The organism is Rouxiella sp. Mn2063 (assembly GCF_049319665.1).
In the GTDB taxonomy this organism is placed as follows: domain Bacteria; phylum Pseudomonadota; class Gammaproteobacteria; order Enterobacterales; family Enterobacteriaceae; genus JBMOUD01.
The window spans coordinates 57,672-173,014 of sequence record NZ_JBMOUD010000008.1 but is presented as its reverse complement, the minus strand read 5'-3'; the positions used below and the strand labels follow the sequence as shown (position 1 = coordinate 173,014).

Annotated in this window: 102 protein-coding genes, 1 other RNA gene and 3 pseudogenes (2 of these 106 cut by a window edge); 60 read left to right on the top strand and 46 right to left on the bottom strand. The window is 47.6% G+C overall.

Features of this window, described 5'->3' with window-relative positions; all coding sequences use genetic code 11:
* Positions 1-303, bottom strand: the 5' end (the start) of a protein-coding gene (locus tag ACL9RG_RS13710; RefSeq protein WP_422793170.1) for a DNA cytosine methyltransferase. The gene continues 1,062 nt to the left of window position 1, outside the view; the window shows 303 of its 1,365 coding nt (coding positions 1-303); the start codon lies at positions 301-303; the stop codon falls past the left edge of the window.
* A gap of 313 nt (positions 304-616) precedes the next feature.
* Positions 617-739, bottom strand: a pseudogene (locus ACL9RG_RS13705) (hypothetical protein); the annotation flags it as partial.
* A gap of 14 nt (positions 740-753) precedes the next feature.
* Between ACL9RG_RS13705 and ACL9RG_RS13700 the strand changes: the two are divergent.
* A pseudogene (locus ACL9RG_RS13700) lies at positions 754-1,062 on the top strand (SDR family oxidoreductase); the annotation flags it as partial.
* 144 nt (positions 1,063-1,206) lie between these two features.
* Here the strand turns inward: ACL9RG_RS13700 and ACL9RG_RS13695 are convergent.
* Entirely contained in the window at positions 1,207-1,641 is a 435-nt protein-coding gene (locus ACL9RG_RS13695; protein ID WP_422793169.1) for a hypothetical protein, read from the bottom strand.
* A gap of 136 nt (positions 1,642-1,777) precedes the next feature.
* Here ACL9RG_RS13695 and ACL9RG_RS13690 point away from each other — a divergent pair, with 136 nt between their 5' ends.
* A complete protein-coding gene (locus tag ACL9RG_RS13690; protein ID WP_422793168.1) occupies positions 1,778-2,035 on the top strand; it encodes a helix-turn-helix domain-containing protein in 258 nt (85 codons plus the stop codon).
* 631 nt (positions 2,036-2,666) lie between these two features.
* Here ACL9RG_RS13690 and ACL9RG_RS13685 read toward each other — a convergent pair.
* Positions 2,667-2,786, bottom strand: a complete 120-nt coding sequence (locus ACL9RG_RS13685; RefSeq protein WP_422793239.1) for a DUF1493 family protein — start codon at positions 2,784-2,786, stop codon at positions 2,667-2,669.
* A 282-nt stretch (positions 2,787-3,068) separates the two neighbouring features.
* Between ACL9RG_RS13685 and ACL9RG_RS13680 the strand changes: the two genes are divergently transcribed.
* Positions 3,069-3,977: an IS481 family transposase gene (locus ACL9RG_RS13680; protein WP_422793167.1), complete on the top strand. Its 909-nt coding sequence runs from the start codon at positions 3,069-3,071 to the stop codon at positions 3,975-3,977.
* Between the two features lie 320 nt (positions 3,978-4,297).
* Here the strand turns inward: ACL9RG_RS13680 and ACL9RG_RS13675 are convergent, their stop codons facing one another.
* On the bottom strand, positions 4,298-5,470 hold the full coding sequence (locus tag ACL9RG_RS13675; protein ID WP_422793166.1) for a DUF3800 domain-containing protein: 1,173 nt from the start codon (positions 5,468-5,470) through the stop codon (positions 4,298-4,300).
* A 20-nt stretch (positions 5,471-5,490) separates the two neighbouring features.
* A complete protein-coding gene (locus ACL9RG_RS13670; RefSeq protein ID WP_422793165.1) occupies positions 5,491-6,411 on the bottom strand; it encodes a hypothetical protein in 921 nt (306 codons plus the stop codon).
* Between the two features lie 496 nt (positions 6,412-6,907).
* Here ACL9RG_RS13670 and ACL9RG_RS13665 point away from each other — a divergent pair.
* Positions 6,908-8,034, top strand: a protein-coding gene (locus tag ACL9RG_RS13665; RefSeq protein ID WP_422793164.1) for an IS3 family transposase whose coding sequence is annotated in 2 segments (ribosomal slippage) — positions 6,908-7,166 and positions 7,166-8,034 — 1,128 coding nt in all. Because the reading frame shifts where the segments join, the coding sequence is not laid out codon by codon here.
* Positions 8,035-8,517: 483 nt separating this feature from the next.
* Here the strand turns inward: ACL9RG_RS13665 and ACL9RG_RS13660 are convergent.
* From ACL9RG_RS13660 to smpB, 4 genes and pseudogenes are all read right to left on the bottom strand, one after another.
* Positions 8,518-11,034, bottom strand: coding sequence for an SIR2 family protein (locus ACL9RG_RS13660; protein ID WP_422793163.1), 2,517 nt, complete (start codon positions 11,032-11,034; stop codon positions 8,518-8,520).
* Between the two features lie 57 nt (positions 11,035-11,091).
* Positions 11,092-12,288 (bottom strand): annotated as a pseudogene (locus ACL9RG_RS13655) (integrase domain-containing protein).
* A gap of 192 nt (positions 12,289-12,480) precedes the next feature.
* Positions 12,481-12,844, bottom strand: a transfer-messenger RNA (tmRNA) gene (gene ssrA, locus ACL9RG_RS13650).
* A gap of 49 nt (positions 12,845-12,893) precedes the next feature.
* Positions 12,894-13,376: an SsrA-binding protein SmpB gene (gene smpB / locus ACL9RG_RS13645; protein ID WP_422793162.1), complete on the bottom strand. Its 483-nt coding sequence runs from the start codon at positions 13,374-13,376 to the stop codon at positions 12,894-12,896.
* A gap of 157 nt (positions 13,377-13,533) precedes the next feature.
* Between smpB and ACL9RG_RS13640 the strand changes: the two genes are divergently transcribed.
* Together ACL9RG_RS13640 and ACL9RG_RS13635 are read left to right on the top strand one after the other, a co-directional pair.
* Positions 13,534-13,968 carry a type II toxin-antitoxin system RatA family toxin gene (locus ACL9RG_RS13640; protein ID WP_422793161.1) on the top strand — a complete coding sequence of 145 codons (435 nt, stop codon included), beginning with the start codon at positions 13,534-13,536 and terminating at the stop codon, positions 13,966-13,968.
* Positions 13,961-14,245 carry an RnfH family protein gene (locus ACL9RG_RS13635; RefSeq protein WP_422793160.1) on the top strand — a complete coding sequence of 95 codons (285 nt, stop codon included), beginning with the start codon at positions 13,961-13,963 and terminating at the stop codon, positions 14,243-14,245. Before ACL9RG_RS13640 ends, ACL9RG_RS13635 begins: the two co-directional genes overlap by 8 nt.
* A 75-nt stretch (positions 14,246-14,320) precedes the next feature.
* Here ACL9RG_RS13635 and bamE read toward each other — a convergent pair whose 3' ends face one another.
* The 3 genes from bamE to nadK form a co-directional block, all read right to left on the bottom strand.
* Positions 14,321-14,668 carry an outer membrane protein assembly factor BamE gene (gene bamE / locus ACL9RG_RS13630; RefSeq protein WP_422793159.1) on the bottom strand — a complete coding sequence of 116 codons (348 nt, stop codon included), beginning with the start codon at positions 14,666-14,668 and terminating at the stop codon, positions 14,321-14,323.
* 112 nt (positions 14,669-14,780) lie between these two features.
* Positions 14,781-16,442, bottom strand: coding sequence for a DNA repair protein RecN (gene recN / locus ACL9RG_RS13625; RefSeq protein WP_422793158.1), 1,662 nt, complete (start codon positions 16,440-16,442; stop codon positions 14,781-14,783).
* Between the two features lie 99 nt (positions 16,443-16,541).
* Positions 16,542-17,420 (bottom strand): NAD(+) kinase, encoded by an 879-nt coding sequence (gene nadK / locus ACL9RG_RS13620; protein ID WP_422793157.1) that lies wholly within the window; start codon positions 17,418-17,420, stop codon positions 16,542-16,544.
* 265 nt (positions 17,421-17,685) lie between these two features.
* Between nadK and grpE the strand changes: the two genes are divergently transcribed.
* Positions 17,686-18,267 carry a nucleotide exchange factor GrpE gene (grpE, locus tag ACL9RG_RS13615; protein WP_422793156.1) on the top strand — a complete coding sequence of 194 codons (582 nt, stop codon included), beginning with the start codon at positions 17,686-17,688 and terminating at the stop codon, positions 18,265-18,267.
* Positions 18,268-18,353: 86 nt separating this feature from the next.
* On the opposite strand, the gene ung is transcribed toward grpE, so the two are convergent.
* Positions 18,354-19,031: a uracil-DNA glycosylase gene (gene ung, locus ACL9RG_RS13610; RefSeq protein WP_422793155.1), complete on the bottom strand. Its 678-nt coding sequence runs from the start codon at positions 19,029-19,031 to the stop codon at positions 18,354-18,356.
* 343 nt (positions 19,032-19,374) lie between these two features.
* On the opposite strand from ung, the gene grcA reads away from it, so the two are divergent.
* Entirely contained in the window at positions 19,375-19,758 is a 384-nt protein-coding gene (gene grcA / locus ACL9RG_RS13605) for an autonomous glycyl radical cofactor GrcA (protein ID WP_422793154.1), read from the top strand.
* 95 nt (positions 19,759-19,853) lie between these two features.
* On the opposite strand, the gene srmB is transcribed toward grcA, so the two are convergent.
* Complete coding sequence (gene srmB / locus ACL9RG_RS13600; protein WP_422793153.1) at positions 19,854-21,185, bottom strand: ATP-dependent RNA helicase SrmB; 1,332 nt, start codon at positions 21,183-21,185, stop codon at positions 19,854-19,856.
* A 221-nt stretch (positions 21,186-21,406) separates the two neighbouring features.
* Here srmB and trmN point away from each other — a divergent pair, with 221 nt between their 5' ends.
* The 5 genes from trmN to rseC all read left to right on the top strand — a co-directional run bounded on the left by trmN (position 21,407) and on the right by rseC (position 25,273).
* Complete coding sequence (gene trmN / locus ACL9RG_RS13595; protein WP_422793152.1) at positions 21,407-22,147, top strand: tRNA(1)(Val) (adenine(37)-N(6))-methyltransferase TrmN; 741 nt, start codon at positions 21,407-21,409, stop codon at positions 22,145-22,147.
* Between the two features lie 432 nt (positions 22,148-22,579).
* Complete coding sequence (rpoE, locus tag ACL9RG_RS13590; RefSeq protein WP_422793151.1) at positions 22,580-23,155, top strand: RNA polymerase sigma factor RpoE; 576 nt, start codon at positions 22,580-22,582, stop codon at positions 23,153-23,155.
* Between the two features lie 28 nt (positions 23,156-23,183).
* A complete protein-coding gene (rseA, locus tag ACL9RG_RS13585; RefSeq protein ID WP_422793150.1) occupies positions 23,184-23,834 on the top strand; it encodes an anti-sigma-E factor RseA in 651 nt (216 codons plus the stop codon).
* Positions 23,834-24,781, top strand: a complete 948-nt coding sequence (gene rseB, locus ACL9RG_RS13580; protein WP_422793149.1) for a sigma-E factor regulatory protein RseB — start codon at positions 23,834-23,836, stop codon at positions 24,779-24,781. The genes rseA and rseB overlap by 1 nt, the downstream gene beginning before the upstream one ends.
* 24 nt (positions 24,782-24,805) lie before the next feature.
* On the top strand, positions 24,806-25,273 hold the full coding sequence (gene rseC, locus ACL9RG_RS13575) for a SoxR-reducing system protein RseC (protein ID WP_422793148.1): 468 nt from the start codon (positions 24,806-24,808) through the stop codon (positions 25,271-25,273).
* A gap of 101 nt (positions 25,274-25,374) precedes the next feature.
* Here rseC and ACL9RG_RS13570 read toward each other — a convergent pair whose 3' ends face one another.
* The gene (locus ACL9RG_RS13570) at positions 25,375-26,196 is read right to left on the bottom strand and encodes a DUF308 domain-containing protein (protein ID WP_422793147.1); all 822 of its coding nucleotides are present in this window, start codon (positions 26,194-26,196) and stop codon (positions 25,375-25,377) included.
* Positions 26,197-26,669: 473 nt separating this feature from the next.
* Between ACL9RG_RS13570 and lepA the strand changes: the two genes are divergently transcribed.
* The 7 genes from lepA (at position 26,670) to acpS (ending at position 33,224) form a co-directional block, all read left to right on the top strand.
* Positions 26,670-28,469 carry a translation elongation factor 4 gene (gene lepA, locus ACL9RG_RS13565; protein WP_422793146.1) on the top strand — a complete coding sequence of 600 codons (1,800 nt, stop codon included), beginning with the start codon at positions 26,670-26,672 and terminating at the stop codon, positions 28,467-28,469.
* A 29-nt stretch (positions 28,470-28,498) separates the two neighbouring features.
* Positions 28,499-29,476 carry a signal peptidase I gene (gene lepB, locus ACL9RG_RS13560; RefSeq protein ID WP_422793145.1) on the top strand — a complete coding sequence of 326 codons (978 nt, stop codon included), beginning with the start codon at positions 28,499-28,501 and terminating at the stop codon, positions 29,474-29,476.
* A gap of 216 nt (positions 29,477-29,692) precedes the next feature.
* On the top strand, positions 29,693-30,373 hold the full coding sequence (gene rnc, locus ACL9RG_RS13555) for a ribonuclease III (protein ID WP_422793144.1): 681 nt from the start codon (positions 29,693-29,695) through the stop codon (positions 30,371-30,373).
* Positions 30,370-31,275 (top strand): GTPase Era, encoded by a 906-nt coding sequence (gene era / locus ACL9RG_RS13550; RefSeq protein WP_422793143.1) that lies wholly within the window; start codon positions 30,370-30,372, stop codon positions 31,273-31,275. Before rnc ends, era begins: the two co-directional genes overlap by 4 nt.
* An 11-nt stretch (positions 31,276-31,286) precedes the next feature.
* Entirely contained in the window at positions 31,287-32,024 is a 738-nt protein-coding gene (gene recO, locus ACL9RG_RS13545; RefSeq protein WP_422793142.1) for a DNA repair protein RecO, read from the top strand.
* A gap of 88 nt (positions 32,025-32,112) precedes the next feature.
* Entirely contained in the window at positions 32,113-32,844 is a 732-nt protein-coding gene (gene pdxJ / locus ACL9RG_RS13540) for a pyridoxine 5'-phosphate synthase (protein ID WP_422793141.1), read from the top strand.
* The gene (gene acpS / locus ACL9RG_RS13535; RefSeq protein WP_422793140.1) at positions 32,844-33,224 is read left to right on the top strand and encodes a holo-ACP synthase; all 381 of its coding nucleotides are present in this window, start codon (positions 32,844-32,846) and stop codon (positions 33,222-33,224) included. The genes pdxJ and acpS overlap by 1 nt, the downstream gene beginning before the upstream one ends.
* 25 nt (positions 33,225-33,249) lie before the next feature.
* Here acpS and ACL9RG_RS13530 read toward each other — a convergent pair whose 3' ends face one another.
* The gene (locus tag ACL9RG_RS13530) at positions 33,250-33,510 is read right to left on the bottom strand and encodes a YfhL family 4Fe-4S dicluster ferredoxin (RefSeq protein ID WP_422793139.1); all 261 of its coding nucleotides are present in this window, start codon (positions 33,508-33,510) and stop codon (positions 33,250-33,252) included.
* A gap of 237 nt (positions 33,511-33,747) precedes the next feature.
* On the opposite strand from ACL9RG_RS13530, the gene murQ reads away from it, so the two are divergent.
* A complete protein-coding gene (gene murQ, locus ACL9RG_RS13525; RefSeq protein ID WP_422793138.1) occupies positions 33,748-34,641 on the top strand; it encodes an N-acetylmuramic acid 6-phosphate etherase in 894 nt (297 codons plus the stop codon).
* A 65-nt stretch (positions 34,642-34,706) separates the two neighbouring features.
* A complete protein-coding gene (gene yfhb / locus ACL9RG_RS13520; RefSeq protein WP_422793137.1) occupies positions 34,707-35,345 on the top strand; it encodes a phosphatidylglycerophosphatase C in 639 nt (212 codons plus the stop codon).
* Positions 35,346-35,428: 83 nt separating this feature from the next.
* On the opposite strand, the gene yiaY is transcribed toward yfhb, so the two are convergent.
* Complete coding sequence (gene yiaY, locus ACL9RG_RS13515) at positions 35,429-36,580, bottom strand: L-threonine dehydrogenase (protein WP_422793136.1); 1,152 nt, start codon at positions 36,578-36,580, stop codon at positions 35,429-35,431.
* 227 nt (positions 36,581-36,807) lie between these two features.
* Between yiaY and tadA the strand changes: the two genes are divergently transcribed.
* The gene (tadA, locus tag ACL9RG_RS13510) at positions 36,808-37,323 is read left to right on the top strand and encodes a tRNA adenosine(34) deaminase TadA (RefSeq protein ID WP_422793135.1); all 516 of its coding nucleotides are present in this window, start codon (positions 36,808-36,810) and stop codon (positions 37,321-37,323) included.
* A gap of 27 nt (positions 37,324-37,350) precedes the next feature.
* On the opposite strand, the gene mltF is transcribed toward tadA, so the two are convergent.
* Positions 37,351-38,853: a membrane-bound lytic murein transglycosylase MltF gene (gene mltF, locus ACL9RG_RS13505; protein ID WP_422793134.1), complete on the bottom strand. Its 1,503-nt coding sequence runs from the start codon at positions 38,851-38,853 to the stop codon at positions 37,351-37,353.
* Between the two features lie 278 nt (positions 38,854-39,131).
* On the opposite strand from mltF, the gene purL reads away from it, so the two are divergent.
* The 7 genes from purL (at position 39,132) to ACL9RG_RS13470 (ending at position 49,581) form a co-directional block, all read left to right on the top strand.
* Positions 39,132-43,025, top strand: coding sequence for a phosphoribosylformylglycinamidine synthase (gene purL / locus ACL9RG_RS13500; protein ID WP_422793238.1), 3,894 nt, complete (start codon positions 39,132-39,134; stop codon positions 43,023-43,025).
* A 260-nt stretch (positions 43,026-43,285) separates the two neighbouring features.
* Positions 43,286-44,158, top strand: a complete 873-nt coding sequence (locus tag ACL9RG_RS13495; protein ID WP_422793237.1) for an extracellular solute-binding protein — start codon at positions 43,286-43,288, stop codon at positions 44,156-44,158.
* A 25-nt stretch (positions 44,159-44,183) separates the two neighbouring features.
* Entirely contained in the window at positions 44,184-44,942 is a 759-nt protein-coding gene (locus ACL9RG_RS13490) for a molybdate ABC transporter permease subunit (protein ID WP_422793133.1), read from the top strand.
* A 158-nt stretch (positions 44,943-45,100) separates the two neighbouring features.
* On the top strand, positions 45,101-45,748 hold the full coding sequence (pagP, locus tag ACL9RG_RS13485; RefSeq protein WP_422793132.1) for a lipid IV(A) palmitoyltransferase PagP: 648 nt from the start codon (positions 45,101-45,103) through the stop codon (positions 45,746-45,748).
* 196 nt (positions 45,749-45,944) lie between these two features.
* A complete protein-coding gene (agp, locus tag ACL9RG_RS13480) occupies positions 45,945-47,279 on the top strand; it encodes a bifunctional glucose-1-phosphatase/inositol phosphatase (RefSeq protein ID WP_422793131.1) in 1,335 nt (444 codons plus the stop codon).
* 420 nt (positions 47,280-47,699) lie between these two features.
* Positions 47,700-48,779, top strand: coding sequence for a fatty acid desaturase (locus ACL9RG_RS13475; protein WP_422793130.1), 1,080 nt, complete (start codon positions 47,700-47,702; stop codon positions 48,777-48,779).
* Positions 48,780-48,789: 10 nt separating this feature from the next.
* Entirely contained in the window at positions 48,790-49,581 is a 792-nt protein-coding gene (locus ACL9RG_RS13470; protein WP_422793129.1) for a phosphate/phosphite/phosphonate ABC transporter substrate-binding protein, read from the top strand.
* 364 nt (positions 49,582-49,945) lie between these two features.
* Here the strand turns inward: ACL9RG_RS13470 and sseA are convergent, their stop codons facing one another.
* The 3 genes from sseA to ACL9RG_RS13455 all read right to left on the bottom strand — a co-directional run bounded on the left by sseA (position 49,946) and on the right by ACL9RG_RS13455 (position 52,291).
* The gene (gene sseA, locus ACL9RG_RS13465) at positions 49,946-50,785 is read right to left on the bottom strand and encodes a 3-mercaptopyruvate sulfurtransferase (protein WP_422793128.1); all 840 of its coding nucleotides are present in this window, start codon (positions 50,783-50,785) and stop codon (positions 49,946-49,948) included.
* Between the two features lie 55 nt (positions 50,786-50,840).
* Positions 50,841-51,389, bottom strand: coding sequence for a GNAT family N-acetyltransferase (locus ACL9RG_RS13460; RefSeq protein WP_422793127.1), 549 nt, complete (start codon positions 51,387-51,389; stop codon positions 50,841-50,843).
* A gap of 113 nt (positions 51,390-51,502) precedes the next feature.
* Positions 51,503-52,291, bottom strand: a complete 789-nt coding sequence (locus tag ACL9RG_RS13455; RefSeq protein WP_422793126.1) for a helix-turn-helix transcriptional regulator — start codon at positions 52,289-52,291, stop codon at positions 51,503-51,505.
* Positions 52,292-52,443: 152 nt separating this feature from the next.
* Between ACL9RG_RS13455 and ACL9RG_RS13450 the strand changes: the two genes are divergently transcribed.
* On the top strand, positions 52,444-53,211 hold the full coding sequence (locus tag ACL9RG_RS13450; RefSeq protein WP_422793125.1) for a class I SAM-dependent methyltransferase: 768 nt from the start codon (positions 52,444-52,446) through the stop codon (positions 53,209-53,211).
* A 53-nt stretch (positions 53,212-53,264) separates the two neighbouring features.
* On the opposite strand, the gene ACL9RG_RS13445 is transcribed toward ACL9RG_RS13450, so the two are convergent.
* Entirely contained in the window at positions 53,265-54,197 is a 933-nt protein-coding gene (locus tag ACL9RG_RS13445) for a DUF808 domain-containing protein (protein WP_422793124.1), read from the bottom strand.
* A gap of 473 nt (positions 54,198-54,670) precedes the next feature.
* Here ACL9RG_RS13445 and ACL9RG_RS13440 point away from each other — a divergent pair, with 473 nt between their 5' ends.
* From ACL9RG_RS13440 to ppnP, 5 genes are all read left to right on the top strand, one after another.
* Complete coding sequence (locus tag ACL9RG_RS13440) at positions 54,671-54,940, top strand: DUF1471 domain-containing protein (RefSeq protein ID WP_422793123.1); 270 nt, start codon at positions 54,671-54,673, stop codon at positions 54,938-54,940.
* A gap of 458 nt (positions 54,941-55,398) precedes the next feature.
* A complete protein-coding gene (locus ACL9RG_RS13435; RefSeq protein WP_422793122.1) occupies positions 55,399-55,956 on the top strand; it encodes a class I SAM-dependent methyltransferase in 558 nt (185 codons plus the stop codon).
* Positions 55,957-56,146: 190 nt separating this feature from the next.
* Positions 56,147-56,668 carry a shikimate kinase AroL gene (aroL, locus tag ACL9RG_RS13430; protein ID WP_422793121.1) on the top strand — a complete coding sequence of 174 codons (522 nt, stop codon included), beginning with the start codon at positions 56,147-56,149 and terminating at the stop codon, positions 56,666-56,668.
* Positions 56,669-57,183: 515 nt separating this feature from the next.
* A complete protein-coding gene (locus tag ACL9RG_RS13425; protein ID WP_422793120.1) occupies positions 57,184-58,035 on the top strand; it encodes an AroM family protein in 852 nt (283 codons plus the stop codon).
* Between the two features lie 142 nt (positions 58,036-58,177).
* A complete protein-coding gene (gene ppnP / locus ACL9RG_RS13420) occupies positions 58,178-58,468 on the top strand; it encodes a pyrimidine/purine nucleoside phosphorylase (protein WP_422793236.1) in 291 nt (96 codons plus the stop codon).
* 90 nt (positions 58,469-58,558) lie between these two features.
* On the opposite strand, the gene rdgC is transcribed toward ppnP, so the two are convergent.
* Positions 58,559-59,473: a recombination-associated protein RdgC gene (gene rdgC / locus ACL9RG_RS13415; protein WP_422793119.1), complete on the bottom strand. Its 915-nt coding sequence runs from the start codon at positions 59,471-59,473 to the stop codon at positions 58,559-58,561.
* 356 nt (positions 59,474-59,829) lie between these two features.
* Here rdgC and mak point away from each other — a divergent pair, with 356 nt between their 5' ends.
* Positions 59,830-60,738 (top strand): fructokinase, encoded by a 909-nt coding sequence (mak, locus tag ACL9RG_RS13410; protein ID WP_422793118.1) that lies wholly within the window; start codon positions 59,830-59,832, stop codon positions 60,736-60,738.
* A 369-nt stretch (positions 60,739-61,107) separates the two neighbouring features.
* On the opposite strand, the gene eat is transcribed toward mak, so the two are convergent.
* A complete protein-coding gene (gene eat / locus ACL9RG_RS13405) occupies positions 61,108-62,478 on the bottom strand; it encodes an ethanolamine permease (RefSeq protein WP_422793235.1) in 1,371 nt (456 codons plus the stop codon).
* Between the two features lie 299 nt (positions 62,479-62,777).
* Here eat and ACL9RG_RS13400 point away from each other — a divergent pair, with 299 nt between their 5' ends.
* Both ACL9RG_RS13400 and qhpR read left to right on the top strand, forming a co-directional pair.
* On the top strand, positions 62,778-63,788 hold the full coding sequence (locus ACL9RG_RS13400) for a phosphotransferase enzyme family protein (RefSeq protein WP_422793117.1): 1,011 nt from the start codon (positions 62,778-62,780) through the stop codon (positions 63,786-63,788).
* 373 nt (positions 63,789-64,161) lie between these two features.
* Positions 64,162-65,223 (top strand): AraC-like transcriptional regulator QhpR, encoded by a 1,062-nt coding sequence (qhpR, locus tag ACL9RG_RS13395; protein WP_422793234.1) that lies wholly within the window; start codon positions 64,162-64,164, stop codon positions 65,221-65,223.
* 45 nt (positions 65,224-65,268) lie between these two features.
* Here qhpR and sbcC read toward each other — a convergent pair whose 3' ends face one another.
* Both sbcC and sbcD read right to left on the bottom strand, forming a co-directional pair.
* Entirely contained in the window at positions 65,269-68,526 is a 3,258-nt protein-coding gene (gene sbcC / locus ACL9RG_RS13390; RefSeq protein ID WP_422793116.1) for an exonuclease subunit SbcC, read from the bottom strand.
* Entirely contained in the window at positions 68,523-69,749 is a 1,227-nt protein-coding gene (sbcD, locus tag ACL9RG_RS13385; RefSeq protein ID WP_422793115.1) for an exonuclease subunit SbcD, read from the bottom strand. Before sbcD ends, sbcC begins: the two co-directional genes overlap by 4 nt.
* Positions 69,750-69,970: 221 nt before the next feature.
* Between sbcD and phoB the strand changes: the two genes are divergently transcribed.
* The 4 genes from phoB to proY all read left to right on the top strand — a co-directional run bounded on the left by phoB (position 69,971) and on the right by proY (position 75,397).
* Positions 69,971-70,660, top strand: a complete 690-nt coding sequence (gene phoB / locus ACL9RG_RS13380) for a phosphate response regulator transcription factor PhoB (protein WP_422793114.1) — start codon at positions 69,971-69,973, stop codon at positions 70,658-70,660.
* A 22-nt stretch (positions 70,661-70,682) separates the two neighbouring features.
* Positions 70,683-72,005, top strand: a complete 1,323-nt coding sequence (gene phoR, locus ACL9RG_RS13375) for a phosphate regulon sensor histidine kinase PhoR (protein ID WP_422793113.1) — start codon at positions 70,683-70,685, stop codon at positions 72,003-72,005.
* Positions 72,006-72,447: 442 nt separating this feature from the next.
* Positions 72,448-73,767: a branched-chain amino acid transport system II carrier protein gene (brnQ, locus tag ACL9RG_RS13370; protein WP_422793112.1), complete on the top strand. Its 1,320-nt coding sequence runs from the start codon at positions 72,448-72,450 to the stop codon at positions 73,765-73,767.
* A 241-nt stretch (positions 73,768-74,008) separates the two neighbouring features.
* Complete coding sequence (proY, locus tag ACL9RG_RS13365) at positions 74,009-75,397, top strand: proline-specific permease ProY (protein ID WP_422793111.1); 1,389 nt, start codon at positions 74,009-74,011, stop codon at positions 75,395-75,397.
* 70 nt (positions 75,398-75,467) lie between these two features.
* On the opposite strand, the gene ggt is transcribed toward proY, so the two are convergent.
* The 3 genes from ggt to ACL9RG_RS13350 all read right to left on the bottom strand — a co-directional run bounded on the left by ggt (position 75,468) and on the right by ACL9RG_RS13350 (position 78,862).
* Positions 75,468-77,231 (bottom strand): gamma-glutamyltransferase, encoded by a 1,764-nt coding sequence (gene ggt / locus ACL9RG_RS13360; protein WP_422793110.1) that lies wholly within the window; start codon positions 77,229-77,231, stop codon positions 75,468-75,470.
* Between the two features lie 309 nt (positions 77,232-77,540).
* The gene (locus ACL9RG_RS13355) at positions 77,541-78,143 is read right to left on the bottom strand and encodes a peroxiredoxin C (protein WP_422793109.1); all 603 of its coding nucleotides are present in this window, start codon (positions 78,141-78,143) and stop codon (positions 77,541-77,543) included.
* A 137-nt stretch (positions 78,144-78,280) separates the two neighbouring features.
* Entirely contained in the window at positions 78,281-78,862 is a 582-nt protein-coding gene (locus tag ACL9RG_RS13350) for an ACP phosphodiesterase (RefSeq protein ID WP_422793108.1), read from the bottom strand.
* A 240-nt stretch (positions 78,863-79,102) separates the two neighbouring features.
* Here ACL9RG_RS13350 and queA point away from each other — a divergent pair, with 240 nt between their 5' ends.
* Positions 79,103-80,173, top strand: a complete 1,071-nt coding sequence (gene queA / locus ACL9RG_RS13345; RefSeq protein ID WP_422793107.1) for a tRNA preQ1(34) S-adenosylmethionine ribosyltransferase-isomerase QueA — start codon at positions 79,103-79,105, stop codon at positions 80,171-80,173.
* A 302-nt stretch (positions 80,174-80,475) separates the two neighbouring features.
* Here queA and ACL9RG_RS13340 read toward each other — a convergent pair whose 3' ends face one another.
* Positions 80,476-81,579: an acyltransferase family protein gene (locus tag ACL9RG_RS13340; protein ID WP_422793106.1), complete on the bottom strand. Its 1,104-nt coding sequence runs from the start codon at positions 81,577-81,579 to the stop codon at positions 80,476-80,478.
* Between the two features lie 328 nt (positions 81,580-81,907).
* On the opposite strand from ACL9RG_RS13340, the gene tgt reads away from it, so the two are divergent.
* From tgt to secF, 4 genes are all read left to right on the top strand, one after another.
* Positions 81,908-83,032: a tRNA guanosine(34) transglycosylase Tgt gene (gene tgt, locus ACL9RG_RS13335; RefSeq protein WP_422793105.1), complete on the top strand. Its 1,125-nt coding sequence runs from the start codon at positions 81,908-81,910 to the stop codon at positions 83,030-83,032.
* A 189-nt stretch (positions 83,033-83,221) separates the two neighbouring features.
* Positions 83,222-83,554 carry a preprotein translocase subunit YajC gene (gene yajC, locus ACL9RG_RS13330; RefSeq protein WP_017489833.1) on the top strand — a complete coding sequence of 111 codons (333 nt, stop codon included), beginning with the start codon at positions 83,222-83,224 and terminating at the stop codon, positions 83,552-83,554.
* A 27-nt stretch (positions 83,555-83,581) separates the two neighbouring features.
* On the top strand, positions 83,582-85,429 hold the full coding sequence (gene secD / locus ACL9RG_RS13325) for a protein translocase subunit SecD (RefSeq protein ID WP_422793104.1): 1,848 nt from the start codon (positions 83,582-83,584) through the stop codon (positions 85,427-85,429).
* A gap of 70 nt (positions 85,430-85,499) precedes the next feature.
* Positions 85,500-86,414: a protein translocase subunit SecF gene (gene secF / locus ACL9RG_RS13320; RefSeq protein WP_422793233.1), complete on the top strand. Its 915-nt coding sequence runs from the start codon at positions 85,500-85,502 to the stop codon at positions 86,412-86,414.
* A 94-nt stretch (positions 86,415-86,508) separates the two neighbouring features.
* Here the strand turns inward: secF and ACL9RG_RS13315 are convergent, their stop codons facing one another.
* Positions 86,509-87,108: a DUF3251 domain-containing protein gene (locus tag ACL9RG_RS13315; protein ID WP_422793103.1), complete on the bottom strand. Its 600-nt coding sequence runs from the start codon at positions 87,106-87,108 to the stop codon at positions 86,509-86,511.
* A gap of 195 nt (positions 87,109-87,303) precedes the next feature.
* Between ACL9RG_RS13315 and nrdR the strand changes: the two genes are divergently transcribed.
* From nrdR to thiL, 5 genes are all read left to right on the top strand, one after another.
* Positions 87,304-87,753, top strand: coding sequence for a transcriptional regulator NrdR (gene nrdR, locus ACL9RG_RS13310; protein ID WP_422793102.1), 450 nt, complete (start codon positions 87,304-87,306; stop codon positions 87,751-87,753).
* 40 nt (positions 87,754-87,793) lie between these two features.
* Positions 87,794-88,903, top strand: coding sequence for a bifunctional diaminohydroxyphosphoribosylaminopyrimidine deaminase/5-amino-6-(5-phosphoribosylamino)uracil reductase RibD (gene ribD, locus ACL9RG_RS13305; protein WP_422793232.1), 1,110 nt, complete (start codon positions 87,794-87,796; stop codon positions 88,901-88,903).
* 173 nt (positions 88,904-89,076) lie between these two features.
* Positions 89,077-89,547, top strand: a complete 471-nt coding sequence (gene ribE, locus ACL9RG_RS13300; protein WP_422793101.1) for a 6,7-dimethyl-8-ribityllumazine synthase — start codon at positions 89,077-89,079, stop codon at positions 89,545-89,547.
* Positions 89,548-89,567: 20 nt separating this feature from the next.
* On the top strand, positions 89,568-89,984 hold the full coding sequence (gene nusB / locus ACL9RG_RS13295; RefSeq protein ID WP_422793100.1) for a transcription antitermination factor NusB: 417 nt from the start codon (positions 89,568-89,570) through the stop codon (positions 89,982-89,984).
* 219 nt (positions 89,985-90,203) lie between these two features.
* Positions 90,204-91,187, top strand: a complete 984-nt coding sequence (gene thiL, locus ACL9RG_RS13290; protein ID WP_422793099.1) for a thiamine-phosphate kinase — start codon at positions 90,204-90,206, stop codon at positions 91,185-91,187.
* A 107-nt stretch (positions 91,188-91,294) separates the two neighbouring features.
* Here thiL and dxs read toward each other — a convergent pair whose 3' ends face one another.
* Genes dxs through xseB form a run of 3 tightly spaced genes read right to left on the bottom strand, consistent with a single transcriptional unit; the run spans position 91,295 to position 94,384 of the window.
* The gene (gene dxs / locus ACL9RG_RS13285; protein WP_422793098.1) at positions 91,295-93,157 is read right to left on the bottom strand and encodes a 1-deoxy-D-xylulose-5-phosphate synthase; all 1,863 of its coding nucleotides are present in this window, start codon (positions 93,155-93,157) and stop codon (positions 91,295-91,297) included.
* A 48-nt stretch (positions 93,158-93,205) separates the two neighbouring features.
* Positions 93,206-94,135 (bottom strand): (2E,6E)-farnesyl diphosphate synthase, encoded by a 930-nt coding sequence (gene ispA, locus ACL9RG_RS13280; RefSeq protein ID WP_422793097.1) that lies wholly within the window; start codon positions 94,133-94,135, stop codon positions 93,206-93,208.
* 6 nt (positions 94,136-94,141) lie between these two features.
* On the bottom strand, positions 94,142-94,384 hold the full coding sequence (xseB, locus tag ACL9RG_RS13275) for an exodeoxyribonuclease VII small subunit (protein ID WP_422793096.1): 243 nt from the start codon (positions 94,382-94,384) through the stop codon (positions 94,142-94,144).
* Positions 94,385-94,721: 337 nt separating this feature from the next.
* Between xseB and thiI the strand changes: the two genes are divergently transcribed.
* Positions 94,722-96,170, top strand: coding sequence for a tRNA uracil 4-sulfurtransferase ThiI (gene thiI / locus ACL9RG_RS13270; protein WP_422793095.1), 1,449 nt, complete (start codon positions 94,722-94,724; stop codon positions 96,168-96,170).
* Positions 96,171-96,236: 66 nt separating this feature from the next.
* Here thiI and ACL9RG_RS13265 read toward each other — a convergent pair whose 3' ends face one another.
* The 3 genes from ACL9RG_RS13265 to panE all read right to left on the bottom strand — a co-directional run bounded on the left by ACL9RG_RS13265 (position 96,237) and on the right by panE (position 98,588).
* Complete coding sequence (locus ACL9RG_RS13265; RefSeq protein WP_422793094.1) at positions 96,237-96,959, bottom strand: acid phosphatase; 723 nt, start codon at positions 96,957-96,959, stop codon at positions 96,237-96,239.
* A gap of 164 nt (positions 96,960-97,123) precedes the next feature.
* The gene (yajL, locus tag ACL9RG_RS13260) at positions 97,124-97,714 is read right to left on the bottom strand and encodes a protein deglycase YajL (protein ID WP_422793093.1); all 591 of its coding nucleotides are present in this window, start codon (positions 97,712-97,714) and stop codon (positions 97,124-97,126) included.
* Positions 97,677-98,588 (bottom strand): 2-dehydropantoate 2-reductase, encoded by a 912-nt coding sequence (gene panE / locus ACL9RG_RS13255; protein ID WP_422793092.1) that lies wholly within the window; start codon positions 98,586-98,588, stop codon positions 97,677-97,679. The genes yajL and panE overlap by 38 nt, the downstream gene beginning before the upstream one ends.
* Positions 98,589-98,813: 225 nt before the next feature.
* Between panE and ACL9RG_RS13250 the strand changes: the two genes are divergently transcribed.
* Positions 98,814-99,305, top strand: coding sequence for a YajQ family cyclic di-GMP-binding protein (locus tag ACL9RG_RS13250; protein WP_422793091.1), 492 nt, complete (start codon positions 98,814-98,816; stop codon positions 99,303-99,305).
* 73 nt (positions 99,306-99,378) lie between these two features.
* Here the strand turns inward: ACL9RG_RS13250 and ACL9RG_RS13245 are convergent, their stop codons facing one another.
* The 8 genes from ACL9RG_RS13245 to ACL9RG_RS13210 all read right to left on the bottom strand — a co-directional run bounded on the left by ACL9RG_RS13245 (position 99,379) and on the right by ACL9RG_RS13210 (position 108,647).
* Positions 99,379-100,809 carry an MFS transporter gene (locus ACL9RG_RS13245; RefSeq protein WP_422793231.1) on the bottom strand — a complete coding sequence of 477 codons (1,431 nt, stop codon included), beginning with the start codon at positions 100,807-100,809 and terminating at the stop codon, positions 99,379-99,381.
* Positions 100,810-100,948: 139 nt separating this feature from the next.
* Complete coding sequence (cyoE, locus tag ACL9RG_RS13240; RefSeq protein WP_422793090.1) at positions 100,949-101,836, bottom strand: heme o synthase; 888 nt, start codon at positions 101,834-101,836, stop codon at positions 100,949-100,951.
* A 17-nt stretch (positions 101,837-101,853) separates the two neighbouring features.
* The gene (locus ACL9RG_RS13235; protein WP_422793089.1) at positions 101,854-102,186 is read right to left on the bottom strand and encodes a cytochrome o ubiquinol oxidase subunit IV; all 333 of its coding nucleotides are present in this window, start codon (positions 102,184-102,186) and stop codon (positions 101,854-101,856) included.
* Positions 102,186-102,800, bottom strand: coding sequence for a cytochrome o ubiquinol oxidase subunit III (locus ACL9RG_RS13230; protein WP_422793088.1), 615 nt, complete (start codon positions 102,798-102,800; stop codon positions 102,186-102,188). Before ACL9RG_RS13230 ends, ACL9RG_RS13235 begins: the two co-directional genes overlap by 1 nt.
* Positions 102,790-104,781, bottom strand: a complete 1,992-nt coding sequence (cyoB, locus tag ACL9RG_RS13225) for a cytochrome o ubiquinol oxidase subunit I (RefSeq protein ID WP_422793087.1) — start codon at positions 104,779-104,781, stop codon at positions 102,790-102,792. Before cyoB ends, ACL9RG_RS13230 begins: the two co-directional genes overlap by 11 nt.
* A gap of 3 nt (positions 104,782-104,784) precedes the next feature.
* The gene (gene cyoA / locus ACL9RG_RS13220; protein WP_422793086.1) at positions 104,785-105,747 is read right to left on the bottom strand and encodes a cytochrome o ubiquinol oxidase subunit II; all 963 of its coding nucleotides are present in this window, start codon (positions 105,745-105,747) and stop codon (positions 104,785-104,787) included.
* A gap of 655 nt (positions 105,748-106,402) precedes the next feature.
* Positions 106,403-107,893 (bottom strand): muropeptide MFS transporter AmpG, encoded by a 1,491-nt coding sequence (gene ampG, locus ACL9RG_RS13215; protein WP_422793085.1) that lies wholly within the window; start codon positions 107,891-107,893, stop codon positions 106,403-106,405.
* A gap of 175 nt (positions 107,894-108,068) precedes the next feature.
* Positions 108,069-108,647, bottom strand: coding sequence for a lipoprotein (locus tag ACL9RG_RS13210; protein WP_422793084.1), 579 nt, complete (start codon positions 108,645-108,647; stop codon positions 108,069-108,071).
* Between the two features lie 385 nt (positions 108,648-109,032).
* On the opposite strand from ACL9RG_RS13210, the gene bolA reads away from it, so the two are divergent.
* The 5 genes from bolA to lon form a co-directional block, all read left to right on the top strand.
* Entirely contained in the window at positions 109,033-109,347 is a 315-nt protein-coding gene (bolA, locus tag ACL9RG_RS13205) for a transcriptional regulator BolA (protein ID WP_422793083.1), read from the top strand.
* 530 nt (positions 109,348-109,877) lie between these two features.
* A complete protein-coding gene (tig, locus tag ACL9RG_RS13200; RefSeq protein WP_422793082.1) occupies positions 109,878-111,182 on the top strand; it encodes a trigger factor in 1,305 nt (434 codons plus the stop codon).
* Between the two features lie 486 nt (positions 111,183-111,668).
* Positions 111,669-112,292: an ATP-dependent Clp endopeptidase proteolytic subunit ClpP gene (clpP, locus tag ACL9RG_RS13195; protein ID WP_422793081.1), complete on the top strand. Its 624-nt coding sequence runs from the start codon at positions 111,669-111,671 to the stop codon at positions 112,290-112,292.
* Positions 112,293-112,498: 206 nt separating this feature from the next.
* Positions 112,499-113,773: an ATP-dependent protease ATP-binding subunit ClpX gene (gene clpX / locus ACL9RG_RS13190; protein WP_422793079.1), complete on the top strand. Its 1,275-nt coding sequence runs from the start codon at positions 112,499-112,501 to the stop codon at positions 113,771-113,773.
* Between the two features lie 191 nt (positions 113,774-113,964).
* Positions 113,965-115,343: the 5' portion of an endopeptidase La gene (lon, locus tag ACL9RG_RS13185; protein WP_422793078.1), read on the top strand. It continues 976 nt past the right edge of the window; only the first 1,379 of its 2,355 coding nucleotides appear in the window; the start codon lies at positions 113,965-113,967; its stop codon lies off the right edge, out of view.

Genomic DNA, 115,343 nt, shown 5'->3' with positions numbered 1-115,343 from the left:
GTAAGCATGTCCCTTCATTGGGCTAAAATCATTAGCAAAGAGGCAATTCCAATGTTCACCTAAACCAGCCCGAGCCATGCCACCTCCGGCAAAAAACTCGTAAAAAGAGGGGCCGGATCGATCCATCTGGTCTGGAATAGTTCTCGCGTTTTCCATATCACGTTGAATCTTTTCGTTAATGGCCTCAGTAATCCATGCACTCATCTTGATCTTTCCACCATCAAGTTGGCATAAACGAGATATTTCGTTGTATTGCTCGTTTGTAAGTCGGAGACTGGTACGATAGTTTGTTGAGGTGCTCATAAAATACCCTAAACTTGGCGCCAAATTTTGGCTCCTTTCCTAAAGCATATCGAACTGAGAGAATCTGTCAATTTGAAATGACGCTCTCAACTAATGACTACGTTTTCGACTAACGTAGCAAAAACAAAATCGCCTACCACTCCCAGCAGGCGCAGTATGCGATAAATTAAAGAGAAGGAAAGTTCAGAAAGGTGAATCAGGAAGATGACTCGCAAGATTGAGTTGTGTGGTTACTCACCTGTACCAGACGAGCTTCCAAGTAGGACATGATTCCCGCTACAGTTCTAACGATGTTCTGCGTATACCGCCAGCACGCCGTGAATGTTACGCCTGTTTCTCGCAGGTGTCGGTCAAGCAGCGTTAAAGCGCGTTTTACCATGCGTTGTACGGTCAGTGGGAGTACAGTAATCAGTGGGGTAAGTGACTGTTCCATCATAAGTATCCTCGGTTGCTGGTCACAAGATTATGGCAAACGGCACCGTTTACTCGGCAACCAAACATGCGGTACGCGCCTTGTCAGAAGGTCTGCGACAAGAGGTCAAACCCTGGAATATCCGTACCACAATCGTTTCACCGGGTACCGTCGATACTGAACTGCCAAGCAGCATCACCGAGCAGGATGTGGCGCAAGGCATGTTGGGGTTCTATCAGGCCAACGCTATCCCGGCCGACTCTTTCGCCCGAGCCATCGCCTTCGGTCAGCCTGATGATATGGATGTGAACGAGATATTGTTCCGGCCGACCAAGCAGATTCCTTAAAGAGGCAGGATTAGATTTAATGCGGGGTAATTTGGGGAATTTACTGCTCGCATTGTAATTAGTGGTATTCGCTCATGGCGTTTAAAGCTGCAAATCTTGTGATTTGCGGCTTTTTTTGGCTGGGGTATTTGGTAATTTATCCCCTTATTCTTCATCACTTGCATAGAGCGATCGGCGCAACATTTCCAACCGTTCCCACAGCACAAAGGCGATCACTTCCTTCACCCATTTATCACTCAGCATCAGCAGCGTGTAATTGAGCGCGAAGCACTGATCGCAAAGTTCAGCGGGTTCAAGTTCAACATCGTCAAATAAGCCATCGTTAGCGGGCAGAGTGGCGGATTGATGATACTCGGGGATGGGTAAATTCAGCGTAGCTTGCAAGGCTTTCAAATGGGTTTCCATCATCAGGCACAGCGTATGTTGCGCATGATTATTCTGCGGGCCGATCAGCGCGTGTGCCAATAAGCGACAACTATTACACAGCGACCAGGAGTCGGGTGGTGATTGGGGGGAAAGTTGGTTATATCGTCCGGTGAAAGTTTCCTCCGGATGGTTGCCGTTATTAATTGTGTACATGTTCCTTCCTCAATTATTTGCTTTCCATGCGCGATGCATTGGGAATGAATTATCTACAATGTTTAGTAAGTCTAAACAACAATGATGTTAAGGGATGCTAAACATGACGTCAATATGATTTATTGATGATTTGTCTATGGTCCCTAAACGTCTTAAAACGGCTCGTCTTGCCGCAAAACTAAGCCAAGAAAAACTCGGCGTTTTGGCGGGCATTGAAGAATCAACTGCTCGTTCGCGGGTATCTCAATACGAATCCGGCGTTCACCGACCGACATTTGAAATGATGTGCGCCTTTGCCAAAGTGCTTAACATCCCCGAAGGCTATTTTTATACGCTTGATGATCAGTTTGCGGAGAAATTATTGGCGTTGTTTAAAGGGGAGGATGGGGAGTGAGAGGGGATTTACTGTTTTCCCTGATGTTTGCGTTTTGCCATAGCGTGGAGCAGGGCAGGTGGTGTTGCTGAATCTTGTCATAACGACGCGGCAAATTGTTGCTGATCTCCAATTTCAAGTTTTAATAAAATCGTTTCATCTTTAGCTTGTTTTTTTGCTTCCTGCACTGTTTTCATTGCCTCAATCCCTTTTTTTTCATGAGAAAATTATTTTTGTGAACTGTGAAATATAAAACGCCCGATGCTAAACATAGGGCGTTGTTATTAACCTATATAAATAAAATAACTATTTATTATCTCTAGGTTTGCCAGCGTCATCACGTTTTTTACGCTCACGCCCATCTTCATTTCTGGATCTTGGCTGTTCTCCGCCGCCAGGCTTGGGAACATTTACGTCTTTGTTAATTGGTCGTCTATCGGTCATCTTCTAGTCCTTTTATATACATAAAACTACTAAACAATTCCCTGCTACACCAATATAGGTATGTATTACCTCGGTATAGCTCACTAAGAATGTTCGACGATGGGTAGTAAGTCAAATTGATATTTTTTATTTTTATGCAGAATTATTAGCTTTTATTCGCCGAATAATTTGGGGGGACTATCAACGATAGAGATCCTGCCATATATGATTAATCAATCCACCGACCTACCTCGGCCGATTTAATCAGCATCTCGACTGTCAATGGCTTTGGCTGATGATGGTCGGTTTGCAGATATTTGGGCAGAATGGCGTTAGGAAGAAAAGGGATATTTTCATCAGCATAAGCATATTGCCCCCGACTACTATTGGATCACTTTTGTGGTGTGCTCCCGGTTTCAATGCATATTGGACCACACCAGCGAAGCTCTTACCTTGTATTCCCTTCATACGAAAAAACTATCTTAAGAACGGCTCAGAAGCTGTAAAACATGATCGAAGCTCTTTAATTTTTTTTGATAGCGAAGATCTCTGTTTTCGTTAACTCACCATTATGAAAGTCTGGACCTCGGTGGACAGTTAGTGTTTCCTAACTATAGCCGGAGGTCTAGATATGATGGATGCTAAAGCGAAGCGAGATATAACACTCAAAACAAAAGTCTTGAACTATGCAAATAATGCCAGAAATGTCGCAAAAACCTGTCGACATTTCAGTATTAGCAGACAGATCTATTACACATGGAAAAAAGCCTATGAGTGCTATGGAGAACAAGGGTTAATCAATCATAAGCCTTGCCCAGAAAATCCTACTCGACGTGTGGCAAAGCACATTGAAGAGCAAATAATTTACTTGCGTACAACCTATCATTTTTGGCCTCAGAGAATATCGTGGTACTTGTTACGATTTCATAATATCAAGGTATCTCGCTCTGGCTGTTATTACGTCCTTCTTCGAAATAGACTAAATCAACTTCCACAAAATCAGCGACAACGCTCTAAGCCGTTGTTCAAGCGCTATGAGAAACAGGTTCCTGGCCATCATGTGCAGGTTGATGTTAAATTCTTGTTTTTTAATAACCCTGATGGTCAACGGATTAAACGTTTTCAATATACCGCAATTGATGATGCTACTCGGATACGCGCCTTAAAAATTTATGAGCGGCATAATCAAGCCAATGCGATTGATTTTATTAATTATGTTGTGGATAAGTTTCCTTTCCGAATAAAAACCATCAGGACAGACAATGGCCATGAATTTCAGGCTAAATTTAACTGGTATGTGCATGAGTTAGGTATGGAGCATGTTTATATCAAACCAGCTACACCGAGATTAAATGGAAAAGTAGAACGCTCTCATCTGACCGACAAACAAGAATTTTATCAGCTTATCGATTATACGGATGATGTCGACCTCCATGAAAAATTGGCAGAGTGGGAGGTATTTTATAACTGTCATCGCCCCCATTCAGCACATGGTGGAAAAACACCTTATGAAGTGTTAAAAACTAAACTGGGCATTTAAGATCAAATGTCAACCGAGGTCCTGAGTGACACACAGTGTATTCGCAATGATTGAGATTTATTATCGCTAATAGGTTTAAAATTATTTGCATACGACAATTTTATTATTTCACTCATATAAACTCCTTTTCATGTGTGTATTTACTTTAAAGTGAGCAATTCCTTTGCACCACATTATATATTTGTAGTATAAATAGAATTCATGTCAATGAGTTAGGTTCGACTTTGACTTTTTTTTTCAACCGAAGGGCGAAAAACAAGGGAACTCAAAGAAGCGGAGCTTCGATGAGTTAGCCCTTGCTTTATTAGCATGTTAAACCATCATGATAATAGCTTATACATTTTTGATTCATCCATCTGTGGTTGGGTTCTAAAGATAAAGCCTTCACATTCATTTACAGATTTAGAAATTAACATGCTTAGTTTTTTTATATTATCCTTTTGCAATTCAGTGGAGTTTTCAATAAAGCTATCCATTTCGGAAAATTCAATCTGCTCAATAAATGTGTATAGAGAGCGAATTATACCAGCAACAATGTCAGAAATTTGAATTTCAATATTATTTTCCGATTTTATGAATTTGAAATTCAGCCCATAATATTGATTTTTTTCGTCACCGATAAATTCATTTTTTGTTGAAATTACCAGATGCGGTTCAACTACGTCTTCTTCATCAAGTAAGTGCTGGGAGTTTCTAAATCCATTTAATCGATTAAGATAGAAATGAGAAAATGAATCTATAAGAAGGTCTTTATCATTGAATGTTAATTCGGCATTATCAATGTCTTTACAGATGGACAGGAGCCTTGTTAGTTCTAGCAATGATTTCTCAATGTGGTTTGGATTCTTATGCTTGTAGCTAAGGTAACTATTTGTGTGACTTCTACAAAATTTGTGAAGGGATTTGTAAAATTTATTAGCATCATTATTATTTATTTCAGGATAATTAAAATAATTCATCAATTTTAAAAAACCAGTTTTGTCTTTTTTGATAAGTATATATAGGGCATTTTTGTAAAAATCGAGTTGTGATCTAAGAAAAGTATTGTTATGAAATGCTTTTTTGAATAAAAAACTGTTTTTGTCGTCGAATAAATAGTGTGCAAGGTCTTCGATGATATCAAGGAAAGACCAGTAGACCGTATTTGTTGCGTAATAATGAATAAAGAAATTGCTCTCAAGCAACCATGTTAGAAACACATGAATATTTTTATTATTCATCAATTCAGGAAAGCTACCTGTTCCGACATGTTTTAGTTTTATTTCTTTAACATTGCTCTGGATATTAAGTAATGTTCTTACTTCTTGTGCTGAAATATTGTGTTTAGTTTGGTTTGTAACAATCCCAGCTAATACAAAAATAGGTGAGTAAGTACTTTGAGGGTTATTGTCAACATTATATTTATTACCTTGCAGAGTAAAAGTTCTTATGTTGTTACTTTCATCGTAATAAAAAATATATTCTTTATTGCTCGTGGCGTACCCATATTTCATTTTTTATTCTCCATTGTATATTAAAGTTTATCATAGTACTCTACTAAACCTTGGCAAAATTCTTTACCTGCAGAAACGTCGCCAAATTTACCAATCCTTTTTTTTAAAATAACAGCCTTTTCATTTTTATGAAGTGTTGTGTTTAAATTATTTTGAATATTATGATAGAAAAGGACTCTTAAGTATTCACCGATATGAGAATGTTGCAAGTGAAAATCTATAACTTTGGCTGTTTGCCATACGGTTGTTTGAAATTCAATTAATTTATCATTTTTTATTTTTTCACTGGGTAATGTAGTGATTTTACCATTTGCTCTGGAGCTTTCAATGTCTCTACCAAAAGCATGAGCAATTTTATTTCTTATATCTTGCATTTTATCCAGTTCAGATATGTTTTTGATAAGTTTATCCGGAGCATGGTCGAAAATTTTTATATATGTATTCACTCTTGATTGCCATGTTCCTTTAGTACAACCTATAACCATTTCTTTTATACCATGGTTTTTTTGTTTATCATATTTTAGCAGCTCAATACCATCTATTCTCTTTGAAACACCGTACAGAACACCAATGTCAGATTCTATAGCTAAAGGAATGACTGTTGCCATATACGTTTCTAAGTTCGACATCATTGCAAGAAGTGCATTGAGATTCATCCAGTTTTGTAATTCATTGAAAGAATTGCTCCATTCTTTGATATTTTTAAATCTAGTATCATTCATATGCCCTTTTAATTTGAGAGATGAATCAAAGTAACTGATAACCTCAGATTCAAAATTTGCCCCTTTTTCTTTCAGGTTGCTATAGGTAAATTTATGACTATTATCAAATGTTATTAGCATTCTCAATAATTCATTGTTATGCTTTTTAAATACTCGCCATGCCCAAGATGACTGTGATTGAGGAATCCAGCGATCAAACTTGTAGTTGCTTTTTGACATATTAAAATCACCTGTGAGGGATATAGATCTAAATTTTATCTCTTTCCTTATAATAGCACAGCTAAATTAATTTTTCATTGGGTGAAAATAATGTAATCATTAATCTTAAAACATAATAAAAAGGATGTTTTTTTTCCATTTTAAATGATGTATATTTCGAATTTAGTGGATGTAGTACAAATGCCAGTGGGTATATATTTCAGTTTTCTATAAAAACATGTCATTCTGCAAGCAATATATTATAATAGCTTCATCGATTGCACACCACAAATGAGATCATTATGAATATTAAACCCCTCCTTTACTCCTTTACTCCTTTACTCCTTTACTCCTTTACTCCTTTACTCCTTTACTCCTTTACTCCTTTACTCCTTTAGTTGTTTTGTTTCATTGGCACAAGCATCAGAATTGCCTAAACAAGTCCCAGAAATATGATCCTACCCGTGAATAGTGGACACGCGACTAAGTGAGTAAACTCTTAAGTAAGAGGTGACTCATGACAAAACCAGTATCAACCAATAAGAAACCACGTAAGCAACACACACCTGAATTCCGCCAGGAAGCCCTGAAACTCGCGGAACGTATTGGCGTTGCCGCCGCAGCCCGTGAACTCAGTCTTTATGAATCACAGCTTTATGCCTGGCGCAGCAAGCTGAAAAATACTCATTCATCTTCCGAACGTGAGCAGGAAATGTCTGTTGAAATTGCCCGCCTTAAGCGGCAACTTGCGGAGCAGGCCGAGGAACTCGCCATTCTCCAAAAGGCCGCGACATACTTCGCGAAGCGCCTGAAATGAAGTATGTCTTTATCGAAAAACATCAGGCTGAGTTCAGCGTCAAAGCTATGTGCCGTGTACTTCGGGTTGCTCGAAGCGGCTGGTATGCTTGGTGCCTACGTCGCCATCGGATAAGCCCACGCCAGCAGTTTCGTCTCGTCTGCGATGAGGCAGTCGGTAAGGCATTTACTGAGGCAAAACAGCGTCATGGTGCACCTCGTCTTGCTGACGAACTGCCGGAATACAACATCAAAACTATTGCCGCCAGCCTGAGCCGTCAGAGACTGCGGGCGAAAGCGAGCCGCAAGTTCAGTCCGGTTAGTTACCGTGAGCACGGCTTGCCCGTGTCAGAGAACCTGCTGAAACAGGATTTTTACGCCAGTGGTCCAAACCAGAAGTGGGCAGGCGACATCACGTATCTACGCACGGATGAAGGCTGGCTGTATCTGGCGGTGGTCATTGACCTGTGGTCGCGTGCCCTCATTGGCTGGTCGATGTCGCCGCGTATGACCGCGCAACTGGCCTGCGATGCGCTGCAAATGGCACTCTGGCGGCGTAAACGTCCGAAAAATGTCATTGTTCACACTGACCGTGGTGGTCAGTACTGTTCATCGCATTATCAGGCCTTGCTGAAACGTCATAATCTGCGCGGGAGCATGAGCGCAAAAGGCTGCTGCTATGACAATGCCTGCGTGGAAAGTTTCTTTCATTCACTGAAGGTGGAATGTATCCACGGAGAACGCTTTGCCAGCAGGGAAATAATGAGGGCGGCGGTGTTTAATTATATCGAGTGCGATTACAATCGCTGGCGTCGCCACAGTGCGTGCGGCGGTCTAAGCCCGGAATAATTTGAAAACCAGAATCTCGCTTAGGGCGGTGTCCACATTACACGGGTAAGATCATTTTCACGTCATATCCACAATGCTTACGTTTCTGCAGCCCCTTTTCTGGCTAGCCGCCTTTAAAGACTTGCGCATGCATAGGGGGCCTGGATTTGCATGCAATCAGGAGTGCTCAAAATGGCTCAAAACCCTTGCTGCACTGGCTTTCAGAGATTTTACTTCATGCATTAAAACCGGTGAGCTAAGCCAGCGGCGGGCAGGCGGGTAACATTGCGCGCTGAGGAGAGTTTGAACTAGACTCTACAATGAAGTTATAAATAGGTATCTATAACATACTAGTAAGCACAGATAGCTTAAGTATATTATTAATATGGCATACGCATCATAATTGTATTTGTGATTTTTTTAGTATTATATAGATTCAGATGAAAGTGATTTTCTAGTTTCTACTATGCCACTGATTATTTAAATAAATCAGTGGCACCAGAATTATTTTGTGATCCCACCTATTACTTTCATTGAATTAGTTATTACTTTGATTAGAGCATCATCCCCAAAACAGTTCTCTTTAAGTGCTAGTGAGACATATTTTTTCAAGGTCTCGATAGCGTGTGTGTTTTTTGGGGAAAGTGATATGATTTTTGTTAGTTCAGAGCATAACGATGTATAAGAGTAGGAATCAGTTGCACGGCTTTTGATTTCTCCTTCAAGCCAGCTAATTCCTTCAAGATATTCATCATATTCTCTCATGCCTTCAGTTCTATATTTTTTTAAAAGAAGGTGGCCGAGGGCATGTCTGATCTGGAATGAGTCATAGAGATCTAATCCTCTCCTGAAACAGTGTAAAGCTTCCGGAACCTGTGAATCCTTTTCCAAAAAACGGCCATACTGCAGCCAGAATACACCATCTTGAGCGTATAATGATTGGCATGTTGAATATATTTCATGTATATATTTGTAATCATCTTTATTAGAAAATATTTGTTCTGATAAAAAATGATATGAAAGAATACTTCGATAAATTCTGTAGCTTATCGGATGCATTTTTATATCATCAATAGTGAATTTTTTTGACATACAATGCATGAGTTTGATAATTGTGTCTTTTACTTTTTCTTTTGTAAAACATTTTGTTAAATGAAACTCTGCAATAGTATAATGTCTCGCAGTTATACTTATCATTGAGTTTCCATGTTCACGAATATGAATTTTTCCATCAAGATCCTCTTTCAAGTAGCTCATGGTGGAGCTAATTGATATATTTTCAGTTTCAGAAAGATAGTTAAGTGGTAGTGGTAATTTGCAAGCAGTGACTAGGGAAATAGTTTCGTAAATAGACAGAGCCTGAGGCGAGGTAATCTCTTGGTATTCATCATTGAGTTTCTTTCTATATGATTCACCAGATGAAAGATCATATAATGTTGCAAGTAGGTCACCGTTATACCCCTTGTCGAAATTTATCACCTTGTTAATTCGTTGTTCACTGGTTAAATCTTTTAATTTCTCATAAATGACACCTAATGAGTCAGCCTTATTTAAGAGGCTAGCAGCATCACTACGATTTAATGTGGTAATTGTTTTTTTGTTTATGATTCTATTAGGTATTTGATATAAATGCCTATGATTACGATAGTACTGAACAGAACGATCTTCTGTTATTATGCAAAGTTTGCATCCAGTATTGTTATCCAAAGATCTTTGTATTATATCATTTACGGCATAAAAATGGTTAGCTGCAGAATCGATGTATATAACAACAAGGCCTTTTATATCTTTAATAACACTCCAAAGATGTTCAAGGTGAATTCCATTAATACCCATGAAGTTATAAATATTATCCTGTGTTTGCGATAATATTGATAATGCTTGAAAAGCAACTGTGGTTTTCCCCGAACCTACTGACCCAATGATATTTATAAGATTTGCTTTTTCGTTAGAGCTTTTAAACGATAATACTGAATTAACTATATGATCAACTGTATTGAATTTTGCGGGTACGTTGTGACTGATGTAAAACCAGTCTGGCATATCACCAAAGTAGAATCTTGTGTATGGGCCTGTCTTAGAACTCCAATGTCTAATCATGTCTCTAACAGACTCGAAATTCTCTGAGAACCATGCTAAAGCCTTGCTATTAGAATCTGTGTGTGACAAGAAAGGTGCTTTTCGTTTAATAAATTTAGTTGGTGACACATATTGGACATGCTCGAATAAAAGATTGAATAATTCATCTGCATTGCATTTTAGCGGTTTTATCCCTCTTCTTAAGTATGATTTTTCCTCCATAGCTGAGAAGTCTGTTAAGACTATCCAATTTGTCAGGTTAGGACTGGCATGATCCCAATTTTTTCTTTGCCTGATTGAGAATTCAATATCACTTTCCTTAAATTTTGACCCAACGAAAAGACAGTGTCCATGAGTTATATGTAATGCGCATCGACTTATCCAGTCACTTTGTTTAACTGTATTGTCTGCATAACTTACCGAATCGAATACAAAACCATCTTTTACCTTATTTACACAGCCATGAAGTTTAACAACTTCAGGACTTGTCGGAATACGAAATACTGGTTCTCTATCTAAATAATTGAATACATGATAATCAGGGTGACTTTTATCGTCTTTTTTAAGTATTTCTATACATTTTTCAGGAATGTCATCTATGTTTGTGGTGAAAATTATTCTCCACCAAAGTCTAAAAATACTTAATTGCCAATTTAAAGGCCTTTCACACATGAAATTAGAAACTAAGAAGTTTTCAAAATTATCAATTTCATCTTGTCCAGTACCAAAAGCCGTTTGCAAATCCGTATTGGAATAGTCACTCTCCTCATAGCCACATGCCTGGCATATTCTCTCGATTAGTTGGGACGTTGATGGAACCGTCATTTTATTAATGGATGGTGTTCCGATACTAGTTCCCGCGCCTAGGAATAAGGCAAGTTCACCCTTTTCAACTAATGGTAATATTTCCTTGATTATTATTTCTTTTACTTCAGCATCCATAGTTTCACCTCTAGCAGTTAATTATTATAAAATTATTTTTCGGGTTTTTTTAGAATTCTACTGGGATTTTCCATATACATACTCCCCCCACCATTCCATAAGTCTCTGTCTCTGAATAAGGTAGGTCGAGCGATTGTAGGCCTTCCTAACCTCATTCCTATCACTATGGGCTAAAGCCGCCTCAATTACATCGACATTAAACCCGCTCTCATTCATTGTGGTACTGGCAATTGAACGTAACCCATGTGCGACTAATTTTCCATCATATCCAATACGTTTCAAAGCAGCATTTGCCGTTTGGCTGTTCATAGCCTTGTGCGGATCATTGCGGCTTGGGAAAACGTACTGACGATGGCCACTGATTGGGCGCATGATTTCCAGCAGCTCTAAAGCTTGTTCTGACAAAGGAACTATATGTTCGCGCTTTGCCTTCATCCGTTCTGCCGGAATACACCACTGTTTATTCTCTATATCGATCTCTGCCCATGCTGTTGCTGATGCTTCGGCAGGGCGTATGAGCGTCAGTAGCTGCCATTCAAGCAGGCAGCGGGTTGGTATCGATAAGTTGCTCATAGAAATGGTGCGCATTAACTTTGGCAGTTCTTCGGGCCGTATGGTCGGCATATGCTGCTTCTTCGGGCGTTCGAAAGCATTGCCTATGCCTGAGGCCGGATTTGCGTCAATTAACCCGACATTGACCGCGTAAATCATTATCTCGTTTATGCGTTGCACAAGCCGTCTGACCGTCTCTAACGCTCCACGTGCTTTGATTGGTTCCAACACTTGAATCAAGGTGCGTGCCTTCAATTCCTGAACCGGAACATTTTCGATGCTGGGTAGAATGTCCTTTTCGATGGAACGCCAGATATCTTTCGCGTGATCTGCGCTAACGTGACTTTGTTTCAGCTCGAACCATTTACGTGCAACATTGACGAAAATGCTTTCCTGAGCGATTTGGAGCTTCTCAGCCTCTTCATCAGCACTTGCCTGCGGATCTATCCCACGGACTAACATCGCTAATTTCTCTGTGCGTATTTCTCTGGCTTCGGCAAGGGAGAGGGTAGGGTATGCGCCGAGGCTGATCATGGTGCGTTTGTTACTGTTGGGAAGTTGATAGCGGAAACGCCAAATTTTCTTACCGGTGGTTTTGACCTACAAAAAGAGTCCGTCACCGTCGTGCAAAGTGAGGTCTTTATCTGTGGCTTTAGCTTTTTGTACTTCGGTGTGGGTGAGGGGGCGTGTAGTCCGCGCCATGCAAGGATCTTCCCTTAATTGGTATACGTTTATTGGTATACATCTTAGCGTATACCAATTCGTATACCAATAGACTCCGGTTTCAGGTGGATCTTCTCGGACTTCTACAGACACAAAAAAGCCGCAAACCTAGGAAGGATGCGGGCTTTCAGGACTTCTCCGGACTTATCTGGTAATAACCGGAACATTATTTGGTGGAGCTGGGGGGATTTGAACCCCCGTCCGAAATTACTACACCGTCGGCACTACATGCTTAGTCTAGTCTTTACATTCGCCGGTTAGCTGCGGACAGACACGCTACTAACAAACTATCCTGATTGGGTTTAACGCTTTCACCCCAGGCAAGGTGTCCACGCGATCTCTTTTGGGTTTGACCTCTCTTGATCCCCGTCTTAAGAGCGGAAGCTAGGGAGAGAGGGCTCTAAGCAGGGTATTAAGCTGCTAGTGCGTAGTTTTCGTCGTTTGCGACTATTTTTTTGCGGCTTTTTACGAGGCCAACCGCCCCTCGGCATGCTCCTTGGGCTTCGCAAATCCCGTCGAATCCAGAATCAGCCCCAAGTACTGTTGTGCACTATAACAGAAAATATGCGCGCTATGCCAGAGGCTTAGCGATTTGCATTCTTCATGATACGTGCTTTGTCTACTTTCCATTCGCGATCTTTGATGTCATCGCGTTTGTCGTGCTCTTTTTTACCTTTCGCCAGGCCGATTTTGACCTTGCTCCAGGCGTTTTTCCAATACAGAGAGAGGGCAACAACGGTGAAACCGTCGCGGCTCACTTTGCCAAATAACGTTTCTAATTCACGTTTTTTAAGCAGTAATTTACGTGTACGAGTAGGGTCGCATACGATATGACTGGATGCGACGGTCAGCGGTTGAATGGTTGCGCCGAACAGAAAAGCTTCGCCATCTCTGAAAGTAACATAGCTGTCAGTGATGTTGGCTTTGCCAGCGCGCATGGATTTAACTTCCCATCCTTGTAAAGCAATGCCTGCCTCGATCTCTTCTTCAATGAAGTATTCATGGCGAGCGCGCTTGTTCATAGCGATGGTCGCGGAACCGGGTTTATGTGTTTTTTTCTTTGTCATAGTGACACTTATTATACTGTAAGCATTGACGATTGACATCCCCGGTAACGGAGGTCGGTTGGTTTTTCGCAGGACGTGCGGTATCCGATTGTGAGATTTTTGTCACAGCAAGGATAAATGGTATCATTTGCTCGTATTACGACACTTGGAAAATGATATGCCACAGATTAGCCGTTCTGCTTTGGTCCCGTACAGTGTGGAGCAAATGTACAAGTTGGTAAATGATGTTGATGCTTACCCGCAATTTTTACCTGGATGCACCGGGAGCCGCGTTTTAGATCAAGACGAAGGGTCGATGGTTGCCGCGGTTGATGTTTCTAAAGCGGGGATCAGCAAGACGTTTACCACCCGTAATACCTTGGTGAATAACCAGCGTATTGATATGCAGCTGGTTGACGGGCCTTTCCGCAAGTTAATGGGCGGATGGAAGTTTATCGCGCTGAGCCCGGAAGCCTGCAAAGTTGAGCTTAATCTTGATTTTGAGTTTACCAATAAGCTGATTGAACTGGCCTTTGGCAAAATCTTTAAAGAGCTAGCAGGCAGCATGGTGCAGGCATTCTCTTCACGCGCCAAAGAGGTTTACGGTGTCTGAGATTAACGTTGAAGTCGTTTATGCGCTACCTGAGCGACAATATGTGCGAACGTTGAAACTCGAAGAGGGCAGCAGCGTTGAGCAGGCGATTCTCGCCTCTGGGGTGCTGGATGTGCGCCGCGAGATTGATTTGAAAACCAATAAGGTTGGTATTTATAGCCGCCCGGTAAAACTGGCTGATACTCTTGCTGATGGCGATCGTGTCGAAATCTACCGTCCGCTGATTGCCGACCCGAAAGAGCTGCGCCGACTGCGTGCAGAACGGTCAAAAAAATAAGGCGCTGCGAGCGCCTTATTTTTTTACCCTGAAAGATGATTTCTGGCAGTTACCATAGACCATCGCACACGGGAATTACGATTTCTGACCGTCCAGCTTTGGTTTGTTATCCACGTTGGTCAACACGCCTGCATCGTTGAAGGTCAACGTTAGCGTTTGTTGCGTGGTGTTCTCGTGGCTTGGTTCCTGACGGAACACATAAATCCAAACGTTGTTGCCGAATGGATCGTCAAGCATTGGCGTACCCAGAATATAAGCGACCTGCTGCTTAGTCATTCCGGTATGAATTCGTTGTACATCAGCTGGAGCTAAATAGTTCCCCTGATTGATATCAGGCCGATAAACCACCTTTTCCAGTGTGGAACAGCCCGCAGTTAACATTAAAAGTAATCCCGCGGCGGCAGTTAGCGTTTTACAGCGCATAGTCGTTACATTCCTTTAGGGCATAAGATGCCGATGATAATAGACCTTTCATCAGTTTGAAACCTTTGCAGGGCACCAGTATGACCTCAGAAATGTAAAAAAGTTGAGGTTTTTACGCTGCCAGCAATTCTTTTGCGTTAGCCAGCGTGTTTCTTGTCACTTCGCTACCGCCCAGCAGACGGGCAATTTCTTGCAATCTTGCCTTTTTATCCAGTCGATTCATCAAGGTTTCGGTGGCTTGACCATCGGTTTCTTTACTGACGAAATAATGTTGATGTCCGCAGCCGGCAACCTGCGGTAAGTGGGTCACACACATCACCTGCGTTGATTCACCAAGCTGGCGCAACAGGCGGCCGACGATAGCGGCGGTTGGGCCGCTGATACCGACGTCGACTTCATCGAAGATAAGCGCCGGGGTTTCCATTTTCTTCGCGGTGATCACCTGAATCGCCAGTGCAATACGGGAAAGCTCACCGCCGGAGGCAACTTTGCTGATTGCTTGCAGCGGTTGGCCTGGGTTGGTGGTGACTTGGAATTCCAAACGGTCAGCACCTTCTAATCCCAAATGCTCAGGGACAAACTGTACCGCGATATTAAATTTACCGTGCGGCATCGACAGTGCTTGCATGCTTTGAGTGATTAGCAATGTCAGCTCATCGGCATAATATTGGCGTTTGTCATGCAGCTGCTGCGCGATAGACAGCGCCTGCTGATAATGAACCTGTACCGCCTCGCTTAATGCGCTCTGGTTGGTTTCATGCTCATCCAGCGCTTGCTGCTCTTCAAGCAGTTGACGATGAAGCTCTGGCAACTCTTCGGCGCTCACCTGATGTTTACGCGCCAGCGCCATTTGCCGCGACAGGCGTTGCTCCAACTCAAACAGGCGATTTGGATCGATATCCAACCTTTCGCTGTAATGACGCAACTCATCGCTGGCTTCGCTGATTTGAATAGAGGCCTCATCGAGCATCACAATCAAGTCATTCATTTTACTGTCCAGCTCGGCTAATTCAGCCAGCTGATTTTTAGCGCTATATAACAGGCTAGAAATGTTTTGCTCTTCGCCATCGGCTAGCATATACAGCGCGCTTTGGCTCAGTGACAACAGTTGGCCGCTGTTAGCCAGCAGTTTGTATTCTTCGTCGATTTGCTCGTATTCGCCGGGCTGTGGCGCAAATTCATTGAGTTCTTTGAGCTGATATTGCAGCAGTTGGCGGCGGGCTTCGCGTTCGGTAACCTGCTGTTGATATTGCGCCAACATGCGGCAGCTGTGGTGCCATTTTTGGTAGGCATCGCGCATTTGTGCCAGCAGGAGCGGCTCGTCGGCATACGCATCGAGCAGCTGTTTTTGATGCTCTGCTTTAAGTAATAGCTGATGGGCATGCTGACCGTGAATTTGGATCAGGTGCTGGCCAACTTCACGCAATTGCGACAGTGGAACCGGCGTGCCATTAATGAAACCGCGAGAGCGGCCATCGGCGCTAATGGTGCGGCGCAGCAGGCAATCCTGTCCTTCGTCGAGTTGGTTGTCGATTAACCACTGTTTAGCGGAAGGTGTATCTGCCAACGTGAAGCGTGCACAGATGTCAGCGCGGTTAGCGCCCAGGCGTACCATGCTGCCGTCGGCGCGGTTGCCAAGGCATAAACCGAGCGCATCAATCGCAATGGATTTCCCCGCACCGGTTTCACCAGTAATCGCCGTCATACCGGCAAGAAAGTCGATATCTAATTCACGAACAATGGCAAAGTTACTGATGGTTAATTGCGCCAGCATGATCACCTTCCTGTACATAACAACAGACCTGTAATTACGTACAGTATAAACTGGTTTTATATACAGTAAATACCTGGCGCATTATTTTTGCATAAAAACTCAGAATAGCTTTTTCAACCAGCCAAGCTTCGTACTCAATGTATTGAAATAGCTGTAATCTTTGGGGTGAATGAGATCCAAGTGGAATTCGCTGCGCTTGATGATCACCTCTTCACCTTGCTGGATAGGCAGGGCGATTTGGCTGTCACAACTGATTTCCAGATCGTTGCTGCCTTGTGAGAATTTTAAGCAAATCGTGCTATTGCTGTTAATGACTAACGGGCGAGCAGAAAGCGTATGCGGGAACATCGGCACCAGCGCGATAGCTTCCAGAGTCGGCATTAGGATCGGGCCACCGCCAGAGAGCGAATAGGCGGTTGAACCGGTCGGCGTCGAAATAATCAGGCCATCAGCACGCTGTGAGAAAGCAAAGCGGTCGTCGATATAGACTTCGAATTCAATCATATGCGCGACTTTGCCGGGGTGTAATACCACTTCATTAATCGCAGTGCTTACCCGACTCTGTTTTTCTTCACAACGTACGGTGGCTTCCAACAGGAAACGCTGTTCGCTGATATATTCGCCTTTCAGCACATCATCAAGCTGTTGCAAGGCGTTATCCGGGTCCAGATCGGTTAAAAAACCGAGGTTGCCGCGGTTAATACCGATAACTTTGATGTCATAGCGCGCCAGCACCCGAGCTGCGCCAAGCATATTGCCATCGCCACCAACGACTACGGCTAATTCTGCCAGCTTACCAATTTCTGCCAGCGTGCCGGTCTGGGCGTTTTCTAATTTGAGGTCTTGTGCAACCTGCTGTTCAACGATGACTTGATAGCCTTTTGAAATAAGCCAGTGGTAAAGCATTTCATGCGTAGCCAGAGCAGACGGGTGACGCGGGTGGCCGACAATGCCAATACACTCGAATTTTTTGTTCATCGTTTTCGTTATCCTTAGTACAGCGTGCTCGAACTCGTAGTTATACCCGTCATACTTGACGTTGCCTCTGCGTTGGCTCCGCTAACTTACCCGAATCATTTGACCGTAGTAAGCTCATCGGGACGCGCGCCCTTGCCGCCTTGATGCATCATTCAAGTTTCTTGGGTATATGTCCTATTGTGAGGATAAACAAGCCTTGAAACCGCAGTTTTGATCCCCATAATAATCCAACTAGCAAGATTAAAGCGAAAACGCGGAGAGATTCATGAGCAGTAAAGAACAGAATACGCCAAACGAGCAAGTCTCAGATGAGTTAAATCAGGAACAAAACCTGCATACGGAAGCGGAAGAGGCAGAAGTCGTAGACTCTCGCGATCAGCGTATTGCAGAACTTGAAGCCCAGTTAGTTGAAGCCCAACAGCGTGAACGCGATAGTTTGCTGCGTGCGAAAGCGGAAGTCGAAAACATTCGTCGCCGTACTGAGCTGGACGTTGAGAAAGCGCACAAATTTGCTCTGGAGAAGTTCTCTGGTGAGCTGCTGCCGGTTATCGACAACCTGGAGCGCGCGCTGGATTTGGCTGACAAATCTAACGCCGACCTGACTTCTATGATTGAAGGCGTTGAGTTGACGCTGAAATCTCTGTTGGATGCGGTACGTAAATTTGGTCTGGAAGTGGTTTCTGACACTCACGTGCCTTTCAACCCAGAATTGCACCAGGCGATGACTTTGATGGAATCTGCCGATCTTGAGCCGAACCACGTCATGATGGTAATGCAGAAAGGTTACACGTTGAACGGTCGCTTGCTCCGCCCTGCGATGGTTGCAGTATCTAAAGCTAAGGCGTAATTCGCTTCTGGCAATGATTTTAAGACTGAGGGCACCAGAAATGGTGCCCTTTTTCGTGGCCTTAGCTGTAGGCTACGAATGAAGTTCTAAGGCAGTTCCGGTAACCAGTTAATCGCCGGCAGGCCTTGTGCTTCTAACAACTGATTAGTTTTGGAGAAGTGCTGGCAGCCCAAGAAACCACGATGAGCTGAGAGAGGCGAAGGATGCGGTGCTTTGAGAATATGATGGCGCTGCGAGTCGATAATGCTGCCTTTTTTCTGTGCGTGCGATCCCCAAAGTAAAAAGACAATCCCCTGACGATGTTCATTCAACGCGGCGATAACTTTATCAGTGAAGGTTTCCCAGCCCAGTTTGGCATGCGAATGTGCCTGACCGCCTTCAACTGTTAATACGGTATTGAGCAACAGTACGCCTTGTTCCGCCCAACTTTGCAAATAACCGTGATTCGGTCTTTCAAAGCCTGGAATGTCTGTGACCAGCTCTTTGTACATGTTAACCAGAGAAGGGGGCGCAGGAATGCCCGGTTTCACGGAGAATGATAAACCATGCGCCTGGTTCGGACCGTGATAAGGGTCTTGCCCCAAAATCACCACGCGTACATCGGCCAACTCGGTAAAACGAAAAGCGTTAAACACTTCATCCTGCGGCGGGTAGATGGTTTTTCCTGCGGCGCGTTCACTGGCAACATATTTCAGGGTATCGACAAAATAAGGCTGTTGTTTTTCCTGACCAATCACGTCATGCCAGGTTAGAGGGGAAGCCATTAGCGTTCTCCATTTAAGTAGAGGATCTTCAATCGGCTAAGCTTACCTGCTCTGTGGATTGAGTGAAACCTAAGAACGGATTGGGCAAGTCTTTTCAGAGAACGTGGAGGGATTAATTAAAATTATTTTGATTAATTTCAAAAATAATTGAAGAGCACCCGAGAGAAAAATTGATATAAAACATTAAGTTCGTGCAGTGGATCTGCGCTGGCAGTTAGGAAATTGATTAGCATCAAAGAACCTAGCGTAACGGCTGATATATAAATGAGCTAATTGAGTCGCGGGGGGAATAAATATTAACCACGCTGACTCGCAAGCATCTTGCCAATCAATGGAGGCATTTATGATCACCGGAATTCAAATTACCAAAGCCCAAAATCAGGCTCTTAATCATTCATTCTGGCTGTTGGATGATGAAACTGCTCAGGCGCGTTGTGTATGTGCAAACGCGGGTTATGTCGAGGATCAAGTCGTTCCCGTGGCTGAACTGGGCCAAATCGAATACCGCGAAGTGCCTTTGGAGTTCAAGTCTAACGTGCGCGTTGAAGGTGGCCAGCATCTGAACGTTAACGTTATGCGCCGTGAAACATTGGAAGATGCGGTTAAACACCCAGAGAAGTATCCGCAGCTGACTATCCGTGTATCGGGTTACGCAGTGCGTTTTAACTCGCTGACGCCAGAGCAGCAGCGCGACGTTATTGCCCGTACCTTTACTGAAAGCATGTAATAAACGTTTATTACCTCGCTAAATGCAAAAAGCCTCATCAAGGATGAGGCTTTTTTATGTCGCTAACAATGCGATGAAAAGTAACGAGTTGTAGCTTACTCGGCGCTACCTTTGCTCTCTTCCGTTTTGCTCTTACGACGTTTACCCACATTCTTACTATCGCGATGGCGAACTTTTACTTTAGTGCGGGATTTCAGGCTTTCTTCTTTCTTCTTCTCTAGACGCTTAGCCAAGACTTTCTTGGACGGCTTACCGGTGCTTTTCTCACTCGGCGCTTTGGTCTTTGGACGAAGCTCGTCGATCACGCGTTGCTTAAGTGGTTCGTTGAGATAACGGCCAACTTTACCCAGCAACAGATGATCATGCGCTTCGACCAGAGAAATCGCGGTGCCTTTACGTCCTGCGCGGCCGGTACGACCAATGCGGTGCAGATAAGTATCCGCGGTAAGCGGAATATCGAAGTTGAAGACGTGGCTGATATCGTTGATATCCAGGCCACGCGCAGCAATATCGGTCGCCACGAGGACGTTAACGCGATCTTCGACCATGCGTTTCACCGCTTCGGTACGTTTGACCTGTACCATTTCACCTTCGAGGTAGCAGGAGTTGATACCTGCTTCACGCAACCAGGCAACCAGCTCGTGAACACGCTCGCGCTTGCGCACGAAGATCACTGATTTGGTAACATCAGGCTGTTTGAGTAAATGGATCAGCAACTGAGTTTTATGCGCTAAATCGTCAGCACGGTAATACCATTGCAGGATTTTTTTGCGTTCACGGCGTGACGGGTCGGCTTCGATTTCTACCGGTTCTGTCAGAATGCGTTCAGCAAATTCACGAATGGCTTCGCCTTCGAGCGTTGCAGAGAACAGTAATGTCTGTTTACGCCAGCGGGTTTCGGCTGAAATTGTTTCGATATCTTGTGCGAAGCCCATGTCCAGCATGCGGTCTGCTTCGTCGAGGATCAGCGTTTCAACGGCGCGACAGTCAAAGTTCTCTTCTTTGATGTATTGCAGCAGGCGTCCAGTGGTCGCGACGACGATATCCTGATTCTCGCTGAATACTTCAGCGTGGTTCATATAAGCTACGCCGCCGGTAATCGTGGCGATATCCAGCTCAGTATGTTTAGCCAGCTCGCGTGCTTGCTCGGCAACCTGCATCGCCAGTTCACGGGTTGGCGTGAGGATCAGAATACGCGGTGGGCCTGATTTTTTACGCGGGAAATCCAGCAAATGTTGCAGCGCAGGCAGCAAGAATGCGGCGGTTTTGCCGGTGCCGGTAGGAGCCGAACCCAACACATCGCGTCCATCCATCGCAGGTGGAATAGCCTCTGACTGAATGACAGTCGGGCGGCTGTAGCCTTTCTCGGCTAGCGCGTCTATCAGGCGTTCATCGAGTTCGAGTTCGGAAAAAGTGGTTAAAGTCATGTCTACCTCTACTTGGGGCGCCGATTATAGACTTGTTAGACGCAATCTTCACCTATTTATACCCGTCGCGCAGCAAAATGCCGGGATGTTGGCTGCTTGGCGGTGTCTCGACGTCATTTAGAGATATGGCAAAGGGCGCTTTTACTGGTCATCGCTTTCCCCTATGCTACGCCGGTTTTAAAATCTACCCTGTTGCGGGTTAAAAACAAAAGGAAAATGCAGTGAATCAAGCCAGTTCAGATAAGCCTCTGCGACGTAATGGTTTCACGTTTAAGCAGTTTTTTGTGGCTCATGATCGCTGTGCAATGAAAGTGGGCACCGATGGTGTATTGCTTGGTGCCTGGGCTCCTGTTGCGAATGCACAACATATTTTGGATATTGGCAGCGGTAGCGGTTTGGTGGCCCTAATGCTGGCACAACGTTCGCCAGCGGCAAACATTGATGCTGTTGAGCTAGAAGCGAGCGCCGCGCAGCAGGCCAATGAGAATTTTATTGAATCGCCTTGGGCCGAGCGCCTGCACGTTTTTGCTGAAGATATTAATCAGTTCGCGCTGACCCACGCGCAGCACTACGATGTGATTGTTAGCAACCCGCCCTATTTTGAATCTGCCGTGGCCTGCCGTGATGAGGCGAGAACGACCGCACGTTATACCGAAACATTGACCCATGATGCACTGCTCGACTGTGCCCGCGCGTTAATCAAACCCGACGGACAGTTTTGCGTTGTGCTGCCTTATGATATTGGCTTGGCGTTTGAGCGCAATGCGCAGTCACGCGGTTGGTTTACTGGTCAACGAGTTGATATCCGTGACAGGCCCGGGAAACCCTTAAACCGTATGTTATTGGCCCTCTCGCTACATCCCCAGCAAGCAATAGTACAAGAGCTGGCGATACGTGAAGAATTGAATGTTTACAGCAACGAATTTCGCCAATTGATTACTGATTTTTATCTTAATTATTAGCTCAATACACCAGATTTTCGGTTTCGGGCTACAATGTGTCTTAAGCCATATTGCATAGTGGATTTTTTATGAGCAATGTGGAGGATTTGTTTAAACAACATTTGCTCAAATAACGGCATGGCTGTTGTTGTGAAGAGCCGGCTACCAAGATAGCGCAACGACTATTATTCGATAATTACCGTATCGTTGGCGTATCGGGCGCGGTGGCGAAACGTGTGAAGTTTGCAGTAGAAGAAGCAAATTCATGTTAGCCTGACTCACTTGGCATAAGCCTCTGGCTGAGCAGTGTAAGTAAATAGAAAAAACGATGGCGGTGCGGAACTTATCGTTTCGCATGAACTCCAAGCTGCACTTGCTCAGGAAAATAATGATGATGATGGCTAGGAGTGCAACTCTAAGCATGGAGATAGTTTTGGGGAGAATTTACCTCGGATGAGCGAGCAGTTAGCCGATCAGGTTCTGGTCGAGCGGGTCCAGAAGGGTGATCAAAAATCGTTCAATTTACTGGTGATTCGTTACCAGCATAAGGTTGCGAGCCTTGTATCCCGCTATGTGCCACAGGGCGATGTGCCTGATGTGGTCCAGGAATCTTTTATAAAAGCGTATCGCGCACTTGAATCTTTTCGTGGCGATAGCGCGTTTTACACGTGGTTGTATCGAATCGCTGTTAATACGGCAAAGAATTATCTGGTCGCCCAGGGGCGTCGTCCTCCATCTAGTGATGTGGATGCAATCGACGCAGAGAATTTTGAAAGTGGCAGTGCGCTTAAAGAAATTTCGAACCCTGAGAACCTTATGTTGTCAGAAGAATTACGTCAGATAGTTTTTCGTACTATCGAGGCGCTCCCTGAGGATTTGCGTATGGCAATTACCCTTAGGGAACTTGATGGTCTAAGCTATGAAGAAATAGCAGCCATTATGGATTGCCCAGTGGGAACGGTAAGATCGCGAATCTTCCGCGCCCGTGAGGCCATTGATAATAAAGTTCAACCGCTGATTCAGCGCTAATGATTGCGTACACAGAAGGGTACTAGGCATGCAGAAAGAAAAGCTTTCCGCTCTGATGGATGGTGAAGCGCTTGATTCCGAACTGATGAGTTCGTTATCAAACGATAAAACGCTTCAGAAAAGTTGGCAGAGTTATCACTTGATCCGCGACACCATGCGTGGAGATATGGGTAATGTTGTGCATCTGGATATCGCAGATCGTGTTGCCGCTGCATTGGCGAATGAACCTGCTAAATTAGTCCCTGGCGCTATCACTGAATCTCAGCCGTCGCCTCAGACTTGGCAGAAACTTCCGTTCTGGCACAAGGTGCGTCCATGGACTAGCCAGTTGGCGCAAGTCGGTATGGCTGCCTGTGTTTCTTTGGCGGTAATTGTGGGGGTTCAGCATTATAATCAATCTCCAGTACCAGCTGGCTCGCCTGAAACGCCTACGTTTAATACGTTGCCGATGATGGGGAAAGCTTCTCCGGTTAGTTTTGGTGTGCCGAGCGAAAACAACAATCTCGGTAGCCAGCAAAATATGCAAGAGCAGCGTAAGCGCATTAATGCCATTTTGCAGGACTACGAACTGCAACGCCGATTGCATTCTGATCAGCTTCAGCTAGACGCTTTCACTCTTCCTCCACAGGCCGCTGTTCAGGTACCTGGTACTCAGTCTTTAGGAACGCAAACGCAGTAATGAAGCAATTTTTGTATGCCGCTTTTTTACTGGCAGGCAGCTTGCTTTCTCCCTTCGCCTCGGCAGATACAACTCCCGAGGCGTTGTTGCAAGAGATGAGCAGCGCTAGCCAGAAACTGGATTATGAAATCGCTTTTATCAGTATTACCAGGCAGGGAATCGATGCCTATCGGTATACGCATGCGATATCTAATAAATCTCAACTCGCTCAATTAGTTCTAATGGATGGCCCTCGTCGCGAAGTCGTGCAACGCGGTAATGACATTAGCTACTTTGAGTATGGCTTGCAGCCTTTTACCTTAGATGGCGACCATATTGTTGATTCGTTGCCGACATTGGCGTTCAGCGACTTCAAGAACTTATCCAAATACTATGATTTCATTGCGGTGGGGCGTGCCAGAGCGGCGGATCGGCTGAGTGAAGTGATTCGTGTTGTGTCGCGCGATGGTACCCGCTTTAGCTATATCATTTGGGTCGATCAAGAAAGCAAACTACCATTGCGCGTTGATCTGCTCGATCGCGATGGCGAAACGCTAGAACAATTCCGCGTCATTAGCGTTGATGCTGGCAGCAACGCGGTGGATGATCTTGCTGAATTGGCAAAAGCGAAATTACCTCCGGTGCTTTCACTGCCGCCTGTTGATGAGACGCAGTTCCAATGGCAGCCACAGTGGCTTCCTGACGGAATGAAAGAAGTGTCTCGTAGTAAGAGAAACTTGCCAAATATGCCAGTGACGATAGAATCTCGCCTCTACAGTGATGGCTTGTTTAGTTTCTCCATCAATGTGAATCCGTCTAATGGCGTTGTCTCTGAGCAGATAGTGCGCCAAGGGCGAAGAACAGTGCAAACTGAAGTGCGCAATGGTAATGAAATCACTGTGGTTGGGGAGTTACCTCCTTCTACGGCTAAGCGCATTGCCGATAGTATTCAGTTCACACCACAGTAACGGGCTTAGGTTAAGGGTCTCATCATGATGAAAGAATGGGCCACGGTGATTTCGTGGCAAAATGGCGTTGCCCAGCTGCGTTGTGAAACGCAGGCAGGATGCAGCAGCTGCCATTCTCGTTCGGGCTGTGGTGCCCGAGTTCTTAATGAGTTAGGCCCACAGACAGAGCATAATCTGCAGGTTAACATTGCCGAACCGCTTGAGCCGGGGCAAAAAGTTGAATTGGGGATTATGGAAGGCAGTTTGCTGCGTTCTGCGTTATTGGTGTATATGACGCCGCTTTTTGGCGTGATTTTAGGTGGTGGATTGTTGCAGTGGTTACTGCAGGCAGATGCTTTTGCGGTGCTAGGTGCGGTAATTGGCGGCGCTGTTGGATTTGCGATTGCGCGTATTTTTGCCAAAAAACTGGACAATAAAGCGGCATATCAGCCAGTGATCCTACAAGTAGGATTGCCTCCTCAGGCGTTTCGTTTCCAGCCTGAAAGCAAATAATGACCTTCATCTCTGCTAAGATCTAATGAAAATCAGGCCGTTATCTTGAATAGCGGCTTTTTACTGTCTGTTCTTGTCCTAATCCCATCTAAAGAAAGCATTTAATTACTGACCGGAATACGGTTGTGGATCATATGCTCTATCAGCGCAATAAATAGATCGGCGCTAAACAAAGAAGTATAAGGTATAGAAAATAAGACTCTGCCATTTCCATCGAGTAATTTTATTATTTGGCTGTTTTGTCCTCCACTAATAAATTGTACGTCTCCAACCGCAATCTGATGACCATCATCGCTGACGAGATGTCTCGCGCTCAAACGTAATTTTTTCTCATTCATTAACAAGAAATTATTACGCAAGAAGTGGCTTATTTTACTTTCACAATTAATAAGATACCGGAAGTTAACTATCCCGCCTTGTGCCAGAGTTGATAGTGCCTGTGGCCCGCTAAATAACAGCTGTTGATTCTTGATAACGTCAATGAGTCTGTCTGCGTGAGCAATATTAGGCGTAATATGATGCCACTCTTTACCCGTGGTTTCACGAAATGCCATGGTGTTAATGATTTTTCGGCTATATTTCCCCGAGCGATAGAGATAAATATCCATCACATTCTCAAAGGGAATGAACCTACTTTTATTCTCAGGCTTGCTGATAACTAAAATGCCGTTTTCATACAATTGATAAATTTGTTTAGGTTTAATGAAATGACGAAGAGTAATCAAGAAGATGCCAAGTACTAGGCTAAAAATGGCAGAGATTAATACCGAATGGAAATTAACACCGCTGTCGTGACTCAAGGCTAGCAGGTAAGCAAATTGTACAGCGCCCGCCGCAACCAACAGTATGGCAATGATCATAATGATCCACGAGTTGGCTTTGGCAAAACCATGCTGACTAAGCAACCTCCCTTCACTGATCATGATGTTAAACCTTGTGAGCAAGTGGATTTGAAAAGATAAAATGAGAAAAGATGAAACCAACAATAATCATTAGGAATAAAAATACTTTCTTATAACAGCAAGTTAATTAGAAAACTGTTGTACTGTAAATGAGCTTTTTCCTAAACGAGTAGGGGTGTTGTAGAGGGGAGTCGGCGTGTACTATGGCGCGAAAGTTTTTGCTGTGATGCCTTTATCAGAATGATTATTTTGTCTAAATAGGTACTTGTCTTCAGCGACTCTTGTTTAACCCGCTTACAACTTAATTCATCAACTACACGCCTTTCTTTGCATAATGCACGCATAATCTAGAGTTAAGGTCTGTGGAGACTAGGTTTTCACTGTGGTGGCATGTAGAATGCGCCCATGTTTTCGTGGGGCGTTTTGGCTTTTGGGTCAATACTGTCTCCATTGAGAAGAATTAATAGTTTTTAATTAGAGAAAATCATTTATAAATGAAGAACATAAGAAACTTCTCCATTATTGCCCACATTGACCACGGTAAGTCGACGTTGTCAGACCGTATTATTCAGATTTGCGGCGGCTTAAGCGACCGTGAAATGGCCGCGCAGGTGCTCGATTCTATGGATCTTGAGCGTGAACGTGGCATCACTATCAAAGCGCAGAGCGTCACGCTGGATTATAAGTCACCAGATGGTCAAACTTATCAGCTTAACTTCATCGACACACCTGGACACGTCGACTTCTCTTATGAGGTTTCTCGTTCTTTGGCTGCCTGTGAAGGTGCATTGCTGGTTGTTGACGCCGGTCAGGGTGTAGAAGCCCAGACGCTGGCTAACTGCTACACCGCGATGGAAATGGACCTGGAAGTGGTGCCGGTTCTGAACAAGATTGACCTGCCAGCTGCCGATCCGGACCGTGTGTCTCAGGAAATTGAAGATATCGTTGGCATCGATGCCACCGATGCAGTGCGCTGTTCCGCGAAAACGGGTGTAGGTGTTCCTGATATCCTGGAGCGTCTGGTGCGTGATATCCCGGCACCAGAGGGGGACCCTGAAGCGCCTCTGCAGGCGTTGATCATCGACTCATGGTTCGATAACTATCTGGGCGTGGTTTCTTTGGTGCGTATTAAAAACGGCACCTTGAGAAAAGGCGATAAAGTTAAAGTCATGAGCACCGGCCAGGTTTACAACGCCGACCGTTTGGGGATCTTTACCCCGAAACGTGTGGATCGCGATGTCCTGAACTGCGGTGAAGTAGGCTGGCTGGTTTGTGCTATTAAAGACATTCTCGGCGCACCGGTGGGGGATACCTTGACCCTGTCTCGTCAACCTGCTGAAAGCGTGTTACCGGGCTTTAAAAAAGTGAAGCCACAGGTTTATGCCGGTCTGTTCCCAATCAGTTCTGACGACTATGAAAACTTCCGCGATGCGTTGGGCAAACTGAGCCTCAACGATGCGTCACTGTTCTATGAGCCAGAAAGCTCAACGGCGCTAGGCTTTGGCTTCCGCTGTGGCTTCCTTGGGCTGTTGCACATGGAGATCATTCAGGAGCGTCTTGAGCGTGAGTACGACCTGGAGCTTATCACCACGGCGCCAACGGTAGTGTATGAAGTTGAAACGACTGGCAACGAAACAGTTTATGTTGATAGCCCATCTAAGCTGCCGCCGCTAAATAACATCGCGGAACTGCGTGAGCCTATCGCCGAATGTCATATGCTGATGCCGCAAGAATATCTGGGTAGCGTGATCACCCTGTGTATTGAGAAGCGCGGCGTGCAGACCAATATGGTCTATCACGGCAACCAAGTTGCATTGACCTATGAAATTCCGATGGCCGAAGTTGTGCTGGATTTCTTCGACCGTCTGAAATCGACTTCTCGTGGCTATGCGTCACTGGATTACAACTTCAAACGTTTCCAAACCTCTGACATGGTTCGCGTTGATGTATTAATCAACGGCGAACGTGTTGACGCATTGGCGCTGATTACTCACCGTGAAAACTCCCAGTACCGTGGGCGTGATCTGGTAGAGAAGATGAAAGAATTGATCCCTCGTCAGCAGTTTGATATCGCGATTCAGGCAGCAATCGGTACGCACGTTATTGCGCGCTCGACCGTTAAACAATTGCGTAAGAACGTTCTGGCGAAATGTTACGGCGGTGACGTTAGCCGTAAGAAGAAACTGTTGCAGAAACAAAAAGATGGTAAGAAACGCATGAAACAGGTGGGCAACGTTGAGTTACCACAAGAAGCGTTCCTGGCTATCTTGCACGTAGGTAAAGACGGTAAATAAGTCTTTGAAAAGTAAGTCGAGGAGTATGAATGGCTAACATGTTTGCCTTGATCCTGGTGATTGCGACGTTGGTATCAGGGATTATCTGGTGCCTGGATCGCTTTATGCTGGCACCGGCCCGTCGGGCTAAAATTGAACGTCTCAAGGTTGAGACTGGCGGCGTTGTCGACGATAGCACGCTAAGCAAAGCAGCAAAACAACCGGGCTGGGTTGAAACTTGTGCCTCAGTATTCCCGGTATTGCTGGTGGTTCTGGTCGTGCGTTCATTTATTTATGAACCCTTCCAGATCCCATCAGGTTCGATGATGCCAACGCTGTTGATTGGCGATTTCATCGTTGTGGAAAAATATGCGTATGGTTTGAAAGACCCTATCACCTCGACCACTCTGATTAAAACCGGTGAGCCGAAGCGTGGCGATGTTGTGGTCTTCAAATATCCGTTGAACCCAAGCGTTGATTACATCAAACGTTTAGTGGGCTTGCCGGGCGATCGTGTGACTTATGATCCAAGCACCAAAGAAGTGACCGTGCAGCCAGCGTGCAGCACTGGACAAGCTTGTACTACCGCATTGCCAGTGACCTATAGCGCGCCAGCACCAAGCGATTTAGTGCAGACCTTTGGTCAGGCTAACGGCAGCGAAGCCAGCAGTGGCTTCTTTGATATTCCTGCCAGCCAACCTGTACCACAGGACGGCGTACGTTTGATCAATCGTAAAGAGACGTTGGGCGATGTGACGCACAACATCCTGATTGTGCCAGGCGCACGCGATCAGATTGGGGCTTATTATCAGCAGCCGGGTCAGCCACTGGCGACTTGGGTTGTACCGGCTGGTCACTACTTTATGATGGGTGACAACCGCGATAACAGCGCCGATAGCCGTTACTGGGGCTTTGTGCCAGAGAAAAATCTGGTTGGCCGTGCAACGGGTATCTGGATGAGCTTTAAGAAGCAGGAAGGTGAGTGGCCAACGGGTGTTCGTTTGAGCCGCATTGGTGGAATCCATTAATGCTACGTCACTATATCTAGGTAATACTGTTGGTATAAACGCAGCATTATATTTCCAGTCGTTGTAGAATATCCTTTCGAGCGAAAGAGTTGGCTCCCGTTTAATACGCATAACGGGAGCCACTGCAAACGAAACAGCTTTGGATTGGCTAATGGCGAAAACAGGCCTGTTCCGTATGCTGAAGTTTTTGACGCATTCTTGATCTATTGGTAACTCATGAATCCCATCGTAATAAACAGGCTTCAGCGAAAGCTGGGCTACACTTTTCAACAGCAGGAGCTTTTATTGCAGGCACTGACTCACCGCAGCGCCAGCAGCAAGCACAATGAGCGTTTGGAGTTCTTGGGCGACTCAATTCTCAGTTATGTTATTGCCAATGCGCTTTATCATCGTTTTCCTCGTGTTGATGAGGGTGATATGAGCCGGATGCGAGCAACTTTAGTTCGCGGTAATACGCTGGCGGAAATGGCGCGTGAGTTTGACCTCGGTGAATGTTTACGTTTAGGTCCGGGCGAATTGAAAAGTGGTGGTTTCCGCCGTGAGTCTATTCTCGCGGATACGGTGGAGGCACTCATTGGCGGCGTGTTCCTGGATAGCGATATCCAGACTGTCGAAAAGCTGATCCTCGATTGGTACCGTAGTCGTCTCGACGAGATTAGCCCCGGTGATAAGCAGAAAGACCCAAAAACCCGTTTACAGGAGTTTTTGCAAGGTCGTCATCTGCCATTGCCTTCTTATTTGGTTGTGCAGGTTCGCGGAGAAGCGCACGACCAAGAGTTTACCATCCACTGCCAGGTGAGTGGCTTGAGTGAACCGGTTGTAGGAACCGGCTCAAGTCGCCGCAAAGCCGAGCAGGCGGCAGCGGAACAAGCGCTGATAAAGCTGGAGCTTGAATGAGCGAAGAAAAAAGTTATTGTGGTTTTGTCGCAATCGTAGGTCGTCCTAACGTTGGTAAATCAACGCTACTGAACGAACTCTTGGGGCAAAAAGTCTCTATTACCTCGCGTAAGCCACAAACTACGCGCCACCGTATTATGGGTATTCATACCGAAGGGCCATATCAGGCTATTTATGTGGATACTCCGGGGCTGCACATCGAAGAAAAGCGTGCAATCAACCGTTTGATGAACCGTGCTGCCAGCAGCTCGATCGGCGATGTTGAATTAGTGATCTTCGTGGTTGAAGGCACGCATTGGACACCAGATGATGAAATGGTGGTCAATAAATTGCGTGACCTGAAAAGCCCGGTATTGCTGGCAATCAATAAAATCGACAACGTGACGGATAAATCCAAGCTGTTGCCGCATCTGCAATTCTTGAGCGAGCAGATGAACTTCGTTGATATCGTGCCGATGTCCGCTGAGAAAGGCATCAACGTTGATACCATTGCAAGTCTGGTGCGTAAACGCCTGCCAGAAGCGGTGCATCACTTCCCGGAAGATTACATCACTGACCGTTCACAGCGCTTTATGGCTTCTGAAATCATCCGTGAAAAACTGATGCGTTTCTTGGGCGAAGAGCTGCCTTACTCGGTGACGGTGGAAATCGAACGCTTTGTTTCTAACGAGCGTGGCGGATATGACATCAATGGTTTGATTCTGGTTGAGCGCGAAGGCCAAAAGAAAATGGTTATCGGCAACAAAGGCTCGAAGATTAAAACTATCGGTATCGAAGCTCGCCAGGATATGGAAGAGATGTTTGAAGCCAAAGTGCATCTTGAGCTTTGGGTGAAGGTCAAATCCGGTTGGGCAGATGACGAACGTGCGCTGCGTAGCCTCGGTTACGTAGACGACTTATAAGGTCCGCGCCCGTGGAAGGCTGGCAACGCGCTTTTGTCTTGCATGGGCGACCTTACAGTGAAACCAGCTTGATGCTGGATTTATTCACTGAAGGGCAAGGGCGGGTACGCATACTGGCAAAAGGTGCGCGTAGCCGCCGCTCTAATCTGAAAGGCTGCTTGCAGCCTTTCACTCCATTATTAGTACGCTGGAGCGGGCGAGGGGAAGTCAAAACTCTGCGCAACGCTGAAGCGGTTTCTCTGGCACTTCCTCTCAGCGGGTTAATGCTCTACAGCGGGCTTTACGTCAACGAATTACTCTCGCGTGTGCTCGAGCAAGAAAGCAATTACTCCTCGCTATTTTTCGATTATCTACACTGTTTGCAAAACCTGGCGGCGGCAACGGTAACGCCAGAACATGCATTACGTCAGTTTGAATTGGCCTTGTTGCACTACCTCGGTTACGGCGTTGATTTTTTACATTGCGCAGGCAGCGGCGAAGAAGTCAGCGATGATATGACCTATCGTTATCGTGAAGAAAAAGGCTTTATTGCCAGCGTGGTTATCGACAATACCAGCTTCACCGGCCGTGACTTAAAAGCGTTGGCCAGCCGCGAGTTTCCTGATGCGCTCACCCTACGTGCCGCGAAACGCTTTACCCGCATGGCACTCAAGCCCTATCTCGGTGGTAAACCGCTAAAAAGCCGTGAGCTATTCCGCCAATTTCAGGTAAAAAAGCCGGTCGCACCTAGCGATAATTCTGCCAGCTAATTTACGCTGTGGCCTACCCGTTGCCGCCTCTGTCGGTGTAAACTGCCTGCATTGCCCTCAACTACGCAAACCTTAATCTGGAGTTTTTATGGCTGACTTATTACTCGGCGTGAATATCGATCATATTGCGACATTACGTAATGCTCGTGGCACTGCTTATCCGGATCCGGTTCAGGCTGCCTTTATTGCTGAGCAGGCGGGAGCCGATGGTATCACCGTGCACCTGCGTGAAGATCGTCGCCATATTACCGATCGTGATGTGCGTATTCTGCGCGAAACCATTCAAACTCGTATGAACCTGGAAATGGCGGTCACCGACGAAATGATCGGTATCGCTTGTGAGATCGAGCCACATTTTTGTTGTCTGGTGCCAGAAAAACGTACAGAAGTCACCACTGAAGGTGGCCTGGATGTAGCGGGGCAACTCGATAAAATGACCGTTGCGGTTTCTCGTTTAGCAGAAGCTGGCATCCTAGTTTCACTGTTTATCGATCCTGATGTGCGCCAGATTGACGCTGCTGTGGCGGTTGGTGCCCCTTATATTGAGATCCACACCGGTGCTTATGCTGAAGCCACAACTGCGTTAGAAATTAAAGCTGAGCTTGAGCGTATCAAGCATGCAGCAACGTATGCGGCCTCAAAAGGCTTAAAAGTTAACGCGGGTCACGGCCTGAATTATCATAACGTTCAGCCAATTGCTGCGTTGCCAGAAATGCACGAACTCAATATTGGCCACGCGATTATTGGTCAGGCGGTGATTGACGGTTTAGCCGGGTCAGTGCGTGAAATGAAAATCCTGATGCGAGAAGCGCGTCGCTAATGGCTATTGTTGGATTGGGAACCGATATTGTCGAGATCGTTCGTATCGAAGCGGTAGTGGAACGCAACGGCGATCGTTTAGCCAAACGTATTCTCAGTGACAATGAGTGGCAGATTTATCAGCAGCACCAGCAGCCGGTTCGCTTTTTGGCTAAACGTTTTGCGGTTAAAGAAGCGGCTGCTAAGGCTTTGGGCACCGGTATCCGCAATGGTCTGGCCTTTGAGCAGTTTGAAGTGGTCAATGATGCGTTGGGGAAACCCAACCTAATATTCCATGGTAAAGCCGCTGAAATGGCCGAAGGGTTTGGTGTCAAAGCGGTTCATGTGACGCTGGCTGATGAACGACACTATGCGTGTGCGACGGTCATTATCGAGAACTAATCAGTTTTCTTGTGCTGTATCTTGGCTAAATTTGCGCAGCATGATGCAGCACGACAAACTTGTCCCACAGTTGCTCGTTAGTTTCCCTATGCGCTGGGTCTATCAAAATGGTGTTGTTAATTGGGCACACCTTTTGACAGGTCGGCGTTTCGTAGTGGCCGACGCATTCGGTGCAACGGTCGCTATCAATCTGATAAATCTCATCCCCCATCGAAATTGCCTGATTCGGACACTCTGGCTCGCACATGTCACAGTTGATGCATTTGTGGGTGATTAGCAGCGCCATAAGTATGTTCTCTTGATGATTTATCAGGGCGCGGATTATAGCAGAGCCGGGCAGGATAAAATCTGTCTCGTGTGATAATCCTGAGTTAGTCTGATCTTGATCAATCCTTTCATCTACAGGCTATTTGCGGCTGTATTCTTCGGAAATGACGCTGGCTTACCGCGAAAAAACTCGCATTAACCGATAAAATATTCAACTATCAACCCTAATATCGACTTGAATACGCTTGAGGCAATAATGAATTTAGGCGCACTGGTTTCTGAAACCCGTAATCCTGCAACTTACGGACTCGATGAGATGTCCTCGTTGGAAATGGTTACCTGCTTTAATAATGAAGATAGCAAAGTGCCTTTGGCAATTCGCGACGTTTTGCCTCAGGTGGCGCAGGCGGTGGAGTTGGCCGCCGCTTCTTTTAAAGCGTCTGGACGATTAGTCTATCTTGGTGCAGGTACTAGCGGGCGCTTAGGCGTTCTGGATGCCTCGGAATGTCCACCGACCTTTGGCGTCTCGCATAATATGGTCGTGGGATTGATTGCCGGTGGGCCGGGGGCGTTGCTTAAGGCGGTAGAAGGCGCTGAAGATAATGAAGCTTTAGGGGCTGAAGATCTAAAAAACATTAATCTGACTGCCGCGGATACCGTTGTCGGATTAGCCGCCTCCGGGCGCACGCCTTATGTGATTGGCGCACTGCGCTATGCGCGGGGACTTGGTTGTGCCACGGTGGCTATCTCTTGTAACCCTGATTCGCCGATTGCGCGTGAAGCGCAAGTGGCGATTTCACCGCTGGTTGGCCCAGAGGCGTTAACCGGCTCTACGCGACTAAAATCCGGTACGGCGCAAAAGCTGATCCTCAATATGATCTCCACTGGCGCGATGGTACGTTTCGGTAAGGTCTATCAAAATTTGATGGTGGATGTGAAAGCCACCAATGAAAAACTGGTGGATCGCGCTTGCCGCATCGTGGTTGAGGCAACGGGGGCAACGCGTGATGATGCCGAGAACGCGTTACAACAAACCGGATTTGAAGTGAAACCCGCTATCCTGATGATTTTGGCTGATATCCCCGCCGATCAAGCGCAGCAGCGTTTGGATAAGCACCACGGATATTTGCGCGCAGCGCTGGCTGGTTGATCTAATATTCACCTGAGTTGCCGCTTAACTGAATAACGGGCTCATCGATCCCAAGGAGCATCACATTGAGCATTAAGGAAGATCGTCGGATCGTCTTTTTTGATCTGGATGGCACGTTACATCAGCAAGATATGCTGGGAAGCTTCTTACGTTTTCTGCTGTGGAAAATGCCGCAAAACCTGCTGCTCGTTGTGCCGATGCTGCCGATTATCGTGGCTGGCCTGATCTTAGCAGGGCGTGCGACGCGCTGGCCGATGAGCTTACTGCTATGGTCGATAACCTTTGGCCATAGTGAAAAGCACTTGAAGGCGCTCGAGTCGGATTTCGTGGTGCGTTTTCGTCAAAAAGTGGTGGGTTTTCCGGTGGTACAGAAGCGTTTACGGGATTATCTGGCAGCGGGTGATGCGGATATATGGCTGATTACCGGCTCACCAGAGCACTTGGTGCAGCAGGTTTATCATTCATCACCATTTCTGGCGCAGGTTAATCTGATTGGTAGCCGTATTAATCGTAAACGCGGCGGTTGGGTATTGTCATTACGCTGTCTGGGAGAAGAGAAGGTGGTGCAACTGCAACAGCGGTTGGGGGCACCTTTACAACTCTACAGCGGTTACAGTGACAGTAAGCAAGATAATCCGCTGTTGTTTTTCTGCGAGCACCGCTTTCGCGTGAGTAAATCAGGTGAACTGCAACAGCTTGAGTAAGCGATATCTCTATCCTGTCTTTCTGACACAACAAAGGCCGATTTTTCGGCCTTTGTTGTTCATATTGCTATGTCAGTACTGACTTACATGGCTTTTCTAAAGATGTTAACGATATCCTGATGTGTTCCCTGAATTGGGTTGGTCAATGCACAGGCGTCTTTTAAGGCGTTGGTTGCTAGCGTATCGAAATCTTCTTCTTTAACCTGTAATTCTGCCAAACCTGCTGGAATGCCGACGTCATGCGCCAGTTGGCGGATAGCGCTGATACAGGCTGCCGCGCCTTGTGCATCACTCATGTCGTCAACCGGAATATCCATTGCCTTAGCAATATCTTTCAAACGTGGGCTAGCCAGACGGGCGTTATATTCCTGTACATGCGGCAACAGGACGGCGTTACATACGCCGTGCGGCAAGTTATAGAAACCGCCGAGCTGGTGTGCCATAGCGTGAACATAGCCTAATGAAGCATTGTTGAAGGCCATTCCTGCCAAGAATTGCGCGTAAGCCATATTTTCACGGGCGACCATATCCTGGCCGTTATCAACGGCCGGGCGCAGCGAATGAGCAATCATATTGACGGCCTTTAATGCACAGGCATCAGTAATTGGATTCGCGGCGCTGGAAACATAGGCTTCAATAGCATGAGTTAACGCGTCCATACCCGTTGCGGCAGTTAAACCTTTCGGCATGCCAACCATCAGATGAGGATCGTTAACGGACATTAATGGCGTGACGTTTTTATCGACGATTGCCATTTTGATGTGGCGCTGTTCATCGGTAATGATACAAAAACGCGTCATTTCGGAGGCGGTACCTGCCGTAGTATTAATAGATATCAGCGGTAGTTGTGGTTTTGCTGAGCGATCTACCCCTTCGTAATCTGCAATATCACCGCCGTTAGTTGCCAGCAGCGCAACGCCTTTCGCACAATCGTGCGGAGAACCGCCGCCAAGTGAGATAACACAGTCGCATTGATTAGCATGCAGGATTTCCAGGCCTTCACTCACATTACGCGTAGTTGGATTAGGTTTGGTACCGTGATACACGCTGCTTTTTACATTGCGCTCGGCCAACATTGACTGCACCTGACCGACAACACCAATATCGAACAGCACGCGGTCAGTAACAATCAATGCATGATGGAAGCCGTGTTGAGCAATAGCATCTGCCGCATCATTTAATGCACCAGAACCAATGACGTTAACAGAAGGAATAAAGAAGGTAGAGGTCGCCATAATATTTTCCTTGATCTCATCGTTATGAGGGACATGAATATCCTATTCTTGTTGCTGAATCAGCCCTTTGATCTGGCGCAATATTGCTCTGTATAACAATATTTCAATTAAGAATATACCAACTGATAACCTACGGATTAATGAGAACCTTGGGATATTTTGCTGCGTTCACTCTGGGGCTGATGCGTTGCTCAGTGTATGATACTGGCCGTTGAGAATAAGCTGAGGTGACAGTGGTAGAGCAATATAGTGACGAATACTGGATGCAACATGCATTAACATTGGCACAGCGCGCGGAAGGTGAAGGCGAGGTACCGGTGGGCGCGGTATTAGTCTTAGATAATCAAGTTATTGGTGAAGGCTGGAACCGATCAATTTGCGGTCACGATCCTACCGCACATGCCGAGATCATGGCATTGCGACAGGGCGGGGTTGCGGTACAGAATTACCGGCTGCTTGATGCCACATTATATGTGACGCTGGAGCCTTGTGTGATGTGTGCGGGAGCGATGATTCATAGCCGCATTCGTCGACTGGTTTACGGTGCTGCTGATATGAAAACCGGTGCGGCCGGATCGCTGGTGGATATATTGCGCCATCCAGGGATGAATCATCAGATTGAGATCGTCTCCGGTGTGCTTCATGAAGAGTGCTCCGGCATGTTAAGTGCGTTCTTCAAGATGCGCCGTAGTCAGCATAAGGCGCTAAAACTGGCACGACGCCTTAGCGAAGGTAACCTCTGAAAACAAACTAGGCTTCGGCTTCTTTGCTTAATGTGGCGTCGGCATAATTAATGATGGGAAAGACACTGACGAGTGCCCTAGCACCTCGCTAGCCGGTACCGCAGGATAGGCACTGCCAAACTGAGATTTTAATGCAGTTTGCTGTTCTTTTTGCCGATCTTTCTCAATCAAATATCCCACCAAGCTTATCTGATATTTACGAATATTTTCTACGTAATTAAAGGCTTGTGTACCTCTGGCATAGCCATAGGTTGTCTGGCTGTAATAACGTTTCTGATTGAGCAATGGCAGTCTTTGTTTGACGTCGGCCCAACTGTCGGGGTTGCCTTTCTGTGCCGCAGTAAGTTGGCGGGCGTCGAGCATATGCCCGTATCCCATATTGTAAGCCACTAAAGCGAACCAGATTTTGTCATCGTTTTGGATAGTGTTTGGCAAACTCTGTATCAGGTTATTGAGATAAAGCGCACCGCCGCGAATACTCTGTTCTGCATCTAAGCGATCGTTAACATCAAGCCCTTGCGCTGTGGCGCGGGTTAGCATCATTAGCCCGCGCACGCCGGTCGGCGAAGTTGCCAATGGATCCCAATGAGATTCTTGATAAGAAATAGCGGCCAACAGACGCCAGTCTATGTCGGTGGCATATTTTTCAAATAGCGGCTGCAGGAAAGGCAGTTTGGCATCAATAGCGCTTAAGAACGTGCGCGTATCGACATAATCAAAGCCGCCGACATGGCCGAGGTACTTTTCTTCTAGTCGTTCTAAGGTTCCGTCTGCGGATATTTTGCTGAAGAAGTCCAGCATGGCGGCATAGAGGCTGTCATCATCTGAAGCTTGACTCAAATACCAGGTCACAGGTTCATCTTCGGTCACATCAAACGCTACGGCTAATCGAGGATAAATTCGTTGCAGCAACGCGACGTTGACAGAATCTCCCATGGTATAGCTAAGTTTGCCATCCGCCACCTGCTGCATCATTTCTCGAGGCGAGTAGCGATCGGTTGCCTCCCAGGAAAGCTGAGGCAGCTTTTCTTTGGCTTTATTGAGTGCATCGATGTGGGCGCTGCCATCGGGGATCATCAATGGCCCATTAATATCCGCCAAACTTTTAGGGCGGTAAGAACCGAGACGATAGAGTAACTGCTGCGATACCGTGTAGTAGGCTGGGCCTGCCCGGTAATCTTTCAAACGTTCATTATTATAGATAAGCCCAGAAGCCAGAATATCGGCTTTATTGGTATCGAGGTCGTGGAATAGGCTATCAATATTTTTGTGTGGGATCTGTACCAGTTTCACACCGAGGTACTCGGCAAAGCGGCTGGTTAGCTCATAATCAAAACCTGGGTCGCCATCCTGCCCATTAAAAAAAGTTTGCGGCGAACTAAGCGTGCTGACGCGCAGCTCACCTCGCGAAAGGATGTTCTGTAATTGGTCTCCAGAACCACGATGCCAAGGAACACTCGGCCACAGGGCCAGTGCTAAAAGCAGGGTGATGAGACCGACGATGAAATAGGTAATCTTTATGCGCGTCAAATAGTTATCTCAGAATGGCGCTGTTTTTATAGTGAACATATCTGGTGTTATAAGTGGGGGTAAAATCCCGGTGCCGACGCATTTTGCTCAACAAAACGCCGGGCTGCAACTTTATTAACATATCTCCATGACAATGGTGTGGACAAAGCAATTATAAATATTCCTCACGCAAACGGTTTCGTCAGACTCAAGGATTCTCTATAATAGGCCGCGTTTTCCCCCTTGTTGCGCCCAATGAAGCTCGCACGGTCCGTGGCTTCAAAGACGAGAGATATTTGATTATGGAAATACTGCGTGGTTCGCCCGCTTTGTCGGCTTTTCGCATTAACAAACTGCTGTCCCGTTGTCAGGAAGCACAGCTTCCAGTTAACGATATCTATGCCGAGTATGTACACTTTGCCGACCTCAGCGCACCGCTGAGTGACGATGAACACACCAAGTTACAACGCCTGCTCAAATATGGTCCTTCTCTTGCCGAACACGCGCCAACAGGCCGCCTGCTTCTGGTAACGCCTCGCCCGGGTACGCTTTCTCCATGGTCTTCTAAAGCTACTGATATCGCTCATAACTGTGGTTTGTCTCAGGTGCGTCGTTTAGAGCGCGGTTTAGCCTTTTATGTGCAGGCAGATTCCCTAAGCGAAGCACAATGGCAAGCGCTGGGCGCGATGCTACATGACCGCATGATGGAAACGGTTTTCTCTCGTCTTGAAGACGCCGAAAAGCTGTTTGTACAGAACCAACCAGCCCCGGTACAACACGTTGATATCCTTGGCTTAGGGCGCGCGGCGTTGGAACAGGCCAACACCAAATTAGGACTGGCGTTAGCAAGTGATGAAATTGATTACTTGATGAATGCCTTTACTCATTTAGGTCGCAATCCAACCGATATCGAATTGTATATGTTTGCGCAGGCCAACTCTGAGCACTGCCGCCATAAAATTTTCAACGCCGATTGGGTTATCGACGGCGTACAACAGCCTAAATCGCTGTTCAAAATGATTAAAAATACCTTTGAGCAAACCCCTGACCACGTGCTGTCTGCCTATAAAGACAACGCGGCAGTGATGGAAGGTTCTCAGGTTGGCCGCTTCTATGCTAATGCCGAAAACGGTATCTACGATTTCCATCAGGAACAAACTGATATCTTGATGAAAGTAGAAACCCATAACCACCCGACGGCCATTTCTCCTTGGCCGGGCGCGGCGACCGGTTCCGGCGGTGAAATCCGTGATGAAGGCGCAACCGGACGTGGTGCTAAACCGAAAGCCGGTTTGGTGGGCTTCTCCGTTTCTAACTTGCGTATCCCTGGCTTTGAACAGCCGTGGGAAGAGAATTTTGGTAAGCCTGAGCGCATTGTTACCGCACTGGATATCATGACTGATGGCCCGCTTGGTGGCGCTGCGTTTAACAATGAGTTTGGTCGTCCAGCGTTGCTTGGCTACTTCCGTACTTATGAAGAGCAAGTTAACAGCCACAACGGCCCTGAACTGCGTGGCTACCACAAACCAATTATGTTGGCCGGTGGTATTGGCAACATCCGTACTGACCACGTACAAAAAGGTGAAATCAGCGTTGGCGCTAAGTTGATTGTCCTTGGTGGCCCGGCGATGAACATCGGTTTGGGCGGTGGCGCGGCGTCTTCCATGGCCTCAGGCCAATCAGATGCGGATTTGGATTTTGCTTCCGTACAGCGTGATAACCCAGAGATGGAACGCCGCTGTCAGGAAGTGATCGACCGCTGCTGGCAGCTTGGTGAAGATAACCCGATTCTGTTTATCCACGACGTCGGCGCAGGCGGTTTGTCTAACGCTATGCCTGAGCTGGTGAGCGATGGTGAGCGTGGCGGTCGTTTCCAACTGCGTGACATTCTTAACGATGAACCGGGCATGAGCCCGTTGGAAGTCTGGTGTAACGAATCGCAAGAGCGTTATGTTATGGCTGTTGCGCCTGAGAAACTGGCGCAATTTGATGCTATCTGTAAGCGTGAACGTGCGCCGTACGCGGTGATCGGCGAAGCGACCGAAGAGATGCATTTGACCTTAGAAGACAGCCATTTCGACAACCAGCCAATTGATATGCCGCTGGATGTGCTGCTGGGTAAAACGCCGAAAATGACCCGTGACGTGAAAACGTTGAAGGCAACAGGCGATACCTTACAGACCGAAACTATCTCAATTGCCGATGCGGTACACCGCGTATTGCATTTACCATCAGTTGCTGAGAAAACCTTCTTGATCACCATCGGTGACCGTAGCATCACGGGTATGGTAGCGCGCGATCAAATGGTTGGACCGTGGCAGATCCCGGTTGCTGACTGTGCGGTGACTACCGCCAGCCTCGATAGCTACTACGGCGAAGCGATGTCACTGGGTGAACGTGCGCCGGTCGCGCTGCTCGATTTCGCCGCCTCTGCCCGTCTTGCTGTCGGTGAATCGCTGACCAATATTGCGGCGACACAAATTGGTAGCCTCAAACGTGTGAAACTTTCTGCTAACTGGATGTCTGCAGCCGGCCACCCGGGTGAAGACGCAGGCTTGTATGCCGCAGTGAAAGCCGTGGGTGAAGAACTGTGTCCAGCACTGGGCATTACTATCCCAGTGGGCAAAGATTCCATGTCGATGAAAACGCGCTGGAAGGAAGGCAATGAACAGCGTGAGATGACCTCGCCGTTGTCATTGGTGATCACTGCGTTTGCGCGCGTTGAAGACGTGCGCCGTACCGTGACGCCACAACTGCGTACTGACAAAGGCGACAGCGCATTGCTGCTGATTGACCTGGGTCTTGGTCATAACGCATTGGGTGCGACGGCACTGACACAAGTTTATCGCCAACTGGGCAGTGTCCCTGCCGATGTTCGCAATGCCGATCATCTGGCTGGCTTCTTCAATGCTATGCAGGCGCTGGTCGCTGAGCAGAAATTGCTGGCATATCACGACCGTTCCGACGGCGGCCTGCTGGTCACCTTAGCTGAGATGGCCTTTGCCGGTCACTGCGGCGTTAATGTGGATATCAGCGCGTTGGGTAACGATGCACTGGCGGCGTTGTTTAACGAAGAACTGGGCGCGGTTATTCAAGTTCGTGCCAGCGATGTTGCTGCTGTGCAGGCAACATTGGCGAAATTTGGTCTGGCAGAGTGTTCTCATGTGCTGGGTGGTGTTGAATCGAGCGACCACTTCGTCATCACTCAAGGCGAGAAAACGGTCTATAGCGAAAGCCGTAGCACGCTGCGTACCTGGTGGGCAGAAACTACCTGGCAGATGCAGCGCCTGCGTGATAACCCAGAGTGCGCAGACAGCGAACATCAGGCTAAGAAAGATGACAGCGATCCGGGCCTGAACGTCAAATTGACCTTCGAGCCGGCGGAAGATATCGCGGCACCTTATATCGCCACTCAGGCACGTCCGAAGGTTGCGGTTCTGCGTGAGCAGGGCGTTAACTCGCAAGTTGAAATGGCGGCTGCTTTCCATCGCGCCGGGTTTGACGCGGTAGATGTGCACATGAGCGACTTGCTGGAAGGGCGTCGTGACCTGCAAGAGTTCCATACGTTGGTTGCTTGCGGCGGCTTCTCTTATGGCGATGTATTGGGTGCGGGTGAAGGTTGGGCGAAATCAGTGCTGTTCAATGAACGTGTACGTGATGAGTTCCTCGACTTCTTCCACCGTCCACAAACCTTGGCGCTCGGCGTGTGTAACGGCTGTCAGATGCTGTCTAACCTGAAAGAGCTGATCCCAGGCGCTGAGCACTGGCCGCGCTTTGTTCGTAACTTGTCTGACCGCTTTGAAGCTCGCTTCAGCTTGGCGGAAGTGACCTCCAGTCCATCTGTGCTATTGCAGGGAATGGTCGGTTCACGTATGCCAATTGCCGTATCGCATGGTGAAGGTCATGTTGAAGTGCGTGACTCTCTGCATTTATCACAGTTGGAGCACGCTAATTTAGTGGCGCTGCGCTTTGTTGATAACCGTGGCAACGTGACCGAAAATTACCCGGCTAACCCTAATGGTTCGCCAAACGGTATTACGGCAGTCACCAACCTTTCTGGTCGTGTCACCGCCATGATGCCACACCCAGAGCGCGTATTCCGCAGCGTCAGTAATTCATGGCATCCGGAAGAGTGGGGCGAAGATAGCCCGTGGATGCGTATATTCCGTAACGCTCGTAAGCAGTTGGGTTAAGCCTTTATTTAGCGAGCTAAATAGGTAAAGAGACAGCCAAATCCGCAGCGCGCAAGCCTGCGGATTTTTTTATTTTTTTGCGAGCCTCATCGATTATTACATTTAATCCATCAATAGTGATTGATCTCCCCACCGTAGAAAAACTATCGTTATGTATTATTTTATATATCGACGAGACTAATGTGAAAACAACAACAAACAATATGCGCTCAATGGTTTCCTCATTGTTACTTGGTACCCTGACGCTTTGTAGTTTAGGAATGAATACAGCCTATGCTGAGGGCAATATCCGAGTCACTTACGCCGGTTCAATGGGTGTGGTGATGGATAAACATTTAGGGCCAGATTTTGCACAGCAGCAGCAAGTGACCTATCAAGGGCAGGGGGAAGGCGCTTACGGTATGGCACGTCTGTTGGCCTCTAAAAAAGTCGTGGCCGACGTTTTTGTTTCCATCACCCCAGGTCCGATTGAAGTACTGCAGAAAGCTGGGCTGGTTGATAATGCTATACCAGTCGCCAGTACGCGGATGGTGATTGCCTATAACCCGAAAAGTAAATATGCCCAACAATTTGAAGCGATAAAAGCAGGTAAGCCGGGCGCAGAGCCTTGGTGGAAAGTTCTGCAAACGCCGGGGCTGCATTTTGGCCGTACCGAGGCAGCTGTCGATCCACAGGGGCAAAACATTATCTTTACGCTGATGCTGGCTGAAAAATATTATCAGCAGCCGGGTCTTGCGATGAAGATCTTAGGAAGCATCAACAATCCGCAGCAGGTTTTGGCCGAAGGCGGATTATTAACGCGTCTTGAAGCGGGACAAATCGATGCATCTTCTGGTTATGAAAGTGCGACTCGCTCGGCAAAACTGCCATACATTACCTTGCCTGATGAGATAAACCTCAGTAATCCTGATATGTCTGCTAAATGGTACGACACGGTCAGTTTCAGCATTAAGGATGCGCAGGGCAAAGATAAAGTGCTGCATACTCAGCCGCTGGTGTTCTATGCCGCGGTTCTGAAAAATGCCCCGAATCCAGCTGCTGGTAAAGCGTTTATCAACTACATGTTAAGCCCGGCAGGACAGAAAACCCTGCAAGACAATGGCTATAACGCGCCGAAAGGCCCTAAAATTTAATTCTTAAGCATAAGGCCTGCGCCGGATGATGAGTTTGTGGTTTGCCCTTCCGGCGCTCGCGCTGTTAATTATTCCTTTTATTACCCTAATCCTGCTAACGCCATGGCGAGGTTTCCATCTCGCTTACGGCGACTGGCACTCGGTCATGACGTCACTTGGGTTGAGCGGTATTTCGATCCCACTGATTATCCTGCTCGGTATCCCTTTAGCGTTTTGGATGGCACGAACCAACTCACACTGGCGTTCGTGGGTGGAAGTTGCGGTTATGATTCCGCTGCTTACGCCGCCTTTGGCATTGGGGATTCTCTTGGTGTCGGTGTATGGCCCTTACGGCACGGTGGGAACGGGGTTATCTGCGCTTGGTCTGTCGCTGACTAATAACGCGGGAGCTTTCGTGCTGGCGCAAATGTATGGCGCTTTGCCCTATTTTGTTATGTCAGCGCGCACCGCCATTGAAGCTGTGCCACTTGATGTAGAGGAAGCAGCAAAAACACTGGGGGCATCTCGTTGGCAAACGCTGCATCGATTAACACTGCCTTTAGCCTCTCGCGGTCTGGCAACTGGCTTAGCTATTGCTTGGGTACGTGCAGTTGGTGAGTTCGGTATCACCATGGTCTTTTGCTACTTCCCGCAGGGTATTCCGGTCAAACTGTATATTAATTTACAAAATGAGGGGGTTGATTCAGTATATTCGCTGCTGTGGATATTATTGCTGACAACATTACCTTTCCCACTATGGTGTTTTAGCCGCATGGGGAAGATAAAAAAACCAGCAGAACTATAAAGGATTAAAACAACAACGCTTTTTAAGACACTTCCCATATGAAATGCCGCGACCATTTTCGGGGGTGATTGCGTTTGTCTATTAATTATCCGAGTAGAATTCCGCTGGGTGCAATAGGGTATAATGGAGCGAGTTACACTGAAGGAGTCAGTTTTCTTATGATAATAACTAGAAAGTTTATTAGCAGTACATTTGTTATTTCTTGTCTATTCACCACCCCGGTGATGGCGACCAGCACAACGGAAAATTCAGTTTCAGAACCTATTAAACAAGTTTCAGAACCGATAAAACAATCTGCTGCTAGCAACGTGGAATCGTCAGGCTTTTCCGGCTGGTGGTCATCCTGGAAGGCGGATGTTGCTGATACCTGGAACACGCCAGACAGTCACGATATCTATCTGCCTGCGATCACGTGGCATAACCGTTTGATGTACGATAAGGAAAAAACGGACAAGTATAATGAACGCCCGTGGGGGGCTGGATATGGTATTTCCCGTTATGACGAAAACGGCGATTGGCATGGGATATACCTCATGGCTTTCAAGGATTCGCATAATAAATGGGAACCGATTGGCGGCTATGGTTATGAAAAAATATGGCAGCCGTTAAATGATAAAGAATTTCGCTTAGGATTGGGATATACCGCGGCGGTGACGGCGCGTGACGACTATAAATATATTCCTATCCCCATCGTTCTGCCGTTGGCCTCGGTGGGATACAGCCGGTTAACTTTCCAGGCAACTTATATTCCCGGAACTTACAACAACGGCAATGTATTCTTTGCCTGGCTACGTTACCAATTTTAGCGTCTGGTTTTTTTAACCATCATGCCCAGTAAACTTCAAGATGCAGGTAGGCGGTAAGCAGCAGCTAACACTCCTGCAACTTGAAGCGTGACGGCTATAGATTGTGATATAAGTCTCCCTCTAATCTTATGGCATGCTTTATGCTTAATTGAACGGCGTCGCTGTGAATGTCTTAATAATTCAAAGGCATCCAGCGATGTATTTCTTAAGCTTAAGGAGCCACAGATTGAAAAAATTGACCTGCCGTATGACGCTGACAGCATTGGCCTGCCTGCTTCCTCTTTCTGCCCCGACCTTTGCTGCTGATACGGCTAATCACTCACTGGAATTGCAACAGGTTCTGATTATGAGCCGCCACGGTATTCGTGCCCCTTTGGTTAACTATGGCGATGTACTTGCCGAGTCTACGACACATACCTGGCCAACATGGAAAACTGAAGGTGGGTTATTAACACCAAAAGGTGGCACCGTGGAGGAGCATGTCGGTCATTATTTCCGTGCCTGGCTAGCTAAAAACCAGCTTTTGTCAGCAACTCATTGTCCGGCAAACGGCCAAGTGTTTACTTATGCTAACAGCCTGCCGCGTACTATCGATACCGCTAAGCATTTTGTGACAGGCGCTTTCCCTGGCTGTGATGTTGCGGTAGTTAATCGTGTTGAAGTGGGCAAAATGGACCCGGTCTTTAACCCGATCATTACCGCAGAGGTGACGGATGAGTTTAAAACCAAGGCGCTGAACTCGATTAATCAACATGCTGGGCAGGGCGGTATTGATGGCTTAAACCAACGACTAAAGCCAAATTACGCTCTGCTTGAGCAGGTGATGGATTTTAAAAATTCCAAAGTCTGCCTGCAGGATAAGCAATGTGATATGGCGTCGCAGCCTTCTTCTGTCACTTTGACACAAGGTAAAGAACCGGGAATTAATGGCCCGCTGCGTACCGCGACCGGTGCTGCCGATGCCTTCATGCTGCAATACTACGAAGGCTTCCCAATGAAAGATATTGCCTGGGGAAAAGTCACAACGCCAACGCAGTGGACCGAGCTTGAAACCCTTAAGAATCTGTATCACGAAACGCTGTTTGGCTCACCGGCAATTGCAGCTAATGCCGCTGCGCCGCTGCTTAACTTTATTGCTGGTGCGTTAGATAAACCTTTGGCTCAAACCAACGATCAACAGGCTGCACAGCAGGCTAAACTCACGCTGTTAGTGGGACATGATTCCAATATCGCTTCGATGCTCGCGGCGCTGAAAACTAAAGATTACACGCTGCCGGGGCAGTACGAACGTACGCCTATTAGCGGTGCAGTTGTTTTCCAGCGTTGGCATGATAAGAAAACCGATAAAGATCTGATGAAGATTGAATACGTGTACCCGACGGCGCAACAAATACGCAACAATGTTGCATTGAGTTTGAAAAACCCACCGCAACGAGTGACGTTACAAATTGAGGGTTGTCCTACTGATAAACAAGGTTTTTGCCCAATGGACACCTTTAACAAATTGCTGCAAAAAGATCTAAAAGGCTAAAAAATTTACTGATAAAACAATGTTGATCTTATTTAATTACACTTAATTAACAATGTTGTTAAAGAAGCGATCTATACTGCCGACAAGTAATACTAAAATAAAAAGACTCTCAGATAGCTCAGTTTGTTCAGCCCGCCTAGTGCGGGCTTTTTTTTGCGACCATACCCGTCATCTTTAAAGCTACAGGGGTGTTGGCTGCTCTCACTTACCCCAGTCACTTAGTTATCTAAGCTCCCGGGGATGCGTTCAATTGCCGCCTACCTGCATGTCGAAATCTGAAGGGTATTCTTATATTTGTATATGGGTAAGTCTGCGCTTGCCGTTATCCAAGTTTTAGCTTTCGTTTTCTCATTTATTGAGTTAGCCCGCATCCTGCTCGCAGGCATAATAAATGCAATATTTTCTGATTCTTGGTCCACTATGCACGACAGCGCCACATCCTCTGATGATGCCATTAAAGATGGTCCTTTCTACTTACATGCCGGACAGCGTGCTGACATTAAACGTCGTTCGCAGGTGTGGTGGTGGCGTTTAGAAATACCGACCTGGATATTAGGTTTTGTGGTCTACAGCGGTTGGTTTTTGCTGGTGATACATTGGCAGCAATTAAACCACTGGCTAGCCGCGCCACTGCTGGTAATTTTCACCACGTGGTATCTGTCATGGCAGCATGAACTGATTCACGGGCATCCGACACGCTGGGAGCGAGTCAATCAACTGTTGGGTACTTTACCCATCGCGGTGTGGTATCCCTATGGCTTATATCGTGATTCTCATTTGCAGCATCATCGCAATGAACGTCTGACACACCCAGAAGAAGATCCTGAAAGCTATTATTTTAGCGAAGCACATTGGCAGCATTCTTCAGCTTGGTTTATTCGCCTGATAAAAATTCGTAATACCTTCTTTGGCAGGTTGTTGATCGCACCGGCACTGGACATTATTGCTACGGTAAAAGGTGCGTTGCAGGCAGTAGTAAAACGAGATTACCCGGCCATCGCTATGTGGGGGATTCATCTGGTATTACTCGTAGCGTTACTTGCCTGGGTGCAGCAACATGGAATTTCTGCGGTTTATTATCTGTTGGTGATCAGCTATCCGGCGTTGAGTTTAACTAAGGTTCGTTCCTTCTATGAACACCGCGCTGCTGAGGCGCCAGAAGCACGATCTACATTGACCGAAGCCGGTATTGGCTGGCGTTTGCTGTTTTTAAATCTTAATTATCATTTGGTGCATCATGATTTACCGGGTCTGCCTTGGTATGGCTTACCTCAAGTTTATCAGGCTGATAAAGAAGCTTATCAGCAACGTAGTCAGGGTTATGTCGTCGAGGGTTACCAAACCTTAATGCAGCAGTACGCTGCGACGCCTCTCGATGTTGAAATCCACCCTTTCTATCCTGAGCGCCCCGGCGGCGACACTGTCACAGTGCAGCTAGAGCCATCGTCAATAACATCGGATGTGGGTCATGACTATGCTTATCAAAATGAGTCCTCTTAAGGAAAAACGCATGCAAGTATCGCTACCTATGTATGGCGTTAGCCAAGACGACGTCTTGCCATTTTGGCAAGCACTGCGCGGCTGGCTGGTTAAGTTGGGCGTTAAGCAAGTACCGCACAGTTTAGTTTGGCCTGAGGATCTGCTGGATCACTGGAGCGATCCTAATCTTTTGCTGAGTCAAACCTGTGGTTTCCCACTAGTGGAGCTATTGCCTGATGCCAATGTTGTCGGCGTGTTCAGCTATCAGGTCGCTGAATGTGAAGGGCCGTATTACCGCAGTATTTTAATCGCACGTAAAGATGATATCGGTAAGAAACTGGCAGATTTTCGTCATCGCAAAGTGGCCTTTAATAGCAAAGATTCTCAGTCCGGCTACAACACGCTGCGCGGCCTGGTTGCACCGTTAGCCGAAGACGGGAAATTCTTTGCTGAGTCGGTTGCGTCTGGCAGCCACTATCAATCTATTGAGTTGGTTAAACAAGGTGCTGCCGATATTGCTGCCATTGACTGCATCAGTCTGGAATTACTGCGTCGTGCTAACCCAGATGCATTAAAGGGCATCAAAAAAGTTGGTGAAACCGCGCTTGCTCCAGGGTTGCCGCTTATCACGTCTGCGCAGACATCGCCTGCGCAATTAGCACTATTACGTCAAGCACTGCGCCTGACCATCGAAGATCCGGCTAGCGCCGAGGCACGCGAAAAATTGCTTATTAAAGATTTCAGTGTCCTGCCGAGGAGCGCCTACGGGGCAATTTCTGAACTTAAACAGCAAGCAGCAGAACTGGGCGTAATGACACTTTAGCTAAGATATTGAACACTGTTTTTGCTCTTTACTCTTTTGACCTTGATAGCGCATCTTACCGGCCAAGCGAACGAATGAGGCTAGGGGAAATCTGCCTGGAGCAGATTTAGGCTGAGCGGGCATGGATGCCCGTTGAAGCCGACCCGTCCGGCCGAAGCAGTAAGTGCGGGTAGTCGCGTAGCGACCCGGTAAGCTAAGCGCAGGGCGGGGATGCAAGGGGTTCGCCTGAAACCCCTTGCCGGTCGCGTTCGATAACGCTGATATAATTCATGTCATTGATAAGCGGCCGAACCTGCGCAATAGCTATATAAATCACGCTTTGTGCACGGGCGCATGGCTTCGCCTTCAAGCCCTATTTCTCATATTATCCTTTTTCGATGGGGTAATTCTTGTTTATATCTCCCCATTCTGCCCATGAGCCGTCATAAATCAGCACGTCTTTTGCTCCCAAGGATTCCAGTGCAAACAGTAAGGCGGCGGCGGTGACGCCGGAACCGCAACTGGCGATGGTGGGTTGGGTAATATCGACGCCTAGGCGTTCAAAGGTCGCTTTTAATGCGTCTGCTGATTTGACGTGGCCGTTGTCGGTTATCTCAGTAAAAGGGACGCTGAGGCTGCCGGGAATGTGTCCGCCGTGCAGGCCGGCGCGTGGTTCGGGTAATTCACCTTTAAAGCGACCTAAAGAGCGGGCGTCGATAATCTGCACCTTGCCAATGGCGTCTTGAACCTGTTCGGCACTAACTACTACCGCGTTATCTAAAGCGGCGTTAAAGGTTGCTGCAGCACGGGTGATTTCACCGCTTTGGGTCGTTTTATCTTCGGCTATCCAGGCATTCAGGCCACCGTCCAGAATCTGTACATTTTTGGCACCAAAGCGGGTCAACATCCACCAGACGCGCGGCGCGGAGAATAAATCCCCTTCGTCGTAGACCACAATATGTTGATCTTGGCTGATGCCGCGTTGGCTCATCGAGGTAGCGAATTCTTCGGCTGTAGGCAACATATGCGGTAAGCCAGTGGTGCAATCGGAGATGCTATCGACTTCGATATACAGGGCTCCCGGAATATGCTTGTCGAGATATTTACCATGAAAATCAATGGGTGGTGTCACGCCTGGTTTGGATTTTCGGCAATCGATAATCAGCAGATCGGCATCTTGTAAATGTTCAGCCAGCCAATCGGTAGAAACGAGATGAGATGTCACTATTGTTAATCCTTATAGGGGAGAGTCTTTGTATGGGGCGTATTGTTATCTGTTATTACTCACTAAGATCGCCGGGGATCAGTGAATAAACCCATGCATCTTGTGGCTTACCCGCGTAATAAAGGCGGTTGCGATGCCGACCTTCTGAGTGTGCCCCGGCTTTTTCAGCGACCCGACGGCTGCGGTGATTGCTTTCCATAGCGATAATTTCTAACCGAGTGAGGCCAAGTTGGTTAAAGCCAAACTGAGCGATGGCTTTGACTGCGGTCACTGCCAGCGAGCGTCCCGTAAAGCCGCTGCGGATCCAGTAACCGACGTTAGCCATTTTAGAATCAGGTTGCATGCTGTTAATTGAAACGGAGCCAATAATCTGGCCACTTGCACGATCGAATAAACAGTAATTGAACTCTACGCCGCGGAGATATTTATCGACAGCATCCTGTAGGTAGTGTTGGCTATGTTGTAAAGAATAATGCTCTGTGCACCAGCTCTGCCAAGCGCCAATATCCGCGACAGAGTCTTTAATTGCTGCGAAATGCAATAAAGCATCAGAAGGGAGAGCACAGCGAATTTCTATTTCATCATCTTGATAAATACTTTCCATCACCCTGCTTTGCCTCCTACATTTAGGCCCGCGATATTTTCTTGAAAATCAGACTCACATACAGATAGCGCGGCTGTCAATATGGTGTGAGTGACATAACAAGGCTTTCAGCATCAGATAGATTTGATCAGCATCACCAGCTTTAATTCACTGTTTCCTGCCGGATAAAACGTTTGCTGTCGGTAGCTCACATCACCGGCCGTCGGATGATTAAAGCGCCGTTCGCCACCTTCTCTTGCCAATACCTGCTGCTGAGTCCACCACAGCGTAAATTCGCTGCTGGCATCACATAGCGTCAGCACCAATTGGCGAATTGGCTCTGAGTGCGCAAAGTGGCTTGAATCAGCCCTGAATTCTGCGACCACGCGCTGGGCACGTTCGGGCCAATTGACCACCAGCTTTTTTGCCTGTGGATGTAAGAACATAAACCGTAAAAGATTAGGCTGAGTATCGTCTTCCAACCAGCCGCTAAACAGTTCGCCTGCCTGGTTATTCCACGCCAGCATGTTCCAACTGCCATCAAGAAAATAAGCCGGGCAGTGCAGTTCCTTAAGGCAATCTGCAATGTGCTTGTCCAGCGTATTGCTGGCTGGGCGAGAAAGAGGATCTTTTACCCCTGCTAAACTAAATAGATATTCCCGCGCCGCATTTTCTAGCCTCAATGCGCGCGCCATTCGATTAAGTGTCGCCGCAGAAATAGACACCTCGCGCCCTTGCTCTATCCAGGTATACCAAGTGGTGCTGATCCCGCTGATTTGCGCCAGCTCTTCACGACGAAGTCCACTCGTCCGTCGCCGAGAGCCCGTTGGCAGACCGACCATATCGGGCGTGGTGCGTTCGCGGTGCGCGCGCAGAAATGCACCTAGCGCTTTTGGGCCGGTCAACGAGTTTGAACCGTTCATATCACAACCTATTGCTCAGACGGGGAGTGATTCATACTAGTATAAATAGACATATTGTACCCCTATAATTCCATGGGTAGAGTGAGGTTGTCGTCCGGTTTGCCAGAAGTGGGCAGGACAAAAATCACCTTTTAAATATGGATGAGGCAACAATGAATAATAAAAATACTCACGCACAGGCCGTCGATAAGCAGTTTGGGTCACAGGCACAAGATTATTTGAACAGCAGCGTTCATTCACAAGGTGCTGATTTACAGCGTTTAGCTACATTGCTGCGGCCGTTCCCGGAAGCAAAAGTGGTGGATCTGGGATGTGGCGCTGGCCATGCCAGTTTTGTTGCTGCGCAGGTAGTGGCTGAGGTCACCGCCTATGATTTATCCGCGCAGATGTTAGAGGTGGTACAACAGGCGGCAAAAGAAAAAGGCCTGCATAATATTCAGACTCAGCAGGGCGTCGCAGAGTCACTGCCTTTCGAAGATAACAGCGTCGACATCGTGATCAGTCGTTATTCTGCGCACCACTGGCACGATGTAGGACAGGCACTGCGTGAAGTGAAACGTGTGCTGAAGCCTGGAGGCAAGGTGATTGTTATGGATGTGGTATCTCCCGGTCACCCGCTGTTAGATATTTATCTGCAAACGGTAGAGGTGTTACGCGATACCTCGCACGTGCGTGATTATTCGCCGGGAGAATGGTTGAGTCTGTTTACCGAGTCTGGATTATTGGTCCGTGAAGTCACCAGCGATAAATTGCCGCTGGAGTTTAGCAGTTGGGTAAAACGGATGAGAACGCCAGAGCATTTCGTCACCGCGATCCGTGCATTACAGCAATCGGCATCTGCTGATGTCGTCAGGCACTTTGCTATCGCCGACGATGGCTCCTTCGTCAGCGATATCATGATGATTGAAGCGAGCAAATAGTCGATGACATGATGGGTGGCATTGAGTATCGCCATCCATCGTGGCTATCGCTTTTAGTGGCTACTCGTTTTACGGCCGAATAATTTCAGACCTAAGGTGACCAGCGCCAATACGATGGCTCCTGCTACCAGGCCGATAAGTAAATCGCTGGCCCCTGTAATCAAGGTATTGACCCAGCCTTGATGACCATTCGTCAGGATTTCCATTAGGCTGTGTGTGAAGGGCAGGCCGTGGCTGATAATACTGCCGCCGACCAAAAACATCGCCAAGGTCCCAACGACGGATAGTGTTTTCATTAATAGCGGCGCGGCATTTAGCACGAGTACACCGAATCGACGTACGCCGCGCATAAATTGGCCTTGCCCTGAGAGTTTGCTTAAGTAGAGTCCGGCGTCATCAATCTTTACAATGGCAGCGACCAGTCCGTAAACGCCCAGCGTCATCGCGACCGCAATTAATACCATCACCACCACCTGATTAAGAAAAGGTGCGGCAGAAACGGTGCCAAGCGAAATTACGATAATTTCGGCCGACAGGATAAAGTCAGTACGCACAGCGCCTTTCACTTTATCTTTTTCTTGCTTAGCCAATTCGGCATCGGACATGGCTATTGTGCTGGCGGGTTTATTGCTTTGCTCTGTCTGTTGTTGAGGCAAGATCTTGTGCGCGACTTTCTCAAAGCCTTCATAACACAGATAAGCACCGCCAATCATCAATAACGGTGTAATTGCCCAAGGGATAAAAGCGCTAATTAGCAAAGCTAACGGTACTAAAATCGCTTTATTGATCAGAGAGCCTTTGGCAACTGCCCATACAACCGGAAGCTCTCGGTTAGCTTTTACGCCAGAAACTTGTTGCGCATTCAACGCCAGGTCATCCCCAAGCACACTGGCCGTTTTCTTGGCAGCAACTTTACTCATCGCCGCTACATCATCAAGAATGGAGGCGATATCATCAATTAAAGCGAGAAGGCTGGTTCCTGCCATAAATTCGTTCCTATTGTGGGTTGTCGACGTTTCAATTGGCACTGAGTGGGAGATTGCTATGTTAATGTGCCAAAATGTCCGCTTATGTCAGTTAAAAAGTACTCGAGTGTCAGTTACCTGCATTCAACATTAAAAAAACGTAAAAAAGAAGCATAACAGTGATTGCATATTGACGTCGATTTATGCGAATCTCTTGTTCGGGTCGTATTTCAAGCGCTTTATAAGATAATCTTTATCTATAAATGCTAATTTTATCTTGTTGTTTTCTACAGCTTTCCTCGAAATCCCTTCATTTTGTAATAACTATTAATATTTTCTCCTTAATTCCGTCATAAAGATTAAACATCTTTACGCGTCATGACGTCACCTTGCATTCCAGAGCGGATAATTATTTCAACAGGGCAAGTCAGCCAACGCAGACGCCCGAATTGAAGTCCAACCTATTTTGATATAAGAAAACTAAGGTGCTCATCATGAAAATTTTACCATTTATCGCAGCTGCTATTATTACTACCGCTTCTTTCTCTGCATTAGCAGCAACACAAATCGATCAGGCTCAAGCTAATGGCCTGCAACCTTTAGGCGTGATTAACGTCAGCCAAGATAACACCGTCCCAGGTAGCCTGACTGACTCACTTAACGCTAAAGCCGCAGAAAAAGGTGCATCACATTACCGTATTATCGGTGCCAGCACCCCAGGCGATTCTAGCTTGGTGCGTGTTAGCGCTGAACTCTACCGTTAAGCTGTAATGCCAATATTGCATGTCGGGTGCGGGGGTTAACCCTCTGGAATGTGTCACCAGCCATATTCCACCTCCGGTGTCTCACCCGACCATGTATCCTCGTATATTTGACGTTGCCTCTGTGTTAACTCCGCTTATTTACCCCAGCAAACCAGTTATCTGAGTTTAAAATCCTGTCTTTTTTTTATTTCCGCTATTGTATATTGCTGATTGCCAATAAACTCGATGTATTAATAAATTATTACTTAATTAGACGTCCATGCGTCTAAATGTTGACGTTAAATTTATTGGTGATGTCAGTCATTCTCAGATAAATGCTCGGTTAATTACCGTGCGAAATGGGATGTCTCTTATTGTTAGAGGAAAATGAGCAGGTTTATAAGGATATTTTCGCTATTAATTCTTTCTTAAGAATTTTTGTATGTAATAGTGGTCTATCTTTCGAGAGGATTATAATTATGCTGAATATCACTATGCTCACGATCAAGAATCAATTTTCCTATTTACAGAATTTTATTTCTTCACCACGGACTTTTGGCACCTTGGCACCTTCTTCGCCTTGGCTATGCCAAACCATGCTCAATCAAATTGACTGGACGAAATCGCTCAATATTGCAGAGTTAGGAGCCGGTGATGGTGTACTGACCAAGCGTATGCTGGCGACAATGCGCGCGGATGCGCATTTACAGGCGTTTGAAATTCAGCCCAACCTGGTACATAAGCTCAATCTTATTGACGATCGCCGCCTGCAAATTATGTCTCACTCGGCAGAACATCTGAATGGGGATTTTGATGCGATATTTTCCTGTTTACCGCTGCTCTCTATACCGACTCGGGTTAGCATGCGCATATTGCAAAAAACGCGTCAGGTTTTACAGCAGAAAGATGGTGTCTTAGTGCTGTTTCAATACAGTCAATTGTCAGAAAAAATGCTATCTCGTTACTTTAGTTGGAAAAAAATTCGCGTGATTAAAAATTTTCCTCCGGCCATCGTCTATGTATGTAAGCCGCTGTAACATAAATGTTTGTTGAGTATTTTTTTCTTTAAATAGGTTTTTCAGGCATTGCGTGTTGATTCTTTATCGGTATGATGCGTGGCTTTGGTTTGAATAGAATATACCCATCATACTTGTCGTTGCCCTGCACTGGGTGATTAGTAATCACACTGTCGCTTAAGGTGTTGATGGTGATTAAAGGATAGCAGCAATGATACAACCTATTTTTATGGTCGGCGCGCGTGGTGCGGGTAAAACGACGGTAGGCTCTGCGCTGGCGCAACGTCTGGAATATGAGTTTGTTGATACCGATCACTACCTGCTACAAACCTCAAAACTTAGCGTTGCTGACATTGTTGCTCGCGAAGGTTGGGAGGGATTCCGCCGTCGAGAATCCGCGGCGCTCAAAAGCGTTTGTGCAGCAAAATTTGTCATTGCTACCGGCGGTGGTGCCATCCTTGCCGAGCAGAATCGTCAATTTATGCGTGAAGCCGGCATAGTGATTTATCTGCGTTCATCAGCAACAACGCTGGCCCAGCGTTTAGAAGCGTCTCCAGAACAGGCTCAGCGTCCAACGTTAACCGGTCGCCCTATCAATGAAGAAATGCAGGACGTACTGAGCGAACGCGAAGCACTTTATCAAGATGCGGCTCATATAGTGGTCGATGGCAGTAAAGATCCCGCACAGGTTGTTGAGGATATCCTCAGCGCGATATCAGCGCTGCAGAGATAGATTCTCTTACTGCTGTTCATCTCTTCCCTATCTGGCATTGCTAGCCAGATTACCTCTCAATGAATCTTCTGTTCCCCCTTGTTAGAACGGATGCGGCTGACTATTAGCCGCATAGCTAATGTGTTTAGCTGCGGGCAAAATCCTCGTGTTTGCAAATTTGAGTTTATTTTTAAAAAAATAGATTGGCAGAATAAAAAGCCAATATAGCTGTTTATTGACGAATGGTTGACCATTTATTGGTGATTAAATGAATTGATGAACGGTCTTTCATTTCAAGATATGCGTAATGACCGCTTAGTTAAATATTACTTTAAAACAAACGCCTTGACGCTGAATCATAACAGAACTAATTTTCAGCTAAATTCGCCCATAGCGCCTTTATAAACCATAATATGAATATGGTTTATTGATGTGCAATTCTGTAATGAGCTAAAGGCTTGGTAATTATTTCTAACAAAATACTAATAAGTAATTATTAAAAATAAGCAATTATTAGTGGTATATCGGGGGATAATATGAATGCTTCTCATCGGATAAACATCGCACTGGCAAAAGATCATAACGAGTCATTGGAAGAAGACTTCCAGTCGCACCAGCAAAGTGTGCCGCTCCATGAAAATACTCTGCTTTTCCATCCTTTGCAGACTGGAGCTGAACAAATGATGACTACTTTCGCAACGCTGGCTATTGGTCAGGCGCCTGGCGGCGAAATCATGCCACTGCTTAATGAATATATCCCTACTGAAAACCTGACGCATGTCGGTTTATTGGACGGACTGACTCGCCTGGAAATTGAGCAGTATTTTGCACCGACCATTGATGAGCCGATAGTGATTTCTCGTTTACGAGATGGTTCACGAGTCGTGCTTTCGTCACAACGCGTTGAGCAGGCTCTGCAAGAAAAAATCAACTGGATGGAAGAGAAAGGCTGTGAGGTTATTTTACTCATGTGCGGTGGTGAATTCAGCGGCTTGCAATCCCAGTCAGTGATGTTAATTAACCCAGATCGTCTCGTCCCTCCGTTGATCGACGGTATTGTTGGAACTAATCAGGTTGGCATTATTGTGTCTGATACCGAGCAAATGGAACAACAGGTTAATAAGTGGAAAAATCTGGCCAAGAGACCGCATTTTGCTGTTACTAGCCCTTATTTATTTAATGAGGGAGAGATTGAGGAAAGCGGGGCTGATGGAAAGAGACTGCGTGATGCAGCCCTTTCGCTAAAAGCACAAGGCGCTGAAGTGGTGGTGTTAGATTGCATCGGTTATGAGACGCATCACGGTGAAATGCTGGAAGAATATTTGCAGCTCCCAGTATTGCTCTCGAATACCCTGGTTGCCAGACTGGCCGCTGAGCTGATTATTTAGTGTTTTTAGCTTTAATTGATTGGTTTTATAGCAGATCGCCAAGACTTGATATCTGTCACCGTTTTCTAAGAAAAATCAGTGACAGCGGCTTGGTTATGCCCCTAATATGAGTCTTCTGAATATTTTAGCTAAAGGCCAGTCTATGTTGAAAGTTAATGAGTATTTTGCCGGTAAAGTTAAGTCGATTGGTTTTGACAGCGATAGCGTTGGTGAAGCCAGCGTGGGCGTGATGGAAGCGGGCGAATATACCTTTGGTACCGGTAAGCCAGAAGAGATGCTGGTGGTTAGCGGTTCATTAAAAGTATTGCTGCCAGGCGCGCCTGATTGGCAGGTCTTTATGCCGGGTGAGAAATTCTTTGTTCCCGCAAACAGCGAATTTAACCTGCAAGTTCCTGAAGCGACCTCTTATTTGTGTAAGTACCTGAGCAAATAAGCTCGGCCAACGAGTCAATCAGACTAATAGAGTCAAGGGGCGCGATGCGCCCCTTAATTTTATGATTTTAAAATGATTATCTGATTTGAATTAGCGCTGTGCTTCGCCACCTAGCGCTTCAATCAAGTTTTTAATCAACGCGGCTGCTTCGCCAGTCATCAGAATAAAATCGGCGTCAAAACGCTGGGCAAAATCATCACGGTCAATATCGTCGTTTTGCTCACGGATCACATCGGCGAATTTCAGGCGTTTGATACTGCCGTCATCGGCAACCACTATCTGAATACGCTCTTGCCAATCGAGCGCCAATTTGGTCACCAGCTTGCCATTTTCGATATGAATAGCGATTTCATCGCTCACCAGCGCCTGTTTCTTGCAGCGAATCACGCCGCCTTCTTCCAGAATCGCTTTCAGCTCGGCTTCGTCTTGTAACGCAAAACCTGCCGGTGTTTCACCGGAGCGCACCCATTCTGTCAGGGTTAATTCGATAGGGCTTTCCATGGTCAATGGCACGACCGGAAGCGAACCTAAGCTTTTGCGCAGTAGCGCCAGCATATCTTCGGCTTTCTTAGCACTTCCCGCATCAACCATGATCAGGCCATTAACGGTATCGATCCACATATAAGTTTGGCTAAAACGACTAAAAGCACGCGGCATCAGGCTATGCAGCACTTCATCTTTCAGCGAGTCTTTTTCGGTTTTCTTCAGCTTGCGATGTTGCTCGCCTTCGATTTGCTCGATTTTTGCCTGCAATTCTTGCTTGATCACCGGGGATGGCAGAATTTTCTGTTCAGTACGCGCACAAACCAAAATTTGCCCATTGGCAACATGAGTCAATGCGTCGCCGCCGTGAGAACCCATTGGCGACACCCAGCCGGTTTTAGCCATATCTTGGCTACCGCACGGGGTGAAAGTGAAAGCAGACAGCTGTTTTTCCATCTCGTCAGCAGACAGTGAAACTTCACGGCTCAAACGGTATACCAATAAATTTTTAAACCATAACATAGTGTTATCCCTGTCCCTGCGTGCTTGATACACGCTGATTAAGAGCCTATCCCATTAGGGCTATTTACTTTGCCATGTTGAACCTGGGCAGTGCTCGAAATCCTCACGTACTGCGTGTACGCTGCGGTTTCTGTGCGCTGTCCGTGTCCAACATGCCTGCAACAATAACGCCTACTGGGATAGGCTCTAAGTATATGCAGGGCGGCATGATAACCAATTGAGCCGCATCAGTCGTTAAGAAATTACTGACCCTACTAATGACAGCATCGGTGCGATTTTGTATCGTCTCGCCACGATACAAAGGCCATCGTGTTATAAACTGGATTCATAACTGACTGAAATTCTGGAGAGCTATTGTGCGTATTGGGATCGATCTTGGTGGTACAAAAATAGAAGTGATCGCGTTATCTAATGAAGGCAAAGAGCTGTTCCGTAAACGAATAGATACGCCACGCGATGACTACCAGAAAACCGTCGATGCTATTGCTGGATTGGTCAGTGATGCAGAACAAGCCACTGGACAGCAAGGCAGCGTTGGTGTCGGGATCCCTGGCACAATATCGCCGCAGACGGGCAAAGTTAAAAATGCTAACTCGGTATGGCTCAACCACCAGCCGTTAGACCGAGATTTATCAGCATTGCTGGAGCGAGAAGTGCGCTTGGCTAACGATGCTAACTGTCTGGCAGTCTCTGAAGCTACCGACGGCGCAGGTGCAGGTAAGAAGACGGTTTTTGCCGTCATAATTGGCACTGGCTGTGGCGCTGGCGTGGCGCTAGATGCCCAAGTACACGCCGGTGGCAATGGCAACGCCGGAGAGTGGGGCCACAATCCTTTGCCTTGGCTTGATGAAGATGAAATCCGTTTCCAGCAGCAGGTACCTTGTTATTGCGGTAAATCGGGTTGCGTCGAGACGTTTGTGTCCGGGACCGGTTTTTCCGAAGATTATTTCCGCCTGTCGGGCCAGCGGTTGACCGGGCGTGAAATCATGCAGCGTGTTGCCAACAATGATTCTATTGCCGAACTGGCGATTAGCCGTTACGAGCATCGTCTGGCAAAAGCTTTAGCTAACGTGGTCAATATCCTCGATCCTGACGTTATTGTGCTGGGTGGCGGCATGAGCAACGTTGACCGCCTGTATCAAACGCTCCCGCAACTGATAAAACCGTGGGTATTTGGTGGCGAATGCGAAACCCCAATACGTAAAGCGCTTCATGGCGATTCAAGCGGCGTAAGAGGAGCCGCCTGGCTCTGGGCAGAAGAATAAGGGGGGAATCTTTTGACCTTTAATAGCGCATCTTGTCGGCCAAGCGAACGGATGAGGTCAGGGGAAAGTTGCCAGGGAAGGCAACTTTAGGCTGAGCCGGGCAGGACGCCCGTCTCAGCCGACCCGTCCGACCGAAGCAGCGAGCGCGGGAAGTCGCAAAGCGACCCGACAAGCTAAGCGTAAGGCGCGGGATGCAAGGGTTTTCGCCCTAAAACCCTTGCCGGGCGCGTTCGGTTATGCTGCCAGATGAATGCCTGTTGATAAGCGACCGAACTTACACAATTCCCACATAATTACGTAGAAAAATGCTTCCATGATGATGTGATTATTATCAAGCTTTTGGCCTGAAGCTTCAGGCTAAGTGAAGGTTTACACTTCTCCACTTACTAACATTGAATCTTTTGGCGCGTTTGTGCGCTGTTTCTTGGTCAGAATAAAGTACAAATAGGCGGCGGCCATAAACAGCACGAATACGCCTGCGATTTCCAGGTTGAACCACAGCATAGCGATAAGACAAACCACCGCGAGAATCAGCGCAATGGCGGGGACAATCGGATAGCCGGGAGCCAAGAAACTACGTGCCATTTTTGGCTCTTTACTGCGCAAGCGGAACAGACTCAGCATGCTCATGATATACATGACAATGGCACCAAATACCGCCATAGTGATCATCGCGGCGGTGAGTGTCATGCCTTGGAAATTCAGCAGGTTATCACTGAAAATAGCCGCAATGCCGATTACGCCACCTAATAATATGGCGCGATGTGGTGTTTGAAAACGAGAGAGTTTAGCTAAACCGGCCGGGAGATACCCTGCGCGAGCCAGGGCAAAAAACTGGCGTGAATAGCCAAGAATAATGCCGTGGAAACTGGCAATCAGGCCAAACAAACCAATCCATACCAACATGTGCATCCAGCCGGAATGTTCACCAACCACCATTTTCATTGCTTGCGGCAATGGATCGTTAATATTGGATAATTTGCTCCAGTCCCCGGCACTGCCTGCCATGATCATCACGCCGATCGCTAACACCACCAAGGTTAAAATGCCGCTGACATAAGCTTTAGGGATGGTACGTTTTGGATCTTTTGCCTCCTCGGCGGCCATTGCGGCTCCTTCAATAGCCAGGAAGAACCAGATGGCGAAAGGAATGGCAGCGAAAATCCCTGATACCGCAGGCAGCGAGAAGTGCGAGCTTCCTGCCCAGCCATTGAGCACAAAGTTACTTAGACTAAACCCTGGTGCGACCACCCCCATAAATACCAGCAGCTCCAGCACCGCTAACACGGTGACAATCAGCTCAAAAACAGCGGCTAATTTTACCCCGAGGATGTTTAGAGCCATAAAGACAAGATAGGCGCCAAGCGCCGCTACCTTGGGATCAAGGTGAGGATACTGCACGTTAAGATAAGCGCCGATCGCCAAGGCAATGGCCGGTGGCGCAAAGACAAATTCAATTAACGTCGCCATACCGGCAATTAATCCACCGAGTTCACCGAAGGCGCGACGGCTGTAAGCAAAAGGCCCGCCAGCATGAGGAATTGCAGTGGTCAATTCAGTAAAGCTAAAAATAAAGCAGGTGTACATCGTGGCAACCAATAAGGTAGTCACCAAAAAGCCAAGCGTTCCGGCAATACCCCAGCCGTAACTCCAGCCGAAATATTCCCCCGAGATAACCAGTCCTACGGCAATAGCCCATAGGTGCACAGTGCCAAGCGTTGGTTTGAGTTGCGATGTCATTATTATCATCTCCAGACAATCTAAGGCTGATGAGTCTCCGGCGGCGTTATCGCCTGCCGATGAGCAGGTATGTAGCGATAATGCATCACAGCACAAACACAAAACTTGACTCTGGCATCGCCGAACCGCCACGTCAGAGTCAAATTTCATCGCTCATCCATTATCCTGCGCTCTGCTGTCAACAATTGACCCTCTAGAGTCAAGCGGATAAACCCATCTGCTTTCATTCTGATGTCATTCCTCGCCGTGTATTGCGGGCTGAAGGAAACTGAACATTAACTGGCCCGGAGTGAATTCTGATGAATGCAAAACAGTCTGATACCTTGGATAACGCGAGTCTGTACCAGCTTGCAGAACAGGCGATAAAACGTTATTCCGCCAATGTACAAGGCCAACTATCGCTGCTCTGCCGCTCAGAAAACGCGACCTTTAAAATTTTGGCCTTCGATGGAAAACGCTATGCGCTGCGTATTCATCGTGGGGATTATCATTCACGCGAAGGTATTGAAAGTGAGCTGGCGTGGTTAGATGCTTTACAGGAATCAGGTATCCAAGTACCGCAGGCGCTGACCGGTCTTGATGGCCAGCAGGTACAGACGTTAATGGTCAATGAAACTGAAAGCCGTAATGTGGTGTTGTTTCACTGGATCGAGGGTGAAATGCCGACGACGGAAGTCGATCCTCGCGCCTTTATGCAGCTCGGTGAAGTGACTGGCAGATTGCATCAGCACAGCCGTCGCTGGCAACGCCCCGCCGGGTTTCAACGCATTTTGTGGGACAACCCAAGCATGGTGGGAGAGAACAGTCATTGGGGACGTTGGCAAGATGCGCCGCGTCTGACAGCGGCAGATCATCCGCTGGTGGAAGAAGCATTGCAGCAGATCGACAGCCGTTTACAGGACTATGGACAAGACGCACAACGCTTTGGTTTGATCCATGCCGATCTGCGTTTAACCAATCTGTTGATGCATAAGGGTGAGACGCGAGTGATCGATTTTGATGACTGCGGTTTTGGTTGGTACATGCACGATGCGGCGGCGGCAATCAGTTTTATTGAACACTATCCGCAGGCGGATCAGTGGCTACAACAATGGTTACGTGGCTATCAGCGTGTCTGTCCGATTAGCGACGCGGATCTGGCCATTCTTCCGACGATGATCGCGCAGCGTCGTATCCAACTGTTGGCTTGGGTGGGATCGCATGCAACAACGGAAATGGCGATAAGCCTGGGTGAACATTGGGAAGCGGAAAGTTTACGTTTGTGCCGCCATTATCTCGACACTATTGATCAGCCTCTCGCCATTGTTTGATCCCATATTTTGATCGTTAGCTATTCTGATCCCTAGCGTGTGGACCACAGCCCAAATCTGCCCCAGCGGTGAATTTGGGCTGATGAACAATAATATTTATCCTGTTATCTAGCATATCTGCTCATCTCGCGTTAACTCGGATTTTCCACACACTCTTTTAATCTATCCAGAAAATGCATGGCTGTTTGGCAACATGAGTGGTTGTACGCTGCCCGTTTTCTGTGCACCACTGCACAACCACAAGTCGCCAGAGACTCTATCTTAATCTCTAGGGGAAGGAGTAATCGCTGTCGCCCTGTCTCATTGGAGACTGCAGATTGGTATGAAACTTGCAGTACTCCATCATCTTTGATGCCAACAGAGTGAACCGATGATGCGGACAGATATCCTTCGTCAGGCCAGTCCGTTTGGTCTGACACAACATAACAGTAATTGCGGCGTACTCGCCGCCGCGGCTTCGGGCCTGAGCGATTTCATCCTCGGCAAAGGGGCGGATGTTGATCGGGTGCTGGGCACCTGTCATATCAACCCGGAATTGTTACAACAACCGACGATGAGTCTTGAACTGACCAACTACTGCAAGGTATTGGAGGAGGCCGCTCGCCAATCCGCTTGTGATAACTTTGGTCTGCTTTATGGCCGACAATTTAAACCTCAGTCATTGGGCTTAATTGGTTATATCGGGTTGTGTTCTGAGACGGCAGAACGGGCGCTGCAAAACGTGGTCAACGCGTTTCCTTTTCATCAACACAACACCCTGACGCGGCTGGTGGATAAAGGCGATCATTACCGTCTCGATTATCAGGTACGCCACGGCGGTATTTTATCGAAACGTCAGGATGCCGAGCTAACGTTGGGGATGATCCTCAATTTGCTGCGCCACGCGTTGGGTAAAAGTTGGAACCCGCGCGAAGTTCACTTTGAGCACCCGCGCCCGGAGCAATGGCATGAGCACTGCAAGATTTTCGATGCGCCGGTCTATTTCGACCAGCCCTATAACTCAATGTTGATCGTTAAAAGCAGCCTGCAACGTGCGATGCCAGAGCGTGACGCAACACTGCTAATGGTGATGCAAGACGCGATTCGTCGGCTCAATAGCGAGAGTTTATCGCCCCAATCGTTGGTCGATAGCGCCCGTTCTGGCGTACGTCGGGCCTTATTGCACGGCGAACCGGTATTAGATGAGCTGGCAGATAAAATGGGCATGTCACCGGCATCGTTACAACGCCGGTTGCGTGAACAAAATCTGAGTTTTACGACGTTGGTCGATAAAGTACGTTGCGAAATGGCGACCCATTATTTACAGCAACAGCAATTGCCCATCTCGGAAATGGCATTATTACTGGGATATTCGGAAGCCAGCGCCTTCTCGCGCGCTTTCCGCCGCTGGTTCGGCGTAAGCCCAAGGCAGTGGCGACAGGCGAGTCAGCATTAAAATCCGACACGCCTGTTTGGGTTTTAGCGGCTATTCACTGTGTACTTATTCACTGTGCACTCTAAACTCATTGCTCAATTGACTCACGCCCAGCCCGTTGACCTTTTTGACTTTAATTTGCACCGGAATACGATCTTTCATGGCTTCGACGTGGCTGATGACGCCGATAGTTTTACCCGAAGCGTTCAGGCTATCCAAGGCATCAAGCGCGGTATCCAGCGTGTCGGCGTCAAGCGTGCCAAAGCCTTCGTCGAGGAACAGCGAGTCAATACGGGTTTTGTCGCTTACCAAATCCGAAAGGGCCAGCGCTAGCGCCAGACTGACCAGGAAGCTTTCGCCACCCGATAAAGTGCGAGTATCGCGCACCGCATCGGCCTGCCAGGTATCAACGACTTGTAGTTCCAGTGCATCGCTGGTTTTACGCTGCAACAGGTAACGTCCGTGTAGTTTCTCCAACTGGCGATTGGCCAGATAAACCAGATGATCCAGCGTTAATCCCTGCGCGAATTTACGGAATTTTGCGCCATCGCTGGAGCCTATCATCACGTTGAGATAGCCCCAGTCGTCGCAGGTTTCCTGCGCCTGTACAATTTGAGCGATCAGCGTCTGTTGCCCGCTGTGTCGCAATTTATCGCTTTCTAACTGGTTTTTCACTTCACCTAAACGTTGCTGCAAGGTTTTTATCTGTTGTGACAGTTCTGTTTGCTGCGCCGTCAATTCCTCAAGCGAATTTTCGTTTTCAGCAAGATGGGCAGGGCGTGCCAGACGATGTTGTTCTAGTGTTTGGGTCGCGTCACCGAGCAGCGTTTGTGCCTGAGTCAGTTGCTGTTGCAAGTTCTCTTTACGTTGCTGCAACTGTTGGCGCAGCGTATCGTCAAGCAGAGCCTGTTTCACCGCCTCTTCATCAGCAAATTCGCTGGCGCTTAGCGCCTGTTGCCAGCTAGTTTCTGCCTGCTGTAAACGCTCCGTAGCCTGCAACTTTTGCTGTTGTGTGCTAACAACTTGACCGGTCAGCTTGTCGCGTTGCTCCTGCGCTTTATGCAGCGATTCAGCCGCATCGTTTACCGTTTTTTCCGCCGCCTGCTGCTGTTGATGTAAATGTTCACGTACCTGGGCAACCTGGCGGTCATCAAACAGTTCGTGGCGCTGACGGTTTAGCTCAGCCAGCGTTTTTTCACCTTCAGCAAATTGCGTTTGCAGGTGTGTTAGCTGCTCTTGCAGCTTCGCCTGATTTTGCTGCGTCAGCGTAGATCGCTCTGCTAGCAACGCGCTTTGTTGCTGGACTTTCTGCTGTTCGCTCGACGCTTGATTGACCGCATCTTTGGCCTGTTGCAGTCTGCGAGACAGCTGTTCATGTTGGCTGATAAGCGCCTGCAACTGTTGTTCTTGCTGGTCGAGCTCTGCTAACCATTGCGAAATCTGCTCGGCATCCGCTAAGCCAAAGGTGAGCTTTAGCGGGGCGCTGAGCTGCTGCCAGCTATCCAACTGGGTAGTTAACTGCTGCTGGTCTTGCTCCAGCTGGGCTTGCAGGCGCGAATGCTGCTCTTTGCGACTTTTGATCCTGGCGGCCAGCTCAATACCGCTGGTTTTAATAGCGTCGAACTCCTGTTGCATCTTCTCGACCCGTTGCGCGGTTTCAGAAGGTTTTATCTCCTGATAACTGTCAATCGCCGGGTGCGATGTTGAGCCACACAGCGGACAGGCTTGGCCGCTTTGCAAATTAGCGCGTTCAGCCGTGAGGCTGACAATCAACTCTTCACTTTTCAGCCGCGCTTTCACATCGTTGAGGTGCTCCAGCTGCTTTTGACACTGTTGGCGAATCTCACCCAGCCGTTGCTCTTCTTGCGCTAATTGCGTCTGATTTTGCGCAATATCCTGGCTCTGTTGTGCAACGCGGCGGTTCAGCGGTGCAAAGAGCTGCGAGAGAGAAAACAGCTGCTGACGTACTGGGCGTAGCTGCACCAGTTCGGCTTGTTGCTGCTGTAATGTCGCCAGCGGATGTTGCTTTTCCAGCTCAGCCTGTTGCTGCTGTTGAGCGGCTAACGCTGCCGTTAGCGTGTTTTGTCTGGCCAGATGCTGAAGGTTGAGTGCATCAAGCTTTTGGCGCTCTGCGGCAAGCTGTTCCTGCGCGGCGTTTTGCTCTTTTATCTGTTCTGCCTGCTGGGCTAGCGACTGCTGAGCATCAGCTTGCAATTTACGTCGTTGCGCGATGTCACTATCCAGCGGCAACACTTTTTCTTCAATTAGCGTCTGTTGCTGGCGCTGCTGTTGTATTTGTTGCTGTCGCGCCGTTTGCGCCTGTTCCAACGCCTGATTCAGCGGCGTCATTTGAGCAACCTGTTGCGCCTGTTGCTGGGTTAATTGGCTCAGTAAATGCTGTAATTGCTGGGTTTGTTGCACGCTGCGCTGACGTTCACTGAGCAGTGGCCGCAGTTTTTCTGCCGGTTCGCTACGTGCCAGTTGTTGTAACTGTGGTGCGGCTGCGGCGCTTTCTTGTTCTGCCGCCGTTAAACGTTGCTGTGATTGGCGATGCTTTTGTTGCACCTGCTGCCACTGTTGCAGCCAGTTAAGATCCTGTTGACGCTGCTGCGCCTGCTGGCCGAGGTTCGATTCCTGGGTATTCAGCGCGGCTAATTCTGTTTCCAGCGTTTGGCGCTGTTCTTCGCTCAGCAGTTCGATACCGGCCATGCGCTGATGTAAGCCATCGAGCGTAATTTTGGCTTCTTTATTTTGTTCAAATACGCGTTCGGACAACAGGCCGTAGATTTCTGTACCGGTTAACTCTTCGAGCAGTTCGGCACGATCATTGGCATCAGCATTGAGAAAAGCGGCAAACTGTCCCTGCGATAGCATCATCGATTTGGTGAAGCGGCCAAAATCCAGCCCGGTGAGTTCGGCAATGCGATCGAGCTTATCTCGGACTTTATCAGCAATAATTTTGCCGTCTGCCAGCAGCGCCAGCTCAACTTTTGGCGCTTGTAAATTACCGTCTGGCGACATTTTTGCCCGCCGCTGGCTCCAAAAAGCACGGTAGCCGACGCCTTTGACTTCGAATTCTACTTCTGCCAGTGATTCAGCAGTATGACGCGTCATTAACTCATTCTGCGTCGGTGTCACGTTAAGGCGCGGCGTTTGGTGATAGAGCGCCAGACAAATGGCATCGAGCAGAGTGGTTTTCCCCGCGCCGGTCGGGCCGGTAATAGCAAACAGACCGTTGCTGGCAAAAGGCTCGGCGGTGAAGTCGATTTTCCATTCGCCTTCCAGTGAATTAAGATTTTTTAAACGCAGGCTCAAAATTTTCATTGGGCATCCTCGCCGCTGGCAACCTGTTCAACGATTTGGGCAAACAGGGTACGCATCCGGTCATGACGATTTTCCGTGTCGCTGTTTTCCTGCGCTAATCGGCGTTCAAACACCTCGCTCACGCTTAACTCGGTGAGCGTCTCTTTTTCCTGCTGTTGCAGGCTGTTTTGTCGTTGTTCTTTGCTGCGTCGCAGCAACACCACTTCTACCGGCAGATCGGCGGTGAGCGCTTGAATGCGCCGTTGAATATCGCTGAGATAATCCTGGGTCGCCACTTCGATATCCAGCCAGACGGTTTTGTCGTCCTCTTTCCCAGCGAAAGCGGCTAATTGCTGCTCAATATCGGCCAAAGTTCCTTTGATCATCTGCATCGGCTGGTAAGTCGGCACGGGCAGCGCGTCTACGGTGCTCAGCGCATTCTGGCTAAACTCCAGCAAATAGACGCTTTTGGGGCTGTTTAACTCATCAAAACTTAGGGCAATTGGCGAGCCGCTGTAACGAATATGCTGGCTTTTGGCCACGCACTGCGCGCGATGAATATGGCCGAGTGCGACGTAATCGGCTGGGGGAAACGCCTGTGCCGGGAAGGCATCCAGCGTACCGATATAGATATCACGTACTGAATCGGATGTGGTGACACCAACGGTGGTCAGATGGCCGGTGGCGATAATCGGTAGCGCAACCCCCAGGCGTTCGCGCTCGGCCAGCGCCGCTTGGTACAAACTGGCGTAGTGCGCGGCAATGGCTTCTTGCAAGGCCAGTTGTTTGTCATTACCCGATTGTCCCGCCTGACTGGCAAGCAGGTCGCGCGGGCGTAAAAATGGCACGGCGCAGACAATTGCCCCCGGCTGGCCGTTGCGGTTATTGAGCACCATAATTTGCTGCGATAAATCGTCGCTGACGGTGGCAATAACCTTGGTATTGAGGCAAGAGAGCAGCTCACGAGATTCATTAAGCGTGGCGACGGAATCATGATTACCCGCCAAAATAATGAGCTGGCAGCCGGTGCGTTGTAGCTCAACTACAAAGCGATTATACAATTCACGGGCATAGCTAGGCGGCGAGCCGGTATCAAAAATATCGCCGGCGACGATAACGCCATCAACCTGATGCTGTTCAACTTGCTCGATAAGCCAGCGTAAAAAGGCTTGGTGCTCTGGCGCTCGGCTTTTGGTGAAAAAGTATTGGCCGAGGTGCCAGTCGGCAGTATGAATCAGGCGCATCGCGTTCTCATGGTTAGAGGAAAATAGTGTCGTTAATTATAAACGTCGTATTGGGTGGTTGTCGTTGAAAAATCAGGAAATGATATTTGTATGACGCAAGCCAGACATGTTTACTACACTTAACTTCGGCTTGTAATGATTTTCATAAATATGTCACAAAACTGACGCATAATGTTGCTCGCAATCAAATAAAGATCGCTAACTTATTGGCAGGTTCCACGATGGCAAGACGCATATTAGTTGTTGAAGATGAGGCACCAATCCGCGAGATGGTGTGTTTTGTATTAGAGCAAAATGGCTATCACGCCGTAGAGGCAGAAGATTATGACTCTGCTGTCAGCCGTTTAATCGAACCCTTCCCTGAACTCATCTTGCTAGACTGGATGTTGCCTGGTGGTTCTGGCATTCAGTTTATTAAACATCTTAAACGTGAGGCGTTGACACGGGAGATCCCGGTCATGATGCTTACCGCCCGTGGCGAAGAAGAAGATCGGGTTCGCGGCTTGGAAGTGGGTGCGGATGATTACATCACCAAACCGTTTTCTCCGAAAGAATTAGTGGCGCGTATTAAAGCGGTGATGCGTCGTATTTCCCCAATGGCTGTTGAAGAAGTGATCGATATGCAAGGTTTAAGCCTTGATCCTTCCTCTCACCGAGTGGTTGCTAATGAGCAGGCGCTTGACATGGGGCCTACCGAATTTAAACTACTTCATTTCTTTATGACGCATTCTGAACGCGTTTATAGCCGTGAGCAGCTGCTGAATAATGTTTGGGGCACTAACGTTTATGTGGAGGATCGTACAGTCGATGTACATATCCGCCGTTTACGCAAAGCGTTGGAAGTGAGCGGTCACGACCGGATGATCCAAACCGTTCGCGGAACCGGGTACCGTTTTTCAACGCGCTATTGATTAGTTTCTACGGGGAAACCGTGTGTTAGAACGCCTATCATGGAAGCGCCTCGCGGGTGAGTTGTTTTTATTTTGCTTACCTGCGTTTATTCTCGCCATTTTTATTGGCCATCTCCCTTATCTACTCTTAGTGTCGGTATTTGCGGCACTGGGCTGGAACTACTATAACCAGCTAAAACTTTCTCATTGGCTGTGGCTGGATCGCAGCATTACGCCGCCTAGCGGGATTTGGAGCTGGGAGCCGCTGTTTTATGGTCTAAACCAGATGCAGATGCGTAATCGCCGTCGTCGCCGTGAATTAGCGTTGCTGATTAAGCGCTTTCGCAGCGGGGCTGAATCTTTGCCTGATGCAGTGGTGCTGACCACGGAAGAGGGCAATATTTTCTGGTGTAACGGACTGGCGCAGGTATTACTGGGCTTTCGTTGGCCGGAAGATAATGGCCAGCATATCTTCAATCTGGTGCGTTATCCTGAGTTTCGTTTGTGGATACAGAGTCGTGATTTTAGCCGAGCGCTGAATTTGCAGCTCAATAATGAGCATCATGTTGAGTTCCGTGTCATGCCATATTCTGAAGGTCAGCTGTTGATGGTGGCGCGTGATGTGACACAAATGCATCAGTTAGAAGGAGCTAGGCGCAACTTCTTTGCTAATGTTAGTCACGAATTACGTACCCCGCTAACCGTGGTGCAAGGCTATTTAGAAATGATGGTGGAGGCGAAGCTCGAAGAGCCTTTCCGCAGTAAAGCCTTAGATACCATGCAAGAACAGACGCGACGAATGGATGGGTTGGTCAAGCAACTGCTCACCTTATCGAGAATTGAAGCGGCCACTAATATCGATTTGAATGAGCGAGTCGATGTTCCGGTAATGTTAGGCATGATCGAGCGTGAAGCACAGACGTTAAGTTCAGGTCGCCACGAGATTGTCTTTACCGTTAATAACCAGCTCAAGGTATTTGGCAACAATGACCAGTTGCGAAGTGCTGTTTCCAATCTGGTTTATAACTCGGTGAATCATACGCCAGAAGGCACGCGCATTGAGGTGAGTTGGCAGCAAACACCGCAGGGCGCTAAATTCGAAGTAAAAGATAACGGACCCGGCATTGAAGCACAGCATATCCCACGTTTAACCGAACGTTTCTACCGAGTCGATAGAGCACGTTCGCGGCAAACCGGAGGCAGTGGATTGGGGCTGGCAATCGTGAAGCATGCGCTAAGTCATCACCATGCTCGGTTGGATATTATCAGCCAAATGGGCGTCGGCAGTTGTTTCACCTTTACCTTGCCGCAGCGGTTTATTGTGCCTCATACACAACAAGCTGAAATTTTCGTTAAGAATAAATAAGTTCCACGACTTAGCGGAAAGTTACCGTTTAAAGGCATCATAAAAGTGTGTGAAATGCTGAATTTTTGGTTATTTCACGCACTTTTTCGTTTTTTAGCGCATAACACGCTCATCATTGCTCAAAAATAATACACATCAAATGGCGTGTTTTTTGATTTAACTGGCATTAATTACTGATTCTGCATAATTGTGCAGTGGAAATCTCTGCTTTTATGATCCAGCCTTGCCTTTCCGCACTATAAACGTTTACCTTAAGCGCCGTTGCTCCCCGACACTTCCTGCATATCTGTACGGCTTTATAGCTATATAGCTCCATAAAAACAGAGCTCCCTAAGAACATAGCCTTCTGCATCCGAAGTAACTTGGGCATATCCTTTTAGACAGTGGATGATAATCGTCACCAGGCGTTTTATCCTTTTGAACAGGTAACACGGCACCAATTATGAATTATCGATTAACAAGTAAGGACGTTTGGGCGCTGGGTTTCATGACCTTTGCGTTATTCGTCGGGGCGGGAAATATCATTTTCCCACCGATGGTTGGATTGCAAGCCGGGCAGAATGTCTGGTGGGCAGCTGCCGGATTTATGATCACCGCAGTGGGCTTGCCCGTCATGACCGTGATTGCGCTGGCGCGTGTTGGCGGCGGCATTGATGGCTTGAGTTCACCGATTGGCCGTACCGCAGGCTTAGTACTGGCGACGGTGTGTTATTTAGCCGTTGGCCCACTCTTCGCAGCCCCGCGTACAGCGACAGTATCCTTCGAGTTGGGGATTGCTCCGCTAACCGGCGATGGTGCACTGCCGCTGCTGATTTATAGCCTGATTTATTTCGCGTTAGTCATTTTGATTTCACTCTATCCTGGCCGTTTGTTGGATACCGTGGGTCATATCCTTGCGCCACTGAAAATTGTTGCTTTGGCTATTTTGGGTATTGCTGCCGTTCTGTGGCCTGCCGGAACAGAAATTGCCGCGACGCCAGCTTATCAAAACGATCCCTTCTCTAATGGCTTTGTTAACGGCTATCTGACCATGGACACGTTGGGCGCACTGGTCTTTGGTATCGTGATTGTTAACGCGGCGCGTTCTCGTGGCGTAACCGAAGCGAAGTTGCTCACTCGTTATACCGTTTTGGCAGGGCTGATTGCCGGTGCGGGTTTGATGCTGGTGTACTTGAGCCTGTTTAAACTGGGCCAGGATAGCGCCAGTCTGGTACCTGATGCGCAAAACGGTGCGGTGATCTTGCACGCATATGTACAACATACCTTTGGTGGATTGGGCAGCTTCTTCCTGGCCGCACTGATCTTCATCGCTTGTATGGTAACGGCGGTTGGCCTGACCTGTGCGTGCGCGGAGTTCTTCGCTCTGCACCTGCCGCTGTCATACCGCTCCCTGGTGTTTATCTTAGGTCTGTTCTCTATGGTGGTCTCAAATCTGGGACTGAGTGAACTGATTAAGGTATCAATTCCAGTGCTGACCGGTATTTATCCTCCGTGTATTACGCTGGTGGTATTGAGCTTCACGCTGCGTTGGTGGAATAACCGCTCACGTATTGTCGCCCCTGTCATGTTGGTCAGTTTGCTGTTCGGGATTATCGATGCAATTAAAGCGTCAGCCTTTAAAGCGCTGCTACCGCTCTGGGTCGATAAGCTGCCGCTAGCAGAACAAGGCTTGGCTTGGTTGCCACCTACGTTGCTGGTACTCGTCGTGATTGGTATTTATGACCGCACGGCTGGCCCGCGCAGTGTATCAGTGCATCAGTAAGTCAATATCCCCGTCGTGCTTCAAGTATGACGGGGTATTCACCGCCTTTATGCCACGCCGCAACCGAATCACTTCATGGAGAAGGGATTCGGTTGTTGTTTATGTGAACTCGACAGCATCTGTATATACATGTTAAGAGATTTAACGAATTGGTCACAGAATTCTTCTCGTGGCCTGCTAGCATCTGCCATTAATCCAGACAATCTGGTCTTGAAAATTAATCAGTTAAACCGGAGGCAGGATGCACCCATTGAGTAATCAGCAAGATGTCACCCCTCAGCAACCCAAATTAAAACGCGGATTAAATGCTCGGCACATAAGATTTATGGCGCTAGGTTCTGCTATTGGCACCGGTTTGTTTTATGGATCGGCAGATGCCATCAAGATGGCGGGGCCGAGTGTGTTACTGGCTTATATTGTCGGTGGCATTGTCGCTTTTATTATCATGCGCGCGCTGGGGGAGATGTCGGTTAATAACCCGCAAAGCAGCTCCTTCTCTCGCTATGCACAAGACTATCTTGGACCTATCGCTGGTTATATTACCGGCTGGAGTTACTGCTTCGAGATTCTGATCGTGGCGATCGCCGATGTTACCGCTTTTGGTATCTATATGGGGCTGTGGTTCCCCGGCGTACCGCACTGGATTTGGGTATTAAGCGTGGTATTGATTATTGGTGGTATTAACCTGCTGAGCGTCAAGGTATTCGGCGAGCTGGAGTTTTGGTTCTCGTTGTTCAAAGTGCTGACCATCATTTTGATGATTCTGGCCGGTTTCGGCATTATCTTCTGGGGGATTGGTAACGCCGGGCAACCAACGGGAATTCATAATCTGTGGAGCAACGGCGGCTTCTTTAGCAATGGTTGGTTAGGGACGATTCTATCGCTACAAATGGTGATGTTTGCCTACGGCGGCATTGAAATTATCGGTATTACCGCGGGTGAAGCCGATAATCCGAAGAAGTCCATTCCGCAAGCTATCAACTCAGTGCCTTGGCGTATCTTGTTGTTTTACGTTGGCACACTGTTTGTGATTATGTGTATCTACCCTTGGAATCAGGTGGGCAATCAGGGCAGTCCGTTTGTATTGACCTTCCAGCATTTGGGGATCACGGCGGCAGCCGGTATTCTCAACTTTGTGGTCATTACGGCGTCGCTTTCAGCGATTAATAGTGATGTATTTGGTGTCGGGCGTATGTTGCACGGCCTGGCGGAGCAGGGACAGGCGCCAAAAATGTTCACCAAAGTGTCGAAAAATGGCATTCCTTGGGTCTCAGTCGTGGTGATGCTAGCCGCGATGTTAGTCGCGGTTTACCTCAACTACATTATGCCGGAGAACGTGTTCCTAGTGATTGCCTCGCTGGCGACCTTTGCTACGGTGTGGGTGTGGATTATGATCCTGTTCTCACAGATTGGCTTCCGTCGTTCGTTGAGCCGTCAACAGGCGGCTGAGCTGGCTTTCCCATTACGCGGCGGGGTTTTCACCTCGGTCATTGGTATTATTTTCCTGTTCTTTATTATTGGTCTGATTGGCTATTTCCCAGATACCCGCGTGGCGCTATACGCCGGAATTGTTTGGGTGCTGCTGCTCGTCGTGAGTTATTGGATCATGCAGCGCAGGAAGAGAGCTTAACGCTCCTCTTTACTGGCATTAAAAAGGGTAAGCACTTGCTTACCCTTTTTTATCATTTTAAATCAATGTATTAATAACCGATAGCCGCGCCAGCCGGGCGACGAACGTCATTCGCGCCGTAGAAGTAACCTTCTCGCACTAAACCGGATACTGCGGAGTCATTACCTGAGTTGGCAGGGACAACGCCAGACATGCCTTTTAATCCCACAAGAATCAGCTCAGCCGCGCCCCAAGGGGTTTGCTCAACCATTTTGTAGCCCATTTTTTGCAGCAGGTTCAGACTGTCAGCTGAGACGCCGCGTTGCTCATAGTAGACTTCATCTGGCAACCATTGGTGATGAATGCGCGGAGCGTTAACCGCTTCTTGCGGTGCCATGCCGTAATCAATCACGTTCAGTGCGGTCTGCAAGGTAATGGTGATGATGCGTGAACCGCCTGGAGAGCCCAGAACCATAAAGATTTTACCGTCTTTAGTGATTAAACTCGGGCTCATTGATGATAGTGGGCGCTTACCGGGGGCGATAGCATTACGTGTGCCTTGCACCAATCCATACAGATTTTTTTCACCGACTTTGGTGGTGAAATCGTCCATTTCGTCATTGAGGAAGAAGCCGGTGCCCGGTGCAATCACCACTGAACCGAAGCGGCCGTTGACGGTATACGTGGTGGAAACGGCATTCCCGGCTTTATCGACGATAGAATAATGGGTGGTTTCTGGTTTCTCGTGAGGTTCCATTCCGGGCTGAACCTGAGTCGATGGCGTGGCTTTGTCCGCTTCGATTTTCTTACGGATTTCGGCCGCGTAGCTCTTGCTCAGCAAGTGGTCGACAGGGTTATTAATAAAGGCCGGATCGCCTAAGAAGGTATTGCGGTCCATATAGGCGTGGCGCATTGCTTCGGTCATATAGTGAATCGAGGCTGCCGAGTTAAAGCCCATGCTTTTTAGGTCGTAACCTTCAAGGATATTGAGTATTTCGCACATGGTCACGCCACCTGAGCTTGGCGGCGGTGATGAGACAAATTTATACCCGCGGTAGCTACAGGTAATAGGTGCGGTTTCAGTGACTTTATAGTTGGCAAAGTCTGCGGCGGTTAAAATACCGCCGCCTTTTTTCGCCGCCGCTTCAACCGCCGCTGGAATTTTACCTTTATAGAAAGCATCTGGGCCGCGTCGGGAGATAGCTTCTAAGGTATTGGCCAAATCTTTTTGCACTAATTTGTCGCCCGGCTGTAGTGCACTGCCGTCTTTACGCAGGAAAATACGTGCCGCTTCTGGATCTTCTTTAAAACGTTTTACCGTAGTATCAAGAATGTCGGTGTCGGCGCGAGTCAGCACAAATCCCTGACGAGCCAATCTGATTGCCGGTGCCATTACCTGCTGGCGAGTTAGCTTACCGTATTCGTGTTGCACGGTATCAAGTCCCAACACTGTACCTGGTACGCCAGCGGCCAGATAACCGTACAGGCTCGCGCCTTTTTTAACATTACCATCGGCGTCTAGGTACATATTGGCGCTGGCCGCCGCCGGGGCGATTTCACGGAAGTTGATAAACGTATCGCGACCGTCCGCCAAGTGGATAGTCATAAAACCACCGCCGCCGATATTGCCGCAACATGGGTTCACGACCGCCTGTGCGTAGCCAACAGCCACGGCGGCATCGATAGCGTTGCCGCCCATTTTTAAAATATCAACGCCGACCTGAGAGGCCAGATATTGCGAGGTAACGACCATACCATTTTTGGCTTCCACCGCCGGTTCTGAAGCGGCGTGAAGTGAAAAACTGACTAATAAAGCCAGTGAGCTTAATGGTTTTTTCCAGTGGTTTAATAACATGAAAACTCCTGTAGATACCCTGTCTATGTTGTTTCAGAGCCTAGAGACTCTTATCTGATATTGCGTTTTGAGGTCAGTTTCTACGCTATTTATCGTGAATACTGCAAGACAATGTCATGCAATGCTTAGGCCAGAAATAGATAAATAGTGGAAGGAAAAGAAACTTAACCCATTGAGAGTATGCGAAAATTAGCGGGAGTGAACAGAGGAAAATACAGGAAAGCGATCTGGGGCATAAAAACCGAACAAAATGCATAAAAAAAACCGGCCAGCAAGGCTGACCGGTTCTTACCGAAGGCTAAAAAACTATTACAGGTTTTTAGCGTTTTCAGTCAGGTATGCAGCAACGCCGTCTGGTGACGCGCCCATGCCTTTTTTACCTTTTTCCCACTGAGCTGGGCACACTTCGCCGTGCTCTTCGTGGAATTGCAGCGCGTCAACCATACGCAGCATTTCGTCGATGTTACGGCCCAATGGCAGGTCGTTAACAACCTGATGGCGAACAACACCTTCTTTGTCGATCAGGAAAGAACCACGCAGTGCAACGCCTGCATCTGGGTGCTCGATGCCATAAGCTTTTTGAATTTCACGCTTAATGTCAGCAACCATTGCATATTTAACCTGGCCGATACCGCCTTTTTCGATTGGGGTATTACGCCATGCGTTGTGTACGAATTCTGAGTCAAAAGACACACCAACGATTTCCACGCCTTTGCTCTTGAACTCTTCATAACGGTGATCGAAAGCGATCAGCTCAGAAGGGCACACGAAGGTGAAATCCATTGGCCAGAAGAAAACAACGGTAGTTTTGCCGCTGGTGTGTTTTTTAAAGTTGAAGTTTTCAACAATTTCGCCGTTGCCAAGTACAGCAGCTGCGGTGAAATCTGGGGCCGGACGAGTTACCAGAACCATGAGAGCTCCTTATTATCGTTGGTAAGAAAAGACAATAGATCTGCGGCTAGTATAGGCTCAAGTCGCAGGTGAATAAACCCGATTAGACCAATCGATCGGATAGTAACGAACTATCAGGCGAAGATCTCATCTGTCATCTAAATTTCATGAATCTTTGCCTGATGCATCATGTTGGGATAAAACTGCCAAAACAATGCTTCGAGTGCGTCATAGTTGTTTTCAACATCAGCAAACGAATCAGCGAGCGCGGCTAATCTAGGGCGACGTTGCGCCATCCCGTTAAGTACTCTGCCGATAAATGGCAACTCAGCGTAGCGTTCCATCCAGCGTTCTGACCATAAATAACGATTCATATTACGAAATCGTTCAGGCATATCGGGCAGATGAGGCGTGATGTCATTGGCACTCAGCTGCAAGAAATCTTTCAGGGCGATGTGGGGTTCGATTTGGTCCCAATTCAGCGACAAAAAGTGATCCCAAACTACATCAAGTGTAATGGCTGACACGCGTCGATATTCTGGGCGAAACAGACGCTGCGCCTGTTTCACCTCTGGCAGGCTGTCAGTCATGCTGTCTACCCGGCGATGCATACGAATGCCGCTAACGATATGTGGCGGATAAAGCTCGTCAGGGTTACCGCGAACAAAATCCGCCAGTAGGTTACCCAGCAATGAGCTATCGGCCAATTTGGCCAAATGGAGGTGCGCGAGAAAATTCATTTCGCCAGTATAAACTAATCTGCTCGAATTCTAAGAACATCAATGTGCGAATTACGTCACTTGGGCGAAAGATTGCCGCTGAAAACTTGCAGGTAATGCCCTGTGGCTCTAGACTAGGCCGCCAATTATTTAAGGTATATATCCATCGCTCATTGACGTTCTGCGCATTGCAGCCTGTCTAAGCGGCTAGGTATATGGCTACCGTTATAATTTATTGTTGTTAAGTGGAAGTGGAAAGCTATGCGCGTTGCCGATTTTTCGTTTGAACTCCCCGAGTCCCTGATTGCTCACTACCCGCAGGCGCAGCGCAGCGGATGTCGTTTACTGTCTCTGGATGGCCCAACGGGCGCGTTGACGCATGGCGTTTTCACTGACGTGTTGGACAAGATTCAGGCCGGCGATCTGCTGGTATTCAATAATACCCGTGTTATTCCTGCGCGAGTGTTTGGTCGCAAAGTCAGCGGCGGCAAAATTGAAGTGTTGGTTGAGCGTGTTCTCGATTCGCATCGTATTCTTGCCCATGTCCGTGCGTCTAAATCGCCGAAACCAGGCGCGGAGTTGTTGCTGGGGGATAACGAAAATATCAAAGCTACTATGCTGGCACGCCACGATACGTTATTCGAATTGGAATTTAACGAAGATCGCGATGTCTTTACTCTGCTTGATGAAATCGGCCATATGCCGCTGCCTCCTTATATAGACCGTCCCGATGAAGATGCAGACCGCGAGCTGTATCAGACGGTTTACAGCGAGCGTTTGGGCGCGGTAGCAGCACCTACCGCTGGCTTGCACTTCGACCAGCCGTTGATGGATGCCTTGAAAGAGAAGGGCGTTGAGTTAGCGTTTGTCACGCTGCATGTTGGCGCGGGAACATTCCAGCCAGTGCGCGTGGATACTATCGAAGAGCATGTGATGCATGCTGAATATGCAGAAGTGCCGCAAAGCGTGGTTGATGCGGTATTGGCGTGTAAAGCGCGTGGCAACCGGGTGATTGCAGTGGGTACCACGTCAGTACGTTCATTGGAAAGTGCGGCGAAAGCGGCACAGGATGCGTTGATCGCGCCATTTATGGACGACACCAGCATCTTTATTTACCCAGGCTATCAATATCAGATTGTTGATACCTTGATTACTAATTTCCACCTGCCAGAGTCTACCCTGATCATGCTGGTATCGGCGTTTGCTGGGTATAAAAATACCATGAACGCCTATCATCAGGCGGTTGCCGAGCAGTACCGATTCTTTAGTTATGGTGATGCGATGTTCATCAACCGTAACCCGCTGGCTCCACAAGAAGTGGTCGGTCAGTAATTTCTGGCCGGTGCGCATAACTTGCACGCCGGCTTATTTCTTCCGGGCAGTAACGCCACGGAATCACTTCATCGGACTGTTTTTCCGGTGTTGAAAACTCAGTTATTTTACCTTTTGATGGCTTGGTAACACCTTTGCGTTTTTGGGGAGACTGATGACACCCTTCCTGTTTTTAAGTTATTGATTAACATGTTTTTATTTTAAGTTTATTGTTTTTAATGTCTTATCAACAATAAGCATGTTATTTATTTTTCATTAAAAAGAATAAAAAGCATGAGAATAATTATCCTCATGCTTTATGTTTAGTTTTTCAGAATAAATTTCTTTTCAAAGAAATGCCATGATAAAGAAGACATCACTAACGTCATCGATAAAATGATAACTAAGGCTTGAGAATGGCTAAGCCATTCGATTTTTTTTATTGATAGCAGTATTGGCAAGTGCCATAGGTAAATCCCATATGATATTGTACCTAAATAATAAAAAGGTGATAATACTAACTTGATATACTTAGGTGCTTTTATAGTACACAGGAATAGAAGGATTGTTGCTGCAGATATAGCAATTGCTGTTCTGAAAAATACAACCATATATGGGTATTGCCAGAATGAGGCGTATTTGAAATATACAGAGAAAGATAGGTAGCATATTACAATAGAGGCAATAAGCAATATGATCTTAGAAGCATATTTATAAGAAAGAATTTTTGCACCGATTTCTGATGTTACTAGTCTTGCCAACAAAATACCTGCCGCAAACTCATCCAGCATACCTGGTAACTGGGTAGATGATACAAATAACTTGAAAACACCAAGAGGTTGAGATAAATCAACAAGGCTGAATGCTGCAAATCTCCATGAATAAGAGATTAATAATGCGGTACCCGCTAGAACCCACCATTTAACATTTTTAAGCCATTGTGCAGTCAAGGCAATAAGTATATAAAATTGCATTTCTGCACCTAATGACCAGTTACTCCCATTTATGGCTCCATGATAATCATAGTTAGTATTATGAATAAATAATAAATGTGAAACTAGATTAGTGAAGAAATGGTTAAATATTACTGTTGGAGAAATAAAGGCTATGAAAATAAAGAGTGTCAGGTAGTGTAATGGAACGATTCGTCTTACCCTTCTTGAAAGGAATTCTCTTTTAAAATGATGGCTACCATTTTTATTAATCTGATTAAATGCCGATAGTGAAATTACAAATCCAGAAATAACAAAGAATAGGTCTACTCCCATCCATCCATATCTGAACCAAGATAAAATACCTGTTGTAGGAAACTCCTTCCAATTCATGTGTTCTATAACGTGGTATACAACGACTGATATTGCAGCAAATCCCCTAAGAATATCAATAGAATCAAATTGATGCTTGATCTTTGCAACTGCTTCGCTCATGTAGTCAGTCCGATGAGTAGTTATATGGATATTTAGTCAAATCTTTAGTGTTTGTATCAAAAGTTGCCTGATAACAAATAAAGAGGGACGATAATACACTACCTTCAGTAGATAACTATAAATAGTTGTCTGGCGAATCACGAAACCTGTTTCACAGAACCATCGGGCTGACGCGTTTTTATCAAAATGAACCATAAAATAGACAAAAATATGTTGGCTCAAAATGCATGTCTGTTCGGCTTACTTGCTTGTGCCAAAGCTTTCATGGTTGTTAGAATGCGCTACTTTTTATAATGCATCGGACTGTTTTTCCGGTGTTGGAGGCTATGTGAAGTACGAATTATCTACTACCGATGGCCGCGCACGTCGCGGTCGCTTGGTTTTTGAGCGTGGTGTGGTTGAAACCCCGGCATTTATGCCTGTTGGTACTTACGGTACCGTTAAAGGGATGACGCCTGAAGAAGTTAAAGAGACTGGCGCGCAGATCCTACTGGGTAACACCTTCCACCTTTGGCTGCGTCCGGGGCAAGAGATCATGAAGTTGCACGGCGACTTACATGATTTCATGAACTGGCCGGGCCCAATCCTGACTGACTCAGGCGGCTTCCAGGTCTTCAGCCTTGGCGCGATGCGCAAGATTAAAGAAGAAGGCGTTCATTTCCGTAACCCAATTAACGGCGATCCTGTATTCCTCAGCCCAGAAAAATCGATGGAGATCCAGCACGATTTAGGATCAGACATCGTGATGATCTTTGATGAATGTACGCCATATCCTGCTGACTGGGACTATGCTAAACGTTCGATGGAAATGTCACTGCGTTGGGCGAAACGCAGCCGTGACCGTTTTGATGAACTCAACAACAAAAATGCGTTGTTCGGGATTATTCAGGGCAGCGTTTACGAAGATTTACGAGATGTATCATTAAAAGGGCTGGTAGAGATCGGCTTTGATGGTTACGCTGTGGGCGGTTTGGCTGTGGGTGAGCCGAAAGAGGATATGCATCGCATTCTCGAGCATGTTTGTCCGCAGATCCCAGAAGATAAACCACGTTATTTGATGGGCGTTGGTAAACCAGAAGACTTGGTTGAAGGCGTACGTCGCGGCGTTGATATGTTTGACTGTGTGATGCCGACCCGCAATGCGCGCAATGGACATCTGTTTGTGACAGACGGTGTGGTGAAAATCCGTAATGCCAAACACAAAGATGATACCTCGACGCTTGATGCAGACTGCGATTGCTACACATGCCGCAATTATAGCCGTGCGTACTTGCATCATCTCGATCGTTGCAATGAAATACTGGGCGCGCGGTTAAACACCATTCATAATCTCCGCTACTACCAACGTTTGATGGCTGGTTTACGCCAGGCTATCGAAGAAGGTAAATTAGAGCTGTTTGTGAAAGATTTCTATGAGCGCAAAGGCAAAGAAGTTCCGCCTTTAAGCTTCTGAGGGCTGGGTTTTCATTAATCATGGTCTTACGTAATCATGATTTTGACCAAGCAATCATGGTGTTAAAGAAGTCATTTTAGTTTTACAGCGTAATCTGCGGATTACGCTAAAGTCACTGTGTTTTATCGCCTGTACTTTTACAGACGTTTTTTTAAACTTTAGTCCCATAACAACAATGAGGGAATTTTAATGAGTCTTTTCATTTCTGATGCCGTCGCTGCAACAGGCGCTCCGTCACAGGGAAGTCCTTACTCTCTGGTTATCATGCTGGTGGTATTTGGCCTGATTTTCTATTTCATGATCCTGCGCCCACAGCAAAAGCGTTCTAAAGAACACAAAAAACTGATGGATTCTATCGGTAAAGGTGACGAAGTGATGACCACCGGTGGTCTGATCGGTCGCGTGAGCAAAGTTGCTGAAACGGGTTATGTGGTAATTGCGCTCAATGACACCACTGAAGTGATGATCAAGCGTGACTTCGTGGCTGCCGTTCTGCCGAAAGGTACGATGAAGGCGCTTTAATTTTTGATTTTCCCGAAGGGAACTGCCGTGTTAAACCGTTATCCTTTGTGGAAGTATCTGATGCTGATCGCTGTGATCATCATCGGTCTGCTTTATGCGCTTCCCAACCTTTATGGTGAGGATCCGGCTGTTCAAATATCTGGCGCTCGGGGATCCGACGCCAGTGTTGCAACGCTGGACCAAGTCAGAGATGTACTAAATCAAGATAAAATCGAAAGCAAATCAATTGCGCTAGAAAACGGCTCAATTCTTGCTCGATTCAAGGACACTGACGTTCAGCTTCGCGCACGCGATGCCATCACTGGCGCGCTGGGCGACAAATTTGTTGTGGCACTTAACCTGGCACCGGCTACGCCGACCTGGTTAAGCATGCTGGGCGCTGAGCCAATGAAGCTGGGCCTCGATTTGCGAGGCGGCGTGCACTTCCTGATGGAAGTTGACATGGATACGGCACTTGGCAAATTGCAAGAACAGACCATGGATAACATGCGTTCTGATCTGCGTGACCAGAAAATCCCTTACGCAACAGTAAGTAAGCTCCCGAACTATGGCGTTCAGGTTCGCTTCCGTGATGCTGCGACCCGCGATCAGGCTTCAAATTATCTTTCTCCTCGTCATCGTGATTTGGTGTTTACCAACAATGGTGATAACGCACTGAATGTGGTGATGTCTGATGCCCGTCTGAGCGAAGCGAAAGAGTATGCGGTTCAGCAAAACATCAACATCCTGCGTAACCGTGTGAACCAGCTTGGCGTTGCTGAGCCATTGGTACAGCGTCAGGGTTCTGACCGTATTGTGGTTGAGCTACCGGGTATTCAAGATACTGCTCGCGCCAAAGAAATCTTGGGTGCAACAGCGACTTTGGAATTCCGTTTGGTGAATACCAATGTTGATGCCAGCGCCGCTGCTTCTGGCCGTGTACCTGGCGACAGCGAAGTGAAATACACGCGTGATGGACGTCCGATCGTTCTTTATAAGCGTGTCATCCTGACTGGCGACCATATTACCGATTCAACCTCCAGCATGGATGAGTACAACCAGCCGCAGGTTAATATCTCCCTCGATAGCGCGGGCGGTAATAGCATGTCTAACTTCACCAAGGACAATATCGGTAAACCGATGGCGACCCTGTTTGTGGAGTATAAAGACAGCGGTAAGAAAGATGCCAAGGGTCGTGCAATTCTGGCTAAGCAGGAAGAAGTGATCAACGTGGCAACTATTCAGTCACGCTTGGCGAACAGCTTCCGTATTACCGGTGTTAATGATCCAAACGAAGCTCGCCAGCTCTCCTTACTGCTGCGTGCAGGTGCCTTGATCGCGCCAATTCAGATTGTTGAAGAACGTACGATTGGGCCGACAATGGGTGCACAAAACATCACCCAAGGTCTGGAAGCTTGTCTGTGGGGCTTGCTAGTGTCGATCCTATTTATGGTGGTCTACTACCGTAAATTTGGTGTGATTGCGACCACTGCGCTTATCGTCAACCTGGTGCTGATTGTGGGGATTATGTCCTTGCTGCCAGGCGCCACACTGACGATGCCAGGTATTGCAGGTATCGTATTGACACTGGCGGTAGCAGTTGATGCTAACGTACTGATTAATGAACGTATCAAGGAAGAGCTGCGCAATGGGCGTTCCATTCAGCAGTCGATCCATGAAGGCTATAAAGGCGCGTTCTCAAGTATCGTCGATGCCAACATTACTACCCTGATCACGGCAATTATTCTTTATGCGGTAGGGACCGGTTCGATTAAAGGCTTTGCGATCACCACCATGATTGGTGTGGCGACCTCAATGTTTACCTCGATCGTGGGTACCCGTGCCATCGTCAACCTGGTTTACGGCGGCAAACGCGTTAAAAAGCTGTCTATCTGAGGAGTGCGTTGTGGCACAGCAAGAATATAGTGTTGAACAACTGAACTACGGCCGTAAAGTTTATGACTTTATGCGCTGGGACAACGTGGCATTTTGTATCTCTGTCCTGTTGTTAATCGCATCTGTTGTGATTATGGGGGTTCGCGGGTTCAACTGGGGTCTGGATTTTACCGGTGGTACGGTGATTGAAATCACCCTGACACAACCGGCCAACCTCGATGATATGCGTAACGCGATTGATAAAGCCGGATTCCATGATCCGGTAGTACAGAACTTCGGTAGCGCACGCGATGTCGTGGTGCGTTTACCGCCTGCATCAAGCAATGCAGCGGGCCAGGAGTTAGGTGCTAAAGTGATCAATCTGATTAACGCCGATATCGACAAAAGCGCCACGGTAAAACGTGTCGAATTTGTTGGGCCGAGTGTCGGGAGTGATTTGGCGCAAGCGGGTGCGATGGCACTGCTGATTGCGTTGATTTCTATCCTGATTTACGTCGGCTTCCGTTTTGAATGGCGTTTGGCGCTGGGCGTGGTTATCGCGCTAGCGGTAGACGTTATCTTGACGATGGGCGTGTTATCGCTGTTCAAGATTGAAGTTGACCTGACCATTATCGCTTCTTTGATGTCGGTAATCGGTTACTCGCTGAATGACCATATTGTGGTTTCGGACCGTATTCGTGAAAACTTCCGCAAGATCCGTCGCGGAACGCCTTACGAAATTATGAACGTGTCCCTGACGCAAACCCTGAGCCGTACCATCATGACCTCGGCAACGACGCTGATGGTGGTATTGATGCTGTTCATCTTCGGTGGCGCGTTGCTTAAAGGCTTCTCTCTGACGATGCTGATCGGGGTGTCAATCGGTACGATTTCATCTATCTATGTTGCGTCGGCTCTGGCCCTAAAACTGGGTATGAGACGCGAACATATGCTGCAGCAGAAAGTTGAGAAAGAAGGGGCCGATCAGCCTTCGCTTCTGCCTTAATCTGCTTTATAGATATGAAAAAATAAAATGGCCTCAATTGAGGCCATTTTTTTGTTTAAATTTCGGCGGAACATCAATTTAGTGCACGATATTGTTATTGCGCAGTAGCTTGCCCTGAAGCAACCGCAGGGCTTGTCGTTGCGTTAACCGGTTGCCCATTAATAGGCTGTACATTGTGCAAACGGATGAAACCCAACATTTCAGGGGCAATGTGTGCTAAATGAATTTCCAGCGTTTGCGTTGCGCTTGGCAGTAAATCTGCGGTCACGGTAATGGTTTGTGTTTGCATATCCGCAGTGAGCGGCTTACCCGTTACCGGGTCAACCTGGCCCCAATCTAGTTGTGCAGTAAAGACGGGCAGATTTCTGCCCGAGGTTTCTTGAGCCGTTAATATTCCGGTGCTGCCCGTTTCAAAAGCGCCGATTTTACTGATGCTAAAGCTGATATTACCGAAATCAGTTTTTAGCAGCGCTGGCGTATTGGCAGCAGGGAGCAAATAGATGCCGCCAGCCGATTGGCGATTGAGCGTCGCCTGTTGTTCAAGTGCGGTTGCGACATCGGTCAAGCGCTGTAATTTCTGGTTCAATTGGGTAATTTCGCTCTTCAGCTTGGGAAGTTCCGGGTTCTGCTGCGCGCAGCCAGCTAGGCTCAGTAGTGCTGAAGCGGCGAAAAGAGCGCGAAAATTTAAGAGCATGATGGTTGTTCCTTATCGGGAGCCAAATATTATTACTTGAATTTAAGATAGCGTAATCGGTGATTATAGGGGATAGATTGTAAACAGTTAGTGCCAAAATTTATCTGAATAATCAGTCAATTTCGCGCCGGTCTTTGTTGTCCGCTCACTTCGGGGTAAACTAGGCTTCAGTTTTCGCCCCAAGCAGGAAGTGCTATGCATTGCCCATTTTGTGCCGCTGTTGATACCAAAGTAATCGACTCCCGACTAGTGGGGGATGGATCGCAAGTTCGCCGTCGCCGCCAATGTCTGGTTTGCCACGAACGTTTTACAACTTTTGAAATCGCGGAGCTTGTGATGCCACGCGTCATCAAAAGTAATGAAGTGCGTGAACCTTTCAATGAAGACAAGCTGCGCGGTGGTTTCCTCAAAGCATTAGAAAAACGTCCGGTGAGTTCTGACGACGTGGAAACGGCGATTAACCATATTAAATCCCAGTTGCGTGCCACCGGTGAACGCGAAGTCCCGGCAAAAATGATTGGCAATCTGGTGATGGATGCGTTGAAAAAGCTCGATAAAGTGGCCTATATCCGTTTTGCCTCGGTTTATCGCAGTTTTGAAGATATTCGCGAATTCGGCGAAGAGATTGCTCGTCTGCAAGATTAAGCGTTAATAGCTGATACCAATGATAGCGGGTGAAGAGACGATAATGGGTGATGAATTCTATATGGCACGCGCCTTTGAGTTGGCGCGTCTGGGGCGTTTTACCACAACCCCAAACCCGAATGTAGGGTGTGTTATTGTTCGTGATGGCGAAATTGTCGGCGAAGGATATCATTTCCGCGCTGGCGAACCTCATGCTGAAGTTCACGCATTACGTATGGCCGGAGAGCGAGCTAAAGGCGCAACCGCTTATGTGACGCTAGAGCCTTGTAGTCATCACGGCCGCACGCCGCCTTGTGCCGATGCACTATTGGCTGCTGGCATCACTCGCGTAGTGGCTGCGATGCAAGATCCTAATCCTGAAGTCGCTGGCCGTGGTTTATATCGCCTGAAACAAGCAGGGCTTGATGTCAGCCACGGGCTGCTGCACAGCCAGGCGGAAGCCGCTAATCTTGGCTTCTTAAAACGCATGCGTACCGGTTTCCCGTATATTCAGCTGAAAATGGCTGCTTCACTCGATGGACGCACGGCGATGGCCTCGGGCGAAAGCCAGTGGATTACCTCACCTGAAGCGCGTCGTGATGTGCAGCGTTTTCGGGCTGAAAGCTCCGCTATTCTCAGTACCAGTGCCACCGTGCTGGCAGACGATCCCTCTTTAACAGTGCGCTGGGAAGAGTTGGGTGAGGAAACACAGCGTCTTTATCCACTATCTGACCTGCGTCAGCCTCTTCGCGTGATCATTGATAGCCAAAATCGTGTTACGCCTGAACACAAGCTGATCCATCAGACGGGGCAAACACTTCTCGCCCGCTTGCAAGAAGACAGCCAACACTGGCCTGAAAATGTTGAACAGATGACCGTTTCTGCCAAAGAAGGCCAGTTGGATCTGGTGATGCTGATGATGCAATTGGCTAAGCGCAATGTGAACAGCCTATGGGTTGAAGCTGGAGCCGGGTTGGCCGGGGCATTGTTGCAAGCAGGGTTAGTTGATGAGTTGATCGTTTATATGGCACCAAAGTTGTTAGGGGAGAGTGGTCGTCCACTTTGCCTATTGCCAGGTTTGCAAAATCTGCGTGATGCGCCAGAGTTTGTGATAAACGACGTGCGTCAGGTCGGCCCCGATTTACGTTTGCGCCTCAAACAGCGCCAATAGAATTGATACAGGTCGATGGAGAATTGCTGAACCCATCGACTCTTCGATAAACGAGTATGCTAGTACATGAATGATTTACACAATCGCATGTCCCGGCAGTGTAATAATGTGATAGAATCCGGCCCCCTGCGGCTAGGGTTACCAAGTAATTGAATCCAATTAAAGGAAAGACAATGAACGTTATTGAAGGTGTTGTAGCTACGCCAAGCGCTAAAGTCGCAATCGCAATCGCGCGTTTTAATAATTTCATCAACGATAGCCTGCTCTCTGGTGCTGTCGATGCCTTGAAACGTATCGGTCAAGTTGCTGATGACAACATCACTGTTGTCTGGGTTCCAGGTGCTTATGAATTGCCATTGGCAACTCGCGCACTGGCTAACAGCAAAAAATACGATGCGGTTATTGCTTTGGGAACCGTTATTCGTGGGGGCACAGCCCATTTTGAATTCGTTGCTGGTGAATGTAGCTCTGGCCTGTCCAGCGTTGCAATGAACAGCGATATCCCGGTTGCGTTTGGTGTGCTGACTACTGAAAGTATTGAGCAAGCAATTGAGCGTGCAGGGACGAAAGCCGGTAATAAAGGTGCAGAAGCTGCCCTGACCGCGCTGGAAATGATTAATGTTATCAAGGCTATTAAGGCCTGAATCTAGTTAAGGGGAAATCCGTGAAACCTGCTGCTCGTCGCCGCGCCCGTGAATGTGCCGTTCAGGCGCTTTATTCTTGGCAGTTGTCGAAAAACGACATTGCCGATGTTGAATTAGAATTCCTGACCGAGCAGGATGTCAAAGACGTCGACATTACCTATTTCCGTGAGTTGCTGAGCGGCGTGGCCAACAGCGCAGAAAAACTCGATGCGCTGATGGCACCTTATCTTTCTCGTCAACTGGAAGAACTGGGTCAGGTAGAAAGAGCGATTTTGCGTCTGGCGTTGTTCGAACTGAGCAAGCGCCAAGACGTCCCTTACAAAGTGGCGATCAACGAAGCTATCGAACTTGCTAAAATCTTTGGTGCAGAAGATAGCCACAAGTTTGTTAACGGCGTGCTGGACAAAGCTGGTCCACACATCCGTACTAAGAAGTAAGTTACAGCATCATCAAGAAAAGCATGTTGGTCATCTTTTCAAATAGCGTTTGTAACACCCAAGGCGATATCACATCGCCTGACCAAAGGGATGACCAACCATGTTTAAGGCCGGATATCCGGCCTTAAATCATTCTGTTGATTCTATACCCGATAAACTTTAAGCCGTTGGCGACTTGAAGTGTGGAGGGTATAAAACGTTTTATTCGGAAAACATACTATGGCATGCGGCGAATTTGATTTAATAGCTCGCTACTTCAACCGGTATAGAACCGCTCGCCAGGACGTGCAGTTAGGCATCGGCGATGATTGTGCCCTATTGACCGTATCGGAAAAGCAGCTATTGGCAGTCAGTACCGATACCCTGGTAGAAGGTATACATTTTCTTAAAACCATCTCTCCTAAAGACCTCGGTTATAAAGCCCTCGCAGTAAATTTGAGTGACCTGGCTGCAATGGGTGCCGATCCCGCTTGGGTATCGTTGGCGTTAACCTTGCCAGAAGTGAACACCGACTGGCTAGAAGCATTCAGCGATAGTCTGTTTGAGCAGCTTGATTACTACGGTATGCAGCTAATTGGTGGCGATACGACGCGTGGCCCATTGAGTATGACGCTGACGATTCAAGGCTTGATCCCGATGGGGCGCGCGTTAACTCGTGGAGGTGCTAAAGTTGGTGACTGGATTTTTGTCACCGGTACCTTGGGGGACAGCGCCGCTGGCCTGGCTATTTTGCTCGACAAGTTGCAGGTAGAGAATACTGCTGACAGAGAATGGTTATTGCAACGGCATTTACGTCCTCAACCTCGCGTATTACAAGGGCAGGGATTGCGTGATTTAGCCAGCTCCGCCATTGATATCTCTGATGGTCTGGTTTCTGACTTGAAACATGTGCTCAAAGCCAGCGATTGTGGCGCCAGAATAGATCTCGATCAATTACCGTATTCTGAGGCGCTGCTGCGCCACGTCGATGCTGAACAAGCGCTGAAATGGGCGCTTGCCGGGGGCGAAGATTACGAACTGTGCTTTACGGTGCCAGAAATTAATCGCGGCGCGTTAGAGATAGCGCTGAGTCATTATGGTGTTGCTTTCACCTGTATTGGGCAAATTGCCCCTCTGTCTGAAGGTATCAAGTTTGTACGTTCTGGCGAAGTGGTCACGCTTGATTTACAAGGGTTTGATCATTTCTCTACGGCGACAATTTAAAAGATAATGCTTATAAAAAGGGGCTGAACAGTGATGTTCAGCCCCTTTTTTATCTTTACTGCCGACAGGTCAATATTCCTCTCTAATGTGGCGAGAGGAAGATATGTTTAGGCGAGCCATTCATTGATTTGGTGTTCAATCCCCGGTGCATCCAGACCGATATCGTTGCGCGCTTCTTCTTGTGTACCTTGCGGGATGAAGAAATCAGGCAGACCAATATTCAACACCGGTACCATCAGGCGTTTTGCCATCAACACTTCATTCACACCGCTGCCCGCGCCGCCCATAATGGCGTTTTCTTCTATCGTCACTAAGGCCTCATGACTGGCAGCAAGTTCGAGAATCAAGGCGTCATCCAGTGGTTTCACAAAGCGCATATCAACCAGCGTCGCATCGAGATTAGCAGCCACTTTTTGCGCGTCAGCTAATAGTGTGCCGAAGTTAAGAATGGCGATTTTTTTCCCTTCGCGCTTAACGACACCTTTGCCAATTGGCAGAGAGGCCAGCGGCTCGCAGGTCGCTCCGGTGCCGGTTCCGCGTGGGTAACGCACCGCGACTGGCCCTTGCTGATGGTGATAGCCAGTATGCAGCATTTGGCGGCACTCATTTTCATCACTTGGCGTCATGATCACCATATTAGGGATACAGCGCAGGAAGGATAAATCGAAAGCACCTTGGTGCGTTTGCCCGTCAGCGCCGACAATGCCGCCGCGATCGATGGCAAACAGTACCGGAAGATTTTGGATCGCCACATCGTGGATCACCTGATCATAAGCACGCTGCAAGAAGGTTGAGTAAATAGCCACAATCGGCTTATAGCCACCAATCGCCAAACCTGCCGCAAAGGTTACGGCGTGTTGCTCAGCAATAGCTACGTCAAAATACTGTTGCGGATACTCTTTCGAGAATCGAACCATCCCCGAGCCTTCACGCATTGCCGGGGTAACGGCCATCAGCTTGTCATCTTGAGCGGCGGCTTCACACAGCCAGTCGCCAAACACTTTTGAATATGTTGGCAGACCTTCTTTGCTTTTTGGCAAGGTGCCGCTCGCCGGATCGAATTTTGGTACCGCATGCCAGCTGATCGGATCTTGTTCGGCAGGGGCGTAACCTTTGCCTTTTTTGGTCATGATATGCAGCAACTGTGGGCCTTTTAGCTCACGCATGTTTTTCAGCGTTTGCGCCAGTGCCACCACATCGTGCCCATCAACAGGGCCAATATAATTAAAACCGAGTTCTTCAAACAACGTACCCGGTACGACCATGCCTTTCAGATGTTCTTCAGTGCGGCGTACCAGTTCTTTAATTGGTGGAATACCAGAAAGCACTCGTTTGCCGCCTTCGCGCAACTGTGAGTAGAACTTGCCTGATAGCAGTTGGGCGAGGTGATTGTTCAAGGCACCGACGTTTTCAGAGATAGACATCTCGTTATCGTTGAGCACCACTAGCATATCGGACTTAATATCACCGGCGTGGTTCATGGCTTCAAACGCCATGCCGGCGGTAATCGCACCATCACCAATGACACAGACGGTGCGGCGACCCAGACCTTCACGTTCAGCGGCGACAGCGGCACCTAAGCTTGCGCTAATCGAGGTGGATGAGTGTCCTACTGACAGTACGTCATATTCGCTTTCTTCACGCCATGGGAACGGATGGACGCCGCCTTTTTGGCGAATAGTTGAAATGCGATCGCGGCGACCTGTCAGGATTTTGTGTGGATAGGCTTGATGACCCACATCCCAAATCAAGCGGTCAAACGGCGTGTTGTAGACATAATGCATTGCAACGGTCAGCTCGACAGTGCCTAAGCCAGAGGCAAAGTGTCCGCTTGATTGGCTAACGCTGGACAAAAGATATTGGCGTAACTCATCACAAAGTTTAGGTAAGGTCTCTTTGGGAAGAGAGCGGAGTTCTTCAGGGTTCTCCGCCAGTGCCAGCGTCGGGTATTTGGCTATATCAAGGCTCATCAGTTGCTCATAATTAAGGGGTCAAAGGTCCGTTTACTGCTTACGAACTCAATTATCGCGTTCAATGACAAAACGGGCTAACGCCAGTAACGGTGCTGTGTTATAGGAGTTTGCAGCAAGTTGTTCGAGTGCGGCAACGGCTTCCTGATAAAGATCTTTAGCTTTGGCTTGCGCGCCTTCCAGTCCCAGCAGGGCCGGATAGGTACTTTTGCCAAGCTGCTGGTCTGCTCCCTGACGTTTACCCAGCGTGGCAGTATCACCGATAACATCCAAAATATCGTCCTGAACTTGGAATGCCAGACCGATAGCTTCGGCGTAGCTATCAAGCAGTGGCAGTGCCGCACGACCTTTCTCACCCGCGGCTAGCGCGCCCATACGCACGGCGGCGCGAATCAGAGCACCGGTTTTATGGCGATGGATTTGTTCTAATGCCGCCAGGCTGGCCTGCTGCCCTTCGGCGGCTAAATCTAATGCTTGTCCACCACACATACCAGCAACACCGCTGGCATGGGCGAGTTCTGACACCATCGACAGGCGATCGCCAACGCTGACATCAGGCATATCACTATCAGCTAATATTGAGAAGGCCAAAGTTTGTAGCGCGTCGCCGGCCAGAATAGCATTAGCTTCACCGAATTTGATATGACAGGTTGGCTGGCCGCGACGTAAGTCATCATCATCCATGGCGGGAAGATCGTCATGAATCAATGAATAAGCGTGGATACATTCAACCGCTGCTGCCGGCGCATCAAGATTTGTCGGGGACAAGCCAAAAAGTTCGCCCGTAGCGTAAACCAGATAAGGACGCAGACGTTTACCGCCGAGCAATGCGCCGTGACGCATGGCGCTCACAAGCGGCATATCGGCAAAAGGTAACGCCGAGAGATAACCAGACAGGCGCTCATCAACGTGTTTTTGTAGCCTGCGTAACTCACTATTAAAATTCACAGTAGCGCCCTGTGCTTCAATTTCAGCCATAACGGGTTACTCAATTTCCGGTGTAAAAGGTTGCAATGGCGCGTCGTTATCGCTGTCGAGCAGGATTTGCACGCGTTGTTCAGCCTGTTGTAATTTTTGTTGACCAAGACGTGCCAACTGGACGCCTTGCTCAAATTCGTTCAGCGCCTCTTCCAGTGGCAGTTCTCCAGATTCCAGGCGAGCAACGATCTGTTCAAGTTCAGCCAGCGCTGTTTCAAAATTGGCAGGTGGTGCAGCTTTTTTTGGCATAATTCTCTTTCAATCTCGAAGGTCTGGTGTCGTAGGTGTCAATAAGCCCGGTATTGTCGATACACATCGGGTGGTGACCGTCTAAGCACGTGCCGAGTCGGCATTTTAAATGATATACTCCGCCGCGCGCTTTTCTAATTTTTACTCTGTAGAGCCTTTGCTCTAGAGAGCTAAACTCGCAAATGACGTCGCCGATAGAGGCTGAAGACATTATTGTTAAATGCAGACTCATGGTGAGAGACTGACCAACGACACACTGCGCTTAACAATAATATTATTCTAGTGCCCTATGCATCGACTTACGAGCCACTATTTCATTAGCTGATAAAAGATTGCCATGAAGTTTATCATTAAATTGTTCCCAGAAATCACTATCAAGAGCCAATCTGTACGTTTGCGCTTTATCAAAATCCTTTCAAGCAGCATTCGCAACGTTGTAAGACCTCATGATGAAACCTTGGCGGTTGTGCGCCATTGGGATCATATCGAAGTTCGCAGCAAAGACGAAAGCAAACACGATTTGATTGTTGAATTATTATGCCGCATTCCCGGTATTCATCACGTGTTGGAAGTTGAAGACCGCCCATTTAACGATGTGCATCATATCTTCGAGCAAACGTTGGAAGCATACCGCGATGAGTTACAAGGTAAAACGTTTTGCGTGCGGGTGAAACGTCGCGGTAAGCACAGTTTTAGTTCTGGCGATGTTGAGCGTTATGTTGGTGGCGGCTTGAACCAGCATATCGCCTCGGCGTCAGTGAACCTCACTGCACCTGAAGTGACGGTAAAACTGGAAATTAATGACGATCAGCTTGTACTGATTAAAAACCGTTACAATGGTTTGAGCGGCTACCCGATTGGTACTCAAGAAGATGTCATGTCGCTGATTTCAGGCGGATTCGACTCGGGCGTTTCCAGCTACATGCTGATTCGCCGCGGTTGTCGCGTGCATTACTGCTTCTTTAACCTTGGCGGCTCTGCGCACGAGATTGGCGTGAAACAAGTCGCTTATTACCTGTGGAACCGCTTTGGTAGCTCGCACCGCGTGCGTTTTATTGCTATTGATTTTGAGCCTGTGGTGGGTGAAATCCTCGAAAAAGTTGAGGATGGACAAATGGGCGTGGTGCTTAAACGCATGATGGTTCGCGCGGCATCGGCAATTGCTGAGCGTTATGGTGTGCAAGCATTGGTGACTGGCGAGGCATTGGGGCAGGTTTCCAGCCAGACGCTGACTAATTTGCGTTTAATTGATAATGCCTCTGATACCCTGATTCTACGTCCGCTGATTTCTCATGATAAGCAACACATCATTGATATCGCTCGCCAGATTGGGACTGAAGATTTTGCTAAAACTATGCCGGAATATTGCGGTGTGATTTCGAAAAGCCCAACAGTGAAAGCCGTTAAGGAAAAGATTGAAGCTGAAGAGGAACAATTCGACTTCTCAATTTTGGAACGAGTGATTAGCGAAGCGAAAAATCAGGATATTCGTGATATTGCTGAAGCGGCTAAGCAGGAAGTGGCAGAGGTTGAAACGGTGGCAGAGTTTGCCTCTACCGATATCTTGCTCGATATTCGTGCCCCAGATGAGCAAGAGGCTTCACCTTTAGCGCTGGAAGGAATCGAAATCAACGCCGTGCCTTTCTATAAACTGAGCGGACATTTTGGCACGCTGGATCAAAGCAAAACCTATCTGCTGTATTGTGATCGCGGCGTGATGAGTCGCTTGCAGGCGCTTTATCTGCATGAGCAAGGCTTTAAGAACGTGAAGGTCTATCGTCCTTAATTTATTGATGATAGAAGAGTGATAAGGGAGGCGCTGTTTATCATCAGCGCCTCTTTTTTATGCGGTTTATTTACCGGCGGTGTTCAGCTTAGCGATCTCTTCTTTCGCTTTAGCAAGCTGGCTGATAAACGCTGGGTTGTTATGCAAGGTAGCAACCACCGCAGCAGACACAACGCGTGCTGCATCAATGTCGCTCTGCCAATGATAACCACAGATTACCCGGCTTTGGCCCATCTCGAATCCACGTTTTAGAATGGCGGTTTGATTCACTGGATTAACTTCAGCCAATACCAGAGCCGTTGACCAGCCGATTGCCGTATGACCGGAAGGATAGGAGCCGTTTTTAGCCAGTTTGCTTTCTTCATCCGGGCGGCAGGTTGACTCGTGGAAGAAGGCAAAGGGGCGAATACGGTTATATTTCTCTTTTGCCAGTTTAGTCGCGAAATCACCGGCATCTTCTTTCATCGTCGAAATCAGCTCGTAGGTCGCTGGTGTCGTTTGCGGCGTAATGTCATGACCAAAAGCTGCAGAGAAGTTTTTACCGACGTTACTCTCGCTCGAATCTGCATCTTTATAAGCCTGCTCACCGCGTGGCGTGCCGCGCAGGTATTTACCTTGGTCATAAGCGGCTTTATCGCTAAGGAATGCGACGCTATCAAAAGCCGGTGGCGGATTGAGTATGGCTACGCTGTCCGCAGTTTCTTGCAGGGTGAGATAGTGTTTATCGGCGGCGTGGGCGTAGCTGGTAAGAAGTAAACTGACGAGCACAGCAGAGGCAATCTTAGTCATCTTTAATTTCCATATTAATCATTAATATAATGGTGTCGATGATGAGATTATCAGCTGGAATGGCTCATACAATGGCAAATGTGACTAAGTGTGACTGTGTTCGCGTAATGAGGAGATATTGCGACCTGCAGGTCGCAATATAGTAAGAGGCTAAGGGAGGAGACTCAGTCTTGGTAGTTATGAACACCGGGATAGAGCACTAATTGCGAGGCAACCTTTGCTGCCGTCGCTTTTCCGCAAAGCAGGTCGATCAATTTCAGCGCAAATTCCATCGAGGTGCCTGGACCTTGGCTGGTGAGCAAATTAACGCGAGGGTCGAACATCACACGTTTTTCCATCCACTTGGTCGGCGAGATTTTATCTTTTAACCCGGGAAAACCGGTCATATTGCCGACCGGGAACAAATCATGGAATTCGAGCACCAACGCAGGGGCGGCACAGATAGCTGCAACAATTTTGCCGGTGACATTCAACTGGCGGACTTTCTCGACTAGCAGCAGGCTATCACGGAAACACTCAGCGCCTTTAAGCCCGCCAGGCAATACAATGGCATCGAACTCGTCATCTGCCACATCGACTAAGGCCACGTCGGCCATGATACGCACGCCACGTGAACAGACGATTTCCCGGCGACCATCCCCGGCCACGCTGGCTGTGGTGACACTCACTCCGGCACGCACCAAGAGATCAATCGCGGTGACGGCTTCTATTTCTTCGCTACCAGGAGCCAGACAGACCAGAACTGAGACGCTCATACTCGTTTTCCTTTCTTTTAATGATGTCGAACAGGCGCGCATTATGCGGCAGCTGCATACCATGGCTACGGGCGCGTCTGATCAGATAACCGGTAATATAGTCGATTTCAGTGTGCCGCTGGTGGCGGATGTCTTGTAGCATCGACGAGTAGTTTTCCGAAGTACTGGCGATCACTTGGTAGACATAACTGAGTAGGGATTCTTTGTGGGTTTCATAACCTTCAATCGCCATCACCTGTGCAACTTCAGCGCAGACTTTCTCTATTTCATCGCCATAGGCCAGTAGCTCGCCATTACTACAATTATGTATGGCGGTGAGCGGATTGATGACACAATTTACCGCCAGCTTATTCCATAGCGATGGCAAAATATTGTTATGCCATGCCACATCCGGCAACGCTTCGTGCAGTATATCGGCAATATCATTGGCAGCGATAATATGACCGGGGGCAGGGCCGATATGTGTCATGCCTGAAGCAACATGCAAAATTGCATTTCCTTCGTGGCGAGCTGCATGTGTTGTTGCCCCGAGTAAAACAGGTCGGCGATTTGCCGGAAGTTCATCCAGCGTTCCCATTCCGTTATGCAACAATATCAAGGTGCAGTTTGGATTAAGCTGTGGCAACAGCGCCCCGAGAGCACCTGATACTTGCCAGGCTTTGAGCGTTACTAGCAATAGTTCGCTCTGCGCCAAATGTTGCGGATCGTTGGTGGGCAGATTGCGGTTAAACGCCTGTCCGTCAGTAAAAATGACGTTTACCGAGCAAAACGGCTGCGGAATGCGTAGCCAACCTTGTACGTCGTGCCCGCGTTGATAGAGTGTCGCCAGCCAAAGTTGTCCCAAGGCACCGCAGCCAAGTACTGTTATTTTCATGATTATCTCCTTGGTTAGTTGCCTTGAAACGCTAATCTGCTTTGAATATTAATGTGATCTATCTCTAATTCTAGTCTTTTACGTGGTATAGCACACTTGCACGGGCGTTACGTGTCAATGCGCGGCTTGTTCGCCGATAAAGTCCGCGAAATGGGCGTAGCTTATTTTGGCATTGCCCCTTCAAGACGGTATTATGCTGGCATAAATTTTTAACGGAGAGTAATTATGCCGTCTTTTGACATCGTCTCAGAAATTGATATGCAAGAAGTCCGCAACGCCGTAGAAAATGCCAGCCGTGAGCTGACCACGCGTTGGGATTTTCGCAATATACCTGCCAGTTTTGAGCTGAACGAAAAAAATGAAAGTATCAAGGTGTCTAGCGAGTCTGATTTTCAGGTTAACCAACTGGTCGATATTCTGCGTGAGAAACTAAGCAAGCGTGGCATCGAAGGTGGCGCATTAGAAATCCCTGAGCAAATCGAACACAGCGGTAAAAGCTATAGCATTGATGCCAAACTGCATTCTGGCATTGAATCAACGTTGGCGAAAAAAATCGTTAAGCTGGTGAAAGACAGCAAATTGAAAGTTCAGGTACAGATCCAAGGCGACGAAGTGCGCGTTACCGGCAAAGCGCGTGATGATTTACAAGCGGTGATGGCATTGGTGCGTGGCAGTGATTTAGGCCAGCCTTTCCAGTTTAAAAACTTCCGCGATTAATATCCGCAAGTTTGCTGTAATAGAAAGAGAGGGACGCACAATGCGTCCCCCTCTTTCTTTGCACGCAGCGAGATTACACCGCGTTAACGAGCTGCTCTAAGGCCTGACGGTTGGTCTGTTTGGTATCAACTTTCACGTAGGCGCTCAATTCTTCACGTACGACGACAGCCTCAGCAACGCCAGGTTGTGATTTGATACGCGCTTCCAATGCAGAATCTTTTACTGCCAACTCAGATAACGTAATACGCAAACTGCTGACATAAGGTGGTTCTGTCATCGTGGCACTGATCAAGAACCACACCACAGCAATAGCCGCACAGGCCAGGAAGACCGCGCCTGCACCTGCATGACCATAGATAAAGCCGCCTAAGCTACCGCCAATTGCTACGCCAATGAACTGGCTGGTGGAGTAAACACCCATTGCTGTGCCTTTGTAACCGGCAGGTGATTCCTTGCTGATAAGCGACGGTAAAATGGCTTCCATCACGTTGAAGGCTAAGAAGAATAACTGGATGCCAGCAATGATCGCCCAAAGATGTAAACCGGCAAACCACAGCACGATCTCAGCCAGGAAAATTACCGCCACGCAGCCCATAAAGACCTGCTTCATATGGCGTTTCTTTTCGGCATAGATAATCACTGGGATGACCGCGACAAAAGAAACCAACATGGTCACCAGATAGACACGCCAATGCTCGCTTGGTGGGAAACCGGCGTGCTCCATCACTTGTGGCAATACGACAAAGCTCGACATCAATAGTATATGCAGGCAAAGAATACCAATGTTGAGTTTAACCAGCTTGCGGTTGCCGAGGACTTTATTAAAGCTGCCTTTCACCACGCTAGATTCGCGGTTAAGCATGTGGTGAGCAGGGGAGGGTACCACCACGATGGTGATGATAATGCCGCCAATTGTCAGCGCCGCAATCGCCCAAAACAGTGCATGCAGACCCCAAGCGTGAGTAATGATTGGGCCTAGCACCATAGCAATCGCAAAGGTGATACCGAAGCTAATACCAATAAATGCCATGGCTTTAGTGCGGTTCTGTTCGCGAGTGAGGTCAGAAAGCAGCGCCATTACCGCTGCAGCGATAGCCCCTGAACCTTGCAAGGCGCGACCAATGATCACGCCCCAAATTGAATCGGTCATCGCAGCGACAACGCTACCGAGCGTAAATATCAACAGACCAAACACGATCAACGGCTTGCGTCCGACCCGGTCTGAAAGCAAACCAAAGGGTATCTGAAACACAGCCTGTGCTAATCCATAAATGCCGATGGCAATACCGATAAGCGTTTCGCTGGCACCTGCGAGGGACATACCATAAGTGGTAATAACTGGAAGCACCATAAACATGCCCAGCATACGTAAAGAAAAGACCGTTCCCAGGCCCCATGTTGCCCGACTTTCCTGCGGGGTCATTTGGTTATCGTTCATTGCAGCCTCAAAATTACAAACAGCAGCATTGTAATCTTTTTCTCTCGATGGGGTAAATTGCTCGATGTTTAGCAGATATTTCTACTATTGCCAGGGCAGGGGAGCTATGGGTGGTGATATCTCGTCGTACATGCTACTGGAAAAACGTGAGCGAAAAAAATGGCCAGTATTGCTACTGGCCATTTTTGTGACGCTCAGTTTGGGATTACCAAACGTAGGTCAACAGCGAACTTGGTGCGGCGGTGTTGAAGTCGATAGACATCATCACGCTCAGAGAAGTGATTGCCACGATGGAGAAAGCGAACAGCTTTCTTGCCCACAGGCTGTCATTTTCTGTTTTATAGCCTCGTAAGGCCATACCGAGCCACCAAACGCTTACCGCAGCTGCAACGATTAAATATTTGTAACCTGCGTAACCGCTCAGCGTCAGCATCAGCGTCGCTACCATAAACGCCACAATATAGAGCGTGATATGGTGTTTAGCGACAGAGATACCTTTTACTACCGGCAGAACCGGAATATTCGCTGCCTGGTAATCTTTGAAGCGGAAGATAGCAATCGCATAAGAATGCGGCATCTGCCACAAGGCAAAGATCAACAATAGGATAGCGGCGCCGGTATCGAACTGGCCAGAAACGGCACAGTAACCAATAACCGGCGGTGCCGCACCGGACAAGCTGCCGATGAGCGTGCCGTAAACAGAATGGCGTTTCATGTACAGGCTATAAACCCCGACATAAACCACAAATCCCATTACAGCAAGCCACATGGACAGCGGGTTTGCCCCGACGTACAGCAACACAAAGCCCAAAATACCCAAAATGGTAGCGTAAACCAGGGTTGTCTTCGGCGGAATAAGTCCTTTTACCAGAACTCGGTTCTTCGTTCTTTCCATTACCTTGTCGATGTCGCGGTCGATGTAGTTGTTAAATACACAACCAGACGCGACGACCAACGAGACGCCAACAAATGCAGCGAGAAAGAGGGGGAAATCAATGCTTCCTTTGGAAGCAAGGAGGAATCCCCCGACGACAGAAATTAAATTACCGAAAATAATTCCTGGCTTAGTTACTTGCAGGTATTTCTTAATCATCACATGCAGCTCGGCTTTTAACTGACCATCATATTGACGTTGAGGTTGTACATAATCCAGAGTGAACCCACAACGACGATAAAGATAATCACGGCGGTGAACAGTAGCGCCACCAGGTTCCAGCGCTCTTCCGATGAAGTATTCATATGCAGGAAGAACACCAGATGCACAACAATCTGGATAACCGCTGAAGCAACCACGGTACCGATGATCAGTGAGTGCGAAGCTGTATCGCTCATAACCATGGCAAACGGGATCACCGTCAGGATCACTGACAGGATAAAGCCGATCAGGTAAGACTTCAGACTACCGTGACTTGCGCCGCCATGGGATGTTGCAGAGTGGCTCATTACATGGCTCCCATTAAGTAAACAACGGTGAATACACAAATCCATACAACGTCAAGGAAGTGCCAGAACAGGCTCAGACACATCAGACGCGTGCGGTTAACTGGGGTCAAACCACGACGGCTTACCTGGACAATCATCAAGATGATCCAAATCAGACCGCAGGTTACGTGCAGACCGTGGGTACCGACTAAGGTAAAGAAGGCAGACAGGAACCCGCTACGCTCTGGACCGAAACCTTCAGCAATCAGGTGATGGAATTCATACATTTCCATCGCGATGAAGCCTAAACCAAACAGGAAAGTCAGGAACAACCAGCCTTTAACAGCGGATACGCTTCCTTTATTCATGCCCAGCATTGCCATTCCGTAGGTAATACTACTGAACAGCAGGCAGAAGGTTTCTACCAAAACGAATGGCAGTTCAAAAATATCTTTACCAGTGGGACCGCCAGCGGTCCCGTGTACTAGCACTGCGAAAGTTGCGAACAGGCTCGCAAACAATACGCAGTCGCTCATCAGGTAGATCCAGAAGCCAAAGACTTTGGTCTCACCCGCATCGTGGTGCCCATGCTCTGCATGGGCCGCGCTGTGGTTAGTCAGAGAATCAGTTGACATGTTTCACGCCCGCTTTGCTGATTTGTTCATAATGTTGGTTTTCGATGCGCTCAACTTCTTCTACTGGCACATAGTAATCAACATCTTCGTCGAAGCTTTTGGCAATCCAGGTAACAATGATGCCGATGAAGCTAACGATCACCAACCACCAGATATCCCAGATTGCTGCGAAACCGAAGAACAGGCTGAATGCGGCGATAACAATACCGGCACCGCTGTTTTTAGGCATATGAATTTTTTCATATTTCGCAGGTTTCTTGTAAGCAGTCCCTTTCTCTTTCATGTCCCAGAACTCGTCGCGGTCGTGAATGGTTGGCACAACAGCAAAGTTATAGAACGGAGGAGGAGAAGAGGTTGCCCACTCCAGAGTACGTGCACCCCATGGGTCACCGGTCAGGTCACGGTTTTGCTCACGGTCACGGACGCTGACCCAAATCATGATGACTTGGCACAGGATACCGCAGGCAATCAGAGCAGCACCACAAGCAGCAACAACCAGCAGAGGGTGGAACTGTGGATCGATATCTTGGCTCAGACGACGAGTCATCCCCATAAAGCCTAATGCGTACAGCGGCATGAAGGCAGTGAAGAAGCCAATGATCCAGAACCAGAATGAACGTACACCCCACTTCTCATTCAGCGTGAAGCCGAAAGATTTAGGGAACCAGTAAGTCAGACCAGCGAAGCAACCGAATACTACACCACCGATAATGACGTTATGGAAGTGTGCAATCAGGAACAAGCTGTTATGCAGCACGAAGTCAGCGCCTGGTACAGCCAGCAGAACCCCGGTCATCCCACCCACAGAGAAGGTAATGATGAAGCCAACGGTCCACAGCATTGCTGCGTTCAGCGTGATACGGCCTTGATACATGGTGAACAGCCAGTTGAAGATTTTCACCCCAGTTGGGATGGAAATAATCATCGTCATAATACCGAAGAAGGCATTGACGTTAGCGCCTGAACCCATGGTGAAGAAGTGGTGCAGCCAAACGATGAAGGACAACACGGTGATGGCGATGGTTGCCCATACCAGCGAGGTGTAGCCGAACAAACGTTTTTTAGAGAAGGTCGCGGTAACTTCAGAGAACACGCCGAATACTGGCAGAATAAGGATATACACTTCCGGATGGCCCCAGGCCCAAATCAGGTTGATGTACATCATCATGTTGCCGCCCATATCATTGGTGAAGAAATGGGTGCCCAGATAGCGGTCAAGAGTCAGAAGTGCAACAGTAACGGTCAGAATCGGGAAGGAAACGATAATCAGCACGTTAGTACACAGCGCGGCCCAGGTAAATACAGGCATTTTCATCAATGGCATGCCAGGGGCACGCATTTTCAGAATGGTCGCGAAGAAGTTAACACCGGTCAGCAAGGTACCAATACCGGATATCTGTAGACTCCAGATCCAGTAATCGACCCCGACACCCGGGCTGTATTCCTTACCAGAAAGCGGTGGATAAGCTAACCAACCGGTCTGAGCAAACTCACCAACACCTAGAGAGATGTTGATCAGCACGACAGCAACGGCGGTAAACCAGAAGCTGATGTTGTTCAGGAACGGGAAGGCAACGTCACGTGCACCGATTTGCAACGGAACCACTACGTTCATCAGACCAATTACGAAAGGCATCGCCATGAAGAAGATCATGATCACGCCGTGTGCGGTAAAGATTTGGTCGTAGTGATGAGGTGGTAGGAATCCAGGTTCTCCGGCAGAAGCCAGAACCTGTTGACTACGCATCATGATGGCGTCGGCAAAGCCACGCAGTAACATAACGCAAGCCAGAATGATGTACATGATACCGAGTTTTTTGTGGTCGACTGACGTAAGCCACTCGGACCATAGATACTTCCACTTACCGAAATAAGTGATAGCAGCAAGTAACGCTATACCGCCGATAATAATACAGGCAACTGTGACCATGACGATCGGCACGTCAAATGGAATGTCACTTAGCGATAATTTTCCCAACATCTTTTATTCCCCGGCTCCGGCAGTGTGAGACGAATCACCCATGTCCATGCCCTTCATGTCTGCGCCCTGAGGCATCGGCATTGTCTGACCTTTTGGCATATTCATCCCCATATCGTGAGAGAATTTGCCAATGATTTCTTTAAACAAATCTGGTTTTACAGTAGAGAAGTATTCAACTGGGTTGTCGATACTGTCTGCTGCCAGTTTGTTGAAATCGTCGGTCGTGGCTAACTGGTTTGGTGCCTGCTTAACTTTTGCAACCCAAGCGTCGAAGTCGGCGCGAGTAGGAGTTGCAATCGCATTGAACTTCATACCAGAGAAACCACGGCCGCTATAACTTGATGAAATACCTTTGTATGTACCCGCCTCATTTGCAATCAAGTGCAACTGAGTCTGCATACCGGCCATCGAGTAGATTTGTCCGCCTAACTGAGGGATAAAGAACGAGTTCATAACGGAGTTAGAAGTGACTTTGAACTGAACAGGAACATCTTTAGGGATGACCAGCTCATTCACTGTCGCGATACCTTGTTCTGGATAAATGAACAACCATTTCCAGTCCAGCGATACCACTTCAACTGTCATTTGCTTTTCAGTGCTAACGATAGGTTTGAATGGATCGAGTTCATGGGTGGTTTTCCAAGTTATCGTTGCCAGGATGGCAATAATAATAATTGGAACGGTCCAAACCACGGCTTCGATTTTATTGGAGTGTGACCAATTAGGACTGTACTTAGCATTTGTATTAGAAGCGCGATACTTCCATGCAAACCCGAAAGCCATAAGAATGACAGGTATGACGACGATCAGCATTAAACCAATTGCAGTCAGTATCAGCGTTCTTTGCTCAAGCCCAATTGCTCCCTTGGGATCCATCAGTGCCGTATTACAACCACTTAACAAGACAGTGGATGCAAATAAGGACAACATCATCCCAATACTTTTATTGTATTTCTTAAGTCTCATCTAACGACCTCAATAACAGGACTCTATTTGTCGCTTCATGTGTGCGGGCATTTTACGGGAAGGTTGCAGTACTGTAAACACGCTTAAGGATTTGTCAGTAAACGCTCACCAGTTTATGTTAACGAAGTCACAGATGTTACGTTAGGTGACAATTTCCTAGTGGTAACAGTGGCTTGCAGTAGACCTATCGACTAGGCGAGCAAAAACAAGGGATAGGCATTATGCACTAATAAATTCGAACTCTTTAATGTTCGGGTTAGGTAGATAATATGTGAACAAATTGTATAAATATGGTGACGAATAGAGTCATAAAATCATAAAAAAAAATTCGACCGCAACAAACTGTAAATTAGAAATAATATTTTACAAGTGCCAGAAATTAAGTTCTGCGAAAAAATAATAAAAAACCATTTATTAACCAATTGGTAACAATATTATTGCCTGTACGATTTACAGTAGAGTCTTTCAGTGTTTTTTGTCTATCGGTGAACATGCCAAACAGGCGACGATTAGACGCAAAATCATGGCAAAACGTGCGCATGACGTCGGATAGTGCGGGGATCGGTGATTGGTGGCTTTGTGCTATCTGAGCTTTCCGACGGTTTTTCACCTGCCGGAAAGCTTAGTTGGGTCGGGTTGTTGTTATGCCTTTTGGTTAACCTGCTATCTTGTCGGCTGGCTTTTTACGCAGTGCCAGAAAATCCAGCAGGCTTCCAAGGATAATACCCAGTATACAAATCAGAGCACCTGCTTCAATCAACTGATTTGGCAACTGTGTTAACTGAGTGAATCCGATTGCATTTGTCATTAGCACGAGTAACCAGAGTATCAACAATCCTGTGCCTATAAGCATTAATCGAGATGCCCAGCGGTAAGCTTGTGGATAGTGAGCGCGCGGCATAAAGCTGTCCGTCCGTTGGGTGTATTCCAAGGTTTGACGACATAGCGCTAGCAGGACTAAACCCGGCAAAGCAGCAAAGACGGAGAAAATATAAAACCACGGCCAACCGTAAGCCTCAACGAACCAACCGGCAATCGGCCCAACGTAAACCCGCCCAACGGCAGATAAAGCCGATAATAAGGCGAACTGTGTTGCAGAGAATGAACGATTACATAAGGTCATTAACAGTGCGACGAAAGCGGCTGTTCCCATGCCCCCACATAAATTCTCAATGAAGATTGCAGTTCCCATTGCATAAAGGTGCTTATCGGTAACGGCTAAAATCCAGTAACCAGCATTAGATACCCCTTGCAAGATGCCAAAAATCATTAGTGCCCGAAACAGGCTTAAGCGTTGCATCAGTAACCCGCCGAATAAGGCACCGATAATCGTGGCGAATAAGCCAAAGGTTTTGTTGATTAAGCCAACTTCTCCAGCGTCGAAACCGACGCCGCGTATGAGGAAGGTGGTGCTTAGACTGCCTGCAAAGGCGTCACCCAGTTTGTACATCACGATCAGCAATAAAATCAGCCAGGCATTGTTGCGGCCAAAGAAATCTTTCAGCGGGGCGACCACGGCAATTTCCATGGTACGCGGCGCTGGTTGTGAATTAATGGGTTCAGGGGCCAGTAACGTAGCGATGAGACCAATCAGCATCAATCCCGCCATCAACCAATAGGTGTGTTGCCAGCCGAGATAACGGTCTGCTATCCACAGTGCTAATCCGCCAGAAACCAGCATAGCAAGGCGGTAGCCCAATACCGAAATCGCCGCGCCATTCCCGCGTTCTTCTGCACTTAGCAGGTCGGTTTTATAGGCGTCAAATACAATGTCTTGTGATGCGGATGCAAACGCGATCAGTACCGCCAAGGCCGCAAGCCAAAACAGATCCTGGGCTGGGTTCATATAGCCCATCGCAAAAATGGCGATAACCAACAGGATTTGAGTCAAGATCAGCCAACCACGACGGCGGCCTAAAAATGACGGCGTGTAGCGGTCCATCATCGGCGACCAGAGGAATTTAAACACGTAGGCTTGACCGACTAAGGAGAAAATACCGATGGTTTTTAAATTGACATTTTCGACGGTCATCCAAGCTTGTAATGTGCCGGATGTTAATGCCAACGGCAGGCCTGAAGCGAAACCTAGCAGGAGCAGGATAGCGGTATTACGTTGGGTAAAAATCGTGAAATACTGTTTTAGCATGGCATCCGTGATCCTGCAGTCCAAATAATGAGAGCTCACAGGCATCATAAAGGATGATAGAAGATAATAAAGAAGGGATTGAATACTTGGGGAAAATAGTTGCCAAAAATGCTGGCGTCTGTCAGCACGATTCAGCCCGATAGCTTACCGGGCTGAATCGTACTCGTATTGTATATTAGTGACTGTTGGCTTTAATAAAGTCGCTGATACTCGTGTCTTGTGCCATATCTGAAATTACGTCGCCAAGCGTTGAGTTAACCGCACTGGTGATTTTGTCGTTAGTCGCAGTAAGCGCGCCTTGGACGTTATAAGTAGAACGGTAGTTTTTAGTCTGCTTGTTGCCGTTTTTCGCGGTAGCGATAATAGAAACATCAGCACGGGTAGTAATGTTATAGCGGAAGTTACCGTTCTGAACGTCAGCAAATAGTGTATTAACCACAATTTGCAGATCAACTGCACCATCTGGACCAATCATATAACCGCGAGCAGTCATCTGTTTCTCCAGCGCTTCTTGCAACAGGAAGCGTAGATCGCGAGAAGGTGTCAGGGAGATCAACTGTCCATCGCGGTTAACTTTAGCCAGGGCTTTATCCTGACGTAAGTCAGCACCATTGATACTGATAGTTACACCCATCAAGCTCGGGTCTTGAGTTGGGAGAGCGATTTTTGGCGTGACATCCAATGTATTGCTGGTTGTCGCGCAGCCTGCCAGCATGAAGAGTGCCAGAACAGGGAAAATAATTTTCTTTAACATGGTCATTATCTCAATTTTCCATCTTTTCGTGTTTAAAACAGCGTTGCTGGTATGGTTGATGCTCGCAAATATTGCCATCATCATAACATTGCCGCTGTACTGTGGAAGAGTCACTGGTGCATAAAATCATCATTTGGCATGATTTTTCGTCACTAATATTTAATAGCGTGACTTTTTATTTCCATGGCATGCTTTAAGCTTATCTAATTAGGGCTATGCCAGTTTGTTGGACAGACAGATTGTGAAATTTATCAATGGTCGGCATAAATTTGTTTCCCTGGCATACTGAAAAGTCTAAAAGCGACTACTATTGAAACAAATGGGCGCAGTTTTCCGCTGATGCTGTTTTTGTTGATGTTGTACTGATCTAGTTAAGGAGATCTCTATGATTCGTGAGCAAATAGAAGCAAAGTTGGTGGCGGCATTTGAACCTGCGTACCTAGAGGTAACAGATGAGAGCTACCGCCATAACGTACCAGCTGGCTCTGAAAGCCATTTTAAAGTGGTGCTGGTGAGCGATAAATTCGTCGGTGAGCGTTTCCTGGCTCGGCATCGTGGTATCTACGGTGTATTGGCTGAAGAGCTAGCAGGCAGCGTTCACGCCCTGGCTCTACATACCTATACATTAAAAGAGTGGGAAGGCTTGCAAGACACTGTGCCGGCCTCGCCGTCTTGTCGCGGCGCAGGCACTTTAGCCTAATTTAAGTCACGTCAATCTTATAATACCCGTTATGCTTCAAGTTGCAGGGTTTTTGGCTCAGTTACCGCCTTCCTGCATCTTGAAGTTATTGAGTCTTGAAGTTTATTGACTGTAGCATCACGGTATTTGTGGAACTTTCTGCCATAGATGCGGTATTACTAGATGCGAATTTTAAAAACGGCCTTCGGGCCGTTTTTAGTTTCTTAAGCGGCAAGATAATTGAAGCTTATGCAGCCTTGATGTTTGCGAGGGATCGTCACCGCTTGTAGATTATTTTTCTATGAGTTGATCAAGTTAACCTTGTTCGTGAGATCACCGTCCTCGACTCGTCGCGGTTGCATCGCTATAATGCCGCGTCTTATTTTTCCGGAATGGTTTCGGGATGCTCTTGAATACAGGGCCAGGGTTCCATATTGGAACCGTCCCGGTTCTTAGACGTCGTTTTCAAGGTCAGTTGTTGCTGATGACTTCTTATCTTGAGAACGACGTCTGGAGTTGACCGAGCACTGTGATTTTTTTGAGGTAACAAGATGCAAGTTTCTGTTGAAACCACTCAAGGCCTTGGGCGTCGTATTAATATTACTGTTCCTGCTGATAGCATTGAAAAGGCAGTGAAGAGCGAACTGGTCAACGTGGCTAAAAAAGTTCGTATCGATGGCTTCCGTAAGGGCAAAGTACCAAACCACATCATCGAGCAACGTTACGGTGCTTCCGTACGTCAGGACGTGTTGGGCGATCTGATGCAACGCAACTTTGTTGATGCGATCATCAAAGAAAAAATCAATCCAGCTGGTGCACCGAACTACGTTCCAGGTGAATACAAGTTGGGTGAAGATTTCAGCTTTGCCGTTGAGTTTGAAGTTTACCCAGAAGTTGAGTTGAAAGATCTGGAAAACATCGCTGTTGAGAAACCAGTTGTTGAGGTTAACGAAGCTGATGTTGATGCCATGCTGGAAACTCTGCGTAAGCAACAGGCTGACTGGAAAGACAGCGACGCTGCAGCTCAGGCTGAAGACCGTGTGACCGTTGATTTCTCCGGTTCTATCGACGGTGAAGAGTTCGAAGGTGGCAAAGCCGCTGATTTCGTTCTGGCAATGGGCCAGGGCCGCATGATCCCAGGCTTCGAAGAAGGCTTGGTGGGTCATAAAGCGGGTGAAGAATTCACTATCGACGTTAACTTCCCAGAAGATTACCACGCTGAAAACCTGAAAGGGAAAGCAGCTAAGTTTGATATCGTTCTGAAGAAAGTTGAAGAGCGTGAACTGCCAGAACTGACTGCTGAATTCATCAAGCGTTTCGGCGTAGCTGATGGTTCTGTTGATGGTCTGCGTGCAGAAGTACGTAAAAATATGGACCGTGAGCTGAAAGGCGCGGTACGTAACCGTATTAAAACTCAGGTTCTCGACGGTCTGGTTGCTGCTAACGACATCGACGTTCCAGCTGCACTGATCGACGGTGAAGTTGACGTTCTGCGTCGTCAGGCTGCACAGCGTTTTGGTGGCAACGAAAAACAAGCGCTGGAATTGCCACGCGAGTTGTTCGCAGAGCAGGCTAAGCGTCGCGTAGTTGTAGGTTTGTTGCTGGGTGAAGTGATCAGCAAAAACGAACTGAAAGCTGACGAAGATCGCGTTAAAGCACTGATCGAAGAAATGGCTTCTGCATACGAAGATCCGCAGGAAGTTATCGAGTTCTACAGCAAAAACAAAGAGCTGATGAACAACATGCGTAACGTCGCGCTGGAAGAACAAGCCGTCGAAACTCTGTTGTCTCAAGCTAAAGTGACTGAAAAAGCGACAACTTTCACTGAGCTGATGAACCAGAACACCGCTGCATAATTTTGCAGATATTGAGTGCTAGTTATGGCATTCATCTCAAACCCGTGGTGAGAACTGCGGGTTTTTTTATTTCTATTTATTCCCGCTAGTCTTCAACAACCTGAAGTGGTGGCTGCGCGGCTTGCCGCCGACCTGCATCTTGAAGTTTATTGGGTATAAATAGTTGGCTTTTTTATTGTTTCGGCTATTTTTGTACTATATTTATCAGCGTCATATCTAAAAAATATGCGTCCAGGGAGGCGGAAAGCCGTCCATCAGCGCTTCTGAGAGCCGAACTTTGCAAAAGAAATTCCAGAAGGGCTTGAAAATGGCCTCTTTTCCCCCAATTGTCTACGAGACATATAGGTAACTTTGCTGTTAACTTCTAACTGATAACAACCGTCTGCCGTTAAACGGCGACCAGGCCGCTTGGGCATAGTCATAGTTATTTATCTCAAGTAGAATCGGTTTCAACTAGCGCCAAAGAGAATTCATTAGGAGACGGTTATGTCATACAGCGGTGAAAGAGAACAATTTGCACCAAACATGGCTCTGGTACCAATGGTGGTAGAGCAGACTTCACGCGGTGAGCGTTCATACGACATCTACTCGCGTCTGCTCAAAGAGCGTGTGATATTCCTCACCGGGCAAGTTGAAGATCATATGGCCAACTTGATCGTGGCTCAGTTGCTGTTTTTGGAAGCGGAAAATCCAGAGAAAGATATTTTCCTCTATATTAACTCACCGGGCGGCGTGATTACTTCTGGTATGTCTATCTATGACACCATGCAGTTTATCAAACCTGACGTTAGTACGATTTGTATGGGTCAAGCTTGTTCTATGGGCTCATTCCTGCTGACTGCCGGTGCTAAAGGCAAGCGTTTCGTTCTGCCAAATGCGCGCGTGATGATTCACCAACCGCTGGGCGGCTTCCAGGGCCAGGCAACGGATATTGATATCCATGCTAAAGAGATCCTGAAAGTCAAAGAGCGTATGAACACATTGATGGCTAAACATACGGGCAAAGCTCTCGAAGAAATAGAGCGTGACACTGAGCGCGATCGTTTCTTGTCCGCACAAGAGGCTGTAGACTACGGTTTAGTCGACTCCGTATTGACACATCGCGTTTAACGGCTTAATTACGCCGGGTTGATGGTCTATAATTATTCTCATACGGACATTTTACCAACGTAGAGAAGCGGTTTAAACGGCTTCTCTACTTAACTGCCAATGGGCAATAACATTATTCATCATCGGCCTGACTTACGGTCGCTATGTGTATAGTCGGTGCCGCTGTGTTTCCATCGCGGGACAAAGAATAAAGAAGAGGTTTACTGATGACAGATAAGCGCAAAGACGGTTCAGGAAAGCTGCTGTATTGCTCTTTCTGCGGCAAAAGCCAGCATGAAGTGCGTAAGCTGATTGCCGGGCCGTCAGTGTATATCTGCGATGAATGTGTCGATTTATGCAATGACATTATTCGCGAAGAGATTAAAGAAGTCGCACCACACCGTGAACGCAGTGCGTTGCCAACTCCGCATGAGATCCGTGAACACCTTGATGATTACGTCATTGGTCAGGAACCGGCGAAAAAAGTGTTGGCGGTTGCCGTTTATAACCACTACAAGCGTCTGCGTAATGGCGATACCAGCAATGGTATTGAGCTTGGCAAAAGTAATATTTTGCTGATCGGGCCAACGGGTAGCGGTAAGACTCTGCTTGCAGAAACACTGGCTCGTTTCCTGGATGTTCCTTTCACGATGGCAGATGCCACCACATTGACTGAAGCCGGTTATGTGGGTGAGGATGTTGAAAACATCATCCAGAAACTGCTGCAAAAATGTGATTACGACGTACAGAAAGCACAGCGCGGTATTGTCTATATCGATGAAATTGACAAAATTTCTCGTAAATCAGACAACCCGTCCATCACCCGCGATGTATCAGGTGAAGGCGTGCAGCAGGCGCTGTTGAAACTGATCGAAGGGACTATTGCTGCTGTTCCACCTCAGGGCGGACGTAAGCATCCACAGCAGGAATTCCTGCAGGTTGATACCTCGAAGATCCTCTTTATCTGTGGTGGTGCATTTGCTGGCCTGGATAAAGTTATCGGTCAACGTATCAACACGGGTACCGGTATTGGTTTCGGCGCAGAAGTTAAAGGCAAGTCTGAGAAAGCAAGTGAAGGCGAACTGTTGGCACAGGCTGAACCAGAAGATTTGATCAAATTTGGTCTGATCCCTGAGTTTATCGGTCGTCTGCCGGTTGTTGCGACCCTGAGTGAGCTAAGCCAGGATGCCCTGATTCAAATCCTGAAAGAGCCGAAAAATGCCCTGACTAAGCAATATCAGGCATTGTTCAATCTTGAAGGTGTTGATTTGGAGTTCCGTGACGAGGCGTTAGTGTCTATCGCTAAAAAAGCCATGGAGCGTAAAACTGGGGCGCGTGGTCTGCGTTCTATCGTTGAAGCCGCATTGCTCAACACTATGTACGACTTGCCATCAATGGAAAGCGTAGACAAAGTCGTTATTGATGAATCTGTGATCGCTGGCCAATCAGAACCGCTGGTAATTTATGGTAAACCCGAGGCGCAGCAAGCTTCAGGTGAATAAATGACCAATTAATCCAGTTGGTTAGTCGATAAATGGGGGATTTTTTCTCCCATTTTTTTTTCTCGTATTCTTGTCGTTGAATGTCGGATATTCATCCCCATATACTCAGTTAACTACATGCTGAAACCCGTCTGACTCGTGTTTTACGAGGTTTCCTTAACCTGGCGGAAGCTAAACTAAGAGAGAGCTCTATGAACCCTGAGCGTTCTGAACGCATAGAAATCCCCGTATTGCCTTTGCGCGATGTGGTGGTTTATCCGCACATGGTGATCCCGTTGTTTGTTGGCAGGGAAAAATCGATTCGGTGTCTTGAAGCCGCGATGGATCACGATAAAAAAATCATGCTGGTGGCACAAAAAGAGGCTTCTACGGATGAGCCTGGCATAAACGATCTCTTCTCTGTAGGGACCGTGGCATCAATACTGCAAATGTTGAAGCTACCAGATGGCACAGTAAAAGTGCTGGTGGAAGGTTTGCAGCGTGCCCGTATTACCCAGCTATCAGACAGCGGCGAACATTTTTCTGCTGGCGCAGAGTATTTGGAATCTCCTGCTGTTGACGAGCGCGAGCAGGAAGTTCTGGTGCGCACGGCGATCAATCAGTTTGAAGGTTATATCAAACTGAACAAAAAAATCCCGCCAGAAGTCCTGACATCATTAAACAGCATTGAAGATGCGGCTCGCTTGGCAGATACCATTGCTGCGCATATGCCATTAAAACTTGCTGATAAACAATCCGTATTGGAAATGTTTGATATCACCGAGCGCCTCGAATATCTGATGGCGATGATGGAATCGGAAATCGATCTGTTGCAGGTTGAAAAACGTATCCGTAATCGCGTTAAAAAACAGATGGAAAAGAGTCAGCGCGAGTACTACCTGAATGAGCAAATGAAAGCTATTCAGAAAGAACTCGGCGAAATGGATGATGCACCGGACGAACATGAAGCCTTAAAACGCAAAATCGACGCGGCAAAAATGCCGAAAGATGCGCGTGAAAAAGCCGAAGCCGAGCTGCAAAAACTGAAGATGATGTCACCGATGTCAGCGGAAGCGACAGTGGTTCGCGGCTATATCGATTGGATGCTTCAGGTTCCGTGGAATGCGCGTAGCAAAGTGAAAAAAGACTTGCGTAAGGCGCAAGAAGTACTCGATACCGATCACTTTGGTTTGGAACGAGTTAAAGACCGTATCCTCGAGTATCTTGCGGTTCAGACACGCGTTAGCAAAATTAAAGGGCCAATCCTTTGCTTGGTTGGGCCTCCGGGCGTAGGTAAAACCTCCCTCGGTCAGTCTATCGCTCGTGCTACCGGTCGTGAATACGTTCGTATGGCATTGGGTGGCGTGCGTGATGAAGCGGAAATCCGCGGACATCGCCGGACTTACATCGGTTCTATGCCGGGTAAATTGATCCAGAAAATGGCGAAAGTTGGCGTTAAAAACCCACTTTTCCTGTTGGATGAGATTGATAAAATGTCTTCGGACATGCGTGGCGACCCAGCTTCTGCGTTGTTAGAAGTGCTGGACCCAGAACAAAACGTCGCATTCAACGACCACTATCTGGAAGTTGA

Bases quoted from the DNA above. Each gene is read 5' to 3' on its own strand.
- ung (WP_422793155.1), bottom strand. From the start codon at position 19,031: ATGGCTTCCCCTCTAACCTGGCATGACGTGATTGGTCAGGAAAAACAA.
- brnQ (WP_422793112.1), top strand. From the start codon at position 72,448: ATGAATTATCGATTAACAAGTAAGGACGTTTGGGCGCTGGGTTTCATG.
- rpoE (WP_422793151.1), top strand. From the start codon at position 22,580: ATGAGCGAGCAGTTAGCCGATCAGGTTCTGGTCGAGCGGGTCCAGAAG.
- thiL (WP_422793099.1), top strand. From the start codon at position 90,204: ATGGCATGCGGCGAATTTGATTTAATAGCTCGCTACTTCAACCGGTAT.
- pagP (WP_422793132.1), top strand. From the start codon at position 45,101: ATGATAATAACTAGAAAGTTTATTAGCAGTACATTTGTTATTTCTTGT.
- phoB (WP_422793114.1), top strand. From the start codon at position 69,971: ATGGCAAGACGCATATTAGTTGTTGAAGATGAGGCACCAATCCGCGAG.
- thiI (WP_422793095.1), top strand. From the start codon at position 94,722: ATGAAGTTTATCATTAAATTGTTCCCAGAAATCACTATCAAGAGCCAA.
- ACL9RG_RS13495 (WP_422793237.1), top strand. From the start codon at position 43,286: ATGAATACAGCCTATGCTGAGGGCAATATCCGAGTCACTTACGCCGGT.
- ACL9RG_RS13235 (WP_422793089.1), bottom strand. From the start codon at position 102,186: ATGAGCCACTCTGCAACATCCCATGGCGGCGCAAGTCACGGTAGTCTG.
- lepA (WP_422793146.1), top strand. From the start codon at position 26,670: ATGAAGAACATAAGAAACTTCTCCATTATTGCCCACATTGACCACGGT.
- ACL9RG_RS13230 (WP_422793088.1), bottom strand. From the start codon at position 102,800: ATGTCAACTGATTCTCTGACTAACCACAGCGCGGCCCATGCAGAGCAT.
- ACL9RG_RS13340 (WP_422793106.1), bottom strand. From the start codon at position 81,579: ATGAGCGAAGCAGTTGCAAAGATCAAGCATCAATTTGATTCTATTGAT.
- ampG (WP_422793085.1), bottom strand. From the start codon at position 107,893: ATGCTAAAACAGTATTTCACGATTTTTACCCAACGTAATACCGCTATC.
- era (WP_422793143.1), top strand. From the start codon at position 30,370: ATGAGCGAAGAAAAAAGTTATTGTGGTTTTGTCGCAATCGTAGGTCGT.
- ACL9RG_RS13690 (WP_422793168.1), top strand. From the start codon at position 1,778: ATGGTCCCTAAACGTCTTAAAACGGCTCGTCTTGCCGCAAAACTAAGC.
- ACL9RG_RS13490 (WP_422793133.1), top strand. From the start codon at position 44,184: ATGATGAGTTTGTGGTTTGCCCTTCCGGCGCTCGCGCTGTTAATTATT.
- recN (WP_422793158.1), bottom strand. From the start codon at position 16,442: ATGCTGGCGCAATTAACCATCAGTAACTTTGCCATTGTTCGTGAATTA.
- nrdR (WP_422793102.1), top strand. From the start codon at position 87,304: ATGCATTGCCCATTTTGTGCCGCTGTTGATACCAAAGTAATCGACTCC.
- sbcD (WP_422793115.1), bottom strand. From the start codon at position 69,749: ATGCGCCTGATTCATACTGCCGACTGGCACCTCGGCCAATACTTTTTC.
- ACL9RG_RS13675 (WP_422793166.1), bottom strand. From the start codon at position 5,470: ATGAAATATGGGTACGCCACGAGCAATAAAGAATATATTTTTTATTAC.
- acpS (WP_422793140.1), top strand. From the start codon at position 32,844: ATGGCTATTGTTGGATTGGGAACCGATATTGTCGAGATCGTTCGTATC.
- ispA (WP_422793097.1), bottom strand. From the start codon at position 94,135: ATGGCTGAAATTGAAGCACAGGGCGCTACTGTGAATTTTAATAGTGAG.
- ACL9RG_RS13250 (WP_422793091.1), top strand. From the start codon at position 98,814: ATGCCGTCTTTTGACATCGTCTCAGAAATTGATATGCAAGAAGTCCGC.
- qhpR (WP_422793234.1), top strand. From the start codon at position 64,162: ATGCGGACAGATATCCTTCGTCAGGCCAGTCCGTTTGGTCTGACACAA.
- ACL9RG_RS13455 (WP_422793126.1), bottom strand. From the start codon at position 52,291: ATGAACGGTTCAAACTCGTTGACCGGCCCAAAAGCGCTAGGTGCATTT.
- ACL9RG_RS13640 (WP_422793161.1), top strand. From the start codon at position 13,534: ATGCCACAGATTAGCCGTTCTGCTTTGGTCCCGTACAGTGTGGAGCAA.
- ACL9RG_RS13400 (WP_422793117.1), top strand. From the start codon at position 62,778: ATGAATGCAAAACAGTCTGATACCTTGGATAACGCGAGTCTGTACCAG.
- ACL9RG_RS13530 (WP_422793139.1), bottom strand. From the start codon at position 33,510: ATGGCGCTGCTAATCACCCACAAATGCATCAACTGTGACATGTGCGAG.
- clpP (WP_422793081.1), top strand. From the start codon at position 111,669: ATGTCATACAGCGGTGAAAGAGAACAATTTGCACCAAACATGGCTCTG.
- yajC (WP_017489833.1), top strand. From the start codon at position 83,222: ATGAGTCTTTTCATTTCTGATGCCGTCGCTGCAACAGGCGCTCCGTCA.
- ACL9RG_RS13440 (WP_422793123.1), top strand. From the start codon at position 54,671: ATGAAAATTTTACCATTTATCGCAGCTGCTATTATTACTACCGCTTCT.
- ACL9RG_RS13475 (WP_422793130.1), top strand. From the start codon at position 47,700: ATGCACGACAGCGCCACATCCTCTGATGATGCCATTAAAGATGGTCCT.
- ACL9RG_RS13315 (WP_422793103.1), bottom strand. From the start codon at position 87,108: ATGCTCTTAAATTTTCGCGCTCTTTTCGCCGCTTCAGCACTACTGAGC.
- ACL9RG_RS13445 (WP_422793124.1), bottom strand. From the start codon at position 54,197: ATGGCAGGAACCAGCCTTCTCGCTTTAATTGATGATATCGCCTCCATT.
- panE (WP_422793092.1), bottom strand. From the start codon at position 98,588: ATGAAAATAACAGTACTTGGCTGCGGTGCCTTGGGACAACTTTGGCTG.
- yiaY (WP_422793136.1), bottom strand. From the start codon at position 36,580: ATGGCGACCTCTACCTTCTTTATTCCTTCTGTTAACGTCATTGGTTCT.
- queA (WP_422793107.1), top strand. From the start codon at position 79,103: ATGCGCGTTGCCGATTTTTCGTTTGAACTCCCCGAGTCCCTGATTGCT.
- tig (WP_422793082.1), top strand. From the start codon at position 109,878: ATGCAAGTTTCTGTTGAAACCACTCAAGGCCTTGGGCGTCGTATTAAT.
- rseA (WP_422793150.1), top strand. From the start codon at position 23,184: ATGCAGAAAGAAAAGCTTTCCGCTCTGATGGATGGTGAAGCGCTTGAT.
- ACL9RG_RS13680 (WP_422793167.1), top strand. From the start codon at position 3,069: ATGATGGATGCTAAAGCGAAGCGAGATATAACACTCAAAACAAAAGTC.
- ACL9RG_RS13695 (WP_422793169.1), bottom strand. From the start codon at position 1,641: ATGTACACAATTAATAACGGCAACCATCCGGAGGAAACTTTCACCGGA.
- bamE (WP_422793159.1), bottom strand. From the start codon at position 14,668: ATGCGCTGTAAAACGCTAACTGCCGCCGCGGGATTACTTTTAATGTTA.
- ACL9RG_RS13460 (WP_422793127.1), bottom strand. From the start codon at position 51,389: ATGGAAAGTATTTATCAAGATGATGAAATAGAAATTCGCTGTGCTCTC.
- grcA (WP_422793154.1), top strand. From the start codon at position 19,375: ATGATCACCGGAATTCAAATTACCAAAGCCCAAAATCAGGCTCTTAAT.
- cyoA (WP_422793086.1), bottom strand. From the start codon at position 105,747: ATGAGACTTAAGAAATACAATAAAAGTATTGGGATGATGTTGTCCTTA.
- murQ (WP_422793138.1), top strand. From the start codon at position 33,748: ATGAATTTAGGCGCACTGGTTTCTGAAACCCGTAATCCTGCAACTTAC.
- cyoB (WP_422793087.1), bottom strand. From the start codon at position 104,781: ATGTTGGGAAAATTATCGCTAAGTGACATTCCATTTGACGTGCCGATC.
- ACL9RG_RS13470 (WP_422793129.1), top strand. From the start codon at position 48,790: ATGCAAGTATCGCTACCTATGTATGGCGTTAGCCAAGACGACGTCTTG.
- nadK (WP_422793157.1), bottom strand. From the start codon at position 17,420: ATGAACAAAAAATTCGAGTGTATTGGCATTGTCGGCCACCCGCGTCAC.
- cyoE (WP_422793090.1), bottom strand. From the start codon at position 101,836: ATGATTAAGAAATACCTGCAAGTAACTAAGCCAGGAATTATTTTCGGT.
- lepB (WP_422793145.1), top strand. From the start codon at position 28,499: ATGGCTAACATGTTTGCCTTGATCCTGGTGATTGCGACGTTGGTATCA.
- clpX (WP_422793079.1), top strand. From the start codon at position 112,499: ATGACAGATAAGCGCAAAGACGGTTCAGGAAAGCTGCTGTATTGCTCT.
- ACL9RG_RS13570 (WP_422793147.1), bottom strand. From the start codon at position 26,196: ATGATCAGTGAAGGGAGGTTGCTTAGTCAGCATGGTTTTGCCAAAGCC.
- ACL9RG_RS13435 (WP_422793122.1), top strand. From the start codon at position 55,399: ATGCTGAATATCACTATGCTCACGATCAAGAATCAATTTTCCTATTTA.
- rseB (WP_422793149.1), top strand. From the start codon at position 23,834: ATGAAGCAATTTTTGTATGCCGCTTTTTTACTGGCAGGCAGCTTGCTT.
- secF (WP_422793233.1), top strand. From the start codon at position 85,500: ATGCGCTGGGACAACGTGGCATTTTGTATCTCTGTCCTGTTGTTAATC.
- ribE (WP_422793101.1), top strand. From the start codon at position 89,077: ATGAACGTTATTGAAGGTGTTGTAGCTACGCCAAGCGCTAAAGTCGCA.
- smpB (WP_422793162.1), bottom strand. From the start codon at position 13,376: ATGACAAAGAAAAAAACACATAAACCCGGTTCCGCGACCATCGCTATG.
- agp (WP_422793131.1), top strand. From the start codon at position 45,945: ATGTATTTCTTAAGCTTAAGGAGCCACAGATTGAAAAAATTGACCTGC.
- pdxJ (WP_422793141.1), top strand. From the start codon at position 32,113: ATGGCTGACTTATTACTCGGCGTGAATATCGATCATATTGCGACATTA.
- yajL (WP_422793093.1), bottom strand. From the start codon at position 97,714: ATGAGCGTCTCAGTTCTGGTCTGTCTGGCTCCTGGTAGCGAAGAAATA.
- grpE (WP_422793156.1), top strand. From the start codon at position 17,686: ATGAGCAGTAAAGAACAGAATACGCCAAACGAGCAAGTCTCAGATGAG.
- ggt (WP_422793110.1), bottom strand. From the start codon at position 77,231: ATGTTATTAAACCACTGGAAAAAACCATTAAGCTCACTGGCTTTATTA.
- ACL9RG_RS13355 (WP_422793109.1), bottom strand. From the start codon at position 78,143: ATGGTTCTGGTAACTCGTCCGGCCCCAGATTTCACCGCAGCTGCTGTA.
- ACL9RG_RS13350 (WP_422793108.1), bottom strand. From the start codon at position 78,862: ATGAATTTTCTCGCGCACCTCCATTTGGCCAAATTGGCCGATAGCTCA.
- proY (WP_422793111.1), top strand. From the start codon at position 74,009: ATGCACCCATTGAGTAATCAGCAAGATGTCACCCCTCAGCAACCCAAA.
- eat (WP_422793235.1), bottom strand. From the start codon at position 62,478: ATGACATCGCAACTCAAACCAACGCTTGGCACTGTGCACCTATGGGCT.
- bolA (WP_422793083.1), top strand. From the start codon at position 109,033: ATGATTCGTGAGCAAATAGAAGCAAAGTTGGTGGCGGCATTTGAACCT.
- ACL9RG_RS13670 (WP_422793165.1), bottom strand. From the start codon at position 6,411: ATGTCAAAAAGCAACTACAAGTTTGATCGCTGGATTCCTCAATCACAG.
- ACL9RG_RS13210 (WP_422793084.1), bottom strand. From the start codon at position 108,647: ATGTTAAAGAAAATTATTTTCCCTGTTCTGGCACTCTTCATGCTGGCA.
- dxs (WP_422793098.1), bottom strand. From the start codon at position 93,157: ATGAGCCTTGATATAGCCAAATACCCGACGCTGGCACTGGCGGAGAAC.
- rdgC (WP_422793119.1), bottom strand. From the start codon at position 59,473: ATGTTATGGTTTAAAAATTTATTGGTATACCGTTTGAGCCGTGAAGTT.
- xseB (WP_422793096.1), bottom strand. From the start codon at position 94,384: ATGCCAAAAAAAGCTGCACCACCTGCCAATTTTGAAACAGCGCTGGCT.
- sbcC (WP_422793116.1), bottom strand. From the start codon at position 68,526: ATGAAAATTTTGAGCCTGCGTTTAAAAAATCTTAATTCACTGGAAGGC.
- ACL9RG_RS13425 (WP_422793120.1), top strand. From the start codon at position 57,184: ATGAATGCTTCTCATCGGATAAACATCGCACTGGCAAAAGATCATAAC.
- ACL9RG_RS13450 (WP_422793125.1), top strand. From the start codon at position 52,444: ATGAATAATAAAAATACTCACGCACAGGCCGTCGATAAGCAGTTTGGG.
- ppnP (WP_422793236.1), top strand. From the start codon at position 58,178: ATGTTGAAAGTTAATGAGTATTTTGCCGGTAAAGTTAAGTCGATTGGT.
- ACL9RG_RS13265 (WP_422793094.1), bottom strand. From the start codon at position 96,959: ATGACTAAGATTGCCTCTGCTGTGCTCGTCAGTTTACTTCTTACCAGC.
- rseC (WP_422793148.1), top strand. From the start codon at position 24,806: ATGATGAAAGAATGGGCCACGGTGATTTCGTGGCAAAATGGCGTTGCC.
- ACL9RG_RS13660 (WP_422793163.1), bottom strand. From the start codon at position 11,034: ATGGATGCTGAAGTAAAAGAAATAATAATCAAGGAAATATTACCATTA.
- aroL (WP_422793121.1), top strand. From the start codon at position 56,147: ATGATACAACCTATTTTTATGGTCGGCGCGCGTGGTGCGGGTAAAACG.
- srmB (WP_422793153.1), bottom strand. From the start codon at position 21,185: ATGACTTTAACCACTTTTTCCGAACTCGAACTCGATGAACGCCTGATA.
- rnc (WP_422793144.1), top strand. From the start codon at position 29,693: ATGAATCCCATCGTAATAAACAGGCTTCAGCGAAAGCTGGGCTACACT.